The organism is Rhodopseudomonas pseudopalustris (assembly GCF_900110435.1).
Lineage (GTDB): Bacteria > Pseudomonadota > Alphaproteobacteria > Rhizobiales > Xanthobacteraceae > Rhodopseudomonas > Rhodopseudomonas pseudopalustris.
This window is the reverse complement of sequence record NZ_FODT01000011.1, coordinates 55,257-169,378: the sequence shown is the minus strand read 5'-3', so window position 1 is coordinate 169,378 and position 114,122 is coordinate 55,257. Positions and strand designations below refer to the sequence as shown.

Genomic DNA, 114,122 nt, shown 5'->3' with positions numbered 1-114,122 from the left:
TCTGATGTGCCGATCCTGCGGCCACAGCGAGCAACGCCCGGTCGCCACCGTGCCGACGGCGGACCCCGGTCTGTGCGAGGCGTGCAATCCCTGAGTGAAATTCCTCCAACGCGCAGCTTCGGAATTCCGGGAGCGCTTCCAAGTTTGCCGCTGAGCCGGCGTCACCGCGACGCTGGCGTCACGCCGACCAGCGATCCTCTTCCTCGCGGTCCGCCTGTTCATTGAGACGCTGCGCGATGTTTTCGGCGATCTGCTTGGTCTTGGCTTGCGCGATGGTCTCGCCGTCCTGCGTCTTCAGCGCCGTCTGCTCGGCTTCGATCGGAAAATCGTCGGGCGCGAGCGCGTCGTCGTCTTCACCGTCCACCATCGGTTTCGCCTCCGCTGAGTCAGGCTCCGCGCATCCGGATGCGCGATCGGACAACGCCGTTCCGGCGAATTAGTGCCCGATTGCCGGAGCGGAACTTTTTGCGGCGGAGGCGCCGCCGGCTCAGACCGTCGCGCGGTCCGCCAACCAGTCGCACACCGCCTCCGGCATGGCGTGAACGTGCCCCGGCCAGGGCGCGGTGGCGAAGCCGACATGGCCGCCGTCGTCCGGCTGCCACAGCGTGACGTTGTCGCCGACCTGATGCGGAGCCGGCAGCGAGGCGCCCGGCACGAACGGATCGTTGCGCGCATTCATCACCAGCGCCGGCACGCGGATCCGGTGCAGATGCGGCTGCGACGAAGCCCGCGTCCAATAATCGTCGACGTCGCGGAAGCCGTGCAGCGGCGCGGTGAAGGCGTCGTCGAAGGCGCGCAGCGTGGTGGCGGCGGTGAGCTTGTCGCGGTCGAACAGGCCGGGATGCTGCCGCCATTTCGCCAGCGCGCGCGGCTTCATCGTGCGCAGGAAGTTGCGCGTGTAGATCTGCCGGTTGAGGCCCGTATCGATCGCAGCCCCGGCGGCGATCAGATCGAGCGGCGCCGAGATCGCCGCCACCGCCCGCACGGTCTGCGCGGCGCTCTCGCCCGCTTCCTCGGTCCAGCGCAGCAGCGCATTGCCGCCGAGCGAGACGCCGGCGGCGAACACCGGCCGGCCCGCGCGTTCGCGAATCCGGCCGAGCATCCAGCCGATCTCCTCGAAATCGCCGGAGTGATAGGAGCGCGGCGCGAGGTTGATCTCGCCCGAGCAGCCGCGAAAATGCGGCACGCTGAAACGCCAGCCGCGCGCCTGCGCCGCCTGCGCGAAGGCGATCGCGTAGCGGCTCGAGGAACTGCCCTCGAGGCCGTGAAACAGCACCAGCCACGGCGCGCCGTCGGCGCCCGGCAGATGGTCGACATCGATGAAATCGCCGTCCGGCGCGCGCCAGCGGTCGCGCTCCGTCCGCAACGCCTCGGCCGGGCGCGGCCGCGCGAACAGCGTCGGCCAGATCGTCTGCAGATGGCCGCCGGGCAACCACCACGGCGCGCGATAATTGCGCATGAAGCTCAATTGGTTGGAGATCATCGGAACAAGGCGGCGGGACGGCCCGCAACCTGCCGCGCCGCGCCGGGCGGCGTCAACACCTCCGCACGCGCGCAGGACGCGCCGAAGTGAAGCGACCACACCCCGATCCGGGTTGCGTGCCGCCGGCTTCGCGGTAAGCTCGGGTCACAGCAAAACAGCCACGAAGCCATGCAGCTTCGGGCGAGATATCGAGGAAACCGTCCATGAAAGCGCGAGACTCGGGACAATTTCGCCATTTGTCGCCCGACGAATTGGAATGTCTCGCCGCGGCCGAATGGGCGCAGGCCGAGGCGATGTCGGACGACCTCAAGGACCTGGTGATCAAATCCGCCAACGCGATGCACGCGCGCGCCAAGCTCAAGCGGATCTTGCTGAGCCAGGTGCCGACCAAGCACTGACTGCGCGACGGGCTCCCGATCGATCCGCCACCGCTTGACCGCACGCCGTTGCGTGCAACACTGCGGGATGCCGAAACCGCAACTCGCTCAATGCCCCGACCGCAAAGGCGCTTACGTCGTCGCGCTGGCGATCGCCGCGCCGATCGAGATTCGGCTCGGCAAGGCCGCGCCCGCGGTGCTGCGCGCCGGGCGCTATCTGTATTGCGGCTCGGCCTATGGCCCCGGCGGATTGCGCGCGCGGCTCGGCCGGCATTTTCGCAAGACCAAGACCCTGCGCTGGCATGTCGATCGTTTGACCACAGCCGGCGAGGTGCGCGGCGCCTGGGCGATCACGCAAGGCGATGAATGCGAGCTGGTGCGCCGGCTCGGCTTTCTTACCGCTCCGATCGACGGTTTCGGCGCCAGCGATTGCGCGCATTGCCGCAGCCATCTGCTGCGCTGGCCGCAGCGCATCCCCCGCTCGGCGATCGTCGCGGCGCTCGCCGCCGAGAGCAGCGCCGCTCCGGTCTGGCTGCGCGCCGAGCGTTGATCATCAAAGCTTCGGGCCTGATTCAGTCAGAACCGAAGCGTTATTCAGCGCCGACCTCGCGACGAATCCAGGCCAGATAGCTGTCCGCGCCGGCCGTCACCGGCAACTGGATGATTTCCGGCGTCTCGTAGGAATGCAGCGAGATGATCAGGTCGCGCAGCGCCGCGAATTTCGCCGGCAGCGTCTTGAACAGCAGCAATTGCTCGGAATCGCTGGTGATCTTGCCGTCCCACCAATAATGGCTGGCAATCGCCTGGATCTGAACGCAGGCGGCGAGCCGGGCCTCGAGAGTTGCAATTGCTAATCGTTCTGCTTCTTCCTTGTTAGCAGCCGTCACCATCACCACGCAGGCCTCGGCCTGGTCCATCATCTGCATCCTCCAATCGGAGCGGTATCTATCAGAACGGAAGTTGATCCAGCTCATTCCCGCGTCGCGCGACCCGGTGCTTGTTTGCTATCGCAACCCCATCCGCGGTCTCGATCAGGATATCGTCATGCCGATCTACGGTTATGTCTGCAACAAATGTGGCCACGGCTTCGAGACGCTGCTGTATGCGCATGAGACCGCGGCCTGCCCGAGCTGCGAGAGCACCGATCTCGACCAGCAATTGTCGCTGATCGCCAAGCCGGCCAAAGGCGGCCCGGACGTGCCGATGTGCGACGGCGCCGGCGGATGCGGCCGCTGCTCGCCGGACCTCTGCGCGTAGAAACAGACCTGCGGCTGCGCGGGTTCCCGCGGCGCGGCGCTGCAGCGCGCCGGCGGCACGGAACGAACCGGTGCCGAGCGTTGTTCTTCACGCCGACGATCCCAATCGAGGCAGTGAACAGATGACGCAGATCACCCGCGTGTTCGACAATCCCGGCCGGGCCCGGGCCGCGCTCGACGAATTGAAGGCGCAGCGGTTCGACAGCGCCGAAATGGTGGCTGGACCCGAAGGACGCGGTCAGACGTTGCTGCGGGTCGAGGCGCCGTTCGGCACCGCGATCCGGGTCGAGGAGATCCTCGACCGCCACGCCAATGCCGGGACGCCCGCTCCGGCCGCGGCAGCGGCCAAACCTGCTGTGACGACTGCGCCTCCGCAAGCGGCCCAGCCACCGAGCCGGCTTCCTGCAGCCAAGACGGAACCGGCCAAGTCCCCGTCAGCCAAGCTACCGTCGGCCGAGCCCCGGTCAGCCGAGCCCGGCGCACCGGCGCGCAACGTCGCCGATGGCGGCGGGAACAGCCGCCCGCGCACGCTGTCGCAGATCCTCGGCATTCCCGAGCTGATCGATTCCGATACGTTCTTCTCCGGCTTCCCGCTCCTGATCCGGCCCGCGCCGAAACGGGCGAAGGCGGAAGAGCCTGTCGCGAAGCAGCCTGTCGCGAAGCCGAACTGATCGGAGCGCCGCCGGCGAAAGCGGCGATGGATCCGGTCCGTCCGATCAATCTTGAGATTCGGATCGATCCTGGGATTGTGCCGATGTCCGCGTGTTGTTGCGCTTGGCCGCGGCCGCTCTTGCGCCGGCCTCCGCGCACGGGATCTTGGTCCAGCTGCCGTCGGGCGCCTTCATGTAGGAGCTGCAGCCCGCCGAGGGCGGCTCGCTGACGCTGCCCTGTGGCCCCTGATTGCTCGCCAGCGCCGGCCCGGCCAGCAGGCCCATCGCGGCGATCGTCGCGATGCCGATGATGTGGATGCGTGATGTCGTCATGTCCGGTCCTCCTTTTCGGAACGGCCGGAATGTCGATCAAGATTGTGACGAATTCTTGCAATCGCGGAACAGCAGCGCCACGTTTGCTTAAGACTTGGTATCACCTCGACCGCGGCTTGGTGCGCTCGCGGACCAAGGCGCTCTCAGCGCGACAGGACGTCGCGCCCGGCCGAGGTGCGGTCCTGCCAGTGATGCCGCACCAGCTCCGGATCGACATGTTGTTCGACCGGCCAGCCGACGCACAGATAGGCGATGAACTTCCACCCGGCGGGCACGTCGAGTTCGGTGGTGATCGCCTGCGGATCGAGGATCGAGACCCAGCCGACGCCGAGACCGTGGGTCCGCGCCGCGAGCCAGAAGGTTTCGATCATCGCGACGACGGAGTAATCGAGCGCCTCCGGCATGGTCTGGCGGCCGACGCCGAGGCCCTGCGCGGTGGTCCGGTCGCAGAACAAGGCGAACTGCCGGGGTGCGACGTCGATGCCTTCGAGCTTGAGCCGCGCATACAACGCGGCGCGTTCGCCCTGATAGGCGCCGGCCGCGATCTCGTTGCAGCGCAGGAAGTTGGCGCGCACCTTGTCGCGGGTCGCGGCGCTGTCGACGCTGACCCAGCGCCACGGCTGGCTGTTGCCGACCGACGGCGCGAGCTGCGCGAGATCGAGCAGATGCTCGATCAGCGCCGGATCGACGTCGTCGCGGCGGAAGCGGCGCACATCGCGCCGCCATGCGAGCAATTCGGCGAACCGGGCCTGAAACGCTGCGTCGAACACCGGCGGGTTGGCGTTGGCGGCCGCGGCGGCCTGCGGATCGATCATTCCGGGCGCCTTGTTGTCGAGCGCGCTCACAGCTTGCCCTCCAGCACATCGCTGAGATCGGCGACGTCGGTCGACAGCCGCGCAGCGGCGCGGAGCAGCGGCACCGCCAGGATCGCGCCGGTGCCTTCGCCGAGCCGCAGGTCGAGATCGAGCAGCGGCCTCGCCTGCAGCGCTTGCAGCGCGATGTCGTGGCCGCGCTCGGCGGAGCGATGCGCGAACACGCAATAGCCGCGCGCCGCGGGCGCCAGCCGCACCGCGAGCAGCGCCGCCGCGGTCGCGATGAAACCATCGACGATCACCGGCCGGCGCTGCGACGCCGCGCCGAGAATCGCGCCGGCCATCATCGCGATTTCCAGCCCGCCGAATTCACACAGCACCTCGAACGGCGCGGTCGCATCGCTGCGCGCAGCCGCCATCTCGATCGCGGCGCGCTTCTTCGCCATGCCGGGCGCGTCCTGCCCGGCGCCGACCCCGATGCAATCCGCGAGCGGCGCCGGCGCCAGCCGATGCAGCAACAGCGACGACGACGCGGTGTTGCCGATGCCCATTTCGCCGAGCGCGATGATATCGGCGCCGGCCTTGATTTCGGCGACAGTCAGTTCGATGCCGCGGGTCAGCGCCAGCGCGGCGTCCTGCGCGCTCATCGCCGGCTCGCGCGCGGCATTGCCGGTGCCCATCCGCACCTTGGCGTCGATCAGATCGGGATGAGACGGCAGTTCGGCGGCGACGCCGGAATCGATCACCTGGACGTCGACGCGGCACGCGGTGGCGAACGCATTGGCGCACGCCTTGCCCGCCAGATAGGTCATCACCATCGCCACCGTCACCGCCGACGGATATTGCGAGACGCCTTCGGCGTTCAGCCCATGGTCGCCGGCGAACACCATCAGCACCGCGTTGTCGCCGCGCGGTTCCGCGGGATGGCTGATCGCGCCGAGTTCGATCGCCAGTTCCTCGATCCGGCCGAGCGAGCCGAGCGGCTTGGCCTTACCGTCGATTCGCGCGCGCAACGAAGCCTCCAGCGCGCGGTCGACCGGCGCGATCAAAGGCGGCTGCCATGCTGCGAGTGTGTCGGTCGGCATTTGAGGTCCCCTGGTTCGTGAAGGCGCGCAACTGACGGAAGTCGGGCTTGCCGGTCAACACCACCTTCGCGTGGTTGACCCCGACGATGGTCGCAGATAGCGTGGCCGGCGATGGTCCTTCCGCCAGGAAGGTGAAAAGGGAATCCGGTGCAAGTGAACTCTGTTCGAGTGATCTCAATCCCGGTGCTGCCCCCGCAACTGTAAGCGACGAGCCCGCGCCTCGGCCACTGGGATTTCCTGCTTGGAAATTCTGGGAAGGCGGCGACAAGGGCGATGACTCGCGAGCCAGGAGACCTGCCATCATGAATGGTGCTTTGGAGGCGTCGGGGCGGGGTGCACCGGACGGACAGCAGGGCGGTGGCGCATCGATCGTCACCCCGCGCGATCCGACAAAGCTCGAAGCCGCAAGGCGTTGCCGAGAGCCAGGGCATGGATCGCAGCCCCGACCACGATCACACCACCGCGCCAGCCGCTGAGCTGCAGACCGATATCACGACTGACGGTTCCACCCGGCCCGCGGGTCCGGTGGTGATCAGCGTCTGCATCAGTTGCAAGGCCGCCGACGGCAGCAATGCCGGCGCGCCGATGCTCGACGCGATCCGGGCCGCGCAGGGCGGCGCGGCCGATCTGCGGGTGCGGCCGGTGCAGTGCCTCAGCGTCTGCAAGCGCGCCGCCACCGTCGCGGTGTCGAGCGCCGACGGCTACAGCTTCGTGTTCGGCGATCTCGTCCCCGAGACCGGAGCCGACGCGATCATCGGCTTCGCCGCCGCGTATCAGCACAGCGATTACGGCCTGGTGCCGTGGCGCCAGCGCGCCGACGTCCTGCGCAAAGGCATGGTCGCGCGGCTGCCGCCGCTGCGCTGGTCGCCCGACGACGGGCGTGCGCCGTCATGACCACGCTGGTCTCGACTTTGGTGCTCGGCGGCGCGCGTTCCGGCAAGTCGGTGTTCGGTGAAAAACTGGTCGCCGACAGCGCCCTGTCGCGGATCTACCTCGCCACCGCGACTCGCAGCGACGACGAGATGACGCAGCGGATCGCGCATCATCGCTCCCGCCGCGGTGACGGCTGGATCACGGTCGAGGAACCGCTGGCCTTGGTCGATGCGCTGACCCGCGAGGCCGTCCGCGGCCGCGCCGTGCTGGTCGATTGCCTGACGCTGTGGCTGTTCAATCTGATGGAGGCCGGCCGCGATCCGGAGATCGAAGCCCGGCGGCTGACGCGGTTTCTCGGCGTCGCGGCGGCGCCGATCGTGCTGGTGTCCAACGAAGTCGGCCTCGGCCTCGTCCCGGAGACGCCGCTCGGCCGCACCTTCCGCGACGCGCAGGGCCGCCTCAACCAGATCGTCGCCGCCGCCGTCCCCGACGTCGTGTTCGTCGCCGCCGGTCTGCCGCTGTGGCTGAAGCGCGCCCAACAGGAGAACTAACAGATGACCGCCCGCGTCCCCGTCACCGTGATCACCGGCTTTCTCGGCGCCGGCAAGACCACGCTGCTCCGCGCGCTGCTTAACCAGTCGAGCGGCCGCCGCATCGCCGTGATCGTCAACGAATTCGGCGACGCCGGCTTCGACGGCGCGCTCGTCGAGGAGTGCGGCGATTCGGTCTGCGCGCCCGGCGACATCGTCGAACTCACCAATGGCTGCATCTGCTGCACCGTCGCCGACGATTTCATCCCGACGATGGAGAAGCTGTTGTCGCGCGAACGTCCGCTCGACGCGATCGTGATCGAGACCTCGGGCCTGGCGCTGCCGCAACCTCTGTTGAAAGCCTTCGCCTGGCCCGCGGTGAAGACCCGCGCCACCGCCGACGGCGTCGTCACCGTGGTCGATGCGCTGGCGCTCGCGCAGGGGCAGATCCCGCTCGACGACGACGCCGTCAAGGCGCGGCGCGACGCCACGCATGACGACCCGGTCGAGGAAGTGTTCGAGGATCAGCTCGCTTGCGCCGATCTCGTGGTGCTGTCGAAGAGCGACCTCGTCGCCCCCGATCAACTCACCGCGATCGAGGCCAGGCTGGCCGCGAAGCTGCGACCCAACGTCCGGATCGTGCGCTCGCACGGCGCGCTCGCCCCATCGGTGCTGATCGGGCTCGACTCCGCCGCCGAGGACGACCTCGCCGCCCGCGCCGGCCATCACGCCGAGGGCGAAGAACATGACCACGACGATTTCGACTCCATCGTGATAACGCCGCAGCCGGCCGACACCATCGACACCATGCGCAGCCGCGTCGGCGCGGCGCTCGGGCTCGACGGCGTGCTGCGCGTCAAGGGCCACGCCAGGATCGCCGGCAAGCCCGCGCCGGTGGTGGTGCAGGCGGTCGGCGCCCGCGTCGACCTCGCTTTCGCGCGCCCGGATGCGCAGCGCGCCGAGCATCTGGTGGTGATCGGCCTGAAGGGCTTCGACACCGAAGCCGCCCGCCGCGCGCTCGCGGACGCGTAGCATGACGCCGATGCGCGCTCGTCATCCCGAGGTGCGCGCCGGCTCCGGCGCGCCGCGAAGGACGACGAGCGTCGCACGATGCGGCCATCCTTCGAGGCGCGCACAAGCGTGCGCGCACCTCGGGAGGACGCTGCGGTGTGTGGCTGCGCCGGAGTGCGCCACATGCATCTGAAGCTCGACGCCACCGCCAGCATCGATGACGGCGACGTCGCGCGCGACCTGCAGCAGGCGCCGGCCGAGATCGTGGTGCTGTCGGCGGCGGACACCGATCTCGCGGCCTTCGCCGCGGCGCGCGCGACGCTGCCGGACGACTTCCCGAGCCTGCGGCTGACCAATCTGCTGGCGCTCGGCCATCCCGCCTCGGTCGATCTCTATGTCGAGCGCACGCTCGCCCAAGCCAGGCTCGTGATCCTGCGGATGCTCGGCGGCGAGGCGTATTGGCCGCACGGCGTCGAGAGCCTGCGACGCGACGCCTTCGCCCGCGGCGCGCTGTTCGCCTGCATCCCCGGCGAGATGCAGTGGAACGCCGACCTCGCCGCGCGCGGCAATGTCGATGCCGACGATGCGCATTCGCTGTGGCGCTATTGCACCGAGGGCGGCGTCGACAATCTGCAGCTCGCGCTGCGCTACGCCGCCTGGATGATCATGCGCGGCGACCCGCCGCCGCCGCCGCGGCCGATGCCCGCCGCGGGGTTCTGGCCGGACGAGCCGCAAAAGTCGCAGCGCCGCCGCGCGCTGGTGATCTTCTATCGCGCGCTCGCCGCCAGCGGCGACACCGCCGCGATCGACGCGCTCCGCCTGGCGCTCGACGCCCGCGGCCTCGACGCCGCCTGCCTCTATGTCACCAGCCTGAAGGATGCGCGCTCGATCGCGTTCCTGCGCAGCGCGCTCGCCGCCGACCCGCCCGACATCATCGTCAACGCCACCGCCTTCGCGACCGCGACCGCCACCGACGATTCCGGCGTGCTGGCCTCGGCGGATTGCCCGGTCCTGCAGATCGCGCAGGCCGGAATCAGCCGCGACAGCTGGGAGCAATCGTCCCGCGGCCTCAACCCGCGCGACCTCGCGATGCATGTCGTGCTGCCCGAGGTCGACGGCCGGATCTTCGCCGGCGCGGTCGCGTTCAAGCAGCGCGGCGCCGACGAGACCGACTACGCGCCGACGATCTATCAGCCGCTCGACGACCGGATCGCTGCGGCCGCCGATCTCGCGCAGGCCTGGGTGCGGCTGCGGCGGCTGCCGCGCGACCAGCGCCGCGTCGGCGTCGTGCTCGCCAACTATCCCAATCGCGACGGCCGGCTCGGCAACGGCGTCGGCCTCGATACCCCGCAATCGCTGCAGGATCTGCTCACCGCGCTGCGCGCCGAGGGCTACCTCACCGGCGATCTGCCGGCCGACACCGCGGCGCTGATGCAAATCCTGCAGCGCGGTCCGACCAATGCGCTGACCGGGCGCGATCTGCGCGACGGCGGCGTGGCCTGGCCGGTCGCGGACTACAACGACGCCTTCGCGACGCTGCCGGACGCGGTGCGTGACGCCGTCACGACCCGCTGGGGCCAGCCGGACGCCGATCCGCATGTCGCGGACGGCTGCTTCCGGCTCGGCCTGCATCGCTTCGGCAACGTCCTGGTCGGCGTGCAGCCGGCGCGCGGCTACAATATCGATCCGAAATCCAGCTTCCACGATCCGGACCTCGCGCCGCCGCATCATTATCTGGCGTTCTATCTGTGGCTCCGGCGCGAATTCGATGCGCACGCGATCGTCCATCTCGGCAAGCACGGCAATCTCGAATGGCTGCCCGGCAAAAGCGCCGGGCTGTCGCGCGATTGCTTCCCCGCAGCATTGCTCGGGCCGCTGCCGCATCTGTATCCGTTCATCGTCAACGATCCCGGCGAGGGCATCCAGGCCAAGCGCCGCAGCGCCGCGGTGATCATCGATCATCTGACGCCGCCGATGACCCGCGCCGAACTGCACGACGAGATGGCGCGGCTGGAAGCGCTGGTCGACGAATACGCGCTCGCGGCCGACCTCGATCCCAAACGCGCCGACGTGATCGCCGAAGACATCCTGTCGCTGGCGCGCGCGACCAGGCTCGACGCCGACGTCGAGATCGACCGATCGACGCCGACGCTGGACGCGCTGCGCGCGATCGACGCGCATCTGTGCGATCTCAAGGAGATGCAGATCCGCGACGGGCTGCACGTCTTCGGCCGCACGCCGCAGCCGTCGCAGCGCGACGATCTGCTGGTGTCGATCGCCCGGCTGCCGCGCTCGGAGCTGAAGCCGCAGGACGCGTCGCTGCATCGCGCGCTGGCGCAGGACCTCGGCCTCGGTGAATTCGATCCGCTGACGCGCGATCTCGCCGCGGACTACACCGGCCCGCGCCCGACTGTTCTGGCCGACCTCAGCGACCGCCCCTGGCGCACCAGCGGCGACACCGTCGAGCGCATCGAAGCGCTCGCATCGAAATTGGTATCAACCCTTCGTCAGGCGCAGCCTGACCCTCTTCCCTCATGGCCTCACACTCAGCCGGTGCTCGACTGGATCGCGGCGTCGCTGCGTCCGGCGATCGACGCCTGCGGCGACGCCGAGCGCAATGCGCTGCTGCGCGGGCTCGACGGGCGTTTCGTTCGCCCCGGACCGTCCGGTGCGCCGACCCGCGGCCGGCCCGACGTGCTGCCGACCGGGCGCAATTTCTTCGCGGTCGATGTCCGCGCGGTGCCGACGCCGTCGGCGTGGCGGATCGGCGCGCTCGCAGCCGAACGGCTGGTCGAGGCCTATTGGCAGGACGCCGGCGAATGGCCGCGCGCGATCGCGCTGTCGGCGTGGGGCACCGCGAATATGCGCACCGGCGGCGACGACGTCGCGCAGGCGCTGGCGCTGATCGGCGCGCGCCCGACCTGGGAGGACGCCACCGGCCGGGTCACCGGCTTTGCGATCGTGCCGCTGTCGGAGCTGCAACGGCCGCGCGTCGATGTCACCTTCCGCGTCTCCGGCCTGTTCCGCGACGCCTTCCCGGTTCAAATGGATCTGATCGCGAGCGCGATCGCGGCGATCGCCGCCCTCGACGAACCCGACGACGCCAATCCGATCGCAGCCCATGTCCGCGCCCGCACCGACCATCTGATCCAGGCCGGCGTCGCGCCGGACGCCGCGCAGCGGCAGGCGGGCCTTCGGGTGTTCGGCTCGAAACCCGGCGCCTATGGCGCTGGGCTGCAGGCCTTGATCGACGAAGGCGGCTGGGACACGCGCGGCGATCTCGCCGACGCCTACCTCGCCTGGGGCGGCTACGCCTATGGCGCCGGCCGCGAGGGCGACGAGGCCCGCGACGCTTTTGCGGCGCGGCTGACCGCGACGCAGCTGGTCGCGCAGTCGCAGGACAATCGCGAGCACGACATTCTCGACTCCGATGATTACTACCAGTTCATCGGCGGCCTCGCCGCCACCGTCGAGACGCTGAGCGGCGCCGCGCCGAAGATCGCCCATCTCGACACCTCGCGCCCCGAAGCGCCGCTGCCGCGGACGCTGGCGCACGAGATCGGCCGCGTGGTCCGCGGCCGCGCCGCTAATCCGAAATGGATCGCCGGCGTGATGCGCCACGGCTACAAGGGCGCGGTCGAGATCGCCGCGACAGTCGACTATCTGTTCGGCTTCGCCGCCTCGACCGACGCGGTCGGCAGCCATCATTTCGATCAGCTGTTCGCCGCCTATCTGGACGACGAGCAGGTCCGCGACTTCCTGCGCGACGCCAATCCGGCGGCGATGCGCGAAACCGCCGAGCGCTTCGCCGAAGCGATCCGGCGTGGGCTGTGGACGCCGCGCTCCAACCACGCCGCCGATCTGCTCGCCGAACTCCTCACCCGGAAGGAAACCGCATGACCGACGCCGCGCCCGATCGCGACGACAACGCCCGCCACGCCGAGAAGGCGAAGAAGCGCAAGGCCGCGCACGATCGCAAGCTCGAAGGCATGACCGATCAGAAGGGCCTGCTGATCGTCCACACCGGCACCGGCAAGGGCAAGACCTCGGCCGCGCTCGGCATGGTGTTTCGCCACATCGGCCATGACATGCCGGTCGGGGTGGTGCATTTCACCAAGTCGGAGAAATGGAACACCGGAGAGGCGAAGCTGCTGGCGAAATTCCCCGAGCTGGTGACGCTGCACATCATGGGCGAGGGCTTCACCTGGGAGACCCAGGATCGCGAACGCGACGTCGCCGCAGCCCGCGCCGGCTGGGAGCGCGCCAAGGCGTTGATCCGCGACGACCACCATCGCATGGTGTTGCTCGACGAATTGAACATCGTGCTGCGCTACGACTATCTGCCGATTTCGGAAGTGATCGACTTCCTGCGTGATGAAAAGCCGGCCGACAAGCACGTGGTGATCACCGGCCGCAACGCCAATCCGGCGCTGATCGAGATCGCCGATCTGGTGACCGAGATGACTTTGGTGAAACACCCGTTCCGCAGCGGCGTGAAAGCGCAGAAGGGCGTGGAGTTTTGATGTCTTCCCTGATGTGCGTCATTCCGGGGCGCGAGCGCCCGCTTCACCCTCCCCTGGAGGGGGAGGGTCGGCACGCAGCCCGCGCAGCGGGATGCGGGACGGGGTGGGGTGAGCCGCGGGCACGATGGATGAACTCTTCGCCACCCCACCCCGCTCGCTACGCGAGCGACCCTTCCCCTCCAGGGGAGGGTGATCTTCGTGCGCGGGCAGGCGCACCGCCGCTCACACGAACGCTGCACGGGTGAATGTTGCAATGACCACTCCCACCCCCGCATTGATGATTCAGGGCACCTGCTCCAACGCCGGCAAGTCGACGCTGGTGGCGGGGCTGTGCCGCGCGCTGGTGCGGCGCGGGCTGAAGGTCGCGCCGTTCAAGTCGCAGAACATGTCGAACAACGCCGCCGTCACCGCCGACGGCGGCGAGATCGGACGCGCCCAGGCGGTGCAGGCACGCGCGGCGAGATTGCCGCCGAGCGTGCATATGAACCCGGTGCTGCTGAAGCCCGAGACCGACACCGGCGCGCAAATGATCGTGCAGGGCCAACGCTTCGGCCGGCTCGGCGCCAAAAACTTCCTGGACAAGAAAGCGGCGCTGATGCCGCACGTGCTGGACAGCTTCGCGCGCGTGGCGCGCGACGCCGACATCGTGCTGATCGAGGGCGCGGGCTCGCCGGCCGAGATCAATCTGCGCGCCGGCGACATCGCCAATATGGGCTTCGCGATCGCCGCCCAGGTGCCGGTGGTGATCGCCGGCGACATCGAGCGCGGCGGCGTGATCGCCAGCCTCGCCGGCACCCATCTGGTGCTGGACGGCGACGAGCGCGCAATGGTGCGCGGCTATCTGATCAACAAATTCCGCGGCGACGTCCGGTTGTTCGATCAGGGCCTCACCGCCATCACCGACCTCACCGGCTGGCCGTCGCTCGGCGTGGTACCATGGCTGCCGCAGGCTGCATTGTTGCCGGCCGAGGACGCCGTCGATCTCGATCGCGCCCGCGCCTCTTCATCGACCCGCGTGATCGCGGTGCCGATGCTGGCGCGGATCGCGAATTTCGACGACCTCGATCCGCTCGGCATGGAGCCCGGCGTCAAGCTGGTGTTCGTGCCGCCGGGCCAGCCGATCCCCGCCGAGGCCAGCGTGGTGATCATCCCGGGCAGCAAATCGACGCTCGGCGACCTCGCCTTTCTGCGCGCGCAGGGCTGGGACATCGACATCGCCGCGCATGTCCGCCGCGGCGGCCATCTGCTGGGACTGTGCGGCGGCTATCAGATGCTCGGCCGCAGCATCGCCGATCCCGACGGCATCGACGGCGCGGCCGGCACGGTGCAAGGGCTCGGACTCCTCGATATCGAGACCATCATGCAGGGCGACAAATCGACCACGCTGGTCAGCGGCACGCATTGCGCCACCGGCGCGCCGGTCGAAGGCTACGAGATTCATCTCGGCCGCAGCCACGGCGCCGACTGCGCCCGCCCGGTGGTGACGATCGGCGACCGCCCCGATGGCGCGATCTCGCCGGGCGGAAGGGTGCAAGGCACCTATCTGCACGGCCTGTTCACCAACGATACATTCCGCAAGGCCTGGCTCGCCGGGCTCGGCATCGCCTCCGAGCTGGCTTACGACCAACAGGTCGAAGCCGCGCTCGATGCGCTGGCCGATCATCTCGAAACCCATCTGGATGTCGACCGGATGATCGCGATCGCGCGATCCCGTCACAGCACCAACCAGAGCGCGGCGTAGATCGCCGCCTGCAATACGCAGACTGCGATCAGCACGCGCGTTGCGCGGCGGATATCATCCGGCGTCGCCGCGGCGCGCGCGCCGTCGTTGAGAAACGGATCGTCGGTGAGTTGACCGCCGTAGATCCGCGGACCCGCCAGCGCGATGCCGAGCGCGCCGGCCATCGCCGCCTCCGGCCAGCCGGCATTCGGCGAGCGATGCTTGCGCGCATCGCGCCGCATCACGGCGAACGACTGCTTGATCGATCCGCGCACCACCGGCGCCGCCAGCGCGATCAGCACGCCCGAGAGTCGCGCCGGGATCCAGTTGACGAGGTCGTCGAGCCGCGCCGCCGCCCAGCCGAACGCGCGATAGCGCGGGTTGAGATGACCGATCATCGAATCGGCGGTGTTGATCCCCTTGTAGATCAGCAAGCCTGGTAGCCCGAGCACCGCCAGCCAGAACACCGGCGCGACCACGCCGTCGGAAAAATTCTCCGCGCAGGATTCGATCGCCGCGCGCGAGACCCCGGCCTCGTCCAGCGTCTGCGGATCGCGCCCGACGATCAGCGCGACCTTCTCGCGCGCCGCCTCCAGCCCGCCCGCGGCGAACGCGTCGCGGACTCGGGCGACGTGATCGTACAGACTCCGCTGCGCGATCAGCGTCGCCGCCACCGCCGCAATTGCGCCCCAACCGCCCCAACCTTGCCGCAACGGCGCTTCGATGAAAAAGCCGACGCTTCCGGTGACCGCGATCACCGCCAGAATGGCGAGAACCCCCGCCGATTTCCGCCGGCCATCCGACCAGCTTTCACGGTTCAGCACACCATCGAGCCAGCCGATCAACGCCCCGATCAAAACCACCGGATGCGCGAGCCGTTTCCACAGCCAGTCCGGATCGCCGATCACCGCATCGATCAGAAGCGCCGCGACGACGATCAGCAACGCGTTGGAATCCAACAGCAATTCAGTGCTCCACGCGAGAGAGTTCGGCGCTCAGATGATCGAGCGCATCCGCCAGCATCGGCCCGCCGCACACCGTCAGCCGCTCCGGAATCGTGATCCGCTTCGACGGCGGGTAGAACCGTTCGAGCGCGGGATGCAACACGAAAGCACGGCCTTCGTCCTCGGCAAAATCGCCGTCTTCGGAGATCAGCAAATAGTCCGGACGCAAGCTGACGACCGCTTCGAGCGATGCAAAGCCGCCGAGCTTGATACCAAGCGCGCTCGCAGCGTTGACCAGACCGACGGTCGACAGCAGCGACGTCATCAGACTATCGCCGCCCGAAACCCAGCCGCGCCGCTCCAGCGGTAGCACGCGAAAAGCCTTGTCGGACGCGGCTTTCCGGGCTGTCGCGATCGCCGTGTCGATGCGGGCGTTCGCAGCGGTCGCGCGATCGGGGTGACCGACCAGATCGCCCATCGTGCGGATCAGCGCCTTGACCTCGTCGAGCGTACGCGGCGTATCGAACTCGATCACGCGCTGGCCCTGTTGCTTCAGCAGCTCGCGCGTCGCGCGTTTGGTGTAGCGACCAGTGACGACGATGTCCGGCTTCAGCATCAGCACGTCCTCGGCCTCGCCGGACAGCATCGGAAAGGCGGCGGCCTTGTTCGCGAGGAACGACCGCGCCTCGTCGCGCGCATAAGGGCTGAGGCCGAGAATCTGCTCCGGATCGGCGAGCGTCATCAGCAACTGATCGGTGCAGACATTGATCGACGCGAGGCGCGGCAACGGCGCGGCATCGGCGCGCGACAGCACAGCCGCAGCGAGCGCAACCACCAGAGCGGACAGCGCGCGCCTTCGCATCGTTCAGACCCCGGTCCAGGGCAGGATCACGCCGCTATCCTGATAATCGGCCCGATAGGCGCTGACGCGAAACACCTGCTGCAGGACGGCATCCGACAACGCCTGATGCGGCGCGCCCTGCGCCGCGAGCCGGCCGTCCGCCATCACCAGAACTGTATCGGCAAAGCGCGCCGCGAGACCGAGGTCGTGAGTCACCACGATCACCAGCGTGCCGGCATCGGCCGCCTGGCGCAGCGTCTGCATCACGTCGAGCTGATAGCGCGGATCGAGCGACGCGGTCGGCTCGTCCGCCAGCACCACCGGCGCCTCGACCGCCAGCACCCGCGCCAGCGCGACGCGGCTGCGCTCGCCGCCTGACAGTTCATTGACGCTACGATCGGCGAAGCGCGCGACATCGGTGACCCGCATCGCGCGGGCGACCGCCTCGGCATCATACGGCGACAGCCGCGCCGGATCCGTCGCGCCGTGCGGAAAGCGTCCGAGCGCGACGACGTCGCGCACCGGCAGCGGCCAGTGCACCAGATGACCTTGCGGCAGATAGCCGAAACGCTTGGCGCGCTCACGCAGCGGCAGCCTCGACAATCCATCGCCGCCGATCGTCACCTCGCCACGCGATTCGATGAGTCCCGCGAGCGCCCGCAGCAGCGTGGTCTTGCCGGCTCCGTTCGGACCGACCAGCGCGACGAGATGGCCGCGCGTCAAGTCCAGCGACAGGCCGTGCAGCACCTCGTGACCGGACAACGCGACGCCTAGATTCCGCGCGACCAGAAGGGCCGGCTCGGTCATGAGAAGCCTCCGCCCAAGGCGCGACGCTCCCGCACGATCAGATACAGGAAGAACGGCACGCCGATGATCGAGGTCAGCACGCCGACCTTGATATCGGTGGTGGAGGGAATGACCCGCACCGCGATGTCGGCGGCGAGCAGCAGCGCTGCGCCCGCGAGCGCGCTCGGCACCAGCAGCCGCGCCGGATCGTGGCCGATCAGCGGCCGCACCAGATGCGGCGCGACCAGACCGATGAACCCGATCGTCCCCGAGACCGAGACCGCGCCGCCGACGCCGAGCGCGACGCCGATGATCACGATCAGCCGCAACCGGCCGACATCGACCCCGAGGCTCTGCGCGGTTTCCTCGCCGAGGCTGAGCGCACGGAACGCGGCGCGCTGACTGAGCAGCAGAACGCCGCCGGCGAGGATGAAGGGCAGCGCCAGCGCGACGTGGCGAAAGCTGCGGTCCTCGAGCGAGCCGAGCAGCCAGAACGCGATCTCGAGGCTGGCGAACGGATTGGGCGAGAGGTTCATCACCAGCGCGGTCGCGGCGCCTGCGAGACTCGAGATGGCCAGACCCGCAAGAATGAGAAGCAGCAGGTTGGCGCTGCGGCCGGCCACCGCGAGCAGCATGAACACCGAGACGAACGCCATCGTAATGCCGGCGACCGGCAGCGCGTAGGACCGAACATCGGCCCAGCCCAGCGCGATGATCAGCACCGCGCCGAAAGCCGCCGATTGCGGCGCGCCGAACAGCGACGGCGACGCCAGCGGGTTACGCAGCAGACCCTGCAGCGCCGCGCCGGACAAGCCGAGAATGCCGCCGATCGCCAGCGCCAGGATCGCGCGCGGCAGCCTGATCTGCTGCACGATGATCTGCTGCACATCGCCGGCGCGGCCGATCAGGGCGTCGATCACGGTCAGCGGCGACAGTTTCACCGGCCCGACCCCCAGCGAGCCGAGCGCCAGCACGCCGACCAGAATCAGCAAAGCGGCCGTCACGACCGAAGCTCGCGAATCCGGTTTTGGGCGTGTTGTCATAGGCACTCATTCCTGCACCACGGGCGCTCTTTCGTCGAGCCTGTGATAGCCGTTAGCGCGATAGATGATGGTCGAGATGATCCAGCTCGCGACGAACAGCGCGACGATGCCGTAGCCGAGCGTCCCGAAATTGGCGTTGAGATCGGAAATCCACTCCCAGAAAGCGCCTTCGAGATGCAGGCGCCCGGCCATCAGCCCGAGCGTTTCGATGCCGCCGATCACGATCGCGACCAGCACCGAGACCGAGGTGATGGTCATGTTGTAGTACAGCTTGCGCACCGGGTTGCGATAGGCCCAGCCATAGGCGCCGAGCATCAGCACGCCGTCGAGGGTGTCGACCAGCGTCATGCCGGCGGCGAACAGCGCGGGGAAGATCAGGATCGACCAGTGCGAGATCGTTCCGGACGCGTTGGCGGCGAGGCCGAACAGGCTGATCTCGCTCGCCGTCTCGAAGCCGAGCGCGAACAACAGCCCGATCGGATACAGCTGCCAGCTCTTGGAGACGAAGCGGAACAGCGGCCTGAACAGCCGCGCCAGCCAGCCGCGCTGCTGCAACAGCGCGTCGATGTCGTCGTCATGGACCACCTCGCCGGCGCGCACCTTCTTGAAGGCGCGGTAGACGCCGCTCAACACCGACAGATTGGCGATCGCGATCGCAAACAGGAACAGCGCCGATGCCGAGGTGCCGATCACCCCGCCGATTTCGCGATAGCCGGAAAAGCGTTCCGTCAACGAGCTGGCCGCCAGCGCGATCGCCAGCGACGCCACCAGCACCACCGTGGAATGACCGAGCGCAAAGAAGAACCCGACCGCGATCGGGCGCTTGCCCTCCTGCATCAGCTTGCGGGTGACGTTGTCGATCGCCGCGATGTGGTCGGCGTCGAGCGCATGGCGAAGGCCGAGGCTGTAGGCCAGAACCGCGGTGCCGATCAGCACCGGCTGGCCGGCGAAAGCGGTCAGCGCCCAGGCCCAGGTGGCAATGTTGGCGATGACCAACCCGCCGAGCAAGGCGACCAGCCGAATGCGAAATCCATCGGATGGAGCGGAAAGTGCAGTCTTTTGCGTGATCGTCTCGGACATGGCGAGCCCCGAATGGTGAGCAGTTTCCTGTCACCCATGCGGCGGACCGCCCCAGCCGCGCGCACCGCACGCTGGAAGATGACGTGGCTCAGGCCGGTCTCCTGGCTCGCGGGTCGTCGCAATCCTCCGCCTTCCCGAACCCGACGGGCCCAGTGGCACGATGAAGGATCGCTCGCCGCCTACAGTTGCGGGCGCAGCGCCGGCTTGAGGCGCCGCCAAAGGCGCCCGGACCGGCTTCCCTGTGCCGGAAGACTCCGGCACACCTGAACATGCCGATAGAAGGCGGCCGCGTCCGCCTTGTCAATCGCCGCCTTGGTCGGATCACCGTGACATCATGCCGGCGTGCTGAGTTTCAGCGTCCGCCGAACGCAGGCCAGAGTTTGGTGAAGCCGTCGGAGTGCTTCGGCTCCTACGCCCAGACAATCTCCAACAAGCCCGCGGCAAACAGCGCGGGCCATCCGGTCATGCCGCAGGGCGCCGCGACGGCAGGGTCAGCACCGCGACCTGCGCGTAACCGCGATAGGGCCGGTCGAATTTCAGCCCGGCGCCGGTCCGCACGGCGATCTGCATCAGCGTCGCCTCGAGGCCGTCGCGCGGGGTGACGCCGAACAACCCCAGCCAGCGACGCAGAGCATCGCGGGCGATCCGCGGCAAGCCGCGCTGATCGCCGAAATCGACGATGTGCAGCTGACCGCCCGGCTTGAGGCTGGCGATCGCGCGTTCGATCACCGCGGTCCAGTCCGGAATCATCGACAGGCTGTAGGAGATCATCACGCGATCAAACGCGATCGGCTGACCGAACACCGCCCGCGCGGTGAACGCGGTGGCGTCGCCATGGGCGACCTTGGCCGAACCGCTCAAGCCGGCGCGGGCGATCGCGCTGATCGCCGAGGTCAGCATCTCGGTCGAGACGTCGAAGCCGTAGAAGCGCGCGTTCGGATAGCGGCTCGCCGCAGCGATCAGATTGCGGCCGGTGCCGCAGCCGACTTCCAGCACATTATCGCCGACGGCCGGCGCGAGACCGGCAATCAGCTCGTCACGGCCGAGGAGATAGTATCGGCGCGTGGTGTCGTAGATGTGCCGCTGGTACCGGTACATCCGGTTCATGCGCGTCGTCGCATCGATCGGCCACGACGAATCAGCGGAGATTTCGGAGCGGATCATGGTCACGGAGTGCGCCCTCGATCTGGGAATCGTCCGCCATCCATCCACCTTTGCGACGACAGGGTGATGACAAGCGTCGGCATCCGATCCGCCGGACTGTCGCAAAACTGCAGTGCGCCGCAGCTATCCTCGATCGATTGCCGATTCGAGGATGGTATGAACACACAGCAGCTCATCGCGGATGCAGTCCGCAACAGCAAGGATCGCAGCGAGTCGACGATCTGGGATCGTCTGTTTTCGATCTGGTTCCGCCGGCTGGTCTATACCCAGATCTGGGAAGATCCCGAGGCGGATCTCGCTGCGCTGCAACTGCCGATCGGCTCGACGATCGTTACGATTTCCTCCGGTGGCTGCAACGCGCTGTCGTACCTTACCGCCAAACCCGCACAGGTGTTTGCGGTCGACCTCAACGAAGCGCATCTCGCTCTGCTGAAGCTGAAGCTCGCCGGGCTGCGGGCCTTGCCCGACTACGAGCAGTTCTGGCGCTTCTTCGGCGAAGGCATGGCCGACGACAATTCCGACCTGTATCGGCAGCGACTGCGGCCGCAGCTCGACGGCGACGCGCGCAGCTATTGGGACGAGCGCGATTTCCGCGGCCGTCCGCGCTACCGCTACTTCACCAACGGCTTCTATCGTCACGGCGCGCTGGGCAGCTTCATCGGCTTTGCGCATCTGCTGGCGAAGATCGCGAAGATCGACCTGTCGGCGCTGCTCGAGGCGGCGCCGGAGTCGCCGGAGCGCCAGGCCGCGCTGCAGCGACTCGATCGATTATTCCATTCGCGCTTCGCCAAGTTGCTGACGCGCACCCCCGCGCTGCTGTTCAGCCTCGGCATTCCGCCGCAGCAGCGCGATCTGCTCGGCGGCGACCAGCCGCTCAACGAGGTGCTGCACGCACGGCTGCTGCGACTGATCAACGGCTACCCGAATGAGACGAACTACTTTGCCTGGCAGGCGTTGAGCCGGCGCTATCCCGGACCCGGCGACGATTGCCTGCCGCTGTATCTGCAGCGCAGCCGCTACGCGCAGATGCGCTCCGGCGCCGGACTGATCATTCCGGTACACGAGAATTTGCGGGTGTTCCTGGAAAGCCTGCCGGCCCGGCAGATCGACGCGTTGGTGCTGCTGGATTCGCAGGACTGGATGGCCGCCGATGAAGTTCGGGCGTTGTGGGACGCGATCGATCGCGCCGGCAAGGATTCGGTGCAGGTGATCTTCCGCACCGCGGGCGCCGAATCGCCGCTCGAGACCGATGCGCTCGCGCCGCTGCAGCAGGTGTGGCAGCGCGACGAGGAGCGCAGCGCGATCGGCTTCGCGCGCGATCGTTCGGGCATCTATGGCGGCTTCCATTGCTACGCGCGGCGGGCGGGCGGCGGGCGCTGATTGGATCGGCTTTTCGGAACTTTCCAAGCCATCGGGGAAGTTTGATTCATCTCAAGCCGCGCTACTGACGATCGGCTACTTGAATAGTCGACGTTACTCCGCGCGCAACATATTGCGTTTTCGCGCGCAAGGGTTCGTCTCTCCCCTGACTGGCCCCGCACTCCCGATGCCGCAATCGGGAGGCGGGGTCTTGTTATTTCGTCGATGACGAGCTTGCCGCGCGGCCGCGCGCCGACGGAGCCGTCTTGCCGAACGCCGCCCGATCGGGCAAGACTCACGAAATTCTCCGTAAATTGATCGAGGCCGGTGTGATCGACAAGCTCGAGCTGCTGCTTGCGCTCGCCAAGGAACGCCATTTCGGACGTGCGGCGGAAGCCTGCGGCGTGACCCAGCCGACGATGTCGACCAGCATCAAGCAACTCGAGGAGATCCTCGGCGTGATGCTGGTGCAGCGCGGTTCCCGCTTTCTCGGCTTCACGCCGGAAGGCCAGCGCACGCTGGACTGGGCCCGCCGCATCGTCGCCGACACCCGCGCGATGAAGCAGGAAATCAACACGCTGAAGGATGGGCTGTCGGGGGAACTACGCATCGCGGCGATCCCGACGGTGCTCGGCATGGTCGCATCGCTGACCACGCCGTTCCGGGCCCGCTATCCCAATGTGCGCTTCAGCATCCTGTCCTGCACCTCGTCCGAAGTGCTCGGCCTGCTGGAAAACCTCGAGGCCGACGCCGGGCTCACTTACATCGAGAACGAACCGCTCGGCAAAGTCCGCAGCGTCCCGCTGTATCAGGAGAGCTACCGGCTGATCACCTCGCCCGATGGCATGTTCGGCGATCGCGATCAGGTGACATGGAAGGAAGTCGGACAGGTTCCGCTGTGCCTGCTGACGCCGAACATGCAGAACCGCCGCATCATCGACCGCGCGCTTCGGGAAGCCGGCACGGCTGCGCACCCGACGCTGACGTCGAATTCGATCATCGTTCTTTATACGCACGTCAAGACAGGGCGCTGGGCCAGCGTGATGCCGGCGAAGCTCGCCGAAACGCTGGGCCTCGGTGATGGCGTCCGCACCATCCCGATCGTCGATCCGATGGTGTCCTACAGCATCGGGCTGGTCGTGCCGCCCCGCGAACCCTACACGCCGCAGGTCGCCGCGCTGATGCAGGTTGCGCGCGAGGTCGCGCCATCGTTGCAGAGCTGAGCCAGGGTTTCCTCTGCCTCATTACCGTTTCCGTATCGCAGCATTGGACAGCTTTATTGATTCCTTGAACGATTCTTACTTTCATCGGCCGCGAACCAACGCCGAAAAGAGCGCCGATGAAAAACGAACCATGGGATACGACCCGCGCCGCTGAGATCATCGCCGGGTTGACGCACAAGGAAGGACCGACGCTGGTGATCCTGCACGCGCTGCAGGAGGCGTTCGGCTATGTGCCGGAGGCCGCCGAGCCGATGGTGGCGCAGGCGCTCAATCTGTCGCGCGCTGAAATCCACGGCGTCGTCACGTTCTATCCCGACTTCCGCCGCGAGCCGCCCGGCCGCCACGTGTTGAAGCTGTGTCGCGCCGAGGCCTGCCAGGCCGCCGGCGGCGACGCGCTGGCGGCGCAGGCCGAAACCCGGCTGGGGGTGACTTTCGGCGCCACCTCCGCGGATGGCGCGGTGTCGCTGGAGCCGGTCTATTGCCTCGGCCTGTGCGCCACGGCGCCCTCCGCGATGCTCGACGACCGTGTGTTCGGCCGCCTCGACGCGCACCGCCTCGATGCCTTGATGACGGAGGCGCAGCGATGACGATCCGCGCCTTTGTTCCGCGCGATTCCGGCGCGCTCGCGGTCGGCGCCGACGAGGTCGCGGCCGAGCTCTGCCGCCTCGCGCACGAGCGCGGCCTGATGCTCGATCTGGTCCGGCCCGGCTCGCGCGGACTGTATTGGCTGGAGCCGATGCTGGAGGTCGACACGCCGGCTGGCCGCGTGGCGTTCGGACCGACGACAATTGCGGACGTGCCGTCGATCCTCGACGCGATCCTGTCTGATGGCGATCATCCGCTGAAGCTGGGCCTGACGGAGGAGATCCCGTGGTTGAAGCGGCAGACCCGCCTCACCTTCGTCCGCTGCGGGATCGTCGACCCGCGCTCGATCGACGATTACCGCGCGCACGGCGGCTATCGCGGTCTGGAGCACGCGCTCAGGATGAGTTCGGACTCGATCATCGACGACGTCGTCAAGTCCGGCCTGCGCGGCCGCGGCGGCGCCGGCTTCCCGACCGGGACGAAATGGCGGACCGTGGCGCAGGCCGGCCGGGGCCAAAAATACATCTGCTGCAACGCCGACGAGGGCGACAGCGGCACCTTCGCCGATCGGATGCTGATGGAGGGGGATCCCTTCATGGTGATCGAGGGCATGACGATCGCCGGAATCGCGGTCGGCGCCACCAAGGGCTACATCTATATCCGCTCGGAATATCCCCACGCCGTCGAGGCGATGAACGCCGCGATCGAGGCGGCGCGGCGCACCGGTTATCTCGGCGACCACATCTGTCATTCGACGGATTCCTTCGACATCGAGGTCCGGGTCGGCGCCGGCGCCTATATCTGCGGCGAGGAAACCTCGATGCTGGAAAGCCTCGAGGGCAAGCGCGGTACGGTGCGCGCCAAGCCGCCGCTCCCCGCCCATAAGGGCCTGTTCGGCCGGCCGAGCGTGATCAACAACGTGCTGACCTTCTCGGCGGTGCCCTACATTCTCGACGGCGGCGCGCAGGCCTATGCGGATTGCGGCATGGGACGTTCGCGCGGCACCAAGCCGATCCAGCTCGGCGGCAACGTCAAGCATGGCGGGCTGTTCGAGGTCGCGTTCGGCATCACGCTCGGCGAACTGGTCGACGAGATCGGCGGCGGCACTTTGAGCGGTCGCCCGGTCCGCGCGGTGCAGGTCGGCGGGCCGCTCGGCGCGTACTTTCCGCGCGCGCTGTTCGATACGCCGTTCGACTACGAAGCCTTCGCCGCGCGCAGCGGCATGGTCGGCCATGGCGGCGTCGTGGTGTTCGACGACACCGTCGACATGGCGAAGCAGGCGCGGTTCGCGATGGAATTCTGCGCGATCGAATCCTGCGGCAAGTGTACGCCGTGCCGGATCGGATCGACCCGCGGCGCCGAGATGGTCGACAAGATCATCGCCGCCGACAAGCCCGCGGCCGACATCGCCGTGCTCGAAGACCTCTGCAACACCATGAAATTCGGCTCGCTGTGCGCGCTGGGCGGCCTGGCCCCGATCCCGGTGCTGTCCGCGCTCACGCATTTCCCGGAAGATTTCGGCCTCGCGCCGCGCCGCCTGCAGGCTGCGGAATAAAGGACGACGATATGGCTCTGGTCCACGAAATCGATTTCGGCACGCCGCGTTCGCCATCCGAAACGATGGTGACGCTGACGATCGACGGCCGCAGCGTGTCGGTGCCGGAGGGCACCTCGATCATGCGTGCGGCGATGGAGATCGGCACCGCGATCCCGAAACTGTGCGCCACCGACATGGTCGACGCGTTCGGCTCCTGCCGGCTGTGCCTGGTCGAGATCGACGGCCGCAGCGGCACGCCAGCGTCCTGCACCACGCCGGTCGCCGACGGCCTCGTGGTGAAGACCCAGACCGAGCGGCTGAAGCAGATCCGCAAGGGCGTGATGGAGCTGTATATCTCCGACCATCCGCTCGACTGCCTGACCTGTTCGGCCAACGGCGATTGCGAATTGCAGGACATGGCCGGCGCGGTCGGCCTGCGCGACGTGCGCTACGGTTACTCCGGCGACAAGCATCCCAATCCGGGGCTGGATGAGTCCAACCCGTATTTCACTTACGATGCGTCGAAGTGCATCGTCTGCTCGCGCTGCGTGCGCGCCTGCGAGGAGGTGCAAGGCACCTTCGCGCTGACCATCGCCGGCCGCGGCTTCGGCTCGGTGGTGTCGCCGGGGATGCAGGAATCCTTCCTCGGCTCGGAATGCGTCTCCTGCGGCGCCTGCGTGCAGGCCTGCCCGACCGCGACGCTGAACGAGAAATCGGTGATCGAGATCGGCACGCCGGAGCGATCGGTGGTGACCACCTGCGCCTATTGCGGCGTCGGCTGTACCTTCAAGGCGGAGATGCGCGGCGAGGAAGTGGTCCGCATGGTGCCGTATAAAGACGGCAAGGCCAATCGCGGCCATTCCTGCGTCAAGGGCCGGTTCGCCTGGGGCTACACCAACCATAAGGAGCGCATCCTCAAGCCGATGATCCGCGCCAGGATCACCGATCCGTGGCGCGAGGTGAGCTGGGACGAGGCGTTCTCCCATGCGGCCGCGGAGCTGAAGCGCATCCAGGCCAAATACGGCCGCGACTCGATCGGCGGCATCACCTCGTCGCGCTGCACCAATGAAGAGACCTTCCTGGTGCAGAAGCTGATCCGCGCCGGCTTCGGTAACAACAATGTCGACACCTGCGCTCGGGTCTGCCACTCGCCGACCGGCTACGGCCTCTCCACCGCCTTCGGCACCTCGGCCGGCACCCAGGATTTCGACTCGGTCGAGCACACCGACGTGGTGATGATCATCGGCGCCAATCCGACCGACGGCCATCCGGTGTTTGCCTCACGGCTGAAGAAGCGGCTGCGCGCCGGCGCCAAACTGATCGTGGTCGACCCGCGCCGGATCGACCTGGTGCGCTCGGCCCATGTCGAGGCAGCGCAGCATCTGCCGCTGAAGCCCGGCACAAACGTCGCGGTGCTGACCGCGCTGGCGCATGTGATCGTCACCGAGGGGCTCGCCAACGAAGCCTTCGTGCGCGAACGCTGCGACTGGAGTGAATACGAGCACTGGGCGTCGTTCGTGGCGCAGCCGAACAACAGCCCGGAAGCGACCGCAGCGATGACCGGCGTCGATCCGCAAGCGCTGCGCGAAGCGGCGCGGCTCTACGCCACCGGCGGCAACGGCGCGATCTATTACGGCCTCGGCGTCACCGAACACAGCCAGGGCTCGACCACCGTGATGGCGATCGCCAACCTGGCGATGGTGACCGGCAATCTCGGCCGCCAAGGTGTCGGCGTGAACCCGCTGCGCGGCCAGAACAACGTTCAGGGCGCCTGCGACATGGGCTCGTTCCCGCACGAGCTGCCGGGCTATCGCCACATCTCCACCGACGCGGTGCGCGACAGCTTCGAGGCGCTGTGGGGCGTGACGCTCAACAGCGAACCGGGCCTGCGCATTCCCAACATGCTCGACGCCGCGGTCGATGGCTCGTTCAAGGCGCTCTACGTGCAGGGCGAGGACATTCTGCAGTCCGATCCCAACACCAAGCACGTCGCCGCCGGCCTCGAAGCGATGGAATGCGTGATCGTGCACGATCTCTTCCTCAACGAGACCGCGAACTACGCGCATATCTTCCTGCCGGGTTCGACCTTCCTGGAGAAGAACGGCACCTTCACCAATGCCGAGCGCCGCATCCAGCGAGTCCGCAAGGTGATGACGCCGAAGAACGGGCTGGAGGACTGGGAAGTCACGCTTCGCCTCGCCGAGGCGATCGGCTGCAGCATGAGTTACGACCACCCGTCGCAGATCATGGACGAGATCGCCACGCTGACGCCGACCTTCACCGGCGTCTCCTACGCAAGACTCGACGAGCTCGGCTCGATCCAGTGGCCGTGCAACGCCAACGCGCCGGAAGGCACGCCGGTGATGCACATCGATCACTTCGTCCGCGGCAAGGGCAAGTTCGTTATCACCGAATATGTCGCGACCGACGAGCGCACCGGGCCGCGCTTCCCGCTGCTGCTGACCACCGGCCGCATCCTGTCGCAGTACAATGTCGGCGCGCAGACGCGGCGCACCGCCAATACGGTGTGGCATGATGAGGACCGGCTCGAAATCCATCCGCACGATGCCGAGCAGCGCGGTGTCAGAGACGGCGATTGGGTGCGGCTGGCGAGCCGCGCCGGCGAGACGACGTTGCGCGCGCTGATCACCGATCGGGTCGCGCCGGGCGTGGTCTACACCACGTTCCACCATCCCGACACGCAAGCCAATGTCGTCACCACCGAATATTCCGACTGGGCGACCAATTGCCCGGAATACAAGGTGACCGCGGTACAGGTGTCGCCGTCCAATGGTCCGTCGGAGTGGCAGCGCGCCTATGAGGAGCAGGCGACCGCGGCGCGCAGGATCGCCTCGGCCGCCGAAGCCGCGGAGTGACGATGCGACCGACTGTCCAGACCACCACGACAAGAACCTGGCGCAACGGCCGGATGCAGGATGGCGCGCGCGCCATCCCCGAGGAGACGCCGGTCGCGATCAGCTACAATGGCGGCACCCATGCGGTGATGATGGCGACGCCGGCGGATCTCGAGGATTTCGCGATCGGCTTCAGCCTCAGCGAAGGCGTGATCGACGCCCCCTCACAGATCGACACTTTCGAGATCGTGCCACTCGACGACGGCATCGAACTGCGGATGTGGATCGGCGGCGCTGAAGCCGAACGCCTGCAGCAGCGCCGCCGCCATATCGCCGGACCGACCGGTTGCGGGCTGTGCGGGGTCGATTCGATCACCGAGGCGCTGCGCCCGGCGGCGATCGTCGGCGCGGGCGGCCACTTTGCGCCGGAGCAGATCATCGCCGCGATCGAGGCGATGCCGCCGCTGCAGACACTGAACATCGAAACCCGCGCGGTGCATGCGGCCGCGTTCTGGACGTCGGCGCGCGGCATCGTGAGCCTGCGCGAAGATGTCGGCCGTCACAATGCGCTCGACAAGCTCGCCGGCGCGCTGGCGCGGCAACAGATCGCGACCGGCGACGGCATCGTGCTGCTCACCAGCCGGGTGTCGGTCGAGATGGTGCAGAAGACGGCTGCGCTCGGCGCGCCGCTGCTGGTCGCGGTGTCGGCGCCGACCGCACTTGCGGTTCGGATGGCGGAGGCGGCCGGCGTGACGCTCGCCGCGATCGCGCGCGCCGACGGATTTGAAGTCTTTTCCCATCCCGGCCGGATCAGCGGCGGAACCCACGAGGAAGCTACCGATGTCGCCTGACCGGCTCGTCTATATGGCCAATCAGATCGGCACGTTCTTTCGCAGCCAGGGCGCGGACAGAGCGGTGCCGGGCATCGCCGAGCATTTGAGGAAATTCTGGGACCCGCGGATGCGCACGGCGATCGTCGCGCATCTCGACGCGGGCGGAGAAGGTCTCGCGCCCGACGTGCGCGCGGCCGTGGAGGCGCTGAAAACGACGACATAGGAAACTGCAAGCGACAGGACATCAGCCCGAAAACGGGCGATTCACTAGGGGAAGGAAACCACATGACAACCTTGGAAGGGACCGGACGGCTGTCCGGTGCACGGCCGGGTCTACTCGATCGCGAACGCATCATCGCGGCCGCCGGCTATAATCGTTGGCTGGTTCCTCCGGCCGCACTCTGCATCCATCTCTGCATCGGCATGGCCTACGGCTTCAGCGTGTTCTGGCTGCCGCTGTCGCGCGCCGTCGGCCTGTCCGCGCCGCAGGTTTGCTCGGATATGACGATCTTCCAGGAGCTGGTGACCACGACCTGCGACTGGCGCGTCGCCAGCATGGGCTGGATGTACACGCTGTTCTTCGTGCTGCTCGGCGCGTCGGCGGCGATATGGGGCGGCTGGCTGGAGCGCGCCGGTCCGCGCAAGGCGGGCTTCGTCTCGGCGATCTGCTGGTCGGGTGGCCTCGTGCTCGGCGCCATCGGCATCTACACGCATCAGCTCTGGTTGCTGTGGCTCGGCTCCGGCGTGATCGGCGGCATCGGCCTCGGGCTCGGCTATATCTCGCCGGTGTCGACGCTGGTGAAGTGGTTCCCCGATCGGCGCGGCATGGCGACCGGCATGGCGATCATGGGCTTCGGCGGCGGCGCGATGATCGGCGCGCCGCTCGCGAACATGCTTATGAATTATTTCAAGACTCCGACCGACGTCGGTGTCTGGCAAACCTTCCTGGTGATGGGCCTGATCTATTTCGTGTTCATGACGATCGGCGCGTTCGCCTATCGCATCACTCCGCCGAACTGGCGACCGGAAGGCTGGACGCCGCCCGCCAAGGCCAACACCATGATCACCGAGCACCATGTGCATCTCAAGGATGCGCATAAGACCAAGCAGTTCTGGCTGATCTGGACGGTGCTCTGCCTCAACGTCTCGGCCGGCATCGGCGTCATCGGCATGGCCTCGCCGATGCTGCAGGAAATCTTCGCCGGCAAGCTGATCGGGCTTCCCGATCTCAGCTTCAACCAGCTCTCCGCCGAACAGAAGACCATGATCGCCGGCATCGCCGCCGGCTTCGCCGGCCTGCTGTCGCTGTTCAACATCGTCGGCCGGTTCTTCTGGGCGTCGCTGTCGGACCACATCGGCCGCAAGAACACCTATTACGTGTTCTTCCTTCTCGGCATCCTGCTCTATGCGCTGGCGCCGACGCTCGCCGCGATGGGCAGCAAGGTGCTGTTCGTGGTCGCGTTCGGCATCATCCTGTCGATGTATGGCGGCGGCTTCGCCACGGTGCCGGCCTATCTCGCCGACATTTTCGGCACCCAGTTCGTCGGCGCGATCCACGGCCGGCTGCTGACCGCCTGGGCGACCGCGGGGATCATCGGTCCGGTGGTGGTGAACTACATCCGCGAGGCGCAAATCGCCGCCGGCGTGCCGCGTGCGCAGGTGTACGACTTCACCATGTACATCCTGGCCGGGATGCTGGTGGTGGGCCTGATCTGCAACGCGCTGGTGAAGCCGCTCGCCGACAAATGGTTCATGAAGCCGGCAGACGTCGCAGCCTTGCAGGCCAAGGGCGCGGCCGCGAGCAGTGGCGGCGGCTCTTACGGCATCGGCAAGGGCGGCCTCGACGCCCGCACCGCAGCCTTCTGGGCCTTCGTCGGCATTCCACTCGCCTGGGGCATGTGGGTCACCCTGCAAAACGCGCTCAGGATCTTCTGAGGATTCACCACGATGCGGGACGGCGACGATCCGCCGTCCCGCCTATTTCGACCGAGGCCATCAGCTGATTGATTTCGCAACCGCACAAAGCAGCAACGCTGGTAATCGCTAATAATACTATTCTACGCGATCGCACCCGCACTGCATCAAGTGCATCGCAGCGAAGTCGCCGCCGCGGCCCGGCGAACTCATCAGGCGTTAGCTCAGCACGATCGCAATTTGCACTTAATCATCCTTCTCACTTGCAGCGGCTATGATAGCGTCTCGTCACTGGCGCATTTGTCGCTCGTTGCGACGACCGCTCGCCGGTGTCGACAACAAAAATGGCGGCTGCAGCAGTGGCCGTGCGAGGGAGGACGCGATGAAGTCGATCTTCAGACGATCCGTTGTTGCATGCGCTGCAGTCCTGGCGATCGGGGCTCTCGATCAAGCTGCCGCTCAGGGCCTCAAGAAATACGATTCCGACAAGAAGGACTTCTGGACCAACCCGCCGCCGGATTGGTTCCTCGGCGACGAGACCGAGGCGCAGAAGGGTCTCGCGCCGCCGGCCGGCCCGCCGACCGGATCGTCCGATGCCGAACTCGCCGCGATGATGAAGAAAATCAAGCTGCCGCCGGGCTTCAAGATCGAAGTCTACGCCTCGGGCGTGCTGGCGGCGCGGCAAATGGCCTGGGGCGACAACGGCACGCTGTTCGTCGGCTCGTTCGGCCTCGGCAACGTCTATGCGATCACCGAGAAGGACGGCAAGAAACAGGTCAAGACCGTCCTCAAGGGCATGAAGATGCCGACCGGCATCGCATTCCAGAACGGCGCGCTCTACGTGATCGATATCGACAAGCTGATCCGCTACGACAACGCCGAAGCCAGTCTCGACAAGCTCGGCGACGGCAAGGTCGTCTATGACGATATGCCGTCTTACGTCGCGCACGGATGGAAGTATCTCGCGGCGGACAAGGACGGCTGGTTCTACGTGCCGTTCGGCCCGCCCTTCAACATCGGCCTGCCGCCGACCTCGCTGTCGCAGATCCGCCGCATCGACCCAAAGACCGGCAACGCCGAATTGGTCGCGCTCGGCGTGCGCAATTCGGTCGGCGGCGACGTCGATCCGCGCACCGGCAAATACTGGTTCACCGAAAACGCCCGCGACTGGATCAGCGACGACATGCCGAGCGACAAGCTCAACATGATCTCGAAGCTCGGCGAGCATTTCGGCTATCCGTATTGCCATCAGGGCGATATGCCGGACCCGAAATTCGCGATGGGGCACAAATGCTCCGAGTTCACGCCGCCGGTGCTGAACCTCGGCGCGCATGTCGCTCCGCTCGGCATGAAGTTTTACACCGGCGACCAATTCCCCGCCGAGTACAAGAACAACATCTTCATCGCCGAGCACGGCTCCTGGAATCGTCACAAGTATCAGGGCGCGCTGATCAAGCGCGTGATCGTCGATCCGGACGGCAAGAACGCCAAGCAGGAAAACTTCGCCACCGGGTGGATCGAAGGCGACCAGGGCTATCTCGGCAGACCCGCCGACATCGTGCTGGCCAAAGACGGTTCGATGCTGGTGGCGGACGATTGGGCCGGCGCGATCTATCGCATCAGCTACAGCAAGTGAGCCGCTGATCCTCGCATTTTGCAGCACGGCGGCGATCGCAAGGCGACTGCCGCCAGCGGCGTGATGTCAAGACTTGTCGATCGGTCCGTCATCCAACAAGAAAAGGCCCACCATGACTCGCTGCGCGGCCGCGTTGATCCTCGTTGCGCTCGGCACCGCGGGCGCATCGACCGCCCTTCGCGCCGCCGACCTCGAGGCCGGCAGGGCCAAGGCCGAGCTCTGCACCGGCTGCCATGGCGAGAACGGCGTCTCGGGAATGGAATACACGCCGTCGCTGGCGGGACAGCCGGACCTGTTCATTCAGTGGCAACTGATCTTCTTCCGCAGCGGCACTAGGCAGAACGCCAGTATGAGGCCGTTCGTCGACGACCTCAGCAACGAGGACATTCGCAATCTCGGCGCGTATTACGCCTCGCTGCCGCCGATGACGAACCGCAAGCCCGACGACGATCCTGATCTCTCCCGCAAGGGCGCCCAGGCCGCCGCAGGCCGGCGCTGCGCCTCCTGCCACACCGACAACTACGCCGGCATCAAAGCCACCGCGCGTCTTGCCGGCCAGCGCGAGGAATATTTGATCAAAGCCCTCAACGAATTCAAATCCGGCCAGCGCTCCGGCGGCGCGATGGCGGCAATGGCCGACGTCGCCTACCCGCTCAGCGAAGAAGAAATCTACGCACTCGCGCACTACCTCGCGCATCTGTGAAGCCGGACTGATTGAACCGGCCGATCACCCCCGGCCTTGCCCCGCTGACGACGCGCGGTCTGGCAGCGCCGGGAACGAAATCGCGCTCTCGTCGTAGACACCGCGCGTCCGCGCGGTGGCGACCAGCATCTCGTTTCACATGCAACGCCCGACCGCATGCGGTCGTTCGCCCGTCGTTCATGTCACGCGCCAAATATCCGGCCGTCCGCGAGGTTCCATGTCACCCAAGAATCCGGTTAGCAAGAGTTCGGCTCCCGAGAGTTCCGAAACCACATCCGCGACGATCGCGGATGCGAGCATTCAGCGCGGCCAGGGCGGCGAGACCCATCAGATCGCGACCGGGAAAACGCCGGTGCTCACCACGCGGCAAGGCGTTCCTGTCAGCGACGACCAGAACAGCCTGAAGATCGGCACGCGCGGGCCGACACTGATGGAAGACTTCCATTTCCGCGAGAAGATCTTCCACTTCGACCACGAACGCATTCCGGAGCGGGTGGTGCATGCCCGCGGCTTCGGCGCGCACGGCTTTTTCGAAACCTACGAGTCACTCGCGGACATCACCCGGGCGGACATTTTCCAGCGCGCCGGGGAAAAGACCCCGGCCTTCGTGCGTTTCTCGACGGTCGCCGGCAACAAAGGCTCGGCGGATCTCGCGCGCGATGTCCGCGGCTTTGCGGTCAAGCTGTACACCCAGGAAGGCAATTGGGACATCGTCGGCAACAACATCCCGGTGTTCTTCATTCAGGACGCGATCAAGTTTCCGGACCTGATCCATGCCGCCAAGCAGGAGCCCGACCGCGGCTTTCCGCAGGCGCAGACCGCGCACGACAATTTCTGGGACTTTATTTCGCTGATGCCGGAATCGATCAACATGGCGCTGTGGATCATGTCCGATCGCACCATTCCACGTTCGTTCCGTTTCATGGAAGGGTTCGGCGTCCACACCTTCCGGCTGATCAACGCCGAAGGCAAATCGACCTACGTCAAATTTCACTGGAAGCCGAAGCTCGGGATGCAGTCGGTCGCGTGGAACGAGGCGGTGAAGCTGAACGGCGCCGATCCGGATTTTCATCGCCGCGATCTGTGGGACGCGATCCAGGCCGGCGACTATCCGGAATGGGAGCTCGGCCTGCAATTATTCGACGACGCCTTCGCCGATGAATTCGAATTCGACATTCTCGATGCGACGAAAATCATTCCGGAAGAGCGCGTGCCGATCCGCCGGGTCGGCCGGCTGGTGCTGGACCGGACCGTCGATAACTTCTTCAACGAGACCGAGCAGGTCGCCTTCCAGACCGGCAACATCGTGCCCGGCGTCGACTTCACCAATGACCCGCTTCTGCAGGGTCGCAATTTTTCCTATCTCGACACCCAGCTGAAGCGGCTCGGGAGTCCGAACTTCAACGATCTGCCGATCAACGCGCCGAAATGCCCGTTCCACACGTTCCAACAGGACGGGCACATGACGCTGAACAATCCCAAGGGCCGCGCCAATTACGAGCCGAACTCATGGGGCCCCGCGGGCGGACCGCGCGAGACGCCGAAAGGATTCCAGACTTTCCCCGCAGAAGAAGCAGGCGAGCGGCGGCGTGCACGCGGCGAATTGTTCGCCGATCACTACAGTCAGGCCCGGCAGTTTTACATCAGCCAGACCGAGATCGAGCAGACCCATATCAAGGACGCGTTCACCTTCGAGCTGAGCAAGGTGGAGAGGCCCGATATCCGAGCGCGCGTTGTTTCGCATCTGGTCAATGTCGATGAGGATCTGGCCGGGAAAGTCGCCGACGGCCTCGGAATGGAGCTGCCGGCCGCCGCCGAGCCGGCGCGCGCCGTGATGACCGACCTCGATCCCTCGCCTGCACTCAGCATCCTGAAAAATGGACCCAAGGATTTTTCAGGCCGCAAGATCGGCATCCTAGTCAGCGACGGCGCCGACGCCAAACTGCTGGCGGCGCTGCAGGCCGCAGCCGGCAAGCATGGCGTTCTGGTGGAGCTGGTCGCACCGAAGGTCGGCGGCTTCGAAACGTCCGATGGAGAGCTGCTGCCCGCCAAACAGAAGATCAATGGCGGACCATCGGTGCTGTACGATGCGGTGGCAATTCTCGTCTCCGACGAAGGCACTGAGATGCTGCTCGGCGAGGCGACCGCCCGCGACTTCGTTGCCGATGCCTTCGCCCACGCCAAATTCATCGCCTATACCGAAGCTGCGCAGCCGCTGCTCGACAAGGCCGGCGTCAAACCCGATGACGGCTTCCTCGCCTTGAGCAAGCCGGCCGATGCCGAACGCTTCCTGAAGCTCTGTGCCAAGCTGCGCTTCTGGGAACGCGAGGCAAGCGTTCACGCGGTGTAGACCAACGACATTACTCCCCGACTTTCTGGAGCGGGATGATTTATCTTCGAATCGTCATCCCGCTCCAGGTTCTTGGTCGAGCATGATCATTTCCGAAAACCGCCGTCCTTCATTCCGTTGAACGGAATGGAAGAATCCGCTCGCGACCGCCGCCCGGTTATTCTAGACAGCGAGGGAGATATCGCTTCTGAACAATCAGGTCCGGTCCACTTCATGCTGCAGGATACCAGCGCGGCCGTCGCTGCACTTATCCAACGATGGCGGGCAATCGATACTGCTGAGCGTCGGCGTGATCCGTTCGGCGCGTTTCAGCGCGCCGGATTGTTTCAGATCGGTCTGCCGGGCGGCGGCGCAGCGCTCGACAGTTTCTCGGCCATCGCCATCGCCGAACAAGCGATCGCCGCCGCGACCGGCGAGCTTGGTCTGGCGACCGCCTTTGCCGGACGCCAGCTGATCGCACGGTTCTTTGTTGCCGGCTTTGCCGACGACGCCCAACGCAGCGATCTGTTGCCGCGCATCGTCGCCGGCACATGCTGGGCCGCGGTCGCGATTTCCGAACCCGGCGCCGGCGCGCATCCAAAGCATCTGCAAACAAAGGCCGAGCCGCGCGACGGCGGCTTCGTACTGCGTGGCCGCAAAGCGTGGATCACCAACGGACCGGTCGCCGACGTCTTTCTGGTGCTGGCGATCGTCGCGATCGAGGACGGCCGCAAGCGCTACGGACTATTCGCCGTGCCACGCGATACGGCAGGGCTGACGATCACGCCGATGCCGTCGCTCGATGTGCTCGCGCCGGCCTCGCATTGTGAACTCGCGCTCGACGACTGCGTCGTGCCGGCGTCGGCGCGGATCGGCGGCGACGCCGACGCCTATCCGGCGATGGCGCTGCCGTTTCGCGACATCGAGGACACCGTCGGCACCGCGACCACCGCGGGCTTCCTTGCCTGGCTGGTGCGCAACGCCGCGGCGCGGATCGAACGAACCGACGACAATGCGCTGCAGCTCGGCCGCCTCGAGGGGCTGGTCGCGCTGATCGACGCCGCGAGCCACTATGCGGTGCAGGCGCTCGACGGCAAAGGACCTCGGGAGCCGGCGCGGCTGATCGGGATTCGCGCGCTCGCGCGGACTATTGTCGACGAGATTCGCGCGATGCTCGCATCTCTCCCGCCCGACGACGCGACCACGCGCGCGCTGGCGGCGTTCGACGTCCTCGCCAATGTCGCGCGCGAACCGCGCAAGCAGCGACAGATGACTCTCGGCCAATCTCTCTGGAGCGAACGACAAGAATGAACGCACAATTGCCGATCGAATCCATCGACGCCGTCACGGCGGGCCTCGCATCGGTCGGCTACATCGCCAGCCGACAGATCGCAACGGCGGTCTATCTCGCCGAGCGGATCGAGAAGCCGATCCTGGTCGAAGGCCCGGCAGGCGTCGGCAAGACCGAACTCGCCAAGGCTCTGGCGAAATGGCGCGGCCTGCGGATGATCCGGATGCAGTGCTACGAGGGGCTCGACGAGGCCAAGGCGCTGTACGAATGGAAGTACGCCAAGCAGCTGCTCTACACCCAGATCCTGAAGGACAAGCTCGGCGAAGTGCTGGGCGGCGCGGACACGCTGGCGGTCGCGCTCGACCGGCTTCACGATTTCGGCGACGTGTTCTTCTCCAAGGAATTCGTCGAACCGCGTCCGCTGCTGCAGGCGCTCGAGCAGCCCGAGGGTTGCGTGCTGCTGGTCGACGAGATCGACAAGTCGGACGCCGAATTCGAATCGCTGCTGCTCGAAATCCTGTCGGACTATCAAGTGTCGATTCCCGAACTCGGCACCATCAGCGCGGTGGTGAAGCCGTTCGTGCTGCTGACGTCGAACGGCGAGCGCGACCTGTCGGACGCGCTGAAGCGCCGTTGCCTGCACCTGCACATCGGCTTCCCGGAGCAGAAGCTCGAAGAGCGCATCGTCGAAAGCCGGGTGCCCGGCGCATCGCAGGCGCTGCGCGCGCAGCTCGTCGGCTTCATCAATCAGGTCCGCGCGCTGGACCTGAAGAAACTGCCGTCGGTCAGCGAGACGATCGACTGGGCGCGCGTGCTGGTGCTGCTGCAATCGACCGAGCTCGACCACGAAACGGTCAAGGACACGCTCAACGTCCTGCTGAAATACGAGGCCGATATCGAAACCACGATGCCGCAGGTCGCCGGTTTTGTCGCCAAGTCCGGGCGCGCGGGCATGTTCGGCTGATGCGCGAGGAGCTGCATCGCTTCTTCCGGGCGGCGCGCGGCGCCGGCGTGCGCGTCTCGCCGGCCGAGAGCATCGACGCGATGCGCGCGGTGGCCGATGTCGGCTTCGCCGACCGCGGCGTGCTGCGCGATACGCTGCTGCTGACGCTGGCCAAGAGCCAGGACGAAAAGCAGGCGCTCGGCGATTGCTTCGATCTGTTCTTCAGCCATCCCGAGCCGAAATCCGAGATGGACGATGCGTCGGGGGACGACGCGACCGCTCCCGGTGACTCATCCGACGCGACGTCGCCGGCCAGCGCCGGCGGCGCGCCGCAGGACGGCGGCGGCGAGACCGCCGAGCTCGGCGAACTCGCGCAGATGCTGCTGGCGCAGGATCGCAGCGCGGTCGCAGCGGCGCTGGCGGGCGCAGCCAATGCGGCCGAGCTGTCGGCGATCCGTTACTTCACCCAGCGCGGGCTGTTTCAGAGCCGGATGATGGAAGCGCTCGGCGTCGGCCGGCTGCGCGACGATCTCGATCAGCTCAAGACCGCCAATCCGGCCGAGGCCGAGCGGCTCGCGAACCTGCTCGACGGCCTGCGTGACGCCGTGCGCGAGCGGGTGTCGCAGGCGCTGCTGCTGTACGGCCGCGAGGAAACCGAAAATCTGCGCCACGAAATCCTGCGCAACGCACCGCTGGCGCGGCTGGAGCGGCGGCAGGTCGATCAGATGAAGCTACTGATCCGCGCCATCGCGCGGCGGCTGCGCGAGCGCTACAGCAAGCCGCGCAAACGCCAGCGTCGCGGCCATCTCGACGTCCGCCGCACGATGCGCCGCAACGCCGCCTGGGGCGGCATCCCGTTTCTCACCGCATGGAAGCGTCGCCATCGCGACCGGCCGAAGATCGTCGCGCTGTGCGACGTCTCGGGTTCGGTGGCGCAGGTCTCCGACTTCTTCCTGTTGCTGATCCACAGCCTGCACGAGGTGGTCGACGATGTCCGCTCGTTCGCGTTCTCCGGCCATCTGATCGAGGTCAGCGACATTCTCGACAAGCAGGAGCCGGAAGCGGCGATGCGCGAGATCATGACGAAAGTCGGTTTCGGATCGTCCGACTACGGCAACTCATTCGCGGATTTCGAGAAGCGCTGGCTGCGTGCCGTGACGCCGAAGACCACCGTGATCGTCCTCGGCGATGCGCGCACCAACAAGCTCGATCCGCGGACCGACATCCTGCGCACGATCTCCGAGCGCGCCAAACGCGTGGTCTGGCTCAACCCCGAGGGCCGCATGGGCTGGGGCTGGGGTGATTCCGAAATGTTCCGCTACGCCCCGTTCTGCACCGTCGTCCGGCAATGCGCGACCGCCAAGCAGCTCGAACGCGCCGTCTCTGACATCGTCGCGGCCTATCAGTAGCGGCCCACGCATCCGGGCTGAATTGCCCGACGGTCCAGTCGTTGGCCTGACCTCAGGCGCACAGGCAAGCTGCCGGGCATCAAATCGCCTCGGAGGCCCATCGGGTAGAGAGGTCGCGCGCCTCACGGTAATCGTTTCGTCGCGCGCCACGCCCCGCAGGCGATCGCGCGCCACCGATCATGTCATCGGCTTCGATTGGTGCGTGAGCCGGTCGCGATGCTGCGGCGCCGCGATCGCGATCATCCGGCGCGCGCGTTCGCTCAGGCTGCAGCCGCGCAGCTCGGCGACGCCCCATTCGGTGACGATGGCGTCGACGTCGGCGCGCGGCGTCGTCACGGTCTCGACCGATGCGACGATGCGGCTGCTGCCGTCGGGCGCCACCGCCGGCAGCGCGATGATCGCCCGCCCACCCGGCGAGGCGTTGGCGCCGCGGACGAAATCGAGCTGGCCCCCGATCGCGCCGATCGCGACGCCGTTGAGGGTCTCGGCGTTGACACTGCCGTCGACGCCGACCTGCAGCGCCGAATTGATCGCGACCAGCCGGTTGATCCGGGACAGCACGCCGTGATCATGGGTGTAGGACGCCGGATGCATCGCCACCGCCTTGTTGCGATCCGCGAAGCGATACAGCCGCTGCGTGCCGATCAACTGATTGGTCACCGTGATGCCCGGATCGATTCCCTTGCAGGCATTGGTAACGACGCCGCGCTCGATCAGTTCGACCACGGCGTCGTTGATCAGTCCGGAGTGGATGCCGAGATGCCGCGCGTGGGTCAGCGACGACAGGATCGCGTCCGGGATCTTGCCGACGCCGAATTGCAGCGTGCTGCCGTCGGCGATCAGCGCCGCCGTATTCGCCGCGATCCGACGCGAGACCTCGTCCGGCGCATCCGACGGCAATTCGAGCGGCGGATGGCGCGCGGCGATGCGGAGATGGATCGGGACATCGTCCGGCCACTCGGCGCCGCAGGTGAAGGGCGCATCGGGATTGATCTCGGCGATCACCAGCCGCGCCCGCCGCGCCGCATCGATGACGTAGTCCCTGGACAGGCTCGCGCTCAGGCGGCCGTCGGCCGACACAGCGAGCTGCACCAGCACGACGTCGGCACGATGTCGCCCCGACGCGAAGTCGGCGCAGAAGGCGGAGTAATTGCTCGGCACCACGTCGAGCCGGCCGGCGCGCGCGAGCTTGCGCGCGTGGCCGATCACGCCGTAGCTCAGGAACGAAATGTTCGAAGTGTCCGCGCGGTTGAACGTGTCCGAGAACACCGGCCCGACCATCAGGCGGAACGGCGGCAGGCCGAACGACTGTTCGGCCAGCGCCTCGGTCAGCGTCCGCGGTTCCGCAGTCGCCTGCCCGCAGACCACGAGGTCGCCCGCCCGGATCAGGCCGGCGAAGTCGATCGCTGAGGTCGCTACGGGCATCGGCTGCCGTCGCGCCGGCGAGCGGCGATCAATAGGATTTCGCGAGGCCGAGCACCTTCTCGGCGATGAAGCTGAGCGCGAGCTGCGGGCTGACCGGCGCGATCCGCGGAATCAGCACTTCGCGAAGATAGCGCTCGACGTGATACTCCTTGGCGTAACCAAAGCCGCCATGGGTCATCACCGCCTGCTCGCAGGCCTGGAAGCCCGCCTCGCCGGCGAGATACTTCGCAGCGTTGGCGGCGGCGGCGCACGGCATTCCCTTGTCGTATTGCCACGCCGCCGACATCACCATCAACCACGCCGCTTCAAGCTCGACCCAGTTTTTCGCGAGCGGATGCTGGATCGCCTGGTTCTGGCCGATCGGACGATTGAACACGATCCGGGTCTTGGCGTATTCCGAGGCGCGCGACAACGCCAGCTTGCCGAGACCGACCGCCTCCGCGGCGATCAGAATGCGCTCCGGATTCATCCCCTCGAGGATGTACTGAAAGCCGCGGCCCTCCTCGCCGATGCGATCCTCGAGCGGAATCTCGAAATCCTCGAAGAACAATTCGTTGGAGTCGACGATCTTGCGGCCCATCTTCTCGATCTCGTGCACCTGGATCTTGGTGCGATCGAAGTCGGTGTAGAACAGGCTCAGCCCGTGGGTCGGCGATTTCACCTCCTCCAGCGGAGTGGTGCGCGCCAGCAGCAGGATCTTGTGCGCGACTTGCGCGGTCGAGATCCAGACCTTCTGACCGTTGACGATGTAGCGATCGCCGTTGCGCACCGCGCGGGTCTTGAGCTGCGTCGTGTTGAGTCCGGTGTTCGGCTCGGTCACCGCGAAGCACGCCTTCTCGCGGCCCTCGACCATCGGCGGCAACATCCGCTTGCGTTGTTCCTCGGTGCCGAACACCACCACAGGGTTGAGGCCGAAGACGTTGATGTGCACGGCGGAAGCGCCCGACATGCCGGCGCCGGATTCCGAGATGGTTCGCATCATGATCGCAGCTTCGGTGATCCCGAGCCCGGAGCCGCCATAGTCCTCCGGCACGCAGATCCCGAGCCATCCGGCGTCGGCGAGCGCCTTGTGGAAGTCGTGGGGGAAGCCGCCCTCGCGATCCTTCCTCAGCCAGTAAGCGTCGTCGAATCCCTCGCAGATCCTGGCGATCGCGTCGCGAATGGCTTCCTGCTGGTCGGTCAATGCGAAGTCCATGGCGGGCTCTTTTCTTGTCCTTGGGTCTCGATCATCCTATCGCGAAAGCGGCGCGACCGTCAGTTCGCCATCTGCGATGGCAGCCACAGGATGATGCTCGGGAATGCGACCATGATCGCGATCGCGATCAGATGCGCGATGAAGTGCGGGAATGTTCCGTGGAACACCTCGGAGACCGGCCGTTTGGCGTAGCGCGCGACGATGAAGCAGTTCAACCCGACCGGCGGCGTGATCATGCCGACCTCCGCGGTGACGATCTTGATCACGCCGAACCAGATCGGATCGAAGCCCAGCGTCTTGATCAGCGGCAGCACGATCGGCACCGTCAGAACCAGGATCGCGATCTGGTCCATGAACGAGCCGAGCACGATATAGCCGCACAGGATCAGCGTGATGATCACCCAGCGCGACGTTTCCAGCGATCCGACCCAGGCCACCAGGTCCTGGGTGACATGGGTGAGCGTGAAGAAGTAGCCGAAGACCGAGGCGCCGACCAGAATCGTGACGATCATACAGGTGCCGTAGCTCGCGCTGAGCAGCGCCTTGTACAGCGAAGCGACCGTGACCTTGCGCTTCGATATCGCGAGCACCAGCGCGCCGGCGGCGCCGAGCGCAGAGGCTTCGGTCGGAGTCGCAACGCCGAGATAGATCGTGCCGGTCACGAGCGTGAACAGCGCGACCATCGGGCCGATCTGCCACAGCAGTGCGAACCGCTCACGCCATGGCACCGCCTCGACGCGCGGCGCCCGCGACGGGTCCAGCCAGACCAGAACATAGATCGTGGCCATGATCGTGGCGGTGACCAGCGCCGCCGGGATGATGCCGCCGATCAGCAACTGACCGATATTGACCTCGGCGAGCAGGCCGAAAATCACCAGCGCGACGCTCGGCGGGATCAGCATCGCCAGCGTGCCCGAAATCGCCACCACGCCGGCCGCCATTTTCGGCTCATAGCCCTGCCGGATCATCGCCGGCAGGCTGGTCGACGACAGCGTCGCGGCGGAGGCGGTGCTGGTGCCGCAGATCGCGCCGAAGCCGGCGCCGGCGAGCGCGGTCGCCATGCCGAGGCCGCCAGGAATCCGACCGACCCACGCGGACGCCGTCTTGAACAGGGCGTCGGCGACGCCCGAGAGCAGCACCAATTCGGCCATCAGCAGGAACATCGGAATGGTGATCAGTTCATAGGACGACACCGTCGACAGCGGCGCGGTCTCCAGAATGCCGAACAGCGTGCCGGGACCGCCGACCATCAGCAGGCCGATCGAGCCGGAGAACGCCATGGCGAATCCGACCGGGGTGCCGACCGCCAGTAGGGCGAACAGCAGGCCGAGAACAATAAGAGTTGTCATGATGCTCGCGCCGCTATTCGTAGGATTTGACTTCGCCGACCCCGACGAGGGGCGGCAGCGGATAGAGATTGCGGCCGGTCACCAGACTAAGCGCGTGGCCGACCAGCTGCAGCACCAGCCGCAGCACCAACACGCCGCAGCCGAGCGGCACCAGCGCCGCGGAAATCCAGGTCGGCCAGGGAATGGCGCCGGCGAGCACGTCTTTCTGTTCGAAATTCTCGACCGCGCGGTCGAAGCCGACCTTGCAGAGCAGGACGAACACGAACAGCCCGGTGAATGCCGTGACAATCTCCGCCAGTCTCCGGCCCGCCGGCGAAAAGCGCGGCACCAGAATGTCGACTCCGACATGGACGTGCTCGCGCAACGCGTCCGATAGCGTCAGGAAGAACACGCCGGCCATCAGATACAGGCCGATCAGATCGTAGGTGAAGGAGAACGGGCGATTCAGCGCGTAGCGCATGAATACGTCCGCGACCACGAGCACCATGATCACAAAGAGGAACACGACCGCGACGACCGTCAAAGCACGTTCGATCGCGGCGAGAATAGCGCCTGCCCGCTTGATCACGTTGATTCCTCCCCGCCCCGACGAGAGCGCCGGTTACTTGTTCGCGCTCGCGGCCAGCAGACTCTCGAACTCCTTGAGCGCCTCGGACGCCGGCTTGCCGCGCGCGTCGATCGCGGCCGCCCACTCCGCGCTGACGCCCTTCAGCCTGTCTTTCATCTGAGCTTTGGTCGCGTCCGGAATCGGATCGTAGGCGACGCCGGCGTCGTTCAATTGCTTTCGGGTCTGCGCCTGCTCCTTGTCGACGTCGGCGCAGACCTTCGGCTCGATCGCTTCGGAGGCCTCGTCCATCGCGGCCTTGACGTCGGCCGGCAGCTTGTTCCACGCCGCCTGGCTGATCGAATAAGCCACAATGAACGACCCGAAGCTGACGCCATCGGTGGCGTGCTTCACCAGCTTGTCGAGCCCGTAGGAGGGAATGCTGTCGGCTGGAAACAGCACGCCGTCCATCGTGCCGCGCGCCAGCGATTCATAGGCGTCCGGCGCCGACATCCGGACCGGCACCGCGCCGAGCGCGCGCAGCGTCAAGTCCTGCGCGCCGCCGGTGGTCCGCAGCTTCAGGCCCTGAATGTCACTGATGGATTCGATCTTGTTCTTCACCGTGAACACCTGATACGGCGGCAACACCACGGCCATCAGCAGCTTGATCTTGTTCGGCGCGTATTCCTTCTGGGCGAGCAAACCCTCCCGGGCGCTTTTCCAATAAGCGATCGTGCCCTGGCAGCTCGTCGAGAACGATTCCGGGAGCTGCGCCACTTCCGACAGCGGCATCTTGTCGGACGCATAGGACGGCGCGATGTAGCCGATATCGACGACACCCGACTGGGTGAGACGCAGCAGGTCCGTGGCCTTGCCCATCTGCTGATTGGGATAATAGCTGAAGGTGACCGCGCCGTTGGTCCGCTTGGTGACGTCGTCCATCCACGGCTTCAGCATCAGCCGCACCAGATAGTGCCCGGCCGGAAACGAATCGGCGACCTTCAACTCGAGCGCCTGCGCTGACGTCAGCGCCATCGTGACCGGCAGCGACAACGCCACTGACAGACCCAGGATTCTTCGCATCTTCGATCCTCCCCTTCGGCTGCCGTGGACAGCCGTTTTTCTGTTGTTGTCGCAAACGTACATATGGGTGAATTTATCTGTCAAGATTGTGAACAGATCATACGGCCATGCACCCAATGCAGCGCCAATGCGATTGACGTCTAGGAATTTGTGAATTCTAGCTGCACGTATGTGAATTATAGGGGGGACGCTCGTGGGCCCGCTTTCCGGCGTGACGATTCTCGACCTCACCTCCGTGCTGATGGGGCCCTATGCGACCCAGACCCTCGCGGACATGGGCGCCAACGTCATCAAGGTCGAAAGCCCGGACGGCGACATCGTCCGCCATATCGGCCCGGGCCGGACGCCGGGCATGGGCGGCATGTTTCTCAACACCAATCGCGGCAAGCGCAGCATCGTCATCGACCTGAAGCAGGACGAGGGTCGCGCAACCCTGCTGCGGCTCGCCGCGACAGCCAACGTCGTGATCTACAACGTGCGGCCCCAGGCGATGGCGCGCCTCGGGCTCGGCTATGAGCAGCTCGCCGCCGCCAACCCGTCGATCATCTATGTCGGCGTGTTCGGCTATGGCCAGAACGGGCCTTATGCGGCGAAGCCGGCCTATGACGATCTGATCCAGGGCGCCGCCGGCGTCCCGACCCTGCTCGCCGCCGCGGGCGACGGCACGCCGCGCTACGTCCCGATCACCATTGCCGACCGCATCGTCGGACTGATGGCGGTGAACGCCACTCTCGGCGGGCTGATGCATCAGCAACGCACCGGCCAGGGCCAGCGCATCGACGTTCCGATGTTCGAGTCGATGGCCGAGTTCGTCCTGGTCGATCATCTCGGCGGCCTGACCTACGATCCGCCGCTCGACCACGGCGGCTATGCCCGGCTGTTGTCGCGCTATCGCAAGCCGTACAAGACCAGCGACGGCTATCTGTGCGTGCTGATCTACAACGACAAACAATGGCGCAGCTTCTTCGAGGCGATCGACCGAAACGACTTTCTGGCGCAGCCGCGCTTCGCCAATCACGCTGCGCGGACCCAGCACATCGACGAAATCTACGAAGAGATCGGCGGCATCTTCCTGACCCGCACCACCGCGGATTGGCGCGAACTGCTGGAACGCGCCGACATTCCGGTGATGCCGATGCACACGATGGAATCGATTCTCGAGGACCCGCACCTCGACGCGGTCGGCTTCTTCAAGACGCTCGACCATCCGGTCGAAGGGCGGATTCGGCAGACGCAGGTGGCCTCGACCTGGAGCGTCACCCAGCCACAGGCGGGCGGCCCCGCGCCCACGCTCGGCGAACACGCCCGCGACATCCTCGGCGAAGCCGGCTTCTCGACCGACGAGATCGAGCGCCTCGGCCGGACCAAGGCGGTGCATCTGCCGGGCTGAGCGCCGGTTCGGACACGGATCAAGACAACAGGGAGACCACGACCATGGCGGGACTTTACTTCGAGGATTTCGAGGTCGGCCAGGAATTCAAGCACGCGCTGACCCGCACCGTCACCGAGATGGACAACACCATGTTCAGCCTGCTGACGCTGAACCCGCAGCCGCTGCATATCGACGCGCATTTCGCGGCGCAGACCGAATTCGGCCAGCGGATTTTCAACAGCCTGTACACGCTCGGCATCATGATCGGCATGACCGTGTATGATACGACCCTCGGCACCACCGTGGCCAATCTCGGCATGACCGACGTCACCTTTCCGAAGCCGGTGTTCCATGGCGACACGTTGCGCGCGACGACCAAGGTGCTGTCGATGCGCCCGTCGAAATCCCGCCCGACAGCGGGGATTGTCGAATTCGAGCACCACGCGCTCAATCAGAACAACGAGATCGTCGGACAATGTCGCCGCATGGCGTTGATGCACAAAAGGCCGGTTTGATGCGCTCGATGCTGTTCGTGCCGGGCGACAGCCCGCGCAAATTCGAAAAGGCGTCGCAAGGCGCTGCCGACGCCCTGATCATCGATCTGGAGGACTCGGTCGTCGCCGACCGGAAGGACGAAGCGCGCGGGATGACGCGGACCATGCTGGACGCGCCGCGCGGCAAGCCGCAGCTCTACGTCCGCGTCAACGCGCTCGACACCGGCCGCACGCTCGGCGACCTCGCCGCGGTGATGCCGGCGCGGCCTGACGGCATCGTGCTGCCGAAATCGCGCGGCGGCGACGATGTCCGGATGGTGGCGCTGTGGCTCGACGCCTTCGAGGCGGCGGCGGGTCTCACGCCGGGATCGACCCGCATCGTCGTGGTCGCCACCGAGACCGCCGGCTCGATCTTCGGGCTCGGCAGCTACAAGGATTGTTCGCCGCGGCTCGCCGGGCTGATGTGGGGCGCGGAAGACCTCGCGGCGTCGCTCGGCGCGACCGAGAACGGCAGCGGCGGCGTGTTTCATAGTCCGTACCGGCTGGCGCGCGATCTGTGCCTGATGGGCGCCGCGGCGGCCGAGGTCTCCGCGATCGATACGGTCTACACCGACATCGACAACCTCGCCGGGCTGGAGCAGGAAACCCGCGCGGCGCGGCGCGACGGTTTCACCTGCAAGGCGCTGATCCACCCCAAGCACGTCGACATCGTCAACGCCGCCTTCGCGCCGACCGCGGCTGAGCGCGGCTGGGCCGAGAAGGTCGTGGCGGCGTTTGCGGAGAATCCGGGCGCCGGCACATTGCGCCTCGACGGAAAGATGCTTGACAAGCCGCATCTGAGAGCGGCGCAGAGGATCCTCGGAACATGAACAGTCGGTGGCCGACCGGCCGCCCGGAGCGGGACTCCCGATGATCGTTCGCCAGGCCGCCAATGTGCTGGAGATTCTCGAGTACTTCGCGCGGGTGAAGAAACCCGCGACGCTGGCGGAGATCGCCGACCATTTCGGCTGGCCGCGCTCCTCCACCTTCAACCTGCTGACCACGCTGGCGGACAAGGGCTATCTCTACGAGCCGCGTCCGCGCGCCGGCTACTACCCTACGCCGCGCTGGCTGGTGCTCGCCCGCGAAGTCTCCGAGGTCGAGCCGCTGCCGGCCTGGAGCCGCGCGCTGATCACCAGCCTGTCTTCCGAAACCGGCGAAACCGTCGCCATTGCCGCGCCGGCCGGAGTGATGGCGGTCTTCATCGACGTGATCGAGTCCAGCGCGGCGATCCGCTATTTTGCGCACATCGGGCACCGCGTTCCGATCCACGCGACCTCGAGCGGCCGCGCGCTGCTGCTGCAATATTCGCAGGATGAGCGCGACTCGCTGTATCGCAAGATCGAATTCAAACAGTACAACCCCTCGACGCCGATCAGCATCGACGCGGTCGAGGCCGAATTGAGCAAGTCGGTCGAGCGCGGCTATTGCCAGAGTTTCGCCGACTACAGCCGCGACCTCGCCGGCGTCGCGGTGCCGCTTCCGATCGGCGAGCGGCGGCTGTCGGTGGTGGTCGCCGGACCGGAATTCCGCATCGGCGATCGGACCGCAGAGATTGCCGCGACGCTGAAGCAATCCGTCGAACGATTTCGCGGCAAGTAAGCCTCTTTCGCGGCAAGTAAGCCTCGGCGCGAGCCAGCTAGCTAGCGATCGAACACCGTGTTGCGCTGGGCGTTGACCAGAATGAAGGTGGTCCGCTTCGGGATTTCCTTGAGGTTTTCCGCACCCATATAGGTCATGGCGGACCGCAGCCCGCCCGCGATTGTCTCGACGGTCGCCCGCACCTCGCCGCGATACGGCACCTCGACGGTCTTGCCTTCCGCCGCACGATAGTCGGCGACGCCGCCGTGGTACTTGTTCATCGCCGTCTCCGACGACATGCCGTAGAACACCATGCTCTTCGGCACCTGCTTGCCGCCCTCCTCGACATATCGCAGCTCGCCGCCGCATTCGGCGTGGCCGGCGAGCATCCCGCCGAGCATGACGAAATCCGCGCCGCCGCCATAGGCCTTGGCGATATCACCCGGAACGGTGCAGCCGCCATCCGAGCAGACGTGACCTTTCAGCCCGTGCGCGGCGTCGGCGCATTCGATCACCGCCGAAAGTTGCGGATAACCGACGCCGGTCAGGTCGCGCGTAGTGCAGACCGAGCCCGAGCCGATTCCGACGCGAACGATATCGGCGCCGGCGATCACCAGCGCCTCGGTCATCTCCGCGGTCACCACCGTGCCGGCCATGATGATGGCGTCGGGATTCTCCTCGCGCAGCTTCGATACCGCGCGCACGAAGTTCTCAGTGTAGCCGTTGGCGACGTCGATGTTCAGCATCGGCACCTTGATCTGCTTCTTGACGGCGGCGAGGCGATCCCAATCACTGGCTCCGGTGCCGACGGTGAGAAACACGTTCGGATTGGCGTGACCGTCGAGGTACTTCGCCAGCCGGTCCGGATCGTAGAATTTGTGTAACGCGACCAGCGCGCCGAACGGCCGGAACGCATCGGCCATCTCGAGGGTCCCGATCGTATCCATATTGGACGCGATCAGCGGAAAGCCGGTCCATTCCTGGCTGGAGTGACGGAAGCCGAACGTGCGGCTGATATTGGCTTCGAACCGCGACGCCAGCACCGATCGTTTCGGCCGGATCAGAACGTCGCGAAAATCCAGTTTCGGGTTCAAATCGATATGCACGTACGGGTCCTCGGTTTGGTCGGCAGACCACTATAGGAAGCATTGGTTGCGCATTGGTTGGCGGCCGTCACTTCGCAAATCGTCGCCTGCGCCGGAGGCCAAAGCGGTTGCGGCGGTAGCCCAAGCGCGTCAGAACGATCGCAATCAAGCACACGAAGGGAGAGCGGGATATGAAGGTTGCGGTGATGGGCGCGGGAGCGGTCGGGTGCTATTTCGGTGCGCTGCTGGCGCAAGCGGGGCACGACGTCACGTTGATCGGCCGACCGAACCACGTCGCCGCGATCAACGCCGACGGCCTGCTGCTCGAAACGCGGAACGGCAAGACCTTCATTCCGCTGCGGGCGGCGACCGATCCGGCATCGCTCGATCCGCCGGATCTGGTGCTGTTCTGCGTCAAGTCGGCCGACACCGAGGCGGCCGGCGCCGCGCTCGCGCCCCGGCTGCGGCCGGACACCGCGATCCTCAGCCTGCAGAACGGCGTCGACAATGCGCAGCGGCTGTCGGCGGCGATCGATCACCCGGTGATCGCGGCGGTGGTCTATGTCGGCACCGAGATGGCCGGCCCCGGCCATGTCCGGCATCACGGCCGCGGCGAATTGCTGATCGGCGCCTCGCCCCGCAGCGAAGCCCTCGCCGAAGAGCTGACGGACGCGAAGATTCCCACCGCCATCGCCGCCGATATCGATCAGGCGCTGTGGTCGAAGCTGCTGATGAACTGCGCCTATAACGCGCTGTCGGCGGTCGCCGATATTGCGTATGGACCGATCTTCGAGGTTGAGGGCGCCCGCGATGTCGTCGTCAGCGTCATCACCGAATGCGCCGCCGTCGCGCGCGCCAGCGGCGTGGTGATTCCGAACGACATGCTGGAGACGGCGTTGGCGCTGCCGGCGTCGATGCCGAACCAGAAATCATCGACCGCGCAGGATCTCGCCCGCGGCAAGCCGAGCGAAATCGATTTTCTCAACGGCGCGGTCGTGCGCAAGGGCGCCGCGCTCGGCATCCCGACTCCGACCAATCAGGCGCTGCAGGTGATGGTGAAACTCGCCGAGCGCAGCCGCGGCATTGGCCGGTACGACGCGAACTGAGCTTTTACATCGACGCGTGTCAGCGCGTCGTGCAGGCGCGGCACGGGTTCAGGCCCCGACCACGATCGGCCTGCGACAAGCATGGAAAGGCGTCGGCCAACTACCAGGCGTCGATGCAGGGCCGCTTGCGCCCGTCGCGTTGAGGCGGCGTCGGCACCGAGCGCAGGCCGGCCATGATCCAGCGCCGCGTCTCCGCCGGATCGATCACATTGTCGATTTCGAGCACCGACGCGATCGAGACCGCCTTGCCGTTGGCATACATCTCGGCGACCTTGTTCTTGTAGTACGTCTCGCGCTCGACCGGATCGGCGATCGCCTCCATCTCCTTGCGGAAGCCGAGACGGACATAGCCTTCGAGCCCCATGCCGCCGAACTCGCCGGTCGGCCAGGCCGCGGTGAAGAACGAGGCGTGGAAACCGCCGCCGAGCATCGATTGCGCGCCGAGGCCGTAGCCCTTGCGCAGCACGATGCCGAACAGCGGCACGGTGAGACTGGCGCCGGTGACGAACATCCGCGCGACATGGCGAACGATCGCGGTCTTCTCCGCCTCCGGCCCGACCATGAAACCGGGCGTATCGCACAACGACACGATCGGAATGTCGAAGGCGTCGCACAATTGCAGAAAGCGCGCCGCCTTGTCGCCGGCGTCGGCGTCGATCGCGCCGCCGAGATGCTTCGGATTGTTGGCGATCAAGCCGAACGGCTTGCCTTCGATGCGGATGAAGGCGGTGATCATCCCGACGCCGAAATCGCGGCGCAGCTCGAGCACCGATCCTTCGTCGGCGATCAGATCGATGACGTGACGGATATCGTAGACCCGCAGCCGGTTCTCCGGGATCGCACGCCGCAGCAGCCGCTGATCGCTCGCCCGCCATTCGGACACCGCGCCCTGGAAGTAGGACAGATATTTCTGCGCGACCCGCGTCGCCTCCTCCTCGTCCTCGACCAGGATATCGACCACGCCGTTCGGCGACTGGAACGAGACAGGACCGACTTCGGCGGGGTGATACACGCCGAGCCCGCCGCCCTCGATCATCGCCGGCCCGCCCATGCCGATCGAGGCGTTCTGCGTGGCGATGATCACGTCGCAGCAGCCGAGCATCGCGGCATTGCCGGCGAAGCAATAGCCGGAGACCACGCCGACCACCGGCACCAGACCCGAAAGCCTGGCGAACTGCACGAAGGACGGGCCGTCGAGACCGGTGAGACCGAGCCGGTCGGTGTCGCCGGGACGGCCGCCGCCGCCCTCTGCGTAGAACACCAGCGGGATTCGCCACTGCTCGACCAGCGTCAGCATCCGGTCGATCTTCTTGTGGTTCATGTGGCCCTGGGTGCCGGCCAGCACCGTGTAGTCGTAGGCGATCACCATGCAGCGCGCGCCGTGCTCGCCGAACTGCCCGGCATTGACGGTGGCGACGCCGGCGATCAGGCCGTCGGCCGGCGTATTCTTGATCAGGTCGTCGAGCGACCGGCGGCGGCGCTGGGCCGCGATCGCCAGGCTGCCATATTCCATGAACGAGCCGTCATCGACGAGCTGGGCGATGTTTTCGCGCGCGGTGCGCTGATTGGTCTTGCGGCGGCGCTCGACCGCGTCGGGGCGGCTGTCGTCGCTGGTGTTGCCCTGTCGCGCCAGCATCTCGGCAAGATCCGGACGAATCTCGTCGAGATCGACCTCGTCTTCCTCGGCGAGCTGATCGCCTTCGATGTCCTGCGGCTCGAGATAGAGGATCGCCTCGCCCTGCATCAGCGTCACGCCGTCGGCGGTGACGATGCGCCGGATGCGGCCGCCCTGCTCGGCGATGACGAGATGCTCCATCTTCATCGATTCGAGCACCGCGAGCTGCTGCCCCGGCCGAACCACATCACCTTCCGCGACCGTGATCGCAACCACCGTCCCCTGCAGCGGCGCGGTGATCGCGACCGCGCCGTCCGGCGCCGCGTCGATCTTCGCCGATGCAGCGCCTTGGTGCGCCGTCGCGCCGGGCGTGGCGATCAGCGGACCCGCGAAGCCTTGCGCCGCACCGACCAGCTCGGCGACGTTGCGGTCGATGAAGCCGGTGCTGACCCGGTTGGCCTTGAAGTCGGCATGGGCCAGGATCGCCTGGATGAACGGGATATTAGTCCCGACGCCATCGATCCGGAATTCGCGCAAGGCGCGCGCGGCCTTGGCGACGACATCCGGCCATTGCGACGGGGTGTGAACGATCACCTTGGCGAGCAAAGAGTCGAACGCCGCGCTGGTTTTGTAGCCGGCATAGCCGAACGTATCGACGCGCACGCCCGGTCCCGATGGCGGCTCGAAGATCGCCAGCGTGCCGCCGGTCGGTTTGGTGGCGCCGCTTTCGTCCATTGTTTCCATGTTGATGCGGAGCTGCATCGCAAAGCCGCGCGGGCGCGGCACAGCAGCCTGATCGAGGCCGAGCGAGGCCAGCGTCGCGCCGCCCGCCACAGCAAGCTGAGATCGCACCAGATCGATCGACAGCACTTCCTCGGTCACGGTGTGCTCGACCTGCAGCCGCGGATTGGCTTCGATGAAGGCGAACGCGCCGTCGCTTTCGCCTGCTTCGCCATCGACCAGAAACTCGAAGGTGCCGAGGCTGTCGTAGTTCGCCGCCGCCGCGAGCGCCTTCGCGGCCGCGACGATCCGCCCGCGCAGGCTGTCGCTGAGCGACGGGCTCGGGGCGATCTCGATCAGCTTCTGATTGCGGCGCTGGATCGTGCATTCGCGCTCCCAGAGCTGGCTGATGCCGCCATGCCGGTCGCCGATGATCTGCACTTCGATATGCCGGGCATTGCGGATCAGCCGCTCGGCGTAGACCCCGTCGCTGCCGAACGCCGCCTTGGCCTCGGACTGGCAACGCGCATAGGCCTCTTCCAGATCGTCCGCGCGTTCGACGATGCGCATACCGCGGCCGCCGCCGCCGGCCATCGCCTTGATCATCACCGCGGCGGCGTCGCCGAGCGATGCGAAGAACGCCTTGACGTCCTGCAGTGTCGAAGGCCCCGTGGTGCCGGCAATGATCGGGACACCGCAGCGCTTCGCCAACTCCTTGGCCGCGACCTTGTCGCCGAACAATCGCAACGCCTCCGGCGATGGCCCGACGAAGGTGATGCCTTCTTCGGCGCAGCGCCGTGCCAGATCAGCGTTCTCGCTGAGAAAGCCGTAGCCCGGATGCAGGGCGTCGCAATGCGCCGCCTTGGCGGCGGCGATCACGCCTTCGATGTCGAGATAGGCCCGCGCGCCGCGCCCGGGAATCTCCCGCGCCTCGTCGGCGATCCGCAGATGCAGCGACGCGGAATCGTCGGCGGGATAAATCGCCACGGTGGCGAGCCCGGCGTCGGCGGCGGCGCGCGCGATGCGGATCGCGATCTCGCCCCGATTGGCGATCAGCAATTTGCGAAACGGCATTCAAATTCCTCGTCACGATAATTGCGCAAAATGCCGCTGTTCCACCGCGACCGCCCGAACAAAGGCCAGCAATTGGCGGCTTGTCAATCATCGACGTCGAGGCGCGCGACGGCGCGGCTCCGCGGCCGCGAACTGGCGACGCGCCGCCACATCAGCAACCGGCTATCTGACTTGCCGCTTCTCGAGTTTGCGCGCCAAAGTCCTGCGGTGCATCCCGAGACGCCGCGCGGCTTCGGAAATGTTGAACTCACTGTCGATCAGCGTCTGATGGATGCGTTCCCATTCCAGCGTCTTGAACGAGGTCGGCTGGCTCCCCAGCGCGATGTCGGCATTGCCTTCCGCCTTGCGGAATGCCGCCTCGATGTCGTCGGTGTTCGACGGCTTGGCGAGATAGTGACACGCGCCGAGCTTGATCGCCTCCACCGCGGTGGCGATGCTCGCAAAGCCAGTCAGCACCACGATCAGCATTTCCGGGTCCTGCGCGTGCAGCAGCTCGACGCAAGCGAGCCCCGATGCGATGCCGAGCTTGAGATCGACCACGGCGTAGCCGAACGAGCGTTCGTCCAGCGCGTCGCGCACGTCTTCGATGGTGGAGGCGTGCACGACCTCGTAGCCGCGGCGCTCGAACGAGCGCTTCAGCGTGCGGGCGAATCCGGCGTCGTCCTCGACGACGATCAGCGAGCGTTCCTCAGTCAAAGTCGTCTCCGATCGCGAGCGTCTTCAGCGGCAACACCAGCTTGACCTTGGCGCCGCGGTTGTGAAGATTCTCGGCTGTCATCGAACCGCCGAGCTTGCGCACCACGTTCATCACCAGGAACAGGCCGAGACCGCCGCCGACCCGCCCCTTGCTGGATTGATAAGGCTTGCCGATCTGCGTCAGCATGTCCTTCGAAAAGCCCGGCCCGCGATCGATGATCGACAGCACCAGATCGTCGCCGTCGCGTTCTGCGACCAGTTCGATCCAGTGGCGCGAGACCTCGAAGGCGTTGTCGAGAACGTTGAAGATCGCCTGTTTCAGCGTCACGTCCGAGACGATCGGCAGATCCTCTCCGAACACGTTGACGACGTGTAACGTGGTCTTGCAGCGCGCGTTCCGCCATTCCTCGGCGATCGCGGACAGGAATTCGGCCACCGTGGTCGGCGACGAGCCCTCGCCGCGCGCTTCGCCGGCGGAGACCAGAATTCCGGTCACGATCGACTGACACCGCTTCAGCGAGGTCTCCATTTCGGTGAGATCCTCGGCGAGTTCGCTGTTCTCCGTCAGCGCGGGCATCCGTCGCCAATCGCTGAGAATGACGGAGACCGACGCCAGCGGCGTGCCGAGTTCGTGCGCCGCGCCGGACGCCAGCAGGCCCATTCGCACGATGTGATCCTGTTCCGCCGCATGCTGGCGCAGCGCCGCCAGATGCGCGTCGCGTTCGCGCAGATTGCGATGGATGCGGGTGACGAACACCACCAGCAGAACGGCATTCAGCGCGAAGCCGATCAGCATTCCGGCGACGGTCAGATTGACCGGATCGCCGGCGGCTTGCGGCAACACCAGCGGCCGCGACGCCCCGGTGAGCCAGATGAACGCCGCGAACACGACCGCAACCAGCGACCAGCTCGCCCGGCTGTCGAGCAACACGGCGCCGAGCGTCACCTGCAGCAGATACAAGGACGTGAACGGATTGGTGATGCCGCCGCTGAGATAGAGCTGGGCGGTGAGCGCGACGACATCGAGGATCAGCGCGATCAGCAGGTCGCGATTGCTGACCGCCACGCGATACCGCATCCACGCCAGGCTGCCGATATTGAGCGCAATCAGCCCGAGCACGACCGCGCCCATCGGCACGACCGGCAGCGGAGCGCCGAGCCACAAATGGACTGCGCCGATGGTGACGATCTGACCGATCACCGCGGTCCAGCGGAGCTGGATCAGCAGCGACATGTTCTTGCGGTCGGTCGCGTCGTCGGCAGGTGACGACGCTGCCGGCGAAAGCGTCACATCGTCGCCGAGGCGCGGCCGCACGCGCGCCGGCGCGATTTTGTCCTGCAAAGTCGCGGTGGCCTTGTCGTCAGCGATGCTCGGCGATCGGTCCAGCATGTGACCCCGTTGGGAGGGCGGAACGCACCTCTTGACCCGGTCCGCGGCCGGCGCGTGCGCGCCGGAAAAATCCGCTCCCGAAGGCAACAACAAGCCAGCCGAACAGCATAAAAGCCAGGCAAAACCACGTGAGCGCATAGACCAGGTGGTTATTGGGGAACCGCACCACCGTCAGGCCGCCGATCGGCTGCCCGGGCGCATTGAGCGAAGCATCCGCATCAATGAAAAAGGGTGCGACACTTTCGACGCTGCGCGCGGCCGCGATGGCGGCGACGTCGCGCGAGTACCAGCGATCGCCGGCCGGATCATTGTGCCGAAGAAAGCCGCCGCCTGGCTCCGTCACGCGCAACAGGCCGGTGATCGCGATCTCTCCCGCAGGCTCACGCGCGCTGCGGGTCGCACGATCGCGCTGGTCCGGCGGAACGAAACCGCGATTGATCAGCACCGTGGCGCCGTCTTCGGTTCGCAGCGGCGTGATCACCCAAGAGCCGCCGCCGGCGTCGGTGACGGCTTTCACCAGCGTCTCCCGATCGTGCAAGAATCGGCCGCTGGCGGTCACGCGCCGGTATTCGTCGCGGGCTGCAGTCACCTCGGGCCAGGATGCGGCTGGAGGCAGCGGCACAGGCACCGCATCAGCGCGCTGCTCGACCCGATCGATCAGCGCCAGTTTCCAGGCCCGCCGTTCGATCTGCCAGATGCCGAGCGCGATCAATCCGAACACGCCGGCGACGGCCGGGATCGTGAGCCATAGCGAGGGCCGGCGCGCCGATGGGCGGGCGCCGTTCGCCGGATCGCTGTCGGGGGTCACGATCGCGGCCCTCCTCCTCACCGCCGGATCATGTCGTGGGCCGGCATCATGTTGGTGGTGAGATGGTGCATCACCCACAGCGAGCCCGCCAGCGCGATCACCACCATGACGATGGTGAAGATCAGCGCCATCATCGTCCAGCCTTCTTCTGCCGCGGTGGTCATGTGCAGGAAATAGATCATGTGCACGACGATCTGCACCGCCGCGAACGCCATGATCACCAGCCCGGTCGCCTGCTTGTTGCCGAGCACGTCGCCCATCACCAGCCAGAACGGGATGGCGGTGAGCACCACCGACAATCCGAAGCCGATCAGGTAGCTCTTCAGCGTCCCATGATTATGGGCAGCCACGTGGGCTTCATGGCCGTGGTCGTGGCCGTGCGCGTCGACGGGGGGAGAATTGAGGGTCATCGCAACGTTCCCAACAGATAGACGAAGGTGAAGACGCCGATCCACACCACGTCGAGGAAGTGCCAGAACATGCTGAGGCACATCAGCCTCCGGCGATTGGCCTCGATCAGCCCGGTCCGCGCCACCTGCACCATCAGCGTCACCAGCCAGACGATGCCGAAAGTGACGTGCAGACCGTGGGTGCCGACCAGCGTGAAGAAGGACGACAGGAATGCGCTGCGCTGCGGCGTCGCCCCTTCATGGATCATGTGGGCGAATTCATAGAGCTCGATCCCGAGGAACGCGAGGCCGAACAGCCCGGTGATCCCGAGCCAGAGCTGGGTGGCGCCGACCCGCGCCCTCGCCATCTCCAGCATGGCGAAGCCGTAGGTGATCGACGACAGCAGCAGCATCGCGGTGTTGACCGCGACCAGCTTCAGATCGAACAGATCCTTCGGCGCCGGACCGGCGGCATAGTTGGCGCCGAGCACGCCGTAGGTGGCGAACAGGATCGCGAAGATGAGGCAATCGCTCATCAGATAGAGCCAGAAGCCGAGCATCGTGCTCGCGCCTTCGGGATGGGCGTGCTCGTCGACGACGTGGAACACCGGCTCGGCGGTCTGTGGAGTGGCGACGGCGACGCTCATGGTCGGGCTCCCGCGGCGAGCAGACGGGTTCGCTCGTCTTCGACGCGAACGACCTCGTCGGCAGGGATGTGGTAGTCGCGGTGATAGTTGAAGGTGTGCCCGATCGCGACGGCGAGCAGCGCGATGAACGACAGCGCCGCCAGCCACCAGATGTACCAGATCAGCCCGAACGACATCACCGTACTGAGCCCGGCGAGAATGACGCCGGTCCCGGTGTTGCTCGGCATGTGAATCGGCTTGAATCCGCCGAGAGGACGGCTGTAGCCGTGTTTCTTCATGTCCCACCACGCGTCGGCGTCGCGCACCATCGGCGTGAAGGCGAAGTTGTAGTCGGGCGGCGGCGACGACGTCGCCCATTCCAGCGTGCGCCCGTTCCACGGATCCCCGGTGACGTCGCGTAGCTGTTCGCGGCGCATGACGCTGACCGCGATCTGGATCAGGAAGGCGACGATTCCGATCAGGACCAGGAACGCCCCGAAAGCCGCGATGGCGAACCAGATCTGATAGCTCGGATCATCGAACACCCGCAGCCGTCGGGTGACGCCCATCAGGCCGAGGACGTAGAGCGGCATGAACGCGAAGTAGAAACCGACCACCCAGCACCAGAACGAGACCTTGCCCCAGAACACGTCGAGCTTGAAGCCGAACGCCTTCGGAAACCAGTAGGCGATGCCGGCGAACGCGCCGAACACCACCCCGCCGATGATCACGTTGTGGAAATGCGCGACCAGGAACAGGCTGTTGTGCAGCACGAAGTCGGCCGGCGGCACCGCGAGCAGCACGCCGGTCATGCCGCCGATCACGAAGGTCAGCATGAACGCGACCGTCCACATCATCGGCAAATCGTAGCGGATGCGGCCGCGATACATCGTGAACAGCCAGTTGAACATCTTCGCGCCCGTCGGGATCGAGATGATCATCGTGGTGATGCCGAAGAACGAGTTGACGCTGGCGCCCGACCCCATCGTGAAGAAGTGATGCAACCAGACCAGATACGACAGGATGGTGATGACGACCGTGGCGTAGACCATCGAGGTGTAGCCGAACAGCCGCTTGCCCGAGAACGTCGCGGCCACTTCGGAGAAGATGCCGAACGCCGGCAGAATCAGGATGTAGACCTCCGGATGGCCCCAGATCCAGATCAGGTTCACGTACATCATCGGGTTGCCGCCGAAGTCGTTCGTGAAGAAGTTGGTGCCGACATAACGATCCAGCGTCAGCAGCGCCAGCACGGCGGTCAGCACCGGAAACGAGGCGACGATCAGGACGTTGGTGCAGAGCGACGTCCAGGTGAAGATCGGCATCCGCATCATCGTCATGCCGGGCGCCCGCAGCTTGACGATGGTGCAGATCAGGTTGACGCCGGACAGCAGCGTCCCGACGCCGGCGACCTGCAGCGACCATATGTAATAGTCGACGCCGACGTCCGGACTGTAGCCGATATTCGACAGCGGCGGATAAGCCAGCCAGCCGGTGCGCGCGAATTCGCCGACGAACAGCGAGATCATCACCAGCACGGCGCCGGCCGTGGTCATCCAGAAGCTGAAATTGTTGAGGAACGGGAACGACACGTCGCGCGCGCCGATCTGCAGCGGCACGACATAGTTCATCAGGCCGGTGACCATCGGCATCGCCACGAAGAAGATCATGATCACGCCGTGGGCGGTGAAGATCTGGTCGTAGTGATGGGCGTTGAGGTAGCCCTCGGAGCCGTTGAACGCCATCGCCTGCTGGATGCGCATCATGATGGCGTCGGCGAAGCCGCGCAGCAGCATGACGACGCCGAGGATCATGTACATGATGCCGATGCGCTTGTGGTCGACGGTGGTGAACCACTCGCGCCACAGATAGCCCCACAGCTTGAAGTAGGTGATGCCCGCGGCGACGGCGGCGCCGCCGAGTGCGGTGCCGATGAAGGCGAGCACCACGATCGGTTCGTGCAACGGCAGCGACTCCAGCGACAGCCGGCCGAAGATCGCTTTGACGATATCAGGATTGGTGAACATGCGATCCCTCAGGAGTCGGACTTCGACGTCGCGCCGAGCCGCAGGGAGGTGGACGACCCGGGCGGCGTGAATAGCGACGGACGCTTCAGCCCGGCGCCGAGCAGCGGCGTGCTTTCCCGGACCTGAGCGGTGATGCGGCCCTGCGGCTCGGCGATCGTGCAGGTTCCGGCGACGAAGGCCGGCTGCGGCCCCAGCGCCGTGCCGCGACGGGCGTATTTGTCGTAAGCAATCGGCAGCGTGTTGTTCAGGCCGGCGAGACCGAGACCGCCTCTGGCGTCGATCGCCATCATCTCGCTCATGCACATCTTGCCGGGATCGACGCACATGTTGAGGATCGCGCGGTAGAGATCGCTATCGACCGAGCCGAAGCCGCGCGCCGGCTCATTGCTGCTGGGGCGCTCGAGCGCGAGATATTCGGTGCGGCCGAGCGAATTGCCGCTCGCCTTGGTGCGCGCGACCCATTGCTCGAAGCCTGCGTCGTCGACGCCGTGGAACGCGAACTGCATTCCGGAGAAGCCGGCGCCGCTGTAGTTCGCCGAGAAGCCTTTGTACTTGCCGGCGTGGTTGACCACCGCATGCAGCTTGGTTTCCATCCCCGGCATCGCGTAGATCTGGCCGGCGAGCGCGGGGATGTAGAACGAGTTCATCACCGACGACGCGGTGATCCGGAAGTTGATTGGACGATCGACCGGCGCGGCGAGCTCATTCAGCGAGGCGATGCCGTATTCGGGATAGATGAACAGCCATTTCCAATCGAGCGCGACGACGTTGACCTCGAGCGGCGTCTTGGCCCGGTCGATCGGGCGGTCGGCGGCGATCCGGTCGAGCGAACGATACGGATCGAGCAGGTGCGTGCCCATCCAGGTGATCGCCCCCAGGCAGATGATGATCGCCAGCGGCGCCGACCAGATCACCAGTTCGAGGCCGGTCGAATGGTCCCAGTCCGGGTCGTAGCGCGCCGCTTCATTCGAGTGGCGGTAGCGCCAGGCGAACCAGACCGTGAGCGCCATCACCGGCAGAACGATCAGGAGCATCAGCACGGTCGAAATCACGATCAGGTCGCGCTGCTGCGCCGCCACGTCGCCGGCCGGCGCCAGCACGACAAAGTCGCAGCCGCCCAACAGAACGGCCAATGGTAGCAATGCCAGGATTTTGAACCGTGACAACGTTTCGCCCTTTGAGAATGAGAATACCTCGCAACACCGACCTAGCTGCGGCGCAGCAATCGGGACATTGGACAATTTGTCCAATGTTGCGGTGCGGGATCACCGCTCAAACAGGGACAGGATCGTCATGCCATTGAGAGGCGGTCGCAGAGATTCAATTGTTCCAACGGCAGAGCGGTGATGACAGATACGACGACGGCGGGACTCGGCTCTGATCCGGCGCGCAAGCACGTCAATCCCGGCGAAATCGCCATCGGCGTCATCATCGGCCGCACCGCCGAGTTCTTCGACTTCTTCGTCTATGCGATCGCGTCGGTGATCGTGTTTCCACGGCTGGTGTTCCCGTTCGCCAGCGAGCTGACCGGCACGCTGTATTCGTTCGCGATCTTCGCCATCGCCTTCATCGCCCGGCCGCTTGGCACCGTGATCTTCATGGCGATCGACCGCCGCTACGGCAAAAGCGCGAAGCTGATCCTCGCGATGCTGTTGCTCGGCACCGCGACGGTCGCGATCGCGTTCCTGCCCGGCTATTACGAGATCGGCGCGGCGGCGATCTGGCTGCTGGCGCTGGCGCGCGCGGCCCAAGGCCTCGCCTGGGGCGGCGCCTGGGACGGTCTGGCGTCGCTGCTGGCGCTCAACGCGCCGAAACAGCAGCGCGGCTGGTACGCGATGGTGCCGCAGCTCGGCGCGCCGCTCGGCCTGATCGTGGCGAGCGCGCTGTTCGCCTATTTCGCCGGGAATCTGTCTTCGGAAGACTTCTTCGGCTGGGGCTGGCGCTACCCGTTCTTCGTCGCCTTCGCGATTAACGTCGTCGCGCTGTTCGCGCGGCTGCGTATGGTGGTGACGCCGGAATATTCGTCGCTGTTCGAAAGCCGCGAATTGCAGCCCAGCCGCGTCCTCGACACGCTCCGCCACGACGGCCGCAACATTATCATCGGCGCTTTCGCGCCGCTGGCGAGCTTCGCGCTGTTCCATATGGTCACGGTGTTCCCGCTGTCCTGGGTGTTCCTGTTCACGCGCGAAAGCCCGGTGCGGTTCCTGATCATCGAGACCATCGGCGCAATGTTTGGCGTGGTGGCGATCATCGCGTCCGGCATGCTCGCCGATCGCATCGGCCGCAAGCCGCTGCTGATGGGCTCGGCGATCGCAATTGCGGTGTTCAGCGGCTTCGCCCCGCAGATGCTCGATGCCGGCCCGGTCGGCGAGACCGCCTATATGATCCTCGGCTTCATCCTGCTGGGATTGTCGTTCGGCCAGTCGTCCGGCGTGATCGCATCGAGCTTCCGGACTGCCTATCGCTACACCGCGTCGGCGCTGACCGCCGACCTCGCCTGGCTGTTCGGCGCCGGCTTCGCCCCGCTGGTCGCACTGCTGCTCGCCACCGATTTCGGCCTGATCTCGTCGGGCGCATACCTGCTGTCGGGCGCAGTGGTGACCATCCTGGCGCTGTGGATCAGCGGCCTGCGCGAATCCAACGAGTACCGCTCACCATCGGAATCGGAATAGCAAAGCCGCCATCTTCCAGGAAACCCGGATGAGAGCCCGCTGCCGCCGCGGGCACGCCGAGCGGCGAATCCGGTCTATCCAGCACCATACATTGCAATACCACCAGCGATTGACCGCCGCCGGCGCATTCCTGCCGATCGTGGACGAGCTGCGGAAGCTGCTGCCCGAACATCGCCTGCTGATCCTGACCGGCGCCGGCATCCGCGCGCACCATCTCTATGGCCTCGACCTTGACCTCGGCCTGCCGGTCGGCTCGCTCGCCCCGCTGGCCGCCAGCGAAGCCGGGCAGAACGGCCACATCCTCGCGTCGCTGCTCGCGCCGGACGGCGTGTCCTATGTCGAGCACCCGACCATCGCGAACCAGCTCGCGATCCACCTCACCGCGCCGACACCGGCGGCTAGAGTTTTCCGGCTCTGTCACGAGTGGGCCAAGACACGCAGGCTGGCATCAAGGGGGTGACTCTGATGATCGCGCCTCCTTGAGAAGCCAATCTGCGAATACCTGTATTGGACCGTCACTCAATCGGATCGGCTCCGGCAGGATGAGGCAGAAGGTCTTGGAGATTGTCTTACCATCGGGCCAAGGCGCGACGAGGCGACCTTCCGCCAACTCGGTTTCGATATAGAGGCGCGGCACCAGTGCGACGCCGAGACCGACCAACGCGGCTTCGATTTGCATGGAGTGGAGATCGTAACGGGCACCAACCGCAGGATTGGTCAGCGTGATCCCCGTTTCCTGAGCATAGCGCTGCCAGGCGTCCGGGTTTTGACGCCGATGAAGGCGCGGCAGTTCATCAAGGGATGCCGCCTCTCCGCCTTTATCGAGAAGCGCCGGATGGCACACCGGGACGAGCGTCTCGTGCAGCAGCCGGTGCGTTCTCATTCCCGTCCAAGCAGGATGCTCGAAATGGATCGCAGCATCGAAACCGCTTCCGGTCAGCACAAAAGGCTCCATCCGTTCGGCAAGGTGCACGATGATGTTCGGGTTCTTTTCCCGGAACCGTGCCAGGCGGGGAATGAGCCATCGGGCGGCAAAGGTCGGGATGGTGGCGATGTCGAGGCTCGCGCCGTCGCTGGGCTGCCCCATCAGATATTGGCTGTCACGCTCCAGCCGGTCGAGTGACTCGCGGACCTGAAGCGCATAACGCTCTCCATTCGGCAAAAGCCGCACGCGATTGCCGACCCGCTCGAACAGCGTGACGCCGAGGAATGCCTCCAGCCGGCCTATCTGGCGGCTGATCGCCCCTTCGGTCAGGGCCAGTTCGTCGGCCGCGCGAGCGAAGCTCCCATGACGAGCAGACGCCTCGAACGCCATGAGGGCGGAATTGCTGGGAATCTTGCGGCGCATGACGGCTCCTCACACGATGGTTCGCACGATCCGCCGCCACCTTGATATTTGATCACTGAAGCATGATCCGCTGTCGGTATACTAGGTATGGATTGGCAGTCTATCATGAGGAAATAGCAACGATAGACAGGCCGGAAGCACCGTGCTTGCGGTCGAAGGTGGTGCATTGATCTATACGGTGGAATGCAGCTTTGCCGATCCGGGCAGCGAAGCGGAATGGAATGACTTTTACAGCCTGGACAAGCTGCCCGCCCTGATTTCGGTGAGCGGTTTCCACACCTCGCAGCGTTTCAAGGCGTTGAGCCGTGGCTGCCCGGTCTATCTCGCCGTTCATTCGATCGACGGCCTCGACATCCTGACGGGTGAGGAATACCGCCAGAAGGGCGGCGGCAACTTTGCACGCTGGCAGCAGCACATCACCGACTGGCACCGGAACCTCTACAGCGGCGTCGAGCGCGCGCCAGCCGTTGGCGAGGGCGAATATCTGGCGTTGATCGCAACAGGCCCCGAACCTCTGATCCGGCTTGGCCTCACCCCCTATGCGATGCAGGCGGTCGCCATGGAGAAGTTCCCGGAATATCGCTGGCTCGCCACTGTGGAGCGCGGCAAGGCGCCTCATATCGAGCAACTACCGGAAGGTGTCCATGTCTATGCGCCGATGACGGCGCAATTGACGCGTGCAGATGACGCTGCCTTCGAGAAGGCACGGTAGGCCCCAATGCCGAATGTCACGCTGCATCCCGGCAGACAGGATGCCCCGGACGACACTTACCGAGCGCGCATTGCAGCCCAATCTACGTGATCGAGGGCTGCAGCTTCCATCAGGGTGCGGGCGAAATCCGAGCGAAATCCGCCTTGGAAGTCCATGCGGCAATCTGCGGCGAATGCGTAGCCATCGCGCGATAGCGTGCAATCGGCGGAACTGGCGGACCACGAACGACGAAACGGAGAACTACGTCTACTCTATAGCCCTCCCGAACAGGGGCCATGGGAGTTTGGCTCAAATTGGTTGTAAGCTTGCTATTGCCGCGACATCGTCGGCGACGGCAGCGATGCGGGACGAAGCGATCATTCCCGCAGATGTATCGTTCTGTCCGGCGCGAGCGATCTAAGGAACGCCTCGTCATGGCTGATGACCAGCACCGCGCCATCATAGGCTTTGAGCGCGGCCTCCAGGGCGGCGATGCCGTCGAGATCGAGGTGATTGGTCGGTTCGTCCAACATCAGCAACATAGGCGGGGGCGTGGCCCCGAGGGCACAGGCGAGACCGGCACGCAAGCGCTCGCCTCCGCTCAATTCGTCGGTGCGGCGCAAGGCATCGCCTGCGCGGAAACCAAACCGGGCCAGTGCCGCATGGGCCGCATGGGCGTCCGCCGCAGGGTTCAGGTGCAGGAAATTCTCGCGCAAGGTCCGCGCCGGATCGAGTAACGCGACATGCTGATCCAGCAGCGCGAACGGGACCATCAGGTCCACCAGCCCGCGCTGCGGCACAATCTGGCCCGCTATCAGCGCTAGAAGCGTGGTCTTACCACTGCCGTTCGGCCCGGCAATGACGATACGCTCCGGGCCGGCTATGGCCAGCGAGAGATCGTTGATAACAGGGTGGGCAGGATCATATCCGCCTGTCACTCCATTCAGCCGCAATACCGTCCTGCCGGGCGCAAGGCCGGTCGGGGGAATGTCCATGCGCAGTGGTTGCAGGACTTCGATCTTCTCGCGCGCGGCGGACAGTACCTCATCTGCCGCGACGCGTCGGGCATCGCGCAGGCGAGCACCCGCGCCGCCCGAAGCTTCGGCCCGACCCTTGGCGGCATCCATCAGGATTTTCGGCTGATCGCCCTTGGCCCGGGCTTTGTGTCCTGCGCTGTTTTTGCGCGCCTTGCGCTCTGTGGCCCGTTGCGCGCGGCGGGCGATGTCCTTGCTGGACTTCTCCGCATGGGCGAGATCGCGCGCCGCCGTGTCCAGTTCTGCTGCCTTGCGATGCCGGAAGGTGCTGTAATTCCCGCCATATCGCGTTGCCCCGAGGGAGGTCAGTTCGATGATGGCGTCCATTTCCTCCAGAAGCTCGCGATCATGGCTGACGATGATCGCACCACCTGTCCAGCCCCGAATGAGTTCAATCATCGCCCTGCGCCCGTCACGGTCGAGATTGTTCGTCGGCTCGTCCAGCAACAGGAAATCCGGCTCCGCAAGGACCAAAGCAGCGAGGGCAGCACGGCTGCGCTGGCCACCTGATAGCGTCACCAGATGCGTCTGCGGCTCGGCGGACAGGCCACACCGCAAAAGCGCGGCCTCGATCCGCGCGGGCAATGGCCAGTCCGCATCGGCCAGTTCGTTGGTATCCGCAAGCCCCGCCTCGGCGCGATTCAGCAGGTCGAGCGCAGGGCGGACGTCGAACAAATCGGCGATGGTGTCGTCAGGCTGCTCCATTGCATCCTGCCGCATCATCGCGATGGCACCCGATACCTGCACCTGACCCGAAGCGGGAAGCATCTCGCCCGAGATCAGGCGCAGAAGAGTGCTTTTGCCGATGCCATTGCGTCCGACAATGCCGGTGCGTTCAGGCCCGAATGTCAGGTTGAGGTCATTGAAAAGCGGCGTGCCGTCGGGCGTGGACCAAGACAGGCTGGACAGGGAAACGAATGCAGGCATGAGACAGAACTTCTCGCGGCGAAACCGAAGGGGTTAACCGGGGGGCCGAGGCCAATAAAATCGGGCACTTTCGAGGGCGTCCGAGGTGCGCAGAGGCGATCAAAACGGCTCCAAGGCGGTCCGCCGACCCCGATTTGGTACGATTTCCGTACGGTCGCCCCCGTCGTCCCAGGCCGTCAGAGGCCTGCTCGGGCAGAGAGCGCCTGAACCAGCAGAGCGTAACGTGAGGCTCGGGAGCAACCCCAAGGGCCTCTCCGGCGCCGACTAGGCGCCTGCCGGTCTGATCAGGCTGAGCGGCCTCCAGAGGCGCGGTTGGTCCCGCTGCCGCCGCCCGCCTCGGTAGCGCGAGCGGCACCCACTTGGTGGAGCGGCCCGTCACGCCCGAGCAAGACATTGCAGCGCTGACCCGGCCGCCATCTCCCGAGCGTTCACGATGTGCGGGGAACCAGCGCGGTGGGCGATTTCGACGTCTAGGTCTATTACAGGACCTAGATACCTTCGTCTCCAGGCGATCAACCTAGATTACTTCGATGACACAAATCGTGATTGAAAAGGCTGGAGATAGCTTCCGCCCGCTCGGATAGTGTTCGTACGTAATAACTAATATCGAACACCGCTATTTGCGTAATCTTTTCAAGGACTCGCTTGCGATCCCATCCGGATTGATCGGCTCCGGTATCGCTGTGACTTCCTGCGTCCGTTACCCGCAATCACTCACGATCGACTCGGCGGCGGTCCTCGCCCTCCATCCCGTCGCTATCGGTACGACGGCGGTCGGATATCGAATCCTTGATCCGATGAAAGGCACTTTCCGGCACGAGGGGCCGCTCCAGCTTGGGCGGCCAGAAGATCGACACGCCCTATCGACTGGTGTCGTGAAATCGTTGATTTCTCATCGGTGGCCGGTCGGAAAAGTTGGCGGCTCGCCAGCCAACCATTTTTTGACCATCGTAAGAGTTCGCCGGAAATGCCGCGCCCGCTTCGTAAGAACGAGCGAAGTCTTCGTGCATCTGCAACGAGACTGGACGGTAGGCTCCATAGCCATTAGTCAGCCGCACGGCCGTACCATCGAAACGGCGATATACGCTCCGCACAATTCCGAAACCGCCCCGATCTCAGTCGGCTTACTAATTCGAAATTCTGACAGCGAACGCGAAGATTCACGCTAAATATAAGTGGGGCAGCAACGACTGTTCCCCGGACAATCGGACTTTACCGACAGGAAGATAAAGAAAGGAGGACCACATGGAAATCATGGGACACCTCTTCTTGATCGCTGGCTATAGCCTTCTGATCTTGAAGCATCTCATCGGCCTTTAATGGTCATGACCTGCTTTTCGCAATGCTGATGGCCTGACAAGCCCGACGCGATCTCTCCGGTGGATGGCTCTGAGAACTGGCACGTCTCATCCAGCCCCGGAGACCTTCGCGGTCTCCCCTTTCCTAGCCATCGCCCTCAAAATCTCAGGAAGCTCGCTGTAATTGTTATGACACTGAAGATTGTCGGGCGATTTTTTGAGCGCGGTCGAATTCGGTCTTCCTAATCCACCGCCCCTAGAAACTACAGCGGACCCGGGCCGCTTCAAAATTGATGGACTTTTCGGTCATCTCATTTGCTGTGGGGAGGCGTTGCTAGCGCAGGAAACGGCAACGCGGACGAGCATTGCATTCGGATGGGCTACCCAAGCGCCGCCCAGCACCCACTTATCAGCTACGATCGTCACGGAGAGAGCCGAACATTTCCGAGACGCCGCGCTCGCTCGCGCGCTCGTCGCGCCACCGCTCCTTGTATTCGTCCTGCATATGGTCAGCATAGTCGTCCTCGCGCTCCTCGAATTCATCCTTGGCCTCCTCCGCTCTAGTGAGTAGGGACGATACATCTACTCCGAGCTGATCGCTGAATAGTTTTAGATCTTCCATTAGTTCATCGAACTGTTCGCGCGAACGGCATTCATGAAGTTCGTCTTGGAACATGGTGTGACCATACGCCTCGAATGCTCTTCGTGCCGCGGAAAGCGCTTCATTCGCGTCTGCCTCGGTGGTATCAATCGCCCCAATTACCTCGCGCAACTCGTCCGATCGGCATCCCTTCTGGACCTCTTCAATCAGTACTGTCTTGATCGAAGCCTTCATCTGGTCCAGTACGTTGGCATCGATTGACCGGGTGCTATCAAGCGCGCGGAGCGTTTCCACCGCGTCGCTGATGTCTGGCCGCTCCGTAGTCCACTCGTGCTGGATATGGGCGAAAAGCGGTTCGATGAGCGCCGCGATCTTGGGCGAGGCTAGCCGGTCTGACATATCGATCACCACTGCCAATCGGCGCTCGAATGTCGGCCCCCTGTAGCCTGCGGCTCCTTCGCTCGTGGCGAACCGGCGCGCCTTCACCATCAAGGTAGATATCGAAAACGCGAGCTGGTCAGCACCGTGCTGGAAAGCATCAAGCACCGCCCCGCCTTTTTCTGCCTTCGCAAAGGACCATACGCGCTCGATCTGAATAAACTCGTTCGCGGCTGCGACGACGTCGATCCCATTGTCGGGCGCGCGCCGCACCACCGCATTCAAAAGGTCGAGGACCGAAGGGTCGATGACTTCAACGCCATGGGTACCGAAAGGCTTGATAAAAGTACCTGCGATCTCACGTAGCGCCGATCTAAAATCCTCGGGACGGGTCGCGAACCCATAACGCTTCGCCCGATGATTGTGAAGCGCTGCAAATGAAGGCCTTAGGTCCATACCGACAGCCTTGCCACCCATAGAGAAGAGGACCATTAGCATGGTCCGGCCAGCGTCTGAAATCTCTTGTTCATAGGCGTGGCGCCAAATTTCCGATGGGTCGCGCAAGAGATTGTCGATGAAGGCTCGGTATTGCTCAACGGGGACATTGCGTAGCCGTCGAAAGCTCGAGAGCCACTCGATCAGCCGCGGATTGAATTTTTCGTGCTTAATGATGCGGAGATAATAGTCGTTCCGAAGAAGCTCGTGCTGATACGCGGCCGGCAAGTCGCTGAAATATAGATGATTGTAAAGGATTCGAGCCTTCTGGCCAAACGAGTAATTCGGCATCCGCAGGAAGACGCGAAGGTCATCGAGGTCAGAGTGGCGTAGCCGCTCTGATCGGTTCATCGCGTGCGCGTAGATATGCTCACGTGTCGTCAGGATCATTCTCGCTGTGGGCGTCGAGCGCACCATCGCAATGAAATCGAGTAGGGCTTTGTCGGTCGTGCCAGCAAGTGCGGCAGAGCGGTCGCCGAGGAATGTAGCGCCCATAAAATCGTCGAAGTAGAAGACCTGTGGCGTGGGGGGGTGAAAGAGAGCGAGACCTTCTTCGATGTCGCGCTGGATCAGCACGGCTTGGAAGCCGCGCTCAAGATGCTCGTAGAGCAATAGATTCGCGAGGGTTGACTTTCCCACGCCGGGCGGCCCCGCGACAACCACGACCCGCTCAGCGTTGAGTATCTTCAGTGCCTGAGGGTAGGCCGCACTTTGGACGTAGCGCCGAGCCTCGTTGTGAACTTGACGTGCCTTAAATTCGCTACGAGTGACCGCTGCATTTTGCAGTACACGGTCAAGAACCGCCCGGCTGGCAAGCCAAAGCTTGAAGTGATTGCCTTCGATCGATGGATGTTGACCGAGCAGATTGTTGAGATCCTCTTGGCCGATAACATCGCTGGGCGTCAGTGCATCGACGTCGAACAGATCGACGATCGCGTCCTTGTTCTTCGCTGACAGCGGCACAGAAGTCACCAGGAAGTAGCGGGTGGGTCGCAGTTGGCGGACCTTTTCGGCTTCTTTAGTCAACTCTCTCATCAAGCCCGCGAGTCCGGTCCTAAGGAAGTGCTTCACTTGGACGATGAGTTTGCCCGAGCCGGCGGCATAGCGCAGGTCCACGCCGCGATCCTTGCCACTCTTGAAGCTCTCGATCGTCACGCCCCAATGCGCTTGGAGGAGATCGCGGGCGAGAATTTCAAGGTCGTACGGCGAGAGTTGATGAAAATCGTAATCAGGCATGGCCCGCCGCTTGTTGTCTTTCCAAAGATCCGGCGCCCTTGACTAAAATGTCTGATCGGCTGCAAGGGGCATCCTCTGCAGTGTAGGCGCTAGTCTTGCGAGGTCAATTCCGCTTAGTTTTCAACAGGAGCCAGTGACGGCGCCAAACCGCTCAGATTCGACCTCCCGTGCGTGTTCAGCCAACCGTCCCGGCCCCGGTCGGTCGCGCGATGCTTGAACCGTCCGCGTCGGACTCCGTGAGGTCAGGAGTCGCGTAGTGGTGTCCGACGATCTCGCGGTAACGACGGAGCCTTCCTGCCCGGCCCGACGCGGAAATCCGGAGGGCTACACTCCGACGCCATCCGGTTCGCCTTCGTTATCAACCAGCCATTCGGTAGGCACGAGCTTTTCGGCACCCCGCCAGTGGTGGACCAGCGTTACGCCCTCGATATCGCCCCAGACGTCCTCGCCAGCATGGTCCAGGACGATCGCCTGCAACTGGCCCTTGGCCCGTACGATCTCCCTCCCCATGGCTTCGAACACCTTGCGCACGGCGGCGATGTCTTCGTCGCGCGATCGACCGAGGGGACTGACGGTGTCGGCGACGTCGAAGCCTCGCGGGAAGTAGACTTGGCTCGGCTGGTCGTAAATCAACAGGCCGGGGACAGGGTGGTTCACTTCGCCGGCGAAGAAGCGATGAAGGGCGAGCGTAACGGCGACGTGGTAGGCGAGCCAATTCGCGCCGCTGCCGATCTCCCATAGATAGTCTTCCCGCTCGGCGTGAATGACCTTGATCGTCAGATCGTTGACGACGAGCTGGATCGGCGCGTCAGGCCATTCGGCGTCCAGCGTTGGGATAATCGTCGCGGCGAATGTCTCAATCTGGCGTAGCGCGTTCTTCGTCTTGCGAGCGACCTGCCCTTCAGAGTAGACGCGTCGCAATTCCTCGATAGCCGTATTGAGTCGAGCCACTTCCTCGACCAGATCCGACCCCTCTTCGGACCGGTCGAACGACACCAGAGCCTGCTCGAGCCGGCCGATAAACCGCTCGATGCGGTCCTGCCGGTACGTGGCTTCCCGCACTTCCTCCGACCGTTGCTCCAGGAGGGAGATTTCCTGTCGGACGGCTGCAAGCCGGGCCGTGGCGGCTTCCACCTCGCCCCGTAACCTGAGCCGGTCCTTGTCGAACGCGTCCGACAGGCTGGGCTGAGTCCGCAGTTGCACCTCGATACCCGCCAGCGCCTCGGTCAGAGCGTCCAGCTTGTCCCTGCCGCCTTCGCCTAGAACGACGACAGGGTCGCCGGCGTCGTCCGCCCGGGCGCGCAGCCAGCCGGCGATATTGAGCCGGTCTCGTTGAATGCGGATAGCGGAACCGAAGGTCTCGCTTGTACTCAGGAGGCGCTGTATCTCGTTCAGCCTTTGCCTTTGATCGGCTAAATTCGCAGCGGCGTCGCTTTCCGCCTGGCGCAGGACGTGGAGCTGCTGCATCGACGGCTCGATCGAGCCGAGGGTGGCGAATGCCGCGCGCGTGTTCGTGCTGGTTGCGCGCCGCAGCAGATCGACCACTTCGTTCCATTCGGTCGGGATGACCGTATCGACCGGGAGTAGCCCAAATTCGATAGCGTTCCGCACCCAAGCCTGGGTCTCGGTCTGCCAGGCCCGGACTGCCGTCTTAGAGGCCTGCAGAGCCGCCTCCTTGCGCCGCAAATCGCGGGTCAGCCGCTCGATTTCCCAGCGCGCCGCCAGCATCTCTGGCGTCAGCGCCCCAACCACGTAGGGGAAGATCGCCTTCAGCTTCTCCCGGTGCTCGGTGGTGTCGGCATTGAAGTACAACACCATCGGGTTCGCGATGATGTATTGCGGCTGGAAAGTGAAGGCCATCAGATCGCGGAAGCCAACCCGCGCGATCTCTGCGTCCGGGTTCAACCCGAGCTGGGAGAGACCTGCGAGCCTGTCCAGCAGGCGTTTTACGGAGTCCGTGGTAGTATTCTTGGTAGGCGCTTCTGCAGGAAGCTCGACAGTGTCACCCTCCAGCACGAACATGTCGCCGGTCTGGCGCGCATCGCCTGGCTCTCGCCGCGCCAGCAGCTTTTGCCCCTCCATGGTTTCGACGATGACGCCGAACCACGAACAGGCCTTACGGATGGTGCCAACCGGAATGCTGCATTTCCCGGACGCGAGGCAGTAGTCGATGATCGGGATCACCGCCGATTTGCCGGTCTTCGACGCGCCGCTGATTACGTTGACCATCCCCGGCTCGAACTTGACCACCCGCGGAGGGTGGCCGGCCTTGGACCAGAGGATCAGCTTGAGGATCTGGAAGTGCATCAGGGTCGGACCTGCAGCAGGGAGAAGACTTGGCTCGCCGGCAGCCGGGCGAACCAACGGCCCAGCTTCTCAGCGCTCGCGACGTGGTACTTGAGCCGCTCGGGCAGCGGCGGCGGCTTGGCCTCGTTCGAACGGACCACGCCGGCGTCGTAGTCGATCTTCAGCAGCTTCCCCGAGACGCCCGCGCCGAGCGACTCGAGCGTCAGCCCGCGCATGGCGAGCGCTCGGTCATGGACCGCGAACAGTCGTTCGCGCTCTTCTCCCAGCTTGGCCACGAACTTTGCAAGACCAGAGCTTTGGTTCGTCGACCTGATCAAACGCATGGTCGGCCCATGCAGCACCAAGGGCAACGTTAGGAAAAACGACGTCAGGATGGGAAGGCCGCCGACATCTTCGGACTGATAGCCGCGCCCGAAATTCCACAGAAGAAGCGAACAGAATGCCGGATTTTGAACGAGCGCGACAGGCGATAGTTCTCTTTCGACCATCTAGCCTTGCTCCTCGGGGAAGAGAATTCGATATAATGGATGCCAGCCGACACGCCGTACGTCTGCCAAGCAGTTGAAAGCCCCAGCCACGAAGTGGTCCGGGAGAGTCCGACCGTCCAACGGCAGGGTCGTTTTCGTGCACTCCCGGTAGACCGCCCGCCCTCGAAACGGCTCGTCCTCGGCTGCGTGTGTGTCCTCGATCTCGTCTCGGACGATCCTGTGCCGACGCACTAGCTGGGCGTCGAGATCGTCTAGTGAATCCTCGACAATAATCCCTTCGTCCGCCCACAAGACTTTGTCTGCAGTGGTACGGAGATAATCGCTAACGGCCGTGACAAGCAGATCCTTGCTGGCGTTGATGGCCTGAAGCTGTCGGACAAACGTTGGGGCCACGCTGACCACGTGATGGATGGCGCTTGCAGCAGGTTCGGGCACCTTCGAAGTCAGCAGATTGGTCAGGTCGGATCGACGGACGAAGGTCTGGAATTGACGCCGGAAGTTAGTCGCCGAAAGAACTGGAGTTTGCTGGGCGCGAATGAGCTTGTCGATCCGATCTCGCGCCATGCCAACGGCGGCGGCGGTCAAGTCTTCCTGCGCCTCGGAAGGAACGCCTGCCCGGACATATTCCCGGACGCTCTCGACAGGGTCAGCTTCGACGATCAGTTGGAACCGTTCGATGATCACGCTGCAGATGGCATCGCCAGCCTTCAGAAACCTTGCTACTTGGTTGGCGCAGCCCACGTCAGGCCGTTCTGGGTCTATCAGCTTCTTAATCTTGGCAAGCGCGGCCGCGATGGCTTCCTTCTCAGTCGCCCTGTGAAGCTGCCCGACCAGTTTACCCGTCTTTGTTGGCGTGACGTACAGGCGAAAGTCGGTGGTGTTCGGGTCGATTTTTTGGCTGGCGCAGAGGTCCGACCAGTTGGCGAAGGACTTCCAAAGATCCTCGGCCCGGTCCGCCACCGGATTGCCGGTTGGGGCACTCTTGCACTGCTCAAGAAGAAGCGTTCCGTTTGCCCTGTGAACGCCGATATCGTCGAGATACTCGAGTGAGATAGTGTCGCCGTCGGGCGCCTTCAGCAGATGGTGGCACAGACGCAGTTGTTGGAGCGAGTACCCTAGGTACTGACCAACCGCCGTCGTCTTGAGGTGCTTCTCAACTTCGAGAAGGCTCATAGTTCGCCCTTACCATCAGGCGAAACGCTTCGAATCGCCCCCGATTGGACCTTAAAGGCTAACAATTCAGAGTTGAACTTCTAGAAGCCTTCATCGCTGCAAAGCTTGTTAGTTTGTCGCGAACGGCGGCATTCGACCACATTCGTGCGCTTGGTTTAAAGGTATTTAAACACCGCATATCTGTGGCAGCAAACCACAAACCTGGACGCGAACGAGGGGCGCAAACAGCCCCTCTGCCAGTGGGTCACTGGTCCAGTCCGCCCTCGCCTGACACGACCGCCCTCCCCAATCACAAGGGCGCTTGTCAGCTGGCCCCGGAGGCCAGACGATGCTACACAGACTGCTACACAGCCTCACTCAGGAGGCTGCAGAAAAGGCCTATTTTGCGGGGTTTTCGGCTCGCTCGAAGCAACTGGCGGAGAGGGAGGGATTCGAACCCCCGATAGGCTTGCACCTATGCCGCATTTCGAGTGCGGTGCATTCGACCACTCTGCCACCTCTCCGCGGCGCAACGCGGGCGATTCTGCCCGCGCGGTCGGCGATGTTCTAGGGGAGGCGCGCCGGATAGACAAGCCGGGAAAAGCGCGACCGGCCCGCGCCCGGCAGGTCCGACGCGGCCTGGCGGGACCTGGCACGGCGGCCCGGGACTGAATACAGCGCGGGCGCGCCCATGGCGGGAGCGGCTTGAGCATGATCCCGAAAAGTGGACACCGGTCTTCGGAAAAGATCATGCTTAAACAACAACCTAGAGCGGGATGACGATTCGAAGACAAGTCATCCTGCTCTGGCCTTACGCCTTCTCCTTGCGCTCCTTTTCCTTCTCCTTTTCCTTCTCCTTGGGCTTGTCGTCCTTGGCCTTGTCCTTTTTGGCCTTCTCCTTAGTTTTCCGGTTGGTGAAGCGGGCGTTGCCGAGGCCGGTGCCGATCGTCAGCACGCCCCAGCGGTCGAACTCCTGCATGAACGGCACTTCGCTCAGCCCCTGGGCGACGCCGTCATTGTGCATCAAGATCGCAGTGTCGTGGTCGCCGATCATCGGGATGCCCTCGATCAGGCTGCGCGGCAGGTGGAATTTGCTGCTTTCCCAATTGCCCGGCAGATTCTGGGCGCCCTTCTCGATCGAGCCGTCGGCATTGATCACGCCCGGGCAGGAAATCCCGATGAACGGCGCAAGCTTGAAGCCCTCCTTCTCGGCGTCTGCGATCAGGTCCTTGAGCATCTTGGTCAGCCGCTTCACCGCGCCTTCGCGGGTCGGCTCGTCCTCGGCGTGCCGCCACAGCTCGACTTTCCAGACCGAAGCCTTCGACAGATCCGGCGCCTTCTTCCAGAAGGTCTCGACCACGCCGCAGCGGATGTTCGAGCCGCCGATATCGACCGCCAGAATGCTGTCGTGGCCTTCGAAAATCCACGACGGCGCCAGATGCAGGCAGCCGATCAGCCCGGCTTCGTCCGGATCGAACCGGATCGGCACCAGATCGACCTTCAGCCCCTCGGATTTGAGCAGGATGTCGGTGCGCGCGATCGCCAGCTCGCCGACCCGGCTCTGGCGAAAGCCGCCGCCGACCACGATGCATTCGGTGTCGGCCCAGGCCTTGGTCTTGAGGAAGCGGCGGGTGACGAAGGCCAATTCCTGGGCGAATTCCTCGATCGCACCGTGCACCAGCGCAGCCGCACCGACGTCGTCGCCTTTCAGAATATCATCGAGCGTCCCCTTGGAGATTTCCTCGGTCGCCTTCTTGCCCAGCGGATCTTCGCCGTTCTTGCGCAGCGGCTTGCGGGAGGCGTCGAGGATGCGCTGGAATGCGCCCTTGCTGGCGCGGTCGCCGAGAAATCCGTCATCGTCCTTGAGCTCGATATTGTAGCTATCGACGTCGACGGACGGCAGTCGCTCGGCGCCGTGAACGGCGATGCCGGCGTGGGTGGTCAGCGTATCCTCGGCCATCGGTCATGTCCCCTGGTGTGAAAACCCGGTGACAACGATCGGGGAACCGGTTGGTTGCACCGCGCCGCGCCGTCTCTTGGGCAGCCGCTTCCCCTTGTGCGGACTCGGCTTTTGCCGCTTTCGTCTTGACTTGAAGCGGTCCGCGTCTATAAGTCCCGAACCCGGCGTGGGCAGGTCCCGCGCCGAATTGCTTTGTGCGGCTGGAGCCGAAGCCCCGTAGAGGGCGAAGCCATTCGCGCAGATTGAGGCGGCCTTTCAGGCCGCAACCCGCAAAGACTGAACAAGAAGCCGGCCCGGTTCACTCCGAGGCTGGGATCGAACACGAAGGATGAAAACGATGTTCGCAGTCATCAAGACCGGCGGCCGGCAGTACCGAGTCGTTCCGGATGATGTGCTCGAAGTAGGCAAGATCGAAGGCGAGGTCGGCACGATCGTGCAGCTCGGCGAGGTTCTGATGCTCGGCGGCGATACGCCGCAGCTCGGCCTGCCCACGGTTGCCGGCGCCAGCGTCGCAGCCGAAGTGCTGGACCACAAGCGCGGCCCGAAGGTGATCTCGTTCAAGAAGCGCCGGCGCAAGAATTCGAAGCGCAAGCGCGGCTACCGCGACGAAATCACGGTGCTGCGGATCACCGAGATCCTCGCCGACGGCAAGAAGCCCTCGGTCGGCCCGCGACCGAAGCGCGTCAAGGCTGAACCGGCTCCCGCGGCGGACGCGGCCGAGTAAGCCGCAGGCCACGAGATAAAAAGTGAGATGATTCCCTGACGGAATCGGTCTAGAGATCACTCGGAATTTTGGAGACGAGCCATGGCTCATAAAAAAGCGGGCGGTTCATCGCGAAACGGGCGTGATTCTGCGGGCAAGCGCCTCGGGATCAAGGCCTATGGCGGCGAATACGTGATTCCCGGCAACATCATCGCGCGTCAGCGCGGCACCACCTGGCACCCCGGCCTCAACGTCGGCATGGGCACGGATCACACCTTGTTCGCCAAGGTGGAAGGCCGCGTCGAATTCCGCGCCAAAGCCAACGGCCGCACCTTCGTATCGGTACTTCCGATTGCGGCAGAGGCGGCTGAATAGACGGTGGACTGAATATTGTGTCCGCCGGTCCTGTCAAACCGGCGGAGCACAAAAAGGGCTCCAGGGGAGGCGGGATTATCCGGCCTCCCCTTTTCGTTTTGCGTGATTTTTTTCGAAGCGCATTCAGGAGCCCGCCATGTTGCAGGAAATCCCGACCATCACGCCCTCGTTGCGCGAGGCGAGGGCTTGCGTCCTCGAGACCGGGCGGCTGACGCTGCGCAAACCGGTTCTCGCGGACGTAGCGGCCATCGCCTCGCTTGCGAACGACCGCCGTGTGGTGGAGATGACCCGCCGCATGCCGTTTCCCTACACCCGCGACGACGCTGCCCGCTTTGTCGGGTCGCTGGCGCACGGCCACGAGACCGTGTTCCTGATCGAGGCTGAGGATTTCGTGCCGGTCGGCATCGTCGGCGTCGATTGGAGCAACCGCGACGCGCCGGAGATCGGCTACTGGCTCGGCGTCCAGCACTGGGGCCGAGGCTACGCCACCGAGGCGGCGCGGGCAGTGATCGACTTCACCTTCGAGGAATATGCGATCAACCAGATGGTCTCCGCCGCACGCGTGATCAATCCGGCGTCGCGCAACGTGCTGGAGAAGTGCGGCTTCCAGTGGACCGGCGTCGAGCTGCACCGGATGGAGGCGATCAGTTCGTCGACTCCGGTCGACTGCTTCCGGCTGACGCGCGGCGTGTGGTCGTCGCTGAAAAGCTGGGGCACGACCAGACGCAGCCGCTGACGCGCTCGCGCTCGAAACGATAAAGTAGCAACGGCCGGGCTCGTCCCGGCCGTTGTCGTTTCGAGGTTCTGGGATCGATCGCTGCAAGTCGTGTTATTCGCGCTAGCAATGCTTAACCAGAACAGCGGACGCTGGGGTCTTCCCGAGTACGCAGCCCAGCCGCGATCGCTTAGCACGAGGCTCCAAACAGGGAGTTCGACATGCTTGCCCATCGTTACATCCAGGCCGTTCTGGCCCGCGACCTCGCCGAAGAAATCAAGCAGGACGCCGACGCGTTCGAAAAGTCCGAACGCGCGGTCCGCGCCGAGGAGCACCGGGAGCGCGCCGAGCAGTTGAGCTTCCGCTTCATCGATCTCGATCGACGCTTCGGAATATGACGCCGCGACGACCCGCTCGCGCGTTCGTAGACGTTTAACGTCACGATCAGTTTCGGCTTTGCAGGAACGCGGCGGCACCCGGCTTTAATCAGTTCGCTGTATGGAAATGTCAGACCCGAAAGGAGGTCACCATGTCCGACCATGCCGAACTGACGATCGTCGCGAGCGACGTTCGCGACCAATTCCGCCGGGACATCGAGGCGTTCGAAGCGCTCGAACGGCGCCTGCTCGCCGAAGAACGTCGCGAACGCGCGCGCGACCTCAGCGCGCGTTTCGTCGGCCTCAAACTGACGCTCGCCGATTAGGAGCGCTCGTTGATCTGCGGCGGTGCGTTTCCTGCCTTGCGTTCGCGCAGCGCCAGAAACAGCCCCGCGCCGATGATGACGACCACGCCGATCAGCGTCGACAGCGTCGGCAACTCGCCGAAAAACAGCCAGCCGAACGCGGCGGCAAAGCCGATCATCGTATATTGATACGGAACGACCACGCTCGCGGGCGCGAGCCGCAGCGAGCGGTTGACGCACAACAGCCCCGCCGCCGAGGCGACCCCCGCCAGCGCAAACCAGATCCAGTCGGCCGGGGCCGGCGTGATCCAGCCCGACGGCGCCATCAGCGCCGAGCCGAGCAGCGCGGTGCCGACGAATTGCTGCGACGCCAGCGCGATCTCCGGCGTCTGCCGAAGAAACCGCGTGATCAGCATCAGCGCCGCGAACAGGATGCTGGCCAGGATCGCGATCAGCGCCGGCCAGCTCATGGTCTGCGGCGACGGCTGCAGCGCGATCAGCACGCCGAGAAAGCCGATCAGGATCGCGATCATTTGTGGACGGTCGATCTTCTCGCCGAGAAACACCGCGGCGCCCACCGAGACGAACAGCGCCGAGGCCAGATAGAACGTGATGACGTCGGCGAGCGGCAGATACACCGTGGCGAGGAAGAACGCCGCGACCTCGAATGCCGAGATCAGCACCCGCACCAATTGCAGCCCCGGCCGCTCCAGCCGCGTGAACGCCGCACGCTGCCGCCAGATCAGCGGCGCGAGGACCACCAGGCCGGCGAACGCCCGCAGCAGCAGCAGTTGGCCGACCGGATAGGTCGCCACCACTTTCTTGCCGACCGCGTCTCCGAACGAAAACGCCAGCATCGCCAGCAGCATCAGGGCAATGCCGGCGGCCCGCGCGCCGTGTTCGTCGGGCCCGGTGGAGATTTTACGGAACAACCCCATATAACGAAGGCACCCTTGCGGACCGGACAGCGCGTTGGCGAGGCCGCTTATGACCCGGCGGTTCGCGCCGGCGCAAGGCCGATGGCCGGACGGATGCAGCGTCATATCGTGGCATCGCGGCCTCATACGGCGATCGAAGTGTTGCCGCGCCCCCTCCCCGTGCGATACGGATGGCCCCATGAAATTCCTCGATGAAGCTAAGGTTTACATCCGCTCCGGCGACGGCGGGAACGGTTGCGTGGCGTTCCGCCGCGAGAAGTTCATCGAGTTCGGCGGACCCAATGGCGGCAATGGCGGCCGTGGCGGCGACGTCGTGGTCGAGGCCGCCGATGGCCTCAACACCCTGATCGATTACCGCTACCAGCAGCACTTCAAGGCCCAGAAGGGCGTCAATGGCATGGGCAGCGACCGCCACGGCGCCAACGGCAAGGACATCGTGCTCAAGGTGCCGGTCGGCACCCAGATCATCGATGAAGACAAAGAGACGCTGCTCCACGACTTCACCAAGGTCGGCGAGCGGTTCGTGCTGGCCGAGGGCGGCAATGGCGGCTTCGGCAACGCGCATTTCAAGTCCTCGACTAATCGGGCGCCGCGCCACGCCAATCCCGGCCTGCCCGGCGAGGAGCGCTGGATCTGGCTGCGGCTGAAGCTGATCGCCGACGCCGGCTTGGTCGGCTTGCCGAACGCAGGCAAGTCGACGTTCCTGTCGAAGGTCAGCGCGGCAAAGCCGAAGATCGCCGACTATCCGTTCACCACCCTGCATCCGCAGCTCGGCGTGGTGAATTCGGACGGCCGCGAATTCGTGCTGGCCGACATCCCCGGACTGATCGAGGGCGCCCATGAAGGCGCCGGCCTCGGCGACCGCTTCCTCGGCCATGTCGAGCGCTGCCGGGTGTTGCTGCATCTGATTGACGCCACCTGCGAGCACGCCGGCAAGGCGTACAAGACGGTGCGCGGCGAGCTCGAGGCCTATGCCGACACGCTGACCGACAAGATCGAGATCGTCGCGCTGAACAAGATCGACGCCGTCGAGCCGGACGAACTCAAGAAGCAGAAGGACCGGCTGAAACGCGCCGCCAAGAAGACCCCCCTTCTGATCTCCGGCGTCACCGGCGCCGGCGTGCCGGAAGCGCTGCGCGCACTCGCCGCAGTGATCGGCGAAGCGCCGGTGTCCGACAAGGCGATCGGCACGGCGCAGAACGCCGCCGACGCCAAGCCGTGGGCGCCGCAGGACGTCTGAGGCGCAGAACGTCGGATCAGGCCCGTCCCGACGGTGTCGCCTTTGGCGAGCGCGGTCCGCAGCTTTCGCGTGTCGTGTTGATCCTCCGCGACATCGCGACCCTGGGCATCCAGCCGACACGGACCTGACGTCCTTTGAAGCGCTCGCCAGTGGCAGGCGAAGTCGTGGGCGTGCTTATGGGCTGAGAGCCCGGCGGACAACGTCCATATACGTATTGGTCACCGTGCTGCTGACCTTCCGCGACTCGTGAATCTGCTTGGAATAATGCAGCGCGAAATAGGTCCGCGCCGACATCAGCATCAGCGATATGACCTCCACTTCGCTCGCCGAAAGCTTGCGGATCTGCCCCTCCCGGGATGCGCGCGCCAGTTCGGCGCGATAGCCCTTCAGAATGCTCTCGAAGTAGTCGTGATGGGGAGCCGGGGTGAAGATCTCCGCTTCATTCAGGACGCGTGCGAAGAAGCGGTTGCCATGAAGAAACTCGAAGAAGGCATCGAAGGCGATGCGTTCGCGCTCATAGAAATCGAACGTGTCGCCGACCCGCGATCGGATATGCCCACGCAGCTTCTTTCCAAAGATAGGCACGAGTTCTTCAAAGATGGCCTCGCGGGTTTCGAAGTAATTGTAGAATGTGCCCTGCGCGATCCCGGCCTTGTCGGTGATCCGCGCAACTGAAGCGCCCGCAAAGCCGACTTGCGCCACGATTTCCGCTGCGGCGACGTAAAGACGCTCTTTGATCGCGGCCGAGTTTTCAGCACGTTTGCCCATCTTTTCGCTCCTGCCGCTCTGTAACATCCGATGGGCAGGGCGCAATCGGCAAACGTGATCCATGAGTCACCAGTCATTTTTATTGACGCGCGCCGTTTGCAAGTGCATGTCTTTCCGCAAAACACGGAGGAAGACATGAGACGAGGGTTAGTGGCGGCGGCAATTGTGAGCCTTTTCGGCGCAATGGCTCCGCAATTCGCATTCGGCGACAGCGGCGCCGTGAAGGTCGGCGTCCTCACCGACATGAGCGGCACCTTCGCCGACATGTCAGGGAGCGGAACCGTCTTCTCGGTCGAGCGCGCGATTGCGGATTCCGGCGGAAACGTCAGCGGCAAACCGATCAAGCTCGTGGTCGCCGATCACCAGAACAAAGCCGACATCGCGAGCTCGATCGCGCGGAAATGGTTCAGCGAAGACGGCGTCGACGTCATCGTCAACGCGGCCGGATCAGCGGTCGCCCTCGCCGTGGTCGAGATGGCCAAAACCTACAACAAGACCGCGCTGGTGACCGGAGCGCTGTCGACCCGCCTGACCAACGAATCCTGCAGCCCAAACAGCATTCACTACGGCCTCGACACATACGCGCTGTCGAACGGCGCAGTGCAGGCGCTCTCGCAGCAGGGGGTCAAGTCCTGGTACTTCATCGTCGCCGATTACGCGTTCGGCATCTCCATGCAACGGGATTCCGAAAACTTCATCAAGGCCGCCGGCGGCACGGTGAAGGGCGGCATCCGCCACCCGCTCAATTCCAGCGATTTCTCCTCCTATCTCCTGCAGGCCCAGGCGTCCAACGCTGATGTCATCGCCCTCGGTAGCGGCGGGTCGGATATCGTCAGTATGATCAAGCAGGCGAAAGAATTCGGTGTTGGGGGCGGTTCGCAAAAGCTTGCAGCTCTCGCTTTGTTCATTTCCGACGTGAACTCGATGGGCGTTGAAAATGCGCAGGGGATGAATCTGGTCGAGGGATTCTACTGGAACTACGATGACGGCAGCCGCGGTTTTTCGAAGCCCTTCTACGACAAATTCAAGCGGATGCCGACGGTCTACCAGGCTGCCGATTACTCGGGCCTGCGCCACTACCTCAAATCAGCGCTCGAGGCCGACTGGACCGACGGAAAGGGCATCGTCGCCCAGATGAAAAAGGGCCGGATCGACGATTTCTTTGCGCGCGGCGGCTATATCCGCGAGGATGGGCTACTGGTCCACGATTTGCTGCTCGCCCGCGTTCGCAAACCGGCCGACATCAAGCAGCCCTGGGACTATTACGACATTCTGCAGACCATTCCCGGCGACACCGCATTCCAGCCGCTCAGCCTATCGCGTTGCGAAATGATAACGGGAAAGGCCGCGAAGCAATGATCTGGGATCAATACGACACGACTCTCGGGCGCGCGATCAAGACAACGGCCCAGCGGGCAAGAGACGCGACCGCGATCATTTTCGATGAGCGCAATGGAGCGCGCTCACTCAGCTGGATGGACGCCGACGAGCAATCCGATCGCATTGCCGTCTGGCTGCACCGACAGGGTATTGAACGCGGCGACCGTGTCGGTGTGATGTGCACCGTCAGGCCCGAGTACATTCTCATCTATATGGCCTGCGTGAAGCTCGGGGCAGTGCTCGTCGGCGTCAACGCCCTTTACAAGGGTCAGGAAGTCTCCCAACTTGTTGCACGGACGTCTCCCAAGATACTCTTCGTCGTCGAACGGGATGGCGACCGTCCAGTCTGCGACGAAATTGCCGAAGTCCTGGCGGATGGCGGCGGATGCCGAGTGGTCAAGCTTCACACCGATCAGCCGCAACAAGGATTGTTGTTCGACGCGATCGCCGAAACTCCGACAAGCGAGCAGCGGCATTGGCTCGCCCAACGGATTGCCGAGATCGATCCGGACGACGCAGCCCTGTTCGTCTTCACGTCCGGATCGACGGGCGTGCCCAAAGCCGTCGTCCTGACGCATCGCAACCTGATTGTGAACCTGGCCGTTCAAATTCGCTGTTTCCAGATGAAGGCGGACGATCGGCTTCTGGTCCATATGCCCCTCAACCATGTCGGCGCAGCGACGGAACTCGTTGTCCCGTCGTTCCTGCTCGGATCATCGATGGTGCTGATCGAGCGCTTCGATCCGCAGCACGCGCTCGACGTCGTTGCCCGGCACCGCGTCACGTTCCTGCACCAGGTCCCGGCGATGTACATCAAGGAGTTCAATCTGCCGAACTTCGAGCAATACGACCTGTCCTCGCTGCGCACGATGACGGTCGCGGGGGCGACCACGCCACCCGCCGTCATGGCGAAGATGATGGAGAAGGTCCCCCAGGTCTTTACCGGTTACGGCATGACGGAGCTGGGCGGCTTCGTCACCTACACCGACGCGAACGACGACCCCGATACGATTTCGTTTACGGTCGGAAAGATCGCGCCCGAGTTCGAATTGAAGATCGTCGACGACGACAAGAAGGAAGTCCCAATAGGTGCGCGCGGTGAGGTCGCCCTCCGCGGCGATTGCTGCTTCAAGGGATATTTCGGCGATGAAGCCTCCACAAACGAGGCTCTCGACAAAAACGGGTGGTACTACAGCGGCGACATCGGCGTTCTCGACGAGAGGCGCTATCTGACGCTGGTCGACCGGAAGAAGCTGATGTTCATCACCGGCGGCTATAACGTCTATCCGCGTGAGATCGAGGATTACGTCGGCCGGCATGATGCGGTGGAGTTTGCCGCATGTCTTCCCAAGCCGCACGATGTGATGGGCGAGGTCGGAGTCCTCTTCGTCAAGCTCAAGGACGGCACCGTTCGCGACACCACGGCCATCGAGCAATTCTGCGTCGATGGCCTCGCGGCCTACAAGGTCCCGCGGGACATCCGGGTCCTCAAGGAATTTTCTCTCACCCCGATCGGGAAGATCGACCGGCAAAAGCTGAGTGAATCGGTCCGCTGAGTTGTTTGCCACGGGACATCATTGCCCGGCACTCCACGCTCGCCCTCGCGCGGGCACCGCGAACGTGCCGGCGTCATCACAAGGAGATCGACTTGCCGATTGACCGGAATGCCTTGGGAGCAACGCGCTCGGCGACCAACGTGATCACGCCGCGATGGGTGCTTGCTTATGCATCGGCGCTGGGACTGTCGTCCGAATCTTACCTGGACGACAGCCGGCCTTCGACGCTGATCATTCCTCCGACCTTCTGTGTCTGTTTGGAGTGGACACTCTCCGACATGGAGCGCGGCGTCAGCTCGCTCGGACTACGCGCCGACGAACAGCGAGGCTCGGTCCATGCGCTCCAGGACTCTCGATTTGAGCGCCCCCTGAAACTGGGCATGCGCGTTCGGACCGATAGCCGGGTGGAATACATCGGACGGACCAGCGCGGGCGCTTATGTTCTCACCAGTTTTCGGCATACCGATGACGAGACGGGCGATCGTCTGATCACGTCGTACTCCGGGGCCATTCTGCGTGGCGTCGATTTCGCGGACGCTCCGCTCGGAGAGTTGCCGTCCGACCTCGCCGATGAGTCGGCTTCCGGCCTTGCGCAAGTCTCGCTGCCTGCGCTGCAATTGGAACGAACACTGCCCCATATCTATTCCGAGTGCGCTCGCATCTGGAATCCGATTCACACCGAAACTGCCGTTGCCAGAGCCGTTGGCCTCGACGACATCATTGTTCATGGCACCCTAACCTGGGCATTGGCCGCACGAGAGATTTGTCGCTCAGTCGACGCGTCCGATTTGGGGCGCCTTGGTCGCCTGTCCGCACAATTCCGTGCTCCGCTCGTCGCGGGCCGCACCATGACGATCCGACCGAACGAAATCCAAGCCAATGGCCAGTTGCGGTTTTCTGCAGTCAACGAGCAGGGAAGAACAATCCTCGCCAACGGTCTCCTTGAAATCCTGCACTGATGCAGCATCCCGACGCAACGGGCTGCTTGACAGTCCATGATCGACCTCACATCACGATCATCGTAGCGATCCCGGCGATCGCTTGAAAGACAAGACGGATCTTTTCTACGACGCCTTGTCGGGGAGCTGATTGTCGTCGATCCGGTAGTCATCGGTTCAACGCGGAACAACACGCCGTCCAGCTAGTTACGCGACGTACCTGTAAACGGAGAACGAGCCATCGATGTTCGGAACGACGGCTAGGGTCGGGAACCAACCCGATCGCAACCTGATCTAAACGTGGCGCCGTCGGGCTCGCGCAGCTCCAGCGTCGGCCGCGTCAAGATCGCGACCTTCAATATCAACAACGTCAACAAGCGGCTGCCGAACCTGCTGCAATGGCTCCGCGCTGCCAAACCCGACATCGTCTGTCTGCAGGAGCTCAAGGCCGAGCAGCGCAAATTTCCCGAGCAGGCGCTGCACGACGCCGGCTACAACGCCGCCTGGGTAGGGCAGAAGACCTGGAACGGCGTGGCGATTCTCGCACGGAAGCGGTCGCTGATCGTGACCCAAACCAAACTACCCGGCGACGCCGACGACCAGCAAGCGCGCTACATCGAAGCGGCGATCGGCGGCATCTTGGTCGGGTGCGTCTACGCGCCGAACGGCAACCCGCAGCCGGGTCCGAAATTCGACGACAAGATATCTTGGATGAAGCGGCTCAATCGGCATGCCGGAAAGCTGCTCGCTTCCGGTGCGCCGGTGGTCATCGCCGGCGATTTCAACGTCGCGCCGACGGCGTTGGACATCTACCCGACCAAGTCCTGGAACGAGGACGCCCTGATCCAACCCGAGAGCCGCCGCGCGTATGCCAAGCTGCTCGGCCAGGGCTGGACCGACGCGGTCCGTGCTTTGCACCCCGACCAGCGCGTCTACACCTTCTGGACCTATTGGCGGAACCGCTTCGAGCGGGATGACGGGCTGCGGCTCGACCATCTGCTGGTGAGTCCCGAGCTTGCGTCACGCCTTTTTGCCGCCGGCGTCGATCGCGCCGTCAGGGCGCGCGAAGGCGCCAGCGATCACGCGCCGGCTTGGATCGTGTTGAAAGCGCCAAGCCCCCGCTGATCGCGCTGCTCCGCGAGCGGAAGGAACGGAATCGCGCATTGTCACTTTGAGAACAATCGACGATTTCAACACACGCGGTTCACAAGCGAGAGAGTATCAGTGAGTGAGACGACGATGAAGGCTGACCGACTTGCGGCTCGCGGTAGCGCCGTCGTTGCTATTCCCGCCCACGATGAAGCTCAACGAATTCATCGCTGTCTTTCGGCGCTGGCCATGCAGCGTGACGAAGTCGGCGCCCCGATCCGCGCCGGCGCGTTCGAGATCCTGGTCTTCGCCAATAATTGCACCGATGCCACCCCAGACGTCGTGCGAACCTTCGCGGCTTCCGTGCCGCATCCCATCCTCGTCATCGAGGCGCAGTTGCCGCCCGGGCAGCGCTCCGCTGGGGCCGCACGCAAGCACGCGATGGATCTGGCTGCCGCGCGGCTGAACGAACGGGGTGCGTTCGACGGCGTAATTCTCACCACCGACGCCGATAGCTGCGTTGCGCCCACCTGGTTCGCCGCGACGATGCGGGAACTGCAGAGCGGCGTCGATTGCGTGGCGGGCTACATCGACGCCGAGCCGTTCGAAATCGTCAGTCTCGGCGATGCGTTTCTCGCGCGCGGCCGGCTTGAAGATACCTACCTCCGACTCCTCGCGGAGATCGACGCGCGCTGCGACCCGCGGCCGCACGACCCTTGGCCAAACCATCGGGTGTCGTCCGGCGCGAGCCTGGCGCTGACGCTCGCCGCTTACGAGGCGGTGGGCGGATTGCCGCCGCGCCCGGTGGGCGAAGACGTCGCGCTGACGGCCGCGCTCGAGCACTTCGGCTTCAAGGTGCGCCATTCGATGGCTGTATCGGTGTTGACATCATGCCGGCTCGACGGCCGTGCCCAGGGCGGAGCGGCCGATACGATGCGGCTGCGCCACGCGGAGACCAATGCCCCCTGCGACGAAGACCTCGAACCGGCCCTGCAAGCGACGCGGCGGGCGATCTACCGCGGTCGTCTTCGACGCCTGATCGCCGAGCGCCCGAAGCGGCCGGATCTGCCGCGCGGATGGCAAGTATCGAACGCCGCGATGAAGTTGCTTACCCAGCCCGGCGTCCCGTTTGCGGATGCCTGGCAACGAATATCGAATGACAGCCCGGCGTTGCGTCGGGGCGCGCCGTTGCGCCCTTCCGATCTGCCACGGCAGATCGCGATTGCAAAAATGGTTTTACGGCAGCTCCGTCTTGAGGTCAGCGCGCCGACAATCGCTCCAGCCGATATATCTCGTCACGCACGACGGTTCGAACCGGCAGCCGAGTGGCGACCGCGGTCGCGAATTGATCACTCGCGTCGCGTCCGGTCAGCGGATAATCCGTCTCGCCCAGCCAATGGCACTGAATGATTTCGCCCTCCGGCCGCAGCGCTTCGACGCAACGCTGCGCCACGCGCAGCAAGTCGGCCTGCGAGAAGTAATACAAGACCTCGGATAGCACGATCAGGTCGAAACAGCCGGGCGGGAAATCCTGCGGCAGCGTGGCGACCGCGAAACTCACATTGGCGGGAGCCGCGGCGCGGGCTGCGGCGATCGCCGTCGAAGACGCGTCGATCGCCGTCAGCGCGACGCAGTGCCGCGCAAGCTGCGCGCTCAGCACGCCGATCGAGCAGCCGACTTCCAGCGCTTCGTCGAATCGCTGCCGGCCGAGCGCGCCAATCGTCGATCGGTATTTTTCGCGCTCGTAGTCACTGCTGCGGAAACGCCACGGATCGATATCCGAGCGGTACTTATCCTCGAAGTAATCCGCCGGGATCGTCTCGGTTCTTCGGCTCATGGGGGGGCACTTTCAGATAGTGCTCGAATTGGCCGAGGAACGGCGCCAGCCGGTCATCGGTGAAGCGAAAGCCGTTCGGATCGTCGTCGATCAGACCGGTCATCTGCGAAACATGGGCGTTGATCGCGGCGCGTTTGCGGGCGCGCTGCGCCGAGATGTCGAGGCGAAATCCTCGGGGCGGCGGCCGGTCCAGCGGCAACGACGGATCGAGATGCCAGCCCCAGATCGGAAACGCCCACAAGGCGATGCCAGGGTTACGCCGGCACACCGCCTCGGCAATGCGCGCAGAGGCCTCGTGATCGCAATGCGGATCGCCGTCCCAAGTCACGAACAGCGATTTCGCGCCCGCGTGCGCGCAGATCGCGGCAATTGCATCCACGGCGGCCTCGAACGGCGGACCCTCGGTCGGCGCCTGGGTGTCAGGCAGGCCGAGATGATGTAACTGGTCACGCGGCAGACCGAGAATCGACGTGGCGTCTTCCAGTTCGGTCCGGCGCAATTCGATCATTCGTTGCCGGGGATACTGCTGCGACTGCGGATGTGAGGCGCCGCCATCGGTGATCAGGACGACGTCGACGCGCTCGCCCGCGTCGCAAGCGGCTGCTATCAATCCACCGGCGCCGAGCGACTCGTCATCAGGATGCGGCGACAGCAGCACCCACGGCGCGCCGCCGGTGAGGTCGCGCAGCGAACCCAGCGGCAGATGGCGAACTCCGTCGAGATACTCTGATGCGTTCAATCAAAACTCTCCCGCCGGCGCCGATGAGTTCAGCCACGCGCGCGCGGCGTTGCTCATCGCAAGGTCCGGCACCGGTTGTCGCAAATAGGTCGACAGGTCGCGACAGATCCGCTCGATTGGATCTGGCCGATTGAATGCGAGCAGACCGGCGCCTCGCTGCACCGTCTCCATCACGTCGAGCGCGGATCGTTCGGTGACCATCCGCGTCATGTTGGCGAAAGCCACGGTCGCGTCAGGATTGCAATGCCCGCCGCCGAACCGGCGCGCGGCCTCTTCGACCCAGAAGCGCGCGGTGCGGGCTGCGGCGACGCAACCGGCGACGCGCTGCAACTGATAGGGGTCCTCCGCACGCCCCCGCGAGATCAAATGATCGCGGAACAGCTCGACCAGCCGCTCGGTTGCACCGAGATGCGCGGCGCAGAACCGCCAGGCGCCGCCCGAAAACCACGGCTGACGCATGAAGTCGCCGGCCGAGCCGACGATCTCGTCGCTGCCGATGGGGATGCCCGTCAGATCAACCGCACCGGTCGCGGTTGATCGCATGCCCTGCGCGGTCCAGCCACTGAGATCCACCGGATGGTCCGGCGCAAGCCGCAGCAAACACATCAGCTGATCTTCGCCAGCCTTGGCGGTGACGATCGGTCGTGTCACGAAGCCGGCTCCGGAGGCGAGGATCTTGCGGCCGACGAGCTCGGCGCGACTGCCATCGGTCACAATCTTCAGCCCGGCCGCGTCGTCAGCGCCCCAGACTGCGGCCAGTGCGCCATCGCCGACGTCTGAAGCAAGCGAAGCCTGCTGCGCCTTCGTGCCGTAACGGCAGACCAAAGCAATCGCGTTGATGTGACCTTCGATCAGCCTCGCGATCGAGAGGTCGGCAGCGCCGAGCAACCGCAGCACGGTGCATAATTCGCCTTGGTGTTCGGGCTCGCTCAGCCCCGACCCGCGCAGGGCTTCCGGAAACGCGGCCATCGCCAGACCGGACCGCCGAAACTCAAGCCAAAGACGATCATCGACCGTTGCGGCAGCATCCGCAGCCGGCGCGTAGTCGAACGCCCTGGCGGCGAACAGCTCGGTGCGAGCGAGCAGAAGCTGGATGTCGGTTGGCGCTAGAATGGGAGTTACTCATTCGGCTGAAACGGGAACATGCTCGGATATGAATTCCAGCCTCACCGCAAGGTTCCGGCATCGGCGGCCCCGAGCGCGTCGTGGATGCACGGGACCACTCACCGTGCCTCTCGGTGCGGGGTATGGACGGCCGCGGCGCGCTTCTGATTCTGAGTGTCACCCCGTCGAGCAGCCCACGGCCGGAAAAGACGGGCGTCGCGGATTGCGGTCACCGGCCTGATTTGGCCGATTCACCGGAAAGGAGGACCGCGGCGCGGCTTGCGCCGGCGGGTGCCGTGCTGCAAAACGACGTCGTTCCCGTTGATGTCGGCGCGACAGCGCGCGTAACCCAGACCGGTCCGATGGCCCGCCCGAAGCTTCATGATTTCCGCCGTCTCGTCGTCAAGGTCGGCTCCTCGCTGCTGATCGATTCCGGCGCCGGCGAGGTGCGGGCGGACTGGCTCGCCGCGCTCGCCGCCGACATCGCCGAACTGCATCGCGGCGGCCGCGACGTAATGATCGTCTCGTCCGGCTCGATCGCGCTGGGTCGCAGCCGGCTCAAGCTGCCGCGCGGCGCACTGAAGCTCGAGGAAAGCCAGGCGGCCGCGGCTGTCGGCCAGATCGCGCTGGCCCGGACCTGGTCGGAAGTACTCGGCAGTCATGGCATCGGCGCCGGACAGATCCTGGTGACACTGCAGGACACCGAGGAGCGGCGGCGCTACCTCAACGCCCGCTCGACCATCGCCAAGCTGCTGGAATGGCGCGCGGTGCCGGTGATCAACGAGAACGACACCGTCGCCACCAACGAAATCCGCTATGGCGACAACGACCGTCTCGCGGCGCGGGTCGCCACCATGGCGAGCGCCGATCTGCTGATTCTGCTGTCGGACATCGACGGCCTCTACACCGCGCCGCCCGGCAGCAATCCGGATGCGAAACTGATCCCCGAAGTCGAATCCGTCACTGCGGAGATCGAGTCGATGGCCGGCGCCGCGGGCTCGGAGCTGTCGCGCGGCGGGATGCGGACCAAGATCGAGGCTGCCAAGATCGCGACCTCGGCCGGCACCCACATGCTGATCGCCTCCGGCAAAATCGACCATCCGCTGAAGGCGATCGCCGAAGGCGGCCCCTGCACCTGGTTCCTGACGCCCGCCAACCCGGTCACAGCGCGCAAGCGCTGGATCGCCGGATCGCTCGAGCCGAAGGGCACGCTGACGATCGACGCCGGCGCCGTCTCGGCATTGCGCGCCGGCAAGAGCCTGCTGCCGGCCGGCGTGATCCGGGTCGACGGCCAGTTCGCGCGCGGCGACGCGGTGATCGTGCGCGGCCCTGACACCCACGAGATCGGCCGTGGGCTGGTCGCCTACGACGCCGACGACGCCGACAGGATCAAGGGCCGCTCCTCGCCCGACGTGATGATGATCCTCGGCATCAGCGGCCGAGCCGAAATGATCCACCGCGACGATCTGGTGGTGGGAACGGCGCCGGGCTGAGGTCAGGGCGCGAGATCCTGGCGGGACCGATCCTGTCTGCCGTGGAGCACGCGAATGATCTTGATGCCGCTCGCCTCAGCCACATAGAAAATCAGATAGCGCTTGACCGGGAAACTTCGCACAGCCGCGGAGATTTCCGGACGCAATCGCCCGGCGTTGGGGTTGTCGGTCAGCATGGCAAAGGCAGCGGTGATCTGTTCGATCATCGCATCTGCGGCCTTCTCGCTGTCGGCCGCAATGAACGACCATATCGCGTCGAGGTCGACGCGGGCTTTCGGACTGATGCGGCGGTTATGCGCCACGCTTTTGGGCGGCAACGGCGCGATCGGCTGCGAGGCGCTCACGCCCGCGTCGCTTGATGTCTTCCATCAAAGTCTTCGGATCGAATTCTTCCATCGGCCCGCTATCGAGCCCCTGCTGGATTTCGGCGCGCAGCGCATCCAGCTTCGCTTCCCGGGCCTCCATCAGGCGAAGGCTTTCGCGCAGCACGTCTCCGGCCGTCTCGAAGCGGCCGCTTGCGACAAGACCTTCGACAAAGGCCTCGGAGTGCTCGTCGAGCTTATAGCTGCCGGCCATCTGCGCCTCCTGGGGACACGCAAAATGATAGTGATCGCCCGGTTTGTCCGCAACTGGCTTGGCGGACCCGCGATTTGCCCCTATTTACATGACGCAACACGGATTTTTAGGCTCAGCCGCCCATGACCGCATCCCTCAAAGCCAATGACGGCAGCGCCGAGCTCGCCGCGCTGATGACCGACCTCGGGCGCAGGGCACGCGCCGCCGCGCGGGTGCTGGCGCTGGCGCCGCCGGAGCAGAAGAACCGGGCGCTGGAGGCGATGGAACGGGCGATCCGGGCCGGCGCGGCCGCGATTCTCGACGCCAATGCCGAGGATGTCGCCGATGCCAAGGGCTCCGGCGCCAACTCCGCTTTCCTCGACCGGCTGACGCTGACCCCGGCGCGGGTCGAGGCCATGGCGGAAGGCATCGCCGTGGTGCGCGGCATCGCCGATCCGGTCGGCGCCGTGACCGAGAGCTGGCAGCGGCCGAACGGCATGACCATCGAGCGCGTCCGGGTTCCGCTCGGCGTTGTCGCGGTGATCTTCGAGAGCCGCCCCAACGTCACCGCCGACGCCGGCGTGCTGTGCCTGAAATCGGGCAACGCGGTGATCCTGCGCGGCGGCTCCGAGAGCTTCCGCTCCGGCCGTGCGATCCACGCCTGCCTGGTGCAGGGTCTTCGCGAGGCGGGATTGCCCGAGGCGGCGATCACGCTGGTGCCGACCCGCGAACGCGCCGCCGTCGGCCTCCTGCTCGGCGGCCTCAACGGAACCGTCGATGTGATCGTGCCGCGCGGCGGCAAGAGCCTGGTCGCCCGCGTCGAAAGCGAGGCCCGGGTGCCGGTGTTCGCGCATCTCGAAGGCATCAATCACGTCTATGTCGATCGCACCGCGGACCTCGATATGGCGAAGTCGATCGTGCTCAACGCCAAGATGCGGCGCACCGGCGTCTGCGGCGCCGCCGAGACGCTGCTGATCGATCGCGCCGCCGCCGACACCCACCTTGCGCCGCTGGTCGGCATGCTGATCGACGCTGGGTGCGAGGTGCGCGGCGACGACGCCGTGCAACGCGCCGACGCGCGGGTGAAGCCCGCCACCGATCAGGATTGGGACACCGAGTATCTCGACGCGGTTATCGCCGCGAAGGTGGTCGACGACGTCGACGATGCAATCACGCACATCCATGAGCACGGCTCGCATCATACCGACGCGATCGTCGCCGAGGATGCCAAGACCGCGGCCAAATTTCTCGGCGAAGTGGATTCCGCGATCGTGCTGCACAATGCCTCGACCCAGTTCGCCGATGGCGGCGAGTTCGGCTTCGGCGCCGAGATCGGCATTGCCACCGGCAAATTCCACGCCCGCGGCCCGGTCGGCGCCGAGCAACTCACCACCTTCAAATATCGCATTCACGGCACCGGACAGACCCGGCCGTGAACGCCACGACCCGCACGCGCGGAGCCTGAGTTGACGCCGGATCCCGTGGCCGCCCGCCGCGCCATTCCGGCGTACAGCCCCGGGATGCGGATCGGCCTGCTCGGCGGCTCGTTCAATCCACCGCATGAAGCGCATCGCGCGATCAGCCGCTTCGCGCTGACGCGGCTGAAGCTCGACCGGATCTGGTGGCTGGTGTCGCCCGGCAATCCGCTCAAGGATGTCTCGGGCCTACGCGAACTCGATGCCCGCGCCGCCGCCGCGCAGGCAGTGGCCGACGATCCGCGCATCCAGGTGAGCTGCCTCGAAGCCGCGATCGGGACCCGTTACACCGCCGACACCATCGACTATCTGCTCCAGCACTGCCCGGGCGCACACTTCGTCTGGATCATGGGCGCCGACAATCTGGCTCAGTTCCATCGCTGGCAGCGCTGGCGACGGATCGCGGATTCCCTGCCGATCGCCGTGATCGACCGCCCACCGGCCACCTTCCGCGCCCTCGCCGCGCCGGCCGCACAGACCCTGAAACGCTACCGCCTCCCGAGCACGGCGGCGGCGAGCCTCGCGGATCGTCCCGCGCCGTCGTGGATATTCCTGACAGGGCTGAAATCGCCGCTGTCCTCGACGTCGCTTCGGAACCCCGACGGAAGTTGGAAGAAATGAGGCGTCCGCGCCGTCTGGAATGTTGAAAGCGCCGACCCCACATCCGTGGAGCAGGATGACGCATCTTCGAATCGTCCGTCTGCCCTCGTTTCTTGTTCGGGCATGATCTTTTCCGAAAACCGGTCTCCACTTTTCGGGATCATGCTAGTATGGCTCTCAGGCGCCGGGATTCGGCGCGCGCGATACAGTGAAAGGAATGGTCCCTGGCCACATCTGTATTGTCCAAGGCGGATTTGCCGAAGTCGGTCGCGGAGGAGATAGTCCCCGCGAAGACAGTCAAGGCGAAGACCGCCAAAGCGAAGACTGCCACGTCGAAGACCGCTGCTTCGAAGACTGCTGCCTCTAAGACTGCTGCTGCATCGAAGACTGCTGCTGCATCGAAGACCTCTGCCTCGAAGACCCCTGCCTCGAAGACCCCTGCCTCGAAGACCGCTGCCTCGAAGACCGCGGCCTCGCGATCTGCCAAGGCCGAGGCGACGCCTCCTGATGCGATCTCCACGACGCATGGGACCGCCGAGGAAACGCTGCAGCTGATCCTCTCCCGCCTCGACGACATGAAGGCGGAAGAAACAGTGGCGATCGATCTCCGCGGCAAATCGGCGATGTTCGACTACGTGGTCGTCACCAGCGGGCGGGTCAACCGCCACGTCGGCGCGATCTCGGAGAACGTCTCGAAAGCGCTGAAAGAGGCCGGCATCTCCAAGATCCATGTCGAGGGCCTGACCAATTGCGATTGGGTCCTGATGGATTGCGGCGACGTGGTGCTGCATGTGTTCAGGCCGGAGGTTCGCGAGTTCTACAACATCGAGCGGTTGTGGACCCAGGGACCTCAGCCGGCGAAGACGCTGTAGCAGCCACACAGTTGCGCGCGCTGTCCGCGATCGAGGCCGCGCGTCAATGCGTTTCGCTGGCGGCGCATTCCGCTGGCGGCGCGTTGCGAATGAGGCGGCGCAGCGCGAAAGGCCCCGGCCGATGCGGCTGACCGTGATTGCCATCGGCAAACTCAAGCAAGGCCCCGAGCGCGAACTCGCCGAGCGCTACCGTGGGCGGTTCGACGATCTCGGCCGCAAGCTCGGCTTTCGCGGCCTCGACATCCATGAAATCGCCGAAAGCCGCGCCCGCGACGCCGCCGGCCGGATGGCCGAGGAAGCCGCCGCCATCGCGGCGCTGATTGCCGAGGGCAGCTCGCTGGTCACCCTCGACGAGCGCGGCAAGAGCGTCGACAGCGCGGCCTTCGCCGCCCAGCTCGGCCGCTGGCGCGATGAATCGGTGCCCGGCACTATTTTCGTGATCGGCGGGGCGGACGGACTTTTGCCTGAATTGCGGCGCAAGGCAAAGCTGTGCCTATCGTTTGGCGCCGCGACGTGGCCGCACCAGATGGTCCGAGTGATGCTGCTGGAGCAGATCTACCGGGCCGCAACGATTTTGGCGGGACATCCTTATCATCGTGCCTAGCGAGCGCTGCAGCGATCAGATGCATCACCCCTTGTCCATGGCTGCGAAGGACGACACCCCGGGCGCCGGCTGGCAGTCGGTCGCCTTGTTGTCGGCAAGCCTGGTCTCGGGTGGGTTCGCAGCGCAGCTTCCGTCAGGTTTGCTGGCTTCCGGTCTCGGGATGCTGCTGCCTTGCGCGATCATCACCGCCACGCAGGCGCAACCTGCGGCCGCGCCATCGCCGACGACCGATCTGATCAGGCAGCGCGAACAGGAACTCGAGGCCGCGCGCCAGCAGCAGAAACGCGCCTCCGAGCTTCAGGACAAGCTCCGAGCCGATCTCGCGGCGATCGGGGAAGACCGCACCAAACTCAATCAGCAACTGATCGACATCGCCGCCAAGGTGCGCGCGGTCGAGTCCAAGATCAGCGAAACCGAAGCGCGGCTCGGGCCGCTCGACGCGCGCGAGACGCAGATCCGTACCTCGCTCGAACGACGCCGCGGCGAAATCGGCGAAGTGCTGGCGGCGTTGCAGCGCGCCGGCCGCCGCGCTCCGCCAGCCTTGCTGGTGCGCCCCGAAGATGCGCTGCAGTCGCTGCGCACCGCGATTCTGCTCGGCGCCGTGGTGCCCGATCTGCGCGACCGCGCCGACCGCCTCGCCACCGATCTCGGCGAACTGATCGCGGTCCGCAAGACGATCGCGGCCGAGCGCGACCAACTCGCCGACGACCGCGCCGCAATGACCGCCGATCAGACCCGGCTCGCCGCGCTGATCGACGAACGCCAGCGCAAGCAGAGCGCGGTCGAGAAGGATATCGAAACCGAGCGCTCGCGCGCGCTGACGCTGTCGCGCCAGGTCGACAGCCTGCAGGGCCTGATCGCCAAGATGGAGCAGGACCTCAAGAGCGCCGCCAAGGCCGCCGCCGCCGCAACCCAGAAGGGTAGCCCCGTGGCCCTGAATGGTCAGCCCAATCTGGCGGCGCTGAAGGATCCCGGCCGGCTCAGCCCGGCGATCGCCTTCGCCTCGGCCAAGGGCATGCTTGCGTTTCCGGTCAATGGCAGCAGAATCCGCGAATTCGGCCGCGCCGACGGCGTCGGCGGGGTGGAACGCGGGATTTCGCTATCCACGCGGGCCGGCGCGCAGGTCACAACCCCGTGTGACGGCTGGGTTGTGTATGCTGGACCGTTTCGCTCGTACGGACAACTCTTGATCCTCAATGCCGGTGGCGGATATCATGTCCTGATCGCCGGGATGGAGCGCATTTCGGTTAACATCGGCCAGTTTGTGCTCACGGGGGAGCCGGTCGCGACGATGGGATCGACGTCGCAGGTCGCATCGATCCTGGCGGCGAACGCCAGTCAGCCCGTTCTCTATATCGAGTTCCGTAAGGACGGCACTCCCATCGATCCAGGCCCATGGTGGGCCGCAAATGAAGGCGAAAAGGTTCGCGGATGATGCGCAAGACTTCGGTAATCCTCCTCAGCGCCGTCACGGGCGCTGCGCTGACACTTTTCGTCACCCAGCCGCGGTCGGTGCTGATGGGTTCGACTGCGCGGGCCGCGACGTCTGACACCTATCGTCAGCTCAATCTGTTCGGCGACGTGTTCGAGCGGGTGCGTAGCGACTATGTCGAGAAGCCCGACGACTCCAAACTGGTGGAGTCCGCAATCAGCGGCATGCTGACCGGGCTCGACCCGCATTCGAGCTACATGGACGCCAAGAGCTTCCGTGACATGCAGGTGCAGACCCGCGGCGAGTTCGGCGGTCTCGGCATCGAAGTCACCATGGAAGACGGCCTGATCAAGGTGGTGTCGCCGATCGACGACACGCCGGCGTCGAAGGCCGGCATCATGGCCAACGACATCATCACCAATCTCGACGACGAAGCGGTGCAGGGTCTGACCCTGAACCAGGCGGTCGAGAAGATGCGCGGCCCGGTCAACACCAAGATCCGCCTGAAGATCGTCCGCAAGGGCCAGGACAATCCGATCGAGGTCACGCTGGTGCGCGACAACATCCGGGTTCGTTCGGTGCGCGCCCGCGTCGAGTCCGACGACATCGGCTACATCCGGATCACCACTTTCAACGAGCAGACCACCGAGGGCTTGAAGAAGGAGATCTCCAATCTCACCAGCCAGATCGGCGCCGACAAGCTGAAGGGCTTCATCCTCGACATGCGCAACAACCCCGGCGGTCTGCTGGAGGAAGCGGTGACGGTGTCGGATGCGTTCCTCGATCGCGGCGAGATCGTCTCGACACGTGGCCGCAACGCCGAGGAAACCCAGCGTCGCTCCGCGCATTCCGGCGATCTCACCAAGGGCAAACCGGTGATCGTGCTGATCAACGGCGGCTCCTCCTCGGCCTCTGAAATCGTCGCCGGTGCGCTGCAGGACCACAAGCGCGCGACGCTGGTCGGCACCCGGTCGTTCGGCAAGGGCTCGGTGCAGACCATCATCCCGCTCGGCTCCGGCAACGGCGCGCTGCGGCTGACCACGGCGCGCTACTACACGCCGTCCGGCAAATCGATCCAGGCCAGGGGCATCACCCCGGATATCGAGGTGCTGCAGGACGTGCCGGACGATCTCAAGGCGCGGACCGACACCAAGGGCGAAGCCTCGCTGCGCGGCCATCTGAAAGGCGCCGACGGCGACGAGAAGACCGGCTCGCAGTCCTACGTGCCGCCGGACGCCAAGGACGACAAGGCGCTCAAAACCGCCGCCGATCTGTTGCACGGCATCAAGGCCACCGTCACGGCGCCTGCGCCGGTGACGGGCGACAAGGCGGCGATCGACAAGCCGGCCGCCAACAAGGCCGCGAACTGATCAATCGCGTCTGCGCGGTTCCATCGACCAAGGGCGGCTTTCGGGCCGCCCTTTTTTTGGCCTTTGCTGATCAATGCGATCGGCCGATCGGTTGCGGACCGGGTGTGCCGCCCGTCCGCCGCGACGTGGTATCGTCGCGGCAGGTGATTCGGGAGACGGTTGTCTGTGTCGGCGGACGAACTGAGCACACCGCTGGGTCAGAAGCGCGGGCGACTGCGCCGCTTCCGCTTGCCGTTCACCATCACCCAGGCGATCGCGACGCTGCTCGGCGTCTTCCTGCTCGGCTTCCTCGGCTTCGCGCTGTTCAACAACGATCCGCTCGGCGGCGAGCCGACCGTCCAAGTGATGATCAAACCGCCTGCCCCCGACGAAAAGAAGGAAGCCGCCGCGCCCGCAGACAAGTCCTCCGCCGCCAAGGCGGCGAAGTCCGAGTTCGCCGAGGCGAAGGACGGCAAGGACGCGGTTCAGCCGGGGCAGAAGACCATCACCATCATCGACGGCTCCAAGGGCACCCGTCAGGACGTGGTGGTGTCGAGCGGCAGCGGCGACGACAAGGTCGACGCGCCGCCGGCCGAGCCGGCGATGGCCAATGGCATCAATCCGAAGCTGCTGGAGCAGTCGCGCTACGGCATGATCCCGGTCGCGGCCGGCGCGCTGAAGCCGGTGTCGGCCTATGCGATGACCACCGACGCCGACCGTGCCAAGGCCGAGAAGATGCCGACCATTGCGATCGTCGTCACCGGCCTCGGCGTCGGCGCGGCGCGGACCAATGATGCGGTGATCAAGCTGCCGCGCGCGGTGACCCTGGCGTTCACGCCCTATGGGTCCGACCCCGGCAAGCTGGTCGAGCAGGCGCGGGCGAAGCAGCACGAAGTGCTGCTGCAGATTCCGATGGAGCCGTTTGACTATCCGGACAACGATCCCGGTCCGCAGACCCTGCTCACCTCCGGCGCGCCGGAGCAGAACCTCGACCGCCTGACCTGGCACCTCAGCCGGATCCAGGGCTATGTCGGTCTGTCGAACTTCATGGGCGCACGCTTCGTCGCGACCGATGCGGCGATGCAGCCGATCATCCGCGAGGCCGCCAAGCGTGGGCTCGGCTATCTCGACGACGGCTCGGCCCCGCGCAGCGTCGCGCCGAGCCTGGCGAAATCGCTGGCGATGCCGTTCGCGCGCGCGGATTCCGCGATCGACGCCGTGCCGACCGCGGCCGAAATCGACAAGGCGCTGGCCCGGCTCGAGGCGCTCGCCAAGGAGCGCGGGAGCGCGGTCGGCACGGCCTCGGCGCTACCGGTGTCGATTGAACGAATTGTTAGCTGGAGCAAGAGCTTGGAGAGCCGCGGCATCCTGCTGGTGCCATTGACAATGGCGATGCTGAAATCAAAATCAACCTAGGGCGGCGGTTCTGCTAGAATTCGAATCGACCCTGTGGATTGGTGTTTTGAAGCGTTTTTCGCGCCATCCGATAACGGTTTCGCCTGAAAACGCTCGAGAGTCCGCGACCTGCGGACGGATGAGGCATTGACGGAATGGCGCGCTACGAAGACCTGCCCTATCGAACATGCGTCGGCATGATGCTGATCAACCGGGAGGGTCTCGTCTTCATCGGGCGTCGCGCTGGCGGCATCGAGCATGTCGACGACACCCACGTCTGGCAGATGCCGCAAGGCGGCGTTGATCCCGGCGAAGACACCTGGGAAGCCGCCAAGCGCGAGCTGTACGAGGAGACCAACGTCCGCTCGGTCGAAAAGATCGGCGAAGTTCCCGACTGGCTGATCTACGACATTCCGCGCACCGTCGCCGGCCGAGCCTGGAAAGGCCGCTACCGCGGCCAGCGCCAGAAATGGTTCGCGGTGCGCTTCACCGGCGCAGATTCCGAGATCGACGTCGGCGCGCCCGGCGGCCACAAGCCGGAATTCACCGGCTGGCGCTGGGAGCCGATGCAGAATCTCCCCGATCTGATCGTGCCGTTCAAACGGCCGGTCTATGAGCGGGTGGTGAAGGAATTCTCGCAGCTCGCGGTGGCGGTCTGAGGCCCTCGATACGACCGGTGCGAGCGCAGTGAGCCTCGAAGGCCGTCATCCTCGAGGTGTGAGCGTAGCGAGCCTCGAAGGATGCGGCGAGGCACGTCGCTTGTTGCCATCCTTCGGGCGCAAGAACGCCAGCATGACGGCTACTCAACGTCCTCTATCGGCCCGCCAGCGCCGCCTGCAGGATGTGGTCGCAATGCGCCTTGACGGTGTGATGCGCGAGCACATGCTCCCGCCCGGCCACGGCGATCGCGCGGAGCTTGTCCTTGTCGGCGAGCGCCGCGGTGACGGCGCGCACGAGTCCGCCCGGCTCGATGTCGTAATACACGCCATGGACGCCTGACAGCAGCGGCGCGTAGCGCAGGATGGTCGGGTTGTTCATCAGCGGCACCGCCTGCACGAGCGGCGCCTCGTAGTGGCGGTAGCAGTCCCAGCCCATGCCTTCCGGCGACCAGGCCAGCCAGGAATGCGACATCCGCTCCATGAAGGCATCGTAGGGCAGCCGCTCGGTCGGCTGGTCGATCCGCACGCCCATCGCCCGAAGCCGTTCGAGCTCGGGCAGGCCGGCGGCGCGCACCGTCGAATTGCCCTCGACCGCGCCCGAGAAGAAGATGTCGTGGGTCTTCTCCGGAAACGGCGCGTCGCGCCAGCGCTGGTCGAACCGGAACTGCGGCAGCGAGATCGGCTGCAGCCGGTCGATCCGGCGGCGCCATTTTTCGCTCCGGCGATAGCGCAGCGTCGGCAGATGCGGATGGATGGTGCCGGCCAGCACCTGCCATTTGTCGGCCGGCAGCTCGCGCTTGAAATACGCCTTGGCCTTGTCGAGCAGGAACACGCTGCTTTTCGAGATGCCGAATGAATCGTCCATCTCGACCGCGACCAGCGGCACCGGAACGTTCAGCCAGCGCAACACGCTGGGCCCGAACTGCCGCGTCAACGAGGCCCACGGGCTCTTGGGCGTGTAGAACATGCCGCGCGCCCAATAGCGCGGATGCCACGGCGAATAGCGCAGCGTGTTGACCACCACCACGTCGTATTTGCCTTCGCCCGCGGCGCGCAGTTCGCGCCAGATCCGGTCGGGCGTCGAGAAGCCGTCGAGCGGGCCGAAATCATTGGTGAGCTTGGTCCAGGTCCACAGGCACGTGGTGCGTTCGGGATATTGCAGCTTGAAATAGCCGCCGCCGATTTCGAGGATCCGGGCGTTGGAGATGTCGACGGGCGCGGTCATCGCGTGAGATCGCCTCTTGCGTGAGATCGCGCGCAGGCACGCTGGCGCCCTGGGTTCGGTCGGATCGGAGCGATCCGGGGTCGCCACGGCCGGTCGAGCGCCGGGGGCGCCGGCAGCAGCCGGTTTCGGCGCTTGCCTAGCATGGGGTTTCTTGCCATTCAATGCGGCGGAAAACGGCCGTCGCACCATCGGCGCCCATAGCGTTTTCGAGCGAAATGCACAGCGGTTCACGGCGGGACGCAGCGTCAGAACCGATCTCCTGGCCGGGATGAGCGATGCGACTTTCAAGGCGAATTCTCGTGAGCGGCGGCGCCGGATTCATCGGCTCGCATTTGTGCGACAGACTGTTGGCCGAAGGCCACGAAGTCCTTTGCGTCGATAATTACTTCACCGGCTGGCGGCGCAACATCGAGCACCTCGTCGGCACGCCGCGCTTCGAGGTGATGCGCCACGACGTCACCTTCCCGCTTTATGTCGAGGTCGACGACATCTACAACCTCGCCTGCCCGGCCTCGCCGGTGCATTACCAGCACGATCCGGTGCAGACGCTGAAGACCAGCGTGCACGGCGCGATCAACATGCTGGGGCTCGCCAAGCGCACCCGCGCGAAGATTTTCCAGGCCTCGACCAGCGAGGTCTATGGCGATCCGACCGTGCATCCGCAGCCGGAGAGCTATTGGGGCCACGTCAATCCGCTCGGCATTCGCGCCTGCTACGACGAGGGCAAGCGCGCCGCCGAGACGCTGTTCTTCGATTATCACCGCCAGCACAAGGTGAAGATCAAGGTCGCGCGGATCTTCAACACCTACGGCCCGCGGATGCATCCGCGTGACGGCCGGGTGGTGTCGAATTTCATCGTCCAGGCGCTGTCCGGCGACGACATCACGATCTACGGCGACGGTAGCCAGACCCGCTCGTTCTGCTACGTCACCGACCTGCTCGACGGCTTTGCGAGACTGATGGCGACCGGCGACGGATTCATCGGCCCGGTCAATCTCGGCAATCCGGTCGAGTTCAGCATGCGCGAGCTCGCCGAGATGGTGATCGCGATGACCGACTCGAAATCCAAACTGGTCTATCTGCCGCTGCCGTCGGACGATCCGAAGCAGCGCCAGCCCGACATCACGCTGGCGCGGCGTGAACTCGGCTGGGAGCCGAAGGTGGCGCTGGCGGACGGGCTCAAGGAGACCATCGGCTATTTCCGCAAGCTGCTGGCGTCGTGAGCGAAACGCCGCCTGCGCGATCGCTGCCCTACCGGCGCAATGTCGGCATCGCGCTGTTCAATGCCGAAGGCCGGGTGCTGATTGGCCGCCGCTTCCGCGACGACGGCCCCGAGATCATCCTGCCGGGTCTCGAATGGCAGATGCCGCAAGGCGGCATCGACGCCGACGAGGAGCCGCGGGACGCGGTGATGCGTGAGCTGTGGGAGGAGACCGGCGTCCGGCACGCCGAGATTCTCGGCGAGACCGATTGGGTCACCTACGATTTCCCGCCTTATGACGGTCCGCCTCACCGGCTCGGGGTGTTTTGCGGTCAGCGCCAGAAATGGTTCGCGCTGCGCTTCACCGGCGATGAAGCCGAGATCGATCCGTTGGCGGTGCGCAACGACATGCCGCCGGAATTCGACGCCTGGCGCTGGGAGCAGCTCGACCGCGTCGCCGACCTCGTCGTCCCGTTCCGCCGCGACGTCTATCGCGAAGTCGCGCGGAGCTTTGCGCGGTTCGTGTGAGGGGCAACTGAACGCTCGCGCAGCGGTCGGCGCGCCCTCACCCCAACCCTCTCCCGCAAGCGGGAGAGGGAGCGCGTAGGACTTGCGGCAAGGCCGCGGCTTATCTTGGAATTCGCTTCATTCAATGTGAGGCGCTGCGCTTCATCGAAGCGCAGCGCGCCCCCTCTCCCGCTTGCGGGGGAGGGTTGGGGTGGGGGCGACACGGGGTCTGAGTCAGAGCGTTTTCGAGCGAAGTGGAAACCGGTTCGCGTGAAGAAAACGCGTCAGAAAAAAGTTAGAGCTCCGGTTCTGATTCTATCAGAACCGGAGCTCTATTTCGTCAGCACGGCTGGCCTACCAACGGCCGCAGGCGTGTCGGCTCAGTGCATCGCAGTCGTCGAGATCTGGTGCTGGATGCTCTTGTAGTGATCCAGGCGCTCGATTGAGCGATCGAGGACGTCGCCGACCTTGCCGGGGAGTTGCTGCTCCATCGTCGCGATGGTCGCGGCGAAGTCCTGCATGTCAACGTCGGCCACCGCGGTGGCGACATCGGCCAGCACGGTCAGGCCCTTCTCGGAGACTTCGGCGATACCGCCGAGCACCACGATCTTCTGCTGAGCACCGCCGGCGGTCACCGTCAGGATGCCGGGACGGATCACCGCCACCACCGGCGCGTGACCGGCGAGCACGCCGAAATCACCCTCGGCGCCCGGGATGTCGACCTGATCGACTTCGCCGGAGAAGGCAACCTGTTCGGGCGAAACCAGATCGAAGTGGAAGGTGGCCATGGAGCTACTCTCTCGGCTGTCACCCGCGGGCTTGACCCGCGGGTCCATCAATCAATGACATTGTTTCCAGATGGATTGCCGGGGCATGTTCGTGAAGACGCGCTTCGCGCTCTTGCCCGGCAATGACGAGATACTTAGGCCGCTTCCGCGGCCAGCTTCTTGCCCTTCTCGACGGCTTCTTCGATGGCGCCGACCATGTAGAACGCCGCTTCCGGCAGATGGTCGTACTTGCCTTCGCAGATCGCGCGGAAGCCCTTGATGGTGTCGGCGAGGTCGACGAACTTACCCGGCGAGCCGGTGAAGATTTCGGCGACGAAGAACGGCTGCGACAGGAAGCGCTCGATCTTGCGGGCGCGGGCGACCGCGAGCTTGTCCTCTTCCGACAGTTCGTCCATGCCCAGAATGGCGATGATGTCCTGCAGCGACTTGTACTTCTGCAGCACCTGCTGGACCATACGGGCGGTCTGGTAGTGCTCCTCGCCGACGATCAGCGGCGACAGCATCCGCGAGGTCGAGTCCAGCGGGTCGACCGCCGGATAGATGCCCTTTTCGGAGATCGCGCGATTCAGCACGGTGGTCGCGTCAAGATGCGCGAACGAGGTCGCGGGCGCCGGGTCGGTCAAGTCGTCGGCCGGCACGTAGATCGCCTGCACCGAGGTGATCGAACCCTTATGGGTGGTGGTGATGCGCTCCTGCAGCGCGCCCATGTCGGTGGCGAGCGTCGGCTGATAGCCCACCGCCGAGGGGATGCGGCCGAGCAGCGCCGACACTTCCGAGCCGGCTTGCGTGAAGCGGAAGATGTTGTCGACGAAGAACAGCACGTCCTGGCCCTGGTCGCGGAAATGCTCGGCGACGGTCAGACCCGACAGCGCGACGCGGGCGCGGGCGCCCGGCGGCTCGTTCATCTGGCCGTACACGAGGGCGCACTTCGAGCCCTCGCCGCCGCCCTTCTTGTTGACGCCGGATTCGATGAACTCGTGATAGAGGTCGTTGCCTTCGCGCGTGCGCTCGCCGACGCCGGCGAACACCGAATAGCCGCCGTGGGCCTTCGCGACGTTGTTGATCAGCTCCTGGATCAGCACGGTCTTGCCGACGCCGGCGCCGCCGAACAGGCCGATCTTGCCGCCCTTGGCGTAGGGCGCCAGCAGGTCGACGACCTTGATGCCGGTAACGAGAATTTCAGCTTCGGTCGACTGGTCGGTGTAGAGCGGCGCTTCCGCGTGGATCGGGCGGAGGCCCTCATTGGCCACCGGACCCTGCTCGTCGACCGGCTCGCCAATCACGTTCATGATGCGGCCGAGCGTGCCGACGCCGACCGGCACCATGATGGGCGAACCGGTGTCGGTGACTTCCTGGCCGCGCACCAGACCTTCGGTGGTGTCCATCGCGATGGTGCGGACGGTCGATTCGCCGAGATGCTGGGCAACTTCAAGCACCAGACGGTTGTCGCCGTTCTTGGTCTCGATCGCGTTCAGAATGGCCGGCAGATGGCCTTCGAACTGCACGTCGACGACGGCGCCGATGACCTGGGTGATGCGTCCGGTCTGATTGGCGGGTGTAGCCATTAAACTCTCTCCCTGAAGTCCGAAATCCAAATCACGGTCGTCGACCGGATGTAAGTCTGAAGAAGTGCTGCTAGATCGCCTCGGCGCCCGAGATGATCTCGATCAGCTCCTTGGTGATCATCGCCTGCCGGGTGCGGTTGTAGATCAGCGTCTGCTTCCTGATCATGTCGCCGGCGTTGCGGGTGGCGTTGTCCATCGCGCTCATCTGGGCGCCGTAGAACGACGCGTTGTTTTCCAGGAGCGCGCGGAAGATCTGCACCGCGAGATTGCGCGGCAGCAGCGTGGAGAGGATCTCGTCCTCTTCCGGCTCATATTCGTAGGAGGTGGCCACGGAGCCTGCAGCCGGCGCCTCGACCACCAGCGGGATCAGTTGCTGCGCCGTCGGGATCTGCGAGATCACCGATTTGAAGCGCGAATAGAACAGCGTGCAGACGTCGAACTCGCCGTTGTTGAAGCGGGCGATCACCTTCTGGGCGATGTCCTCGGCGTTGACGAAGCCGAGCTGGCGAACCGAGCGCAGCTCGATGTTCTCGATGATCTGCTTGTCGAAGGTTCGGCGGAGCTGCTCGTAGCCCTTGCGGCCGACGCAGAAGAATTTGACTGTCTTGCCCTGGTTCATCAGCGCGTAAGCGCGTTCGCGAGCGAGGCGGACGATCGACGAGTTGAACGCGCCGGACAGGCCACGCTCGCCGGTGCAGACCAGCAGCAGGTGAACCTGATCCTTGCCGGTGCCGGCGAGCAGCACCGGTGCGCCGGGCGAGCCCGCAGCGGCGCCGGCGATGTTCGAGATCACCGCGTCCATCTTTTCGGCATAGGGCCGCGCGGCTTCCGCCGCCATCTGGGCGCGGCGCAGCTTCGAAGCCGCGACCATCTGCATCGCCTTGGTGATCTTCTGCGTCGCCTTGGTCGAGGCGATGCGGACGCGCATGTCTTTAAGTGAAGCCATTCTCAGTCCACCCCGGCGATCAGATCAGATCCGACCGCGAACCTCACACTGGTCATGCCCGGCCGCGCGCCGGGCATCCACATCGTCGATTGTCGACGCGCAACACGTCGCGGCCGGGACGAGCCCGGCCGGAGCGTGAATTTACGCGAACGTCTTGGCGTAGCTCTCGATCACAGCCTTGAGCTTGGCGGCGGTGTCGTCGGAGAGGTCGCGGCTAGTGCGGATCGCATCGAGGATGGCCGATTCCTTGCCGCGCAGCAGCGACAGCAGGCCGTCCTCGAACGAGCGCACCTTGGCGACCGGAAGCGCGTCCAGATAACCGTTGACGCCGGCGTAGATCACCACGACCTGCTCTTCCATCTTCAGCGGCGAGAACTGCGGCTGCTTCAGGAGTTCGGTCAGGCGGGAGCCACGGTTCAGCAGGCGCTGGGTCGAGGCGTCGAGGTCAGAGCCGAACTGCGCGAACGCGGCCATTTCGCGGTACTGCGCGAGCTCGCCTTTGATCTTGCCGGCGACCTTCTTCATCGCCTTGGTCTGTGCCGACGAACCGACGCGCGACACCGACAGGCCGACGTTCACCGCCGGGCGGATGCCCTGGAAGAACAGGTCGGTTTCCAGGAAGATCTGGCCGTCGGTGATCGAAATCACGTTGGTCGGGATGTAGGCGGAAACGTCGTTGGCCTGGGTTTCGATGATCGGCAGCGCGGTCAGCGAGCCCGAACCATGATCCTCGTTGAGCTTGGCGGCGCGCTCGAGCAGGCGGGAGTGCAGATAGAACACGTCGCCCGGATAGGCCTCGCGACCCGGCGGGCGGCGCAGCAGCAGCGACATCTGGCGGTAGGCGACGGCCTGCTTCGACAGATCGTCATAGATGATCACGGCGTGCATGCCGTTGTCGCGGAAGTACTCGCCCATGGTGCAGCCGGTGAACGGCGCGATGTACTGCATCGGCGCCGGGTCGGAGGCGGTGGCGGCGACGACGATCGAATATTCGAGCGCGCCCTGCTCTTCCAGCACCTTCACGAACTGCGCGACGGTCGAACGCTTCTGGCCGACCGCGACGTAGACGCAGTAAAGCTTCTGGCCTTCCGGCGCGCCTTCGACGTTGAGCGGCTTCTGGTTCAGGATGGTGTCGAGCGCGATCGCGGTCTTGCCGGTCTGACGGTCGCCGATGATCAGCTCGCGCTGGCCGCGGCCCACCGGGATCAGGGCGTCGATCGCCTTGAGGCCGGTCGCCATCGGCTCGTTCACCGACTTGCGCGGAATGATGCCGGGCGCCTTGACGTCGACGCGCTTGCGTTCGGTCGCCTGGATCGGCCCCTTGCCGTCGATCGGGTTGCCGAGCGCGTCGACGACGCGGCCCAGCAGCCCCTTGCCGACCGGCGCGTCGACGATCGAGCGGGTGCGCTTGACGGTCTGACCTTCCTTGATCTCTCGGTCGGCGCCGAAGATCACGATGCCGACGTTGTCGGTTTCGAGGTTCAGCGCCATTCCGCGCGTGCCGTTCTCGAACTCGACCATTTCACCGGCGAGGACATTGTCCAGACCGTAGACGCGGGCAATGCCGTCGCCGACGGACAGCACCTGTCCGACCTCGGTGACTTCGGCTTCCTGACCGAAGTTCTTGATCTGGTCCTTGAGGATCGCGGAAATTTCCGCGGCGCGGATGTCCATCAGCCTGCCTCTTTCATCGCGTGCTTGATCGAATTGAGTTTGGTGCGAATCGAACTGTCGACCATGCGGCTGCCGAGCTTGACGACAAGCCCGCCGATGATCGCCGGATCGACATTGATATTGAGGGTGACATCCTTGCCGGTCACCGACTTCAGCGCCAGCTTCAGCGCCTCGAGATTCTTGTCGCTGAGCGTCTCGGCGACGGTGACGTCGGCGGTCGCTTCACCCTTGAACCTGGCGACCAGCGCCCGATAGGCGCCGATCACGTCGGCGACCACGAACAACCGGCGATTGGCGGCGAGCAACTTCAGGAAGTTGGCGCTGATGCCGGCGATCCCGGCCTTGTCGAGCACCGCGCCCAGCGCCTTGGTCTGCGCTTCGGCGCCGAATACAGGACTGCGAACCAGCCGCAAAAGCTCAGGACTTTCGACCAGCATGGCGCTGAACTTGTCCAGATCGGCCTTGACCGCGTCGATGACTTTCTCATCGCGAGCCAGTTCAAACAGGGCGGTCGCGTAACGACCAGAGACTCCGGAAACCGATGGATCTTCAGATGCCACAGACGCGCTCTTTTGTGCTGTCAAATTGCCAAGGAGAAAACCGTCGCCAAGCCGCGGCGTCCCCGATTTAAGCCCTTGGAATTCAAGCTGGACTTCGATTTTCGGCCGGTACGATCGTAGCCGGCGACCTTAAAAATCGCGGCTTTGCTAACATAGCGCGCGCGCAGGCGCAACATGACCTGCCACAAGATGACGGTCTGTCGCATTTCATCGGTCTGCGGTCTCGCCGGGCGGAATTCGGGTACCCACGAGGCCCGGCCGCACCAAGCGTCACTCCAGCTTCGCCAAAAAATGTTGCAGCTCCCGGCGGCCGGACAGGAGACCTTTCACAGACCTACAAAGCACCCTGCGATGGTCCGCGATTTCTTGCGTTTGATTTGAAGACCCGAGTCATTCGGTCAAAAAGACTTACATCTTTAGTATTCGTATGCGTACGAAAGTAGTGGTGAAATTTTCCATCCAACGCAATGCAGGGCTTTTTGATCGGGCGCATCGCGTCAAAAGATATTACAGGCCAGAAACGAATCGGCAGTTCGTCAATTTCTTGCCTCATTACGCAGCGAACGGTCCGACACCGCAAACGGGACGGGGGTTCCACTTGCCGCATACGTGGCAATACTGAGGACATACAATTATGACTGACACGAAGAAGTCTCCGCCGGGATTAGTAACCCGGCCGCGTACGGCTTTCGCGCTGATCGCCGCAACTGTTCTGATGAGCGGAGCAGCTGCAACCGAGGCTTCGGCCCGTTCGAAGCGTCATCATCATCACGCCCATCACAACAACGCCCAGAACGACTGGCGTGACGCCAACGCAGCGCTGGGGTCGGGTGGCCGTAGCTTCTCCGGCGTGGCCTCGTATTACGGCAATGAATCCGGCAACCGCACTGCCTCGGGCCAGCGCATGAACGCCAACGCGATGACCGCTGCGCATCGCAGCCTTCCGTTCGGCACCAAGCTGCGCGTCACCCATGGCGGCCGCAGTGTCGTCGTCACCGTCAACGATCGCGGCCCATTCATTCGCGGCCGTGTGCTCGATCTGTCGACCGGCGCCGCGCGCGCGATCGGTCTGACCAGCCGCGGAGTCGGCCGGGTCGTCGCGGAAGTCATGTAACCGCAGAACGCGGGTTACACTTCCCTTCAAACAAGAAAAACATCATCGAGTTTCGTATGGCCGCGATCCCTCGCGCGCCCGATCTGCGGCCTGCCGTCAGCCATGACGGCAGGCTTTATTTTTTCGTCGCGCGTCGATGTATGACTTCGGCTTCCTGAGACTACAGGAAGCTTTGCGGATCGACGTCGACCTCGAGCTTCAGGTTTCCTTTGGTCTTCGGACCCTGCGCCAACCATTGCCGCAAGTAGTTCGACAGATCGAATGACCGCACCGACTTCACCAGCAGCCTGAATCGATAGCGGCCCTTGATCACTGCGAGCGGCGCTTCGGCCGGCCCCAGCACCTGCACGCGCTCGTCGACCGGCGCGCTCGAGGCCAGCTGCCGCGCGAAGCCTTCCGCGGTCGGCCGGTCGCCGGCGGAAATGATCAGGCTCGCGAGTCGGCCGAATGGCGGGTACAGCGTCCGTTCGCGCGCCTCGATTTCGCTGGCGTAGAAGGCCTCGCGATCGCACGCGACCAGCGCCTTCATCACCGGATGCTCCGGCTGATGGGTCTGCAGAAAGCCGACGCCGCGGCCCTGATCGCGCCCTGCGCGACCGATCACCTGATTCAAAAGCTGGAAGGTGCGCTCGGCGGCGCGCGGATCGCCGTTGCTGAGGCCGAGATCGGCGTCGACCACGCCGACCAGATTGAGCCGCGGAAAATTATGGCCCTTCGCCACCAATTGGGTGCCGATGATGATGTCGACCCGGCCTTCGGCGATGTCGTTCAGCTCGCTGCGCATGGCCTCGATCGAGGTGATCAGATCGCTCGACAGCACCATCGTCCGCGCATCCGGAAACAGGCTCGAAGCCTCCTCCTGCAGCCGCTCGACGCCGGGGCCGACCGCCACCAGCGATTGCTCGGCGGCGCAATGCGGGCATTGAAGCGGGCGCGGCATCGAGAAGCCGCAATGGTGGCACACCAGCCGTTGCCGGAAGCGATGATCGACCAGCCAGGCATCGCAGATGGTGCAGGCGAAGCGATGGCCGCAGGCCCGGCACAGCGTCAGCGGCGCATAGCCGCGGCGGTTGAGAAACAACAGCGCCTGTTCGCGGCGCTCGATCGCATGGCCGACCTGCTCGGCCAGACGCGGCGAGATGAACCGCCCGCGCATCGGCGGCTCGCGGCGTAGATCGATCGCCTCGATCTGCGGCATGTGCTGGCCGCCGAATCGCGACGGCAGCGGAATCCGGCGGTAGCGGCCCTTGCGGGCGTTGACCTCGGTCTCGACCGACGGCGTCGCCGACGCCAGCACGATCGGGATCCTGGCGATCGACGCGCGCACCACCGCCATGTCGCGGGCGTGGTAGTGCGCGCCGTCTTCCTGCTTGTAGGCTTGGTCGTGCTCCTCATCGACGATGATCAGACCGAGATCGGCATAGGGCAGGAACAGCGCCGAGCGCGCGCCGACCACCACCTGGGCCTCGCCGGCCGCGATCGCCGCCCAGTTTCGGGCGCGGGTGCGCGGCGTCAGCTCCGAATGCCATTCCAGCGGCCGGACGCCGAAGCGCAGCGCGAAGCGGTCGAGAAATTGTCCGGTCAGCGCGATCTCCGGCATCAGGATCAGGCACTGCCGGCCCTGGCGAACGACTTCGGCGACCGCCTCGAAATAAACTTCTGTCTTGCCCGAGCCGGTGACGCCGTCGAGCAGCGCCGCCTGAAAGCCGCCGCCCGGCTTGACCAGTTCGCGCATCGTCTCGGCGGCCCGCGCCTGCTCGGGCGAGAAATCCGCCGGCGCGAAATCCGGATCGGGCGTCGGCGCCGCCGGCTCGCGCGGCATCGCTTCGACGTGCAGCGTGCCCTCATCGACGAGACCGTCGATCACGCCGGGGCTGACGCCGGCTTCCTTGGCGACGTCGGATTTGCCGTGCAGCAGGCCGTCCGACAGAATCTCGATCAGCCGCCGCCGCGCCGGCGTCATCCGCTGCGGCGGCGGGCCGACCAGCCGCACGCCCATGCGCTGACGTTCGGGACCGAGTTCGCCCATCCGCAGCGTCATCCGCAGCACCTGACCGCGCGGCGACAGCGTGTAATTGGCGACCCAATCGACCAGCCGGCGTAGCTCCTCGCGCAACGGCGGCACGTCGAGCTTCTCGGCGACGTCTTTCAGACGGTTGTGCAGCCGCGGATCGGGATTGGGGTTTTCGGCCCAGACCACGCCGAGCACCTCGCGCGGCCCGAGCGGCACCGCGACGACATCGCCGGGCTTCAGATCGAGCCCGCGCGGCACCCGGTACGAATAAGCCTGATCGACCGCGACCGGCACCTGCACGTCGACCACGCGGGTGGAGGCGTTCGAGGTCGGGCTGGTTCGGGAGTCGTCCATCGCCCCGGTGTGCCGACAAAGCCGGCCTTCATCAATGGGAAAGGAAATCAGGTATGATCCGAACGTAGCCTCCCACGACTCGCCGTCACCCTGAGGTGGCCGCGCAGCGGCCCTCGCTGCGCGAGCGCCTCAGGATGACGGCCAGAGCCTGTTGAATGTCGTCGAACGCGCAAGATGCGCCCGGACTCCTTTATGGCCAAAGCCCAACCCGCCCCCGCGCCGATCGAGCTCGCCTGCGCCAGCGCCGATCTCAACGCCGAGTTCACCCGCTGGCTGTCGCATCTGCGCGCCGAGCGACGGCTCTCCGGCAAGACGCTGGAGGCCTATGCGCGGGATTTGCGCCAGTTCCTGATCTTCCTCGCCGGCCATTGGGGCGGCGTGGTCACGCTCGGTCGATTCGCACGGCTGGAGGCCACCGATGTCCGCGCCTTCATGGCGGCGCGGCGCGGCGATGCGATCGCCGGCCGTTCGCTGATGCGGGCGCTGGCCGGACTGCGCTCGTTCGGCCGCTTCCTTGAACGCGAAGGCAAGGGCAGCGTCGGCGCGCTGTCGTCGGTGCGGGCGCCCAAGATCAAGAAAAGCCTGCCCAAACCGATCCAGATCGCCGCCGCCAAACGACTCGCCGACGCCGACGAGCGCGCCGGCGAGGACCGCGAGACCTGGATCCTCGTCCGCGACGCCGCGGTGATGGCGCTGTTATACGGCTCAGGCCTGCGCATTTCCGAAGCGCTTGGGCTGCGCCGCCGCGACGTGCCGGCGCCGGGCAAGGGCGATACGCTGATCGTGCTCGGCAAGGGCAACAAGACCCGGATGGTGCCGGTGCTGCAGAACGTGCTGGCGCAGATCGCCGATTACGCGAGCGCCTGCCCGCATCCGCTGCCACCCGACGGGCCGATGTTCGTCGGCGCCCGCGGCGGGCCGCTCAGCCCGCGAATCATCCAGCTCGCGATGGAGCGGCTGCGCGGGTCGCTGGGATTGCCCGACTCGGCCACGCCCCATGCGCTGCGGCACTCCTTCGCGACGCATCTTTTGACCCGCGGCGGCGATCTGCGGGCGATCCAGGAGCTGCTCGGCCACGCCTCGCTGTCGACCACGCAGGTTTACACCGGCATCGATACCGAACGGCTGCTGGAAGTCTACAACAGCGCCCACCCGCGGGCATGAGCCCCGCGAAGTTGTTAGTCCGCCATCGCCGGACTTGACCCGCATCGCCTTCCAACTGACAAGTTCCTGATCTGTTGATCACGGCCCGGCAGGTGTCGGGCATGACGAATTCATGACGGGAGAATGGCATGGGCGCGCACGAAAGCATGGAGCACGCTGAACATGCGGAACATGCGTCA

At 65.2% G+C, this 114,122-nt stretch carries 103 protein-coding genes, 1 tRNA gene, 2 pseudogenes and 2 riboswitches (1 of these 108 only partly in view); of the genes and pseudogenes, 57 read left to right on the top strand and 49 right to left on the bottom strand.

Annotated features, from left to right (window positions below):
- Positions 1-178 precede the first annotated feature (178 nt).
- Together BMY71_RS19785 and BMY71_RS19780 are read right to left on the bottom strand one after the other, a co-directional pair.
- Positions 179-367, bottom strand: coding sequence for a hypothetical protein (locus BMY71_RS19785; RefSeq protein WP_011501074.1), 189 nt, complete (start codon positions 365-367; stop codon positions 179-181).
- Positions 368-487: 120 nt separating this feature from the next.
- The gene (locus BMY71_RS19780) at positions 488-1,459 is read right to left on the bottom strand and encodes a YheT family hydrolase (RefSeq protein WP_175557732.1); all 972 of its coding nucleotides are present in this window, start codon (positions 1,457-1,459) and stop codon (positions 488-490) included.
- Between the two features lie 227 nt (positions 1,460-1,686).
- On the opposite strand from BMY71_RS19780, the gene BMY71_RS19775 reads away from it, so the two are divergent.
- Positions 1,687-1,881 (top strand): hypothetical protein, encoded by a 195-nt coding sequence (locus BMY71_RS19775; protein ID WP_092685862.1) that lies wholly within the window; start codon positions 1,687-1,689, stop codon positions 1,879-1,881.
- 67 nt (positions 1,882-1,948) lie between these two features.
- Positions 1,949-2,410 carry a GIY-YIG nuclease family protein gene (locus tag BMY71_RS19770; protein WP_092685861.1) on the top strand — a complete coding sequence of 154 codons (462 nt, stop codon included), beginning with the start codon at positions 1,949-1,951 and terminating at the stop codon, positions 2,408-2,410.
- 40 nt (positions 2,411-2,450) lie between these two features.
- On the opposite strand, the gene cutA is transcribed toward BMY71_RS19770, so the two are convergent.
- On the bottom strand, positions 2,451-2,777 hold the full coding sequence (cutA, locus tag BMY71_RS19765; protein ID WP_092685875.1) for a divalent-cation tolerance protein CutA: 327 nt from the start codon (positions 2,775-2,777) through the stop codon (positions 2,451-2,453).
- A gap of 127 nt (positions 2,778-2,904) precedes the next feature.
- On the opposite strand from cutA, the gene BMY71_RS19760 reads away from it, so the two are divergent.
- Together BMY71_RS19760 and BMY71_RS19755 are read left to right on the top strand one after the other, a co-directional pair.
- Positions 2,905-3,117, top strand: a complete 213-nt coding sequence (locus tag BMY71_RS19760) for an FmdB family zinc ribbon protein (protein WP_011501069.1) — start codon at positions 2,905-2,907, stop codon at positions 3,115-3,117.
- 139 nt (positions 3,118-3,256) lie between these two features.
- Positions 3,257-3,787: a hypothetical protein gene (locus BMY71_RS19755; RefSeq protein WP_175557731.1), complete on the top strand. Its 531-nt coding sequence runs from the start codon at positions 3,257-3,259 to the stop codon at positions 3,785-3,787.
- A gap of 45 nt (positions 3,788-3,832) precedes the next feature.
- Here the strand turns inward: BMY71_RS19755 and BMY71_RS19750 are convergent, their stop codons facing one another.
- From BMY71_RS19750 to cobT, 3 genes are all read right to left on the bottom strand, one after another.
- Complete coding sequence (locus BMY71_RS19750) at positions 3,833-4,099, bottom strand: hypothetical protein (protein ID WP_011501067.1); 267 nt, start codon at positions 4,097-4,099, stop codon at positions 3,833-3,835.
- A 143-nt stretch (positions 4,100-4,242) separates the two neighbouring features.
- On the bottom strand, positions 4,243-4,914 hold the full coding sequence (bluB, locus tag BMY71_RS19745) for a 5,6-dimethylbenzimidazole synthase (protein WP_092685874.1): 672 nt from the start codon (positions 4,912-4,914) through the stop codon (positions 4,243-4,245).
- A gap of 26 nt (positions 4,915-4,940) precedes the next feature.
- Complete coding sequence (gene cobT, locus BMY71_RS19740; RefSeq protein WP_092685860.1) at positions 4,941-5,996, bottom strand: nicotinate-nucleotide--dimethylbenzimidazole phosphoribosyltransferase; 1,056 nt, start codon at positions 5,994-5,996, stop codon at positions 4,941-4,943.
- Positions 5,997-6,091: 95 nt separating this feature from the next.
- A riboswitch (cobalamin riboswitch) is annotated at positions 6,092-6,312 on the top strand.
- A 113-nt stretch (positions 6,313-6,425) separates the two neighbouring features.
- Here cobT and BMY71_RS19735 point away from each other — a divergent pair.
- The 6 genes from BMY71_RS19735 (at position 6,426) to BMY71_RS19710 (ending at position 14,674) form a co-directional block, all read left to right on the top strand.
- Positions 6,426-6,890, top strand: coding sequence for a DUF1636 family protein (locus tag BMY71_RS19735; RefSeq protein ID WP_244526116.1), 465 nt, complete (start codon positions 6,426-6,428; stop codon positions 6,888-6,890).
- Positions 6,887-7,420, top strand: a complete 534-nt coding sequence (gene cobU / locus BMY71_RS19730) for a bifunctional adenosylcobinamide kinase/adenosylcobinamide-phosphate guanylyltransferase (RefSeq protein WP_092685859.1) — start codon at positions 6,887-6,889, stop codon at positions 7,418-7,420. Before BMY71_RS19735 ends, cobU begins: the two co-directional genes overlap by 4 nt.
- Before the next feature lie 3 nt (positions 7,421-7,423).
- Entirely contained in the window at positions 7,424-8,431 is a 1,008-nt protein-coding gene (cobW, locus tag BMY71_RS19725; protein ID WP_092685858.1) for a cobalamin biosynthesis protein CobW, read from the top strand.
- A 162-nt stretch (positions 8,432-8,593) separates the two neighbouring features.
- Positions 8,594-12,310 (top strand): cobaltochelatase subunit CobN, encoded by a 3,717-nt coding sequence (cobN, locus tag BMY71_RS19720; RefSeq protein WP_092685857.1) that lies wholly within the window; start codon positions 8,594-8,596, stop codon positions 12,308-12,310.
- A complete protein-coding gene (cobO, locus tag BMY71_RS19715) occupies positions 12,307-12,933 on the top strand; it encodes a cob(I)yrinic acid a,c-diamide adenosyltransferase (RefSeq protein ID WP_092685856.1) in 627 nt (208 codons plus the stop codon). Before cobN ends, cobO begins: the two co-directional genes overlap by 4 nt.
- A 253-nt stretch (positions 12,934-13,186) precedes the next feature.
- On the top strand, positions 13,187-14,674 hold the full coding sequence (locus BMY71_RS19710) for a cobyric acid synthase (protein ID WP_011501059.1): 1,488 nt from the start codon (positions 13,187-13,189) through the stop codon (positions 14,672-14,674).
- Here BMY71_RS19710 and cbiB read toward each other — a convergent pair.
- The 6 genes from cbiB to BMY71_RS19680 form a co-directional block, all read right to left on the bottom strand.
- Positions 14,647-15,618 (bottom strand): adenosylcobinamide-phosphate synthase CbiB, encoded by a 972-nt coding sequence (cbiB, locus tag BMY71_RS19705; RefSeq protein ID WP_092685855.1) that lies wholly within the window; start codon positions 15,616-15,618, stop codon positions 14,647-14,649. The two genes, BMY71_RS19710 and cbiB, sit on opposite strands and share 28 nt — an antisense overlap.
- A 1-nt stretch (position 15,619) precedes the next feature.
- Positions 15,620-16,459, bottom strand: coding sequence for an ABC transporter substrate-binding protein (locus BMY71_RS19700; RefSeq protein WP_092685854.1), 840 nt, complete (start codon positions 16,457-16,459; stop codon positions 15,620-15,622).
- 3 nt (positions 16,460-16,462) lie between these two features.
- The gene (locus BMY71_RS19695; RefSeq protein WP_092685853.1) at positions 16,463-17,245 is read right to left on the bottom strand and encodes an ABC transporter ATP-binding protein; all 783 of its coding nucleotides are present in this window, start codon (positions 17,243-17,245) and stop codon (positions 16,463-16,465) included.
- Positions 17,242-18,267 (bottom strand): FecCD family ABC transporter permease, encoded by a 1,026-nt coding sequence (locus tag BMY71_RS19690; RefSeq protein ID WP_011501055.1) that lies wholly within the window; start codon positions 18,265-18,267, stop codon positions 17,242-17,244. The genes BMY71_RS19695 and BMY71_RS19690 overlap by 4 nt, the downstream gene beginning before the upstream one ends.
- Positions 18,268-18,273: 6 nt before the next feature.
- Positions 18,274-19,347, bottom strand: coding sequence for a HoxN/HupN/NixA family nickel/cobalt transporter (locus BMY71_RS19685; protein WP_092685852.1), 1,074 nt, complete (start codon positions 19,345-19,347; stop codon positions 18,274-18,276).
- Positions 19,348-19,421: 74 nt separating this feature from the next.
- A riboswitch (cobalamin riboswitch) is annotated at positions 19,422-19,629 on the bottom strand.
- A 180-nt stretch (positions 19,630-19,809) separates the two neighbouring features.
- Positions 19,810-20,511 (bottom strand): class I SAM-dependent methyltransferase, encoded by a 702-nt coding sequence (locus tag BMY71_RS19680; RefSeq protein WP_092685851.1) that lies wholly within the window; start codon positions 20,509-20,511, stop codon positions 19,810-19,812.
- Positions 20,512-20,667: 156 nt separating this feature from the next.
- Here BMY71_RS19680 and BMY71_RS19675 point away from each other — a divergent pair, with 156 nt between their 5' ends.
- From BMY71_RS19675 to BMY71_RS19610, 14 genes are all read left to right on the top strand, one after another.
- Positions 20,668-21,891, top strand: a complete 1,224-nt coding sequence (locus tag BMY71_RS19675; RefSeq protein WP_092685872.1) for a BtaA family protein — start codon at positions 20,668-20,670, stop codon at positions 21,889-21,891.
- Between the two features lie 308 nt (positions 21,892-22,199).
- A complete protein-coding gene (locus BMY71_RS19670) occupies positions 22,200-23,093 on the top strand; it encodes a LysR family transcriptional regulator (RefSeq protein ID WP_041805612.1) in 894 nt (297 codons plus the stop codon).
- Between the two features lie 116 nt (positions 23,094-23,209).
- Positions 23,210-23,680, top strand: coding sequence for a formate dehydrogenase subunit gamma (locus tag BMY71_RS19665; protein WP_092685850.1), 471 nt, complete (start codon positions 23,210-23,212; stop codon positions 23,678-23,680).
- Entirely contained in the window at positions 23,677-25,233 is a 1,557-nt protein-coding gene (locus BMY71_RS19660) for a formate dehydrogenase beta subunit (RefSeq protein ID WP_092685849.1), read from the top strand. The genes BMY71_RS19665 and BMY71_RS19660 overlap by 4 nt, the downstream gene beginning before the upstream one ends.
- 11 nt (positions 25,234-25,244) lie before the next feature.
- Complete coding sequence (gene fdhF, locus BMY71_RS19655; protein ID WP_092685848.1) at positions 25,245-28,091, top strand: formate dehydrogenase subunit alpha; 2,847 nt, start codon at positions 25,245-25,247, stop codon at positions 28,089-28,091.
- 2 nt (positions 28,092-28,093) lie between these two features.
- Entirely contained in the window at positions 28,094-28,921 is an 828-nt protein-coding gene (gene fdhD / locus BMY71_RS19650) for a formate dehydrogenase accessory sulfurtransferase FdhD (RefSeq protein ID WP_092685847.1), read from the top strand.
- Positions 28,911-29,126 carry a formate dehydrogenase subunit delta gene (locus BMY71_RS19645; RefSeq protein WP_011501046.1) on the top strand — a complete coding sequence of 72 codons (216 nt, stop codon included), beginning with the start codon at positions 28,911-28,913 and terminating at the stop codon, positions 29,124-29,126. Before fdhD ends, BMY71_RS19645 begins: the two co-directional genes overlap by 11 nt.
- A 62-nt stretch (positions 29,127-29,188) precedes the next feature.
- Positions 29,189-30,838 (top strand): OFA family MFS transporter, encoded by a 1,650-nt coding sequence (locus BMY71_RS19640; RefSeq protein WP_011501045.1) that lies wholly within the window; start codon positions 29,189-29,191, stop codon positions 30,836-30,838.
- Between the two features lie 361 nt (positions 30,839-31,199).
- Positions 31,200-32,453 carry a PQQ-dependent sugar dehydrogenase gene (locus BMY71_RS19635; protein ID WP_092685846.1) on the top strand — a complete coding sequence of 418 codons (1,254 nt, stop codon included), beginning with the start codon at positions 31,200-31,202 and terminating at the stop codon, positions 32,451-32,453.
- Between the two features lie 112 nt (positions 32,454-32,565).
- The gene (locus BMY71_RS19630; protein ID WP_175557729.1) at positions 32,566-33,156 is read left to right on the top strand and encodes a c-type cytochrome; all 591 of its coding nucleotides are present in this window, start codon (positions 32,566-32,568) and stop codon (positions 33,154-33,156) included.
- Between the two features lie 217 nt (positions 33,157-33,373).
- Positions 33,374-35,506: a catalase gene (gene katE / locus BMY71_RS19625; RefSeq protein WP_092685845.1), complete on the top strand. Its 2,133-nt coding sequence runs from the start codon at positions 33,374-33,376 to the stop codon at positions 35,504-35,506.
- 213 nt (positions 35,507-35,719) lie between these two features.
- On the top strand, positions 35,720-36,796 hold the full coding sequence (locus BMY71_RS19620) for an acyl-CoA dehydrogenase family protein (RefSeq protein ID WP_092685844.1): 1,077 nt from the start codon (positions 35,720-35,722) through the stop codon (positions 36,794-36,796).
- Entirely contained in the window at positions 36,793-37,740 is a 948-nt protein-coding gene (locus tag BMY71_RS19615; protein ID WP_092685843.1) for an AAA family ATPase, read from the top strand. The genes BMY71_RS19620 and BMY71_RS19615 overlap by 4 nt, the downstream gene beginning before the upstream one ends.
- Positions 37,740-39,128, top strand: coding sequence for a vWA domain-containing protein (locus BMY71_RS19610; protein WP_092685842.1), 1,389 nt, complete (start codon positions 37,740-37,742; stop codon positions 39,126-39,128). Before BMY71_RS19615 ends, BMY71_RS19610 begins: the two co-directional genes overlap by 1 nt.
- 177 nt (positions 39,129-39,305) lie before the next feature.
- Here BMY71_RS19610 and BMY71_RS19605 read toward each other — a convergent pair whose 3' ends face one another.
- Genes BMY71_RS19605 through BMY71_RS19585 form a run of 5 tightly spaced genes read right to left on the bottom strand, consistent with a single transcriptional unit; the run spans position 39,306 to position 44,724 of the window.
- Complete coding sequence (locus BMY71_RS19605) at positions 39,306-40,553, bottom strand: acetyl-CoA hydrolase/transferase family protein (RefSeq protein WP_092685841.1); 1,248 nt, start codon at positions 40,551-40,553, stop codon at positions 39,306-39,308.
- Between the two features lie 28 nt (positions 40,554-40,581).
- Positions 40,582-41,748 (bottom strand): acyl-CoA dehydrogenase family protein, encoded by a 1,167-nt coding sequence (locus tag BMY71_RS19600; protein WP_092685840.1) that lies wholly within the window; start codon positions 41,746-41,748, stop codon positions 40,582-40,584.
- A gap of 59 nt (positions 41,749-41,807) precedes the next feature.
- Positions 41,808-43,097, bottom strand: coding sequence for a TRAP transporter large permease (locus tag BMY71_RS19595; RefSeq protein WP_092685839.1), 1,290 nt, complete (start codon positions 43,095-43,097; stop codon positions 41,808-41,810).
- 13 nt (positions 43,098-43,110) lie between these two features.
- Entirely contained in the window at positions 43,111-43,665 is a 555-nt protein-coding gene (locus BMY71_RS19590; RefSeq protein ID WP_092685838.1) for a TRAP transporter small permease, read from the bottom strand.
- Positions 43,666-43,698: 33 nt separating this feature from the next.
- Positions 43,699-44,724 carry a TRAP transporter substrate-binding protein gene (locus tag BMY71_RS19585; protein WP_092685837.1) on the bottom strand — a complete coding sequence of 342 codons (1,026 nt, stop codon included), beginning with the start codon at positions 44,722-44,724 and terminating at the stop codon, positions 43,699-43,701.
- Positions 44,725-44,917: 193 nt separating this feature from the next.
- Here BMY71_RS19585 and BMY71_RS19580 point away from each other — a divergent pair, with 193 nt between their 5' ends.
- The 4 genes from BMY71_RS19580 to BMY71_RS19565 are packed head-to-tail and all read left to right on the top strand — an operon-like array spanning position 44,918 to position 48,231.
- Positions 44,918-46,114, top strand: a complete 1,197-nt coding sequence (locus BMY71_RS19580; RefSeq protein WP_092685836.1) for a CaiB/BaiF CoA transferase family protein — start codon at positions 44,918-44,920, stop codon at positions 46,112-46,114.
- Positions 46,111-46,611, top strand: a complete 501-nt coding sequence (locus BMY71_RS19575; protein WP_347336031.1) for a MaoC family dehydratase — start codon at positions 46,111-46,113, stop codon at positions 46,609-46,611. Before BMY71_RS19580 ends, BMY71_RS19575 begins: the two co-directional genes overlap by 4 nt.
- Positions 46,611-47,459 carry an HpcH/HpaI aldolase/citrate lyase family protein gene (locus tag BMY71_RS19570; RefSeq protein ID WP_175557728.1) on the top strand — a complete coding sequence of 283 codons (849 nt, stop codon included), beginning with the start codon at positions 46,611-46,613 and terminating at the stop codon, positions 47,457-47,459. The genes BMY71_RS19575 and BMY71_RS19570 overlap by 1 nt, the downstream gene beginning before the upstream one ends.
- A gap of 40 nt (positions 47,460-47,499) precedes the next feature.
- Positions 47,500-48,231, top strand: a complete 732-nt coding sequence (locus tag BMY71_RS19565; RefSeq protein ID WP_092685834.1) for an IclR family transcriptional regulator — start codon at positions 47,500-47,502, stop codon at positions 48,229-48,231.
- 41 nt (positions 48,232-48,272) lie between these two features.
- On the opposite strand, the gene BMY71_RS19560 is transcribed toward BMY71_RS19565, so the two are convergent.
- Positions 48,273-49,316 (bottom strand): GMP reductase, encoded by a 1,044-nt coding sequence (locus BMY71_RS19560; protein WP_092685833.1) that lies wholly within the window; start codon positions 49,314-49,316, stop codon positions 48,273-48,275.
- Positions 49,317-49,486: 170 nt separating this feature from the next.
- On the opposite strand from BMY71_RS19560, the gene BMY71_RS19555 reads away from it, so the two are divergent.
- Positions 49,487-50,401 carry a ketopantoate reductase family protein gene (locus tag BMY71_RS19555; protein WP_092685832.1) on the top strand — a complete coding sequence of 305 codons (915 nt, stop codon included), beginning with the start codon at positions 49,487-49,489 and terminating at the stop codon, positions 50,399-50,401.
- 100 nt (positions 50,402-50,501) lie between these two features.
- Here the strand turns inward: BMY71_RS19555 and BMY71_RS19550 are convergent, their stop codons facing one another.
- The 8 genes from BMY71_RS19550 to cyoA form a co-directional block, all read right to left on the bottom strand.
- Complete coding sequence (locus BMY71_RS19550; RefSeq protein WP_092685831.1) at positions 50,502-53,810, bottom strand: carboxyl transferase domain-containing protein; 3,309 nt, start codon at positions 53,808-53,810, stop codon at positions 50,502-50,504.
- Positions 53,811-53,972: 162 nt separating this feature from the next.
- The gene (locus BMY71_RS19545) at positions 53,973-54,506 is read right to left on the bottom strand and encodes a response regulator transcription factor (protein WP_011501026.1); all 534 of its coding nucleotides are present in this window, start codon (positions 54,504-54,506) and stop codon (positions 53,973-53,975) included.
- Positions 54,499-55,896, bottom strand: coding sequence for an ATP-binding protein (locus BMY71_RS19540; RefSeq protein WP_092685830.1), 1,398 nt, complete (start codon positions 55,894-55,896; stop codon positions 54,499-54,501). The genes BMY71_RS19545 and BMY71_RS19540 overlap by 8 nt, the downstream gene beginning before the upstream one ends.
- Entirely contained in the window at positions 55,868-56,704 is an 837-nt protein-coding gene (locus tag BMY71_RS19535) for an SURF1 family protein (RefSeq protein ID WP_092685829.1), read from the bottom strand. Before BMY71_RS19535 ends, BMY71_RS19540 begins: the two co-directional genes overlap by 29 nt.
- A gap of 17 nt (positions 56,705-56,721) precedes the next feature.
- Complete coding sequence (cyoD, locus tag BMY71_RS19530; RefSeq protein ID WP_011501023.1) at positions 56,722-57,114, bottom strand: cytochrome o ubiquinol oxidase subunit IV; 393 nt, start codon at positions 57,112-57,114, stop codon at positions 56,722-56,724.
- Positions 57,111-57,740: a cytochrome o ubiquinol oxidase subunit III gene (cyoC, locus tag BMY71_RS19525; RefSeq protein ID WP_011501022.1), complete on the bottom strand. Its 630-nt coding sequence runs from the start codon at positions 57,738-57,740 to the stop codon at positions 57,111-57,113. Before cyoC ends, cyoD begins: the two co-directional genes overlap by 4 nt.
- Positions 57,737-59,746 (bottom strand): cytochrome o ubiquinol oxidase subunit I, encoded by a 2,010-nt coding sequence (cyoB, locus tag BMY71_RS19520; RefSeq protein WP_092685828.1) that lies wholly within the window; start codon positions 59,744-59,746, stop codon positions 57,737-57,739. The genes cyoC and cyoB overlap by 4 nt, the downstream gene beginning before the upstream one ends.
- Positions 59,747-59,754: 8 nt before the next feature.
- Positions 59,755-60,912: a ubiquinol oxidase subunit II gene (gene cyoA / locus BMY71_RS19515; RefSeq protein WP_092685827.1), complete on the bottom strand. Its 1,158-nt coding sequence runs from the start codon at positions 60,910-60,912 to the stop codon at positions 59,755-59,757.
- Positions 60,913-61,092: 180 nt separating this feature from the next.
- Between cyoA and BMY71_RS19510 the strand changes: the two genes are divergently transcribed.
- Positions 61,093-62,418 carry an MFS transporter gene (locus tag BMY71_RS19510; protein ID WP_092685826.1) on the top strand — a complete coding sequence of 442 codons (1,326 nt, stop codon included), beginning with the start codon at positions 61,093-61,095 and terminating at the stop codon, positions 62,416-62,418.
- 124 nt (positions 62,419-62,542) lie between these two features.
- A pseudogene (locus BMY71_RS19505) lies at positions 62,543-62,803 on the top strand (molybdenum storage protein subunit alpha); the annotation flags it as partial.
- A 63-nt stretch (positions 62,804-62,866) separates the two neighbouring features.
- Here the strand turns inward: BMY71_RS19505 and BMY71_RS19500 are convergent.
- A complete protein-coding gene (locus BMY71_RS19500; protein ID WP_092685825.1) occupies positions 62,867-63,766 on the bottom strand; it encodes a LysR substrate-binding domain-containing protein in 900 nt (299 codons plus the stop codon).
- 142 nt (positions 63,767-63,908) lie between these two features.
- Here BMY71_RS19500 and BMY71_RS19495 point away from each other — a divergent pair, with 142 nt between their 5' ends.
- A complete protein-coding gene (locus tag BMY71_RS19495) occupies positions 63,909-64,478 on the top strand; it encodes a sugar ABC transporter (protein WP_244526115.1) in 570 nt (189 codons plus the stop codon).
- Between the two features lie 356 nt (positions 64,479-64,834).
- Here BMY71_RS19495 and BMY71_RS19490 read toward each other — a convergent pair whose 3' ends face one another.
- From BMY71_RS19490 to BMY71_RS19460, 7 genes are all read right to left on the bottom strand, one after another.
- Positions 64,835-66,418: an ABC-F family ATP-binding cassette domain-containing protein gene (locus BMY71_RS19490; RefSeq protein WP_092685823.1), complete on the bottom strand. Its 1,584-nt coding sequence runs from the start codon at positions 66,416-66,418 to the stop codon at positions 64,835-64,837.
- A gap of 1,707 nt (positions 66,419-68,125) precedes the next feature.
- Positions 68,126-70,426 carry an nSTAND3 domain-containing NTPase gene (locus BMY71_RS19485; RefSeq protein WP_092685822.1) on the bottom strand — a complete coding sequence of 767 codons (2,301 nt, stop codon included), beginning with the start codon at positions 70,424-70,426 and terminating at the stop codon, positions 68,126-68,128.
- A 324-nt stretch (positions 70,427-70,750) separates the two neighbouring features.
- The gene (locus BMY71_RS19480; protein ID WP_092685821.1) at positions 70,751-72,733 is read right to left on the bottom strand and encodes a DUF3732 domain-containing protein; all 1,983 of its coding nucleotides are present in this window, start codon (positions 72,731-72,733) and stop codon (positions 70,751-70,753) included.
- Positions 72,733-73,221 carry a three component ABC system middle component gene (locus tag BMY71_RS19475; protein WP_092685820.1) on the bottom strand — a complete coding sequence of 163 codons (489 nt, stop codon included), beginning with the start codon at positions 73,219-73,221 and terminating at the stop codon, positions 72,733-72,735. Before BMY71_RS19475 ends, BMY71_RS19480 begins: the two co-directional genes overlap by 1 nt.
- Positions 73,222-74,394, bottom strand: a complete 1,173-nt coding sequence (locus tag BMY71_RS19470) for an ABC-three component system protein (RefSeq protein ID WP_092685819.1) — start codon at positions 74,392-74,394, stop codon at positions 73,222-73,224.
- A 413-nt stretch (positions 74,395-74,807) separates the two neighbouring features.
- Positions 74,808-74,897: transfer RNA gene (locus BMY71_RS19465), tRNA-Ser, on the bottom strand.
- 287 nt (positions 74,898-75,184) lie between these two features.
- Positions 75,185-76,333, bottom strand: coding sequence for an ROK family protein (locus BMY71_RS19460; RefSeq protein WP_092685818.1), 1,149 nt, complete (start codon positions 76,331-76,333; stop codon positions 75,185-75,187).
- Between the two features lie 337 nt (positions 76,334-76,670).
- Between BMY71_RS19460 and rplU the strand changes: the two genes are divergently transcribed.
- The 5 genes from rplU to BMY71_RS25010 all read left to right on the top strand — a co-directional run bounded on the left by rplU (position 76,671) and on the right by BMY71_RS25010 (position 78,829).
- Entirely contained in the window at positions 76,671-77,057 is a 387-nt protein-coding gene (gene rplU, locus BMY71_RS19455) for a 50S ribosomal protein L21 (protein ID WP_092685870.1), read from the top strand.
- Positions 77,058-77,138: 81 nt separating this feature from the next.
- On the top strand, positions 77,139-77,411 hold the full coding sequence (gene rpmA, locus BMY71_RS19450) for a 50S ribosomal protein L27 (RefSeq protein ID WP_011501013.1): 273 nt from the start codon (positions 77,139-77,141) through the stop codon (positions 77,409-77,411).
- Between the two features lie 136 nt (positions 77,412-77,547).
- Entirely contained in the window at positions 77,548-78,147 is a 600-nt protein-coding gene (locus BMY71_RS19445) for a GNAT family N-acetyltransferase (protein ID WP_092685817.1), read from the top strand.
- A 200-nt stretch (positions 78,148-78,347) separates the two neighbouring features.
- Positions 78,348-78,524 (top strand): hypothetical protein, encoded by a 177-nt coding sequence (locus tag BMY71_RS25015; RefSeq protein ID WP_011501011.1) that lies wholly within the window; start codon positions 78,348-78,350, stop codon positions 78,522-78,524.
- A gap of 131 nt (positions 78,525-78,655) precedes the next feature.
- The gene (locus BMY71_RS25010) at positions 78,656-78,829 is read left to right on the top strand and encodes a hypothetical protein (protein ID WP_175557727.1); all 174 of its coding nucleotides are present in this window, start codon (positions 78,656-78,658) and stop codon (positions 78,827-78,829) included.
- Here BMY71_RS25010 and BMY71_RS19440 read toward each other — a convergent pair.
- Positions 78,826-79,746, bottom strand: coding sequence for a DMT family transporter (locus BMY71_RS19440; RefSeq protein ID WP_092685869.1), 921 nt, complete (start codon positions 79,744-79,746; stop codon positions 78,826-78,828). The genes BMY71_RS25010 and BMY71_RS19440 overlap by 4 nt on opposite strands.
- Positions 79,747-79,924: 178 nt before the next feature.
- On the opposite strand from BMY71_RS19440, the gene obgE reads away from it, so the two are divergent.
- On the top strand, positions 79,925-80,986 hold the full coding sequence (obgE, locus tag BMY71_RS19435; protein ID WP_011501009.1) for a GTPase ObgE: 1,062 nt from the start codon (positions 79,925-79,927) through the stop codon (positions 80,984-80,986).
- A gap of 174 nt (positions 80,987-81,160) precedes the next feature.
- Here the strand turns inward: obgE and BMY71_RS19430 are convergent, their stop codons facing one another.
- Positions 81,161-81,754, bottom strand: coding sequence for a TetR/AcrR family transcriptional regulator (locus BMY71_RS19430; RefSeq protein WP_011501008.1), 594 nt, complete (start codon positions 81,752-81,754; stop codon positions 81,161-81,163).
- A gap of 30 nt (positions 81,755-81,784) precedes the next feature.
- Between BMY71_RS19430 and BMY71_RS19425 the strand changes: the two genes are divergently transcribed.
- The 5 genes from BMY71_RS19425 to BMY71_RS19405 all read left to right on the top strand — a co-directional run bounded on the left by BMY71_RS19425 (position 81,785) and on the right by BMY71_RS19405 (position 88,127).
- Positions 81,785-83,113 carry an ABC transporter substrate-binding protein gene (locus BMY71_RS19425; protein ID WP_244526114.1) on the top strand — a complete coding sequence of 443 codons (1,329 nt, stop codon included), beginning with the start codon at positions 81,785-81,787 and terminating at the stop codon, positions 83,111-83,113.
- Positions 83,110-84,690, top strand: a complete 1,581-nt coding sequence (locus BMY71_RS19420) for a class I adenylate-forming enzyme family protein (protein ID WP_092685815.1) — start codon at positions 83,110-83,112, stop codon at positions 84,688-84,690. The genes BMY71_RS19425 and BMY71_RS19420 overlap by 4 nt, the downstream gene beginning before the upstream one ends.
- Before the next feature lie 92 nt (positions 84,691-84,782).
- Complete coding sequence (locus BMY71_RS19415; protein ID WP_139202687.1) at positions 84,783-85,649, top strand: FAS1-like dehydratase domain-containing protein; 867 nt, start codon at positions 84,783-84,785, stop codon at positions 85,647-85,649.
- Between the two features lie 279 nt (positions 85,650-85,928).
- Positions 85,929-86,753, top strand: a complete 825-nt coding sequence (locus tag BMY71_RS19410) for an exodeoxyribonuclease III (RefSeq protein WP_011501004.1) — start codon at positions 85,929-85,931, stop codon at positions 86,751-86,753.
- A 99-nt stretch (positions 86,754-86,852) separates the two neighbouring features.
- Entirely contained in the window at positions 86,853-88,127 is a 1,275-nt protein-coding gene (locus BMY71_RS19405; protein WP_244526113.1) for a glycosyltransferase family 2 protein, read from the top strand.
- Positions 88,128-88,140: 13 nt separating this feature from the next.
- On the opposite strand, the pseudogene BMY71_RS19400 reads toward BMY71_RS19405, so the two are convergent.
- The 3 genes and pseudogenes from BMY71_RS19400 to BMY71_RS19390 form a co-directional block, all read right to left on the bottom strand.
- Positions 88,141-88,554, bottom strand: a pseudogene (locus tag BMY71_RS19400) (class I SAM-dependent methyltransferase); the annotation flags it as partial.
- Positions 88,508-89,293 (bottom strand): PIG-L deacetylase family protein, encoded by a 786-nt coding sequence (locus BMY71_RS19395; RefSeq protein WP_092685812.1) that lies wholly within the window; start codon positions 89,291-89,293, stop codon positions 88,508-88,510. The pseudogene BMY71_RS19400 and the gene BMY71_RS19395, both read right to left, overlap by 47 nt.
- The gene (locus BMY71_RS19390; RefSeq protein WP_244526117.1) at positions 89,294-90,361 is read right to left on the bottom strand and encodes an acyl-CoA dehydrogenase family protein; all 1,068 of its coding nucleotides are present in this window, start codon (positions 90,359-90,361) and stop codon (positions 89,294-89,296) included.
- 398 nt (positions 90,362-90,759) lie between these two features.
- Here BMY71_RS19390 and proB point away from each other — a divergent pair, with 398 nt between their 5' ends.
- Positions 90,760-91,890: a glutamate 5-kinase gene (proB, locus tag BMY71_RS19385; protein WP_011500999.1), complete on the top strand. Its 1,131-nt coding sequence runs from the start codon at positions 90,760-90,762 to the stop codon at positions 91,888-91,890.
- A 2-nt stretch (positions 91,891-91,892) separates the two neighbouring features.
- Here the strand turns inward: proB and BMY71_RS19380 are convergent, their stop codons facing one another.
- Positions 91,893-92,192, bottom strand: coding sequence for a type II toxin-antitoxin system RelE/ParE family toxin (locus BMY71_RS19380; protein WP_011500998.1), 300 nt, complete (start codon positions 92,190-92,192; stop codon positions 91,893-91,895).
- Positions 92,182-92,466, bottom strand: coding sequence for a type II toxin-antitoxin system ParD family antitoxin (locus BMY71_RS19375; RefSeq protein ID WP_011500997.1), 285 nt, complete (start codon positions 92,464-92,466; stop codon positions 92,182-92,184). The genes BMY71_RS19380 and BMY71_RS19375 overlap by 11 nt, the downstream gene beginning before the upstream one ends.
- A gap of 122 nt (positions 92,467-92,588) precedes the next feature.
- On the opposite strand from BMY71_RS19375, the gene BMY71_RS19370 reads away from it, so the two are divergent.
- Positions 92,589-93,881, top strand: coding sequence for a glutamate-5-semialdehyde dehydrogenase (locus BMY71_RS19370; protein ID WP_011500996.1), 1,293 nt, complete (start codon positions 92,589-92,591; stop codon positions 93,879-93,881).
- A 30-nt stretch (positions 93,882-93,911) separates the two neighbouring features.
- A complete protein-coding gene (locus BMY71_RS19365; protein WP_011500995.1) occupies positions 93,912-94,541 on the top strand; it encodes a nicotinate-nucleotide adenylyltransferase in 630 nt (209 codons plus the stop codon).
- Positions 94,542-94,680: 139 nt separating this feature from the next.
- Here the strand turns inward: BMY71_RS19365 and BMY71_RS25005 are convergent, their stop codons facing one another.
- Positions 94,681-95,040 carry a hypothetical protein gene (locus BMY71_RS25005; RefSeq protein WP_175557723.1) on the bottom strand — a complete coding sequence of 120 codons (360 nt, stop codon included), beginning with the start codon at positions 95,038-95,040 and terminating at the stop codon, positions 94,681-94,683.
- On the opposite strand from BMY71_RS25005, the gene rsfS reads away from it, so the two are divergent.
- The 6 genes from rsfS to BMY71_RS19335 all read left to right on the top strand — a co-directional run bounded on the left by rsfS (position 95,033) and on the right by BMY71_RS19335 (position 100,831).
- The gene (gene rsfS, locus BMY71_RS24515) at positions 95,033-95,392 is read left to right on the top strand and encodes a ribosome silencing factor (RefSeq protein WP_139202688.1); all 360 of its coding nucleotides are present in this window, start codon (positions 95,033-95,035) and stop codon (positions 95,390-95,392) included. The two genes, BMY71_RS25005 and rsfS, sit on opposite strands and share 8 nt — an antisense overlap.
- Before the next feature lie 121 nt (positions 95,393-95,513).
- Positions 95,514-95,996: a 23S rRNA (pseudouridine(1915)-N(3))-methyltransferase RlmH gene (gene rlmH / locus BMY71_RS19355; protein WP_041805603.1), complete on the top strand. Its 483-nt coding sequence runs from the start codon at positions 95,514-95,516 to the stop codon at positions 95,994-95,996.
- A gap of 19 nt (positions 95,997-96,015) precedes the next feature.
- The gene (locus BMY71_RS19350; protein ID WP_011500992.1) at positions 96,016-97,431 is read left to right on the top strand and encodes a murein hydrolase activator EnvC family protein; all 1,416 of its coding nucleotides are present in this window, start codon (positions 96,016-96,018) and stop codon (positions 97,429-97,431) included.
- Positions 97,428-98,798 (top strand): S41 family peptidase, encoded by a 1,371-nt coding sequence (locus BMY71_RS19345; protein ID WP_092685810.1) that lies wholly within the window; start codon positions 97,428-97,430, stop codon positions 98,796-98,798. The genes BMY71_RS19350 and BMY71_RS19345 overlap by 4 nt, the downstream gene beginning before the upstream one ends.
- A 165-nt stretch (positions 98,799-98,963) precedes the next feature.
- On the top strand, positions 98,964-100,193 hold the full coding sequence (locus BMY71_RS19340) for a divergent polysaccharide deacetylase family protein (protein WP_041805106.1): 1,230 nt from the start codon (positions 98,964-98,966) through the stop codon (positions 100,191-100,193).
- A 134-nt stretch (positions 100,194-100,327) separates the two neighbouring features.
- The gene (locus BMY71_RS19335; protein ID WP_011500989.1) at positions 100,328-100,831 is read left to right on the top strand and encodes an RNA pyrophosphohydrolase; all 504 of its coding nucleotides are present in this window, start codon (positions 100,328-100,330) and stop codon (positions 100,829-100,831) included.
- Between the two features lie 154 nt (positions 100,832-100,985).
- Here the strand turns inward: BMY71_RS19335 and BMY71_RS19330 are convergent, their stop codons facing one another.
- On the bottom strand, positions 100,986-102,056 hold the full coding sequence (locus tag BMY71_RS19330) for a glycosyltransferase (RefSeq protein WP_092685809.1): 1,071 nt from the start codon (positions 102,054-102,056) through the stop codon (positions 100,986-100,988).
- A gap of 275 nt (positions 102,057-102,331) precedes the next feature.
- Here BMY71_RS19330 and BMY71_RS19325 point away from each other — a divergent pair, with 275 nt between their 5' ends.
- Positions 102,332-103,279 carry a UDP-glucuronic acid decarboxylase family protein gene (locus BMY71_RS19325; protein WP_011500987.1) on the top strand — a complete coding sequence of 316 codons (948 nt, stop codon included), beginning with the start codon at positions 102,332-102,334 and terminating at the stop codon, positions 103,277-103,279.
- Positions 103,276-103,785 (top strand): RNA pyrophosphohydrolase, encoded by a 510-nt coding sequence (locus tag BMY71_RS19320; RefSeq protein ID WP_011500986.1) that lies wholly within the window; start codon positions 103,276-103,278, stop codon positions 103,783-103,785. Before BMY71_RS19325 ends, BMY71_RS19320 begins: the two co-directional genes overlap by 4 nt.
- A 359-nt stretch (positions 103,786-104,144) precedes the next feature.
- Here the strand turns inward: BMY71_RS19320 and BMY71_RS19315 are convergent, their stop codons facing one another.
- The 5 genes from BMY71_RS19315 to BMY71_RS19295 form a co-directional block, all read right to left on the bottom strand.
- Entirely contained in the window at positions 104,145-104,552 is a 408-nt protein-coding gene (locus BMY71_RS19315; protein ID WP_092685808.1) for a F0F1 ATP synthase subunit epsilon, read from the bottom strand.
- A 134-nt stretch (positions 104,553-104,686) separates the two neighbouring features.
- Positions 104,687-106,117, bottom strand: coding sequence for a F0F1 ATP synthase subunit beta (atpD, locus tag BMY71_RS19310; protein WP_092685807.1), 1,431 nt, complete (start codon positions 106,115-106,117; stop codon positions 104,687-104,689).
- A gap of 70 nt (positions 106,118-106,187) precedes the next feature.
- Positions 106,188-107,063, bottom strand: coding sequence for a F0F1 ATP synthase subunit gamma (locus BMY71_RS19305; protein WP_011500983.1), 876 nt, complete (start codon positions 107,061-107,063; stop codon positions 106,188-106,190).
- Between the two features lie 141 nt (positions 107,064-107,204).
- A complete protein-coding gene (gene atpA, locus BMY71_RS19300) occupies positions 107,205-108,737 on the bottom strand; it encodes a F0F1 ATP synthase subunit alpha (protein ID WP_092685806.1) in 1,533 nt (510 codons plus the stop codon).
- On the bottom strand, positions 108,737-109,297 hold the full coding sequence (locus tag BMY71_RS19295) for a F0F1 ATP synthase subunit delta (RefSeq protein ID WP_011500981.1): 561 nt from the start codon (positions 109,295-109,297) through the stop codon (positions 108,737-108,739). Before BMY71_RS19295 ends, atpA begins: the two co-directional genes overlap by 1 nt.
- Positions 109,298-109,931: 634 nt before the next feature.
- Here BMY71_RS19295 and BMY71_RS19285 point away from each other — a divergent pair.
- Entirely contained in the window at positions 109,932-110,411 is a 480-nt protein-coding gene (locus BMY71_RS19285; RefSeq protein ID WP_011500980.1) for a septal ring lytic transglycosylase RlpA family protein, read from the top strand.
- Between the two features lie 160 nt (positions 110,412-110,571).
- Here the strand turns inward: BMY71_RS19285 and BMY71_RS19280 are convergent, their stop codons facing one another.
- On the bottom strand, positions 110,572-112,779 hold the full coding sequence (locus BMY71_RS19280) for a primosomal protein N' (protein ID WP_011500979.1): 2,208 nt from the start codon (positions 112,777-112,779) through the stop codon (positions 110,572-110,574).
- Between the two features lie 192 nt (positions 112,780-112,971).
- Between BMY71_RS19280 and BMY71_RS19275 the strand changes: the two genes are divergently transcribed.
- Positions 112,972-113,943, top strand: a complete 972-nt coding sequence (locus tag BMY71_RS19275) for a tyrosine recombinase XerC (protein ID WP_041805103.1) — start codon at positions 112,972-112,974, stop codon at positions 113,941-113,943.
- 128 nt (positions 113,944-114,071) lie between these two features.
- A protein-coding gene (locus BMY71_RS19270; protein WP_011500977.1) for a DUF4337 domain-containing protein crosses the window boundary here: on the top strand, positions 114,072-114,122 show its start. The gene runs 540 nt beyond the window's last position; 51 of the gene's 591 nt are visible here — the first part of the coding sequence; its start codon is at positions 114,072-114,074; its stop codon lies beyond the right edge, outside the window.

Excerpts from the sequence above, each read along its gene's own strand:
- BMY71_RS19685 (WP_092685852.1), bottom strand. The coding sequence starts at position 19,347 with ATGTCCGAGACGATCACGCAAAAGACTGCACTTTCCGCTCCATCCGAT.
- BMY71_RS19710 (WP_011501059.1), top strand. The coding sequence starts at position 13,187 with ATGACCACTCCCACCCCCGCATTGATGATTCAGGGCACCTGCTCCAAC.
- BMY71_RS19785 (WP_011501074.1), bottom strand. The coding sequence starts at position 367 with ATGGTGGACGGTGAAGACGACGACGCGCTCGCGCCCGACGATTTTCCG.
- BMY71_RS19420 (WP_092685815.1), top strand. The coding sequence starts at position 83,110 with ATGATCTGGGATCAATACGACACGACTCTCGGGCGCGCGATCAAGACA.
- BMY71_RS19540 (WP_092685830.1), bottom strand. The coding sequence starts at position 55,896 with ATGCTGGACCGATCGCCGAGCATCGCTGACGACAAGGCCACCGCGACT.
- rlmH (WP_041805603.1), top strand. The coding sequence starts at position 95,514 with ATGCGGCTGACCGTGATTGCCATCGGCAAACTCAAGCAAGGCCCCGAG.
- rpmA (WP_011501013.1), top strand. The coding sequence starts at position 77,139 with ATGGCTCATAAAAAAGCGGGCGGTTCATCGCGAAACGGGCGTGATTCT.
- BMY71_RS19700 (WP_092685854.1), bottom strand. The coding sequence starts at position 16,459 with ATGCGAAGGCGCGCGCTGTCCGCTCTGGTGGTTGCGCTCGCTGCGGCT.
- BMY71_RS19690 (WP_011501055.1), bottom strand. The coding sequence starts at position 18,267 with ATGACAACACGCCCAAAACCGGATTCGCGAGCTTCGGTCGTGACGGCC.
- rplU (WP_092685870.1), top strand. The coding sequence starts at position 76,671 with ATGTTCGCAGTCATCAAGACCGGCGGCCGGCAGTACCGAGTCGTTCCG.
- obgE (WP_011501009.1), top strand. The coding sequence starts at position 79,925 with ATGAAATTCCTCGATGAAGCTAAGGTTTACATCCGCTCCGGCGACGGC.
- BMY71_RS19325 (WP_011500987.1), top strand. The coding sequence starts at position 102,332 with ATGCGACTTTCAAGGCGAATTCTCGTGAGCGGCGGCGCCGGATTCATC.
- BMY71_RS19615 (WP_092685843.1), top strand. The coding sequence starts at position 36,793 with ATGAACGCACAATTGCCGATCGAATCCATCGACGCCGTCACGGCGGGC.
- BMY71_RS19480 (WP_092685821.1), bottom strand. The coding sequence starts at position 72,733 with ATGCACTTCCAGATCCTCAAGCTGATCCTCTGGTCCAAGGCCGGCCAC.
- BMY71_RS19750 (WP_011501067.1), bottom strand. The coding sequence starts at position 4,099 with ATGACGACATCACGCATCCACATCATCGGCATCGCGACGATCGCCGCG.
- fdhD (WP_092685847.1), top strand. The coding sequence starts at position 28,094 with ATGCGACCGACTGTCCAGACCACCACGACAAGAACCTGGCGCAACGGC.
- cobT (WP_092685860.1), bottom strand. The coding sequence starts at position 5,996 with ATGCCGACCGACACACTCGCAGCATGGCAGCCGCCTTTGATCGCGCCG.
- cobU (WP_092685859.1), top strand. The coding sequence starts at position 6,887 with ATGACCACGCTGGTCTCGACTTTGGTGCTCGGCGGCGCGCGTTCCGGC.
- BMY71_RS19635 (WP_092685846.1), top strand. The coding sequence starts at position 31,200 with ATGAAGTCGATCTTCAGACGATCCGTTGTTGCATGCGCTGCAGTCCTG.
- BMY71_RS19550 (WP_092685831.1), bottom strand. The coding sequence starts at position 53,810 with ATGCCGTTTCGCAAATTGCTGATCGCCAATCGGGGCGAGATCGCGATC.
- BMY71_RS19630 (WP_175557729.1), top strand. The coding sequence starts at position 32,566 with ATGACTCGCTGCGCGGCCGCGTTGATCCTCGTTGCGCTCGGCACCGCG.
- BMY71_RS19645 (WP_011501046.1), top strand. The coding sequence starts at position 28,911 with ATGTCGCCTGACCGGCTCGTCTATATGGCCAATCAGATCGGCACGTTC.
- cobN (WP_092685857.1), top strand. The coding sequence starts at position 8,594 with ATGCATCTGAAGCTCGACGCCACCGCCAGCATCGATGACGGCGACGTC.
- BMY71_RS19665 (WP_092685850.1), top strand. The coding sequence starts at position 23,210 with ATGAAAAACGAACCATGGGATACGACCCGCGCCGCTGAGATCATCGCC.
- BMY71_RS25015 (WP_011501011.1), top strand. The coding sequence starts at position 78,348 with ATGCTTGCCCATCGTTACATCCAGGCCGTTCTGGCCCGCGACCTCGCC.
- BMY71_RS19430 (WP_011501008.1), bottom strand. The coding sequence starts at position 81,754 with ATGGGCAAACGTGCTGAAAACTCGGCCGCGATCAAAGAGCGTCTTTAC.
- BMY71_RS19345 (WP_092685810.1), top strand. The coding sequence starts at position 97,428 with ATGATGCGCAAGACTTCGGTAATCCTCCTCAGCGCCGTCACGGGCGCT.
- BMY71_RS19605 (WP_092685841.1), bottom strand. The coding sequence starts at position 40,553 with ATGCCCGTAGCGACCTCAGCGATCGACTTCGCCGGCCTGATCCGGGCG.
- atpD (WP_092685807.1), bottom strand. The coding sequence starts at position 106,117 with ATGGCTACACCCGCCAATCAGACCGGACGCATCACCCAGGTCATCGGC.
- BMY71_RS19595 (WP_092685839.1), bottom strand. The coding sequence starts at position 43,097 with ATGACAACTCTTATTGTTCTCGGCCTGCTGTTCGCCCTACTGGCGGTC.
- BMY71_RS19375 (WP_011500997.1), bottom strand. The coding sequence starts at position 92,466 with ATGGCCGGCAGCTATAAGCTCGACGAGCACTCCGAGGCCTTTGTCGAA.
- BMY71_RS19675 (WP_092685872.1), top strand. The coding sequence starts at position 20,668 with ATGAACACACAGCAGCTCATCGCGGATGCAGTCCGCAACAGCAAGGAT.
- BMY71_RS19485 (WP_092685822.1), bottom strand. The coding sequence starts at position 70,426 with ATGCCTGATTACGATTTTCATCAACTCTCGCCGTACGACCTTGAAATT.
- BMY71_RS19330 (WP_092685809.1), bottom strand. The coding sequence starts at position 102,056 with ATGACCGCGCCCGTCGACATCTCCAACGCCCGGATCCTCGAAATCGGC.
- BMY71_RS19695 (WP_092685853.1), bottom strand. The coding sequence starts at position 17,245 with ATGACCGAGCCGGCCCTTCTGGTCGCGCGGAATCTAGGCGTCGCGTTG.
- cutA (WP_092685875.1), bottom strand. The coding sequence starts at position 2,777 with ATGGACCAGGCCGAGGCCTGCGTGGTGATGGTGACGGCTGCTAACAAG.
- BMY71_RS19775 (WP_092685862.1), top strand. The coding sequence starts at position 1,687 with ATGAAAGCGCGAGACTCGGGACAATTTCGCCATTTGTCGCCCGACGAA.
- bluB (WP_092685874.1), bottom strand. The coding sequence starts at position 4,914 with ATGATCGATCCGCAGGCCGCCGCGGCCGCCAACGCCAACCCGCCGGTG.
- BMY71_RS19475 (WP_092685820.1), bottom strand. The coding sequence starts at position 73,221 with ATGGTCGAAAGAGAACTATCGCCTGTCGCGCTCGTTCAAAATCCGGCA.
- BMY71_RS19640 (WP_011501045.1), top strand. The coding sequence starts at position 29,189 with ATGACAACCTTGGAAGGGACCGGACGGCTGTCCGGTGCACGGCCGGGT.
- proB (WP_011500999.1), top strand. The coding sequence starts at position 90,760 with ATGGCCCGCCCGAAGCTTCATGATTTCCGCCGTCTCGTCGTCAAGGTC.
- BMY71_RS19585 (WP_092685837.1), bottom strand. The coding sequence starts at position 44,724 with ATGCGAAGAATCCTGGGTCTGTCAGTGGCGTTGTCGCTGCCGGTCACG.
- cyoC (WP_011501022.1), bottom strand. The coding sequence starts at position 57,740 with ATGAGCGTCGCCGTCGCCACTCCACAGACCGCCGAGCCGGTGTTCCAC.
- cobO (WP_092685856.1), top strand. The coding sequence starts at position 12,307 with ATGACCGACGCCGCGCCCGATCGCGACGACAACGCCCGCCACGCCGAG.
- BMY71_RS19570 (WP_175557728.1), top strand. The coding sequence starts at position 46,611 with ATGCGCTCGATGCTGTTCGTGCCGGGCGACAGCCCGCGCAAATTCGAA.
- BMY71_RS19315 (WP_092685808.1), bottom strand. The coding sequence starts at position 104,552 with ATGGCCACCTTCCACTTCGATCTGGTTTCGCCCGAACAGGTTGCCTTC.
- BMY71_RS19760 (WP_011501069.1), top strand. The coding sequence starts at position 2,905 with ATGCCGATCTACGGTTATGTCTGCAACAAATGTGGCCACGGCTTCGAG.
- katE (WP_092685845.1), top strand. The coding sequence starts at position 33,374 with ATGTCACCCAAGAATCCGGTTAGCAAGAGTTCGGCTCCCGAGAGTTCC.
- fdhF (WP_092685848.1), top strand. The coding sequence starts at position 25,245 with ATGGCTCTGGTCCACGAAATCGATTTCGGCACGCCGCGTTCGCCATCC.
- BMY71_RS19470 (WP_092685819.1), bottom strand. The coding sequence starts at position 74,394 with ATGAGCCTTCTCGAAGTTGAGAAGCACCTCAAGACGACGGCGGTTGGT.
- BMY71_RS19285 (WP_011500980.1), top strand. The coding sequence starts at position 109,932 with ATGACTGACACGAAGAAGTCTCCGCCGGGATTAGTAACCCGGCCGCGT.
- BMY71_RS19275 (WP_041805103.1), top strand. The coding sequence starts at position 112,972 with ATGGCCAAAGCCCAACCCGCCCCCGCGCCGATCGAGCTCGCCTGCGCC.
- BMY71_RS19305 (WP_011500983.1), bottom strand. The coding sequence starts at position 107,063 with ATGGCTTCACTTAAAGACATGCGCGTCCGCATCGCCTCGACCAAGGCG.
- cyoB (WP_092685828.1), bottom strand. The coding sequence starts at position 59,746 with ATGTTCACCAATCCTGATATCGTCAAAGCGATCTTCGGCCGGCTGTCG.
- cobW (WP_092685858.1), top strand. The coding sequence starts at position 7,424 with ATGACCGCCCGCGTCCCCGTCACCGTGATCACCGGCTTTCTCGGCGCC.
- BMY71_RS19500 (WP_092685825.1), bottom strand. The coding sequence starts at position 63,766 with ATGCGCCGCAAGATTCCCAGCAATTCCGCCCTCATGGCGTTCGAGGCG.
- atpA (WP_092685806.1), bottom strand. The coding sequence starts at position 108,737 with ATGGACATCCGCGCCGCGGAAATTTCCGCGATCCTCAAGGACCAGATC.
- BMY71_RS19770 (WP_092685861.1), top strand. The coding sequence starts at position 1,949 with ATGCCGAAACCGCAACTCGCTCAATGCCCCGACCGCAAAGGCGCTTAC.
- BMY71_RS25010 (WP_175557727.1), top strand. The coding sequence starts at position 78,656 with ATGTCCGACCATGCCGAACTGACGATCGTCGCGAGCGACGTTCGCGAC.
- BMY71_RS19600 (WP_092685840.1), bottom strand. The coding sequence starts at position 41,748 with ATGGACTTCGCATTGACCGACCAGCAGGAAGCCATTCGCGACGCGATC.
- BMY71_RS19335 (WP_011500989.1), top strand. The coding sequence starts at position 100,328 with ATGGCGCGCTACGAAGACCTGCCCTATCGAACATGCGTCGGCATGATG.
- BMY71_RS19565 (WP_092685834.1), top strand. The coding sequence starts at position 47,500 with ATGATCGTTCGCCAGGCCGCCAATGTGCTGGAGATTCTCGAGTACTTC.
- BMY71_RS19460 (WP_092685818.1), bottom strand. The coding sequence starts at position 76,333 with ATGGCCGAGGATACGCTGACCACCCACGCCGGCATCGCCGTTCACGGC.
- BMY71_RS19370 (WP_011500996.1), top strand. The coding sequence starts at position 92,589 with ATGACCGCATCCCTCAAAGCCAATGACGGCAGCGCCGAGCTCGCCGCG.
- cyoD (WP_011501023.1), bottom strand. The coding sequence starts at position 57,114 with ATGACCCTCAATTCTCCCCCCGTCGACGCGCACGGCCACGACCACGGC.
- BMY71_RS19620 (WP_092685844.1), top strand. The coding sequence starts at position 35,720 with ATGCTGCAGGATACCAGCGCGGCCGTCGCTGCACTTATCCAACGATGG.
- BMY71_RS19610 (WP_092685842.1), top strand. The coding sequence starts at position 37,740 with ATGCGCGAGGAGCTGCATCGCTTCTTCCGGGCGGCGCGCGGCGCCGGC.
- BMY71_RS19780 (WP_175557732.1), bottom strand. The coding sequence starts at position 1,459 with ATGCGCAATTATCGCGCGCCGTGGTGGTTGCCCGGCGGCCATCTGCAG.
- BMY71_RS19425 (WP_244526114.1), top strand. The coding sequence starts at position 81,785 with ATGGGCAGGGCGCAATCGGCAAACGTGATCCATGAGTCACCAGTCATT.
- BMY71_RS19490 (WP_092685823.1), bottom strand. The coding sequence starts at position 66,418 with ATGCCTGCATTCGTTTCCCTGTCCAGCCTGTCTTGGTCCACGCCCGAC.
- BMY71_RS19440 (WP_092685869.1), bottom strand. The coding sequence starts at position 79,746 with ATGGGGTTGTTCCGTAAAATCTCCACCGGGCCCGACGAACACGGCGCG.
- BMY71_RS19445 (WP_092685817.1), top strand. The coding sequence starts at position 77,548 with ATGTTGCAGGAAATCCCGACCATCACGCCCTCGTTGCGCGAGGCGAGG.
- BMY71_RS19680 (WP_092685851.1), bottom strand. The coding sequence starts at position 20,511 with ATGATCCGCTCCGAAATCTCCGCTGATTCGTCGTGGCCGATCGATGCG.
- BMY71_RS19350 (WP_011500992.1), top strand. The coding sequence starts at position 96,016 with ATGCATCACCCCTTGTCCATGGCTGCGAAGGACGACACCCCGGGCGCC.
- BMY71_RS19510 (WP_092685826.1), top strand. The coding sequence starts at position 61,093 with ATGACAGATACGACGACGGCGGGACTCGGCTCTGATCCGGCGCGCAAG.
- BMY71_RS19280 (WP_011500979.1), bottom strand. The coding sequence starts at position 112,779 with ATGGACGACTCCCGAACCAGCCCGACCTCGAACGCCTCCACCCGCGTG.
- BMY71_RS19735 (WP_244526116.1), top strand. The coding sequence starts at position 6,426 with ATGGATCGCAGCCCCGACCACGATCACACCACCGCGCCAGCCGCTGAG.
- BMY71_RS19660 (WP_092685849.1), top strand. The coding sequence starts at position 23,677 with ATGACGATCCGCGCCTTTGTTCCGCGCGATTCCGGCGCGCTCGCGGTC.
- BMY71_RS19555 (WP_092685832.1), top strand. The coding sequence starts at position 49,487 with ATGAAGGTTGCGGTGATGGGCGCGGGAGCGGTCGGGTGCTATTTCGGT.